Origin of the sequence: Haloarchaeobius amylolyticus (assembly GCF_042678045.1) — an archaeon.
GTDB lineage: Archaea > Halobacteriota > Halobacteria > Halobacteriales > Natrialbaceae > Natrinema > Natrinema amylolyticus_A.
In genome coordinates, this window is the sequence record NZ_JBHUDI010000011.1 from 507,756 (window position 1) to 615,514 (window position 107,759).

At 61.5% G+C, this 107,759-nt stretch carries 114 protein-coding genes, 9 tRNA genes, 1 other RNA gene and 2 pseudogenes (2 of these 126 cut by a window edge); 56 read left to right on the plus strand and 70 right to left on the minus strand.

Translation table 11 applies throughout. The annotated features are described in order from the left end of the window. On the plus strand, positions 1–418 hold the 3' portion of the coding sequence (locus ACFR99_RS18615; RefSeq protein WP_390290688.1) for a succinylglutamate desuccinylase/aspartoacylase family protein. Its footprint begins 566 nt before the window's first position; only the last 418 of its 984 coding nucleotides appear in the window; its start codon lies beyond the left edge, outside the window; its stop codon occupies positions 416–418. Positions 419–442: 24 nt separating this feature from the next. Here the strand turns inward: ACFR99_RS18615 and ACFR99_RS18620 are convergent, their stop codons facing one another. The 3 genes and pseudogenes from ACFR99_RS18620 to ACFR99_RS18630 form a co-directional block, all read right to left on the minus strand. Beyond that, complete coding sequence (locus ACFR99_RS18620) at positions 443–1,693, minus strand: acyl-CoA dehydrogenase family protein (protein WP_390290691.1); 1,251 nt, start codon at positions 1,691–1,693, stop codon at positions 443–445. 57 nt (positions 1,694–1,750) lie between these two features. Next, on the minus strand, positions 1,751–2,914 hold the full coding sequence (locus ACFR99_RS18625; RefSeq protein ID WP_390290694.1) for a CaiB/BaiF CoA transferase family protein: 1,164 nt from the start codon (positions 2,912–2,914) through the stop codon (positions 1,751–1,753). An 86-nt stretch (positions 2,915–3,000) separates the two neighbouring features. After that, positions 3,001–4,072, minus strand: a pseudogene (locus ACFR99_RS18630) (anthranilate phosphoribosyltransferase). 267 nt (positions 4,073–4,339) lie between these two features. Between ACFR99_RS18630 and ACFR99_RS18635 the strand changes: the two are divergent. Both ACFR99_RS18635 and ahbB read left to right on the plus strand, forming a co-directional pair. Next, entirely contained in the window at positions 4,340–5,386 is a 1,047-nt protein-coding gene (locus ACFR99_RS18635; protein WP_390290696.1) for a GIDE domain-containing protein, read from the plus strand. A gap of 51 nt (positions 5,387–5,437) precedes the next feature. Next, positions 5,438–6,478, plus strand: a complete 1,041-nt coding sequence (gene ahbB / locus ACFR99_RS18640) for a siroheme decarboxylase subunit beta (RefSeq protein WP_390290699.1) — start codon at positions 5,438–5,440, stop codon at positions 6,476–6,478. Between the two features lie 331 nt (positions 6,479–6,809). On the opposite strand, the gene ACFR99_RS18645 is transcribed toward ahbB, so the two are convergent. Next, positions 6,810–9,893, minus strand: coding sequence for an FAD-binding and (Fe-S)-binding domain-containing protein (locus ACFR99_RS18645; protein ID WP_390290703.1), 3,084 nt, complete (start codon positions 9,891–9,893; stop codon positions 6,810–6,812). Between the two features lie 421 nt (positions 9,894–10,314). Between ACFR99_RS18645 and ACFR99_RS18650 the strand changes: the two genes are divergently transcribed. Both ACFR99_RS18650 and ACFR99_RS18655 read left to right on the plus strand, forming a co-directional pair. Further along, positions 10,315–11,484 (plus strand): acyl-CoA dehydrogenase family protein, encoded by a 1,170-nt coding sequence (locus ACFR99_RS18650; RefSeq protein WP_390290706.1) that lies wholly within the window; start codon positions 10,315–10,317, stop codon positions 11,482–11,484. Positions 11,485–11,558: 74 nt separating this feature from the next. Beyond that, the gene (locus ACFR99_RS18655) at positions 11,559–11,918 is read left to right on the plus strand and encodes a hypothetical protein (protein WP_390290709.1); all 360 of its coding nucleotides are present in this window, start codon (positions 11,559–11,561) and stop codon (positions 11,916–11,918) included. 176 nt (positions 11,919–12,094) lie between these two features. Here the strand turns inward: ACFR99_RS18655 and ACFR99_RS18660 are convergent. Both ACFR99_RS18660 and ACFR99_RS18665 read right to left on the minus strand, forming a co-directional pair. Then, positions 12,095–12,168 (minus strand) — tRNA-Ile (locus ACFR99_RS18660). A 76-nt stretch (positions 12,169–12,244) separates the two neighbouring features. After that, entirely contained in the window at positions 12,245–12,832 is a 588-nt protein-coding gene (locus ACFR99_RS18665; protein WP_390290712.1) for an FxsA family protein, read from the minus strand. A gap of 148 nt (positions 12,833–12,980) precedes the next feature. Here ACFR99_RS18665 and ACFR99_RS18670 point away from each other — a divergent pair, with 148 nt between their 5' ends. Further along, a complete protein-coding gene (locus tag ACFR99_RS18670) occupies positions 12,981–14,621 on the plus strand; it encodes a DUF255 domain-containing protein (RefSeq protein ID WP_390290715.1) in 1,641 nt (546 codons plus the stop codon). A gap of 80 nt (positions 14,622–14,701) precedes the next feature. On the opposite strand, the gene ACFR99_RS18675 is transcribed toward ACFR99_RS18670, so the two are convergent. Next, positions 14,702–15,109: a DUF7344 domain-containing protein gene (locus ACFR99_RS18675; protein WP_390290718.1), complete on the minus strand. Its 408-nt coding sequence runs from the start codon at positions 15,107–15,109 to the stop codon at positions 14,702–14,704. A 58-nt stretch (positions 15,110–15,167) separates the two neighbouring features. Then, positions 15,168–15,833 carry a helix-turn-helix domain-containing protein gene (locus ACFR99_RS18680; protein ID WP_390290721.1) on the minus strand — a complete coding sequence of 222 codons (666 nt, stop codon included), beginning with the start codon at positions 15,831–15,833 and terminating at the stop codon, positions 15,168–15,170. Between the two features lie 191 nt (positions 15,834–16,024). On the opposite strand from ACFR99_RS18680, the gene ACFR99_RS18685 reads away from it, so the two are divergent. The 5 genes from ACFR99_RS18685 (at position 16,025) to ACFR99_RS18705 (ending at position 18,580) form a co-directional block, all read left to right on the plus strand. Next, positions 16,025–16,669 carry a helix-turn-helix domain-containing protein gene (locus ACFR99_RS18685; protein ID WP_390290723.1) on the plus strand — a complete coding sequence of 215 codons (645 nt, stop codon included), beginning with the start codon at positions 16,025–16,027 and terminating at the stop codon, positions 16,667–16,669. 85 nt (positions 16,670–16,754) lie between these two features. Continuing rightward, positions 16,755–17,111: a HalOD1 output domain-containing protein gene (locus tag ACFR99_RS18690; protein WP_390290726.1), complete on the plus strand. Its 357-nt coding sequence runs from the start codon at positions 16,755–16,757 to the stop codon at positions 17,109–17,111. After that, positions 17,101–17,286 (plus strand): hypothetical protein, encoded by a 186-nt coding sequence (locus ACFR99_RS18695; protein WP_390290728.1) that lies wholly within the window; start codon positions 17,101–17,103, stop codon positions 17,284–17,286. Before ACFR99_RS18690 ends, ACFR99_RS18695 begins: the two co-directional genes overlap by 11 nt. Beyond that, complete coding sequence (locus ACFR99_RS18700) at positions 17,283–17,633, plus strand: hypothetical protein (RefSeq protein WP_390290731.1); 351 nt, start codon at positions 17,283–17,285, stop codon at positions 17,631–17,633. The genes ACFR99_RS18695 and ACFR99_RS18700 overlap by 4 nt, the downstream gene beginning before the upstream one ends. A 143-nt stretch (positions 17,634–17,776) precedes the next feature. After that, positions 17,777–18,580 carry a TrmB family transcriptional regulator gene (locus ACFR99_RS18705; RefSeq protein WP_390290733.1) on the plus strand — a complete coding sequence of 268 codons (804 nt, stop codon included), beginning with the start codon at positions 17,777–17,779 and terminating at the stop codon, positions 18,578–18,580. Here the strand turns inward: ACFR99_RS18705 and mptA are convergent. Then, positions 18,577–19,503: a GTP cyclohydrolase MptA gene (mptA, locus tag ACFR99_RS18710; protein ID WP_390290736.1), complete on the minus strand. Its 927-nt coding sequence runs from the start codon at positions 19,501–19,503 to the stop codon at positions 18,577–18,579. The genes ACFR99_RS18705 and mptA overlap by 4 nt on opposite strands. 371 nt (positions 19,504–19,874) lie before the next feature. Further along, positions 19,875–21,119 (minus strand): magnesium transporter, encoded by a 1,245-nt coding sequence (locus ACFR99_RS18715; RefSeq protein WP_390290738.1) that lies wholly within the window; start codon positions 21,117–21,119, stop codon positions 19,875–19,877. Between the two features lie 185 nt (positions 21,120–21,304). Between ACFR99_RS18715 and ACFR99_RS18720 the strand changes: the two genes are divergently transcribed. The 4 genes from ACFR99_RS18720 to ACFR99_RS18735 all read left to right on the plus strand — a co-directional run bounded on the left by ACFR99_RS18720 (position 21,305) and on the right by ACFR99_RS18735 (position 24,273). Then, a complete protein-coding gene (locus tag ACFR99_RS18720) occupies positions 21,305–22,225 on the plus strand; it encodes a nucleotidyltransferase domain-containing protein (protein WP_390290741.1) in 921 nt (306 codons plus the stop codon). Positions 22,226–22,435: 210 nt separating this feature from the next. After that, positions 22,436–23,200: a DNA-directed RNA polymerase subunit epsilon gene (locus ACFR99_RS18725; protein WP_390290744.1), complete on the plus strand. Its 765-nt coding sequence runs from the start codon at positions 22,436–22,438 to the stop codon at positions 23,198–23,200. Positions 23,201–23,337: 137 nt separating this feature from the next. Next, the gene (locus ACFR99_RS18730) at positions 23,338–23,991 is read left to right on the plus strand and encodes a DsbA family oxidoreductase (protein WP_390290747.1); all 654 of its coding nucleotides are present in this window, start codon (positions 23,338–23,340) and stop codon (positions 23,989–23,991) included. A gap of 87 nt (positions 23,992–24,078) precedes the next feature. After that, positions 24,079–24,273, plus strand: coding sequence for a cold-shock protein (locus ACFR99_RS18735; RefSeq protein WP_097009945.1), 195 nt, complete (start codon positions 24,079–24,081; stop codon positions 24,271–24,273). Positions 24,274–24,345: 72 nt separating this feature from the next. Here ACFR99_RS18735 and ACFR99_RS18740 read toward each other — a convergent pair whose 3' ends face one another. Further along, on the minus strand, positions 24,346–25,182 hold the full coding sequence (locus ACFR99_RS18740; protein ID WP_390290750.1) for an NAD(+)/NADH kinase: 837 nt from the start codon (positions 25,180–25,182) through the stop codon (positions 24,346–24,348). Between the two features lie 431 nt (positions 25,183–25,613). Here ACFR99_RS18740 and ACFR99_RS18745 point away from each other — a divergent pair, with 431 nt between their 5' ends. The 5 genes from ACFR99_RS18745 to ACFR99_RS18765 all read left to right on the plus strand — a co-directional run bounded on the left by ACFR99_RS18745 (position 25,614) and on the right by ACFR99_RS18765 (position 29,596). Further along, on the plus strand, positions 25,614–25,853 hold the full coding sequence (locus ACFR99_RS18745; RefSeq protein ID WP_390290753.1) for an amphi-Trp domain-containing protein: 240 nt from the start codon (positions 25,614–25,616) through the stop codon (positions 25,851–25,853). A gap of 1 nt (position 25,854) precedes the next feature. Continuing rightward, positions 25,855–26,217 (plus strand): hypothetical protein, encoded by a 363-nt coding sequence (locus ACFR99_RS18750; RefSeq protein ID WP_390290756.1) that lies wholly within the window; start codon positions 25,855–25,857, stop codon positions 26,215–26,217. Between the two features lie 87 nt (positions 26,218–26,304). Continuing rightward, positions 26,305–26,739 carry a universal stress protein gene (locus ACFR99_RS18755; RefSeq protein WP_390290758.1) on the plus strand — a complete coding sequence of 145 codons (435 nt, stop codon included), beginning with the start codon at positions 26,305–26,307 and terminating at the stop codon, positions 26,737–26,739. Positions 26,740–26,851: 112 nt separating this feature from the next. Next, positions 26,852–28,363, plus strand: coding sequence for a hypothetical protein (locus tag ACFR99_RS18760; protein WP_390290761.1), 1,512 nt, complete (start codon positions 26,852–26,854; stop codon positions 28,361–28,363). Between the two features lie 270 nt (positions 28,364–28,633). Beyond that, on the plus strand, positions 28,634–29,596 hold the full coding sequence (locus ACFR99_RS18765; RefSeq protein ID WP_390290764.1) for a transcription initiation factor IIB: 963 nt from the start codon (positions 28,634–28,636) through the stop codon (positions 29,594–29,596). Between the two features lie 97 nt (positions 29,597–29,693). On the opposite strand, the gene ACFR99_RS18770 is transcribed toward ACFR99_RS18765, so the two are convergent. Further along, positions 29,694–29,764 (minus strand) — tRNA-Gly (locus tag ACFR99_RS18770). Between the two features lie 131 nt (positions 29,765–29,895). Here ACFR99_RS18770 and ACFR99_RS18775 point away from each other — a divergent pair. After that, complete coding sequence (locus tag ACFR99_RS18775; protein ID WP_390290766.1) at positions 29,896–30,690, plus strand: NAD+ synthase; 795 nt, start codon at positions 29,896–29,898, stop codon at positions 30,688–30,690. Here the strand turns inward: ACFR99_RS18775 and ACFR99_RS18780 are convergent. Together ACFR99_RS18780 and ACFR99_RS18785 are read right to left on the minus strand one after the other, a co-directional pair. Next, a complete protein-coding gene (locus ACFR99_RS18780) occupies positions 30,687–31,238 on the minus strand; it encodes a GNAT family N-acetyltransferase (protein ID WP_390290769.1) in 552 nt (183 codons plus the stop codon). The two genes, ACFR99_RS18775 and ACFR99_RS18780, sit on opposite strands and share 4 nt — an antisense overlap. An 89-nt stretch (positions 31,239–31,327) precedes the next feature. After that, on the minus strand, positions 31,328–32,032 hold the full coding sequence (locus tag ACFR99_RS18785; RefSeq protein ID WP_390290772.1) for an enoyl-CoA hydratase/isomerase family protein: 705 nt from the start codon (positions 32,030–32,032) through the stop codon (positions 31,328–31,330). A gap of 60 nt (positions 32,033–32,092) precedes the next feature. Here ACFR99_RS18785 and ACFR99_RS18790 point away from each other — a divergent pair, with 60 nt between their 5' ends. The 3 genes from ACFR99_RS18790 (at position 32,093) to ACFR99_RS18800 (ending at position 33,772) form a co-directional block, all read left to right on the plus strand. Then, positions 32,093–32,878 (plus strand): DUF7114 family protein, encoded by a 786-nt coding sequence (locus ACFR99_RS18790; RefSeq protein ID WP_390290775.1) that lies wholly within the window; start codon positions 32,093–32,095, stop codon positions 32,876–32,878. 172 nt (positions 32,879–33,050) lie between these two features. Then, positions 33,051–33,122: transfer RNA gene (locus ACFR99_RS18795), tRNA-Thr, on the plus strand. 380 nt (positions 33,123–33,502) lie between these two features. Continuing rightward, positions 33,503–33,772 (plus strand): hypothetical protein, encoded by a 270-nt coding sequence (locus ACFR99_RS18800; RefSeq protein WP_390290778.1) that lies wholly within the window; start codon positions 33,503–33,505, stop codon positions 33,770–33,772. Between the two features lie 295 nt (positions 33,773–34,067). On the opposite strand, the gene ACFR99_RS18805 is transcribed toward ACFR99_RS18800, so the two are convergent. The 5 genes from ACFR99_RS18805 to ACFR99_RS18825 all read right to left on the minus strand — a co-directional run bounded on the left by ACFR99_RS18805 (position 34,068) and on the right by ACFR99_RS18825 (position 39,217). Next, the gene (locus tag ACFR99_RS18805; RefSeq protein WP_390290781.1) at positions 34,068–35,168 is read right to left on the minus strand and encodes a hypothetical protein; all 1,101 of its coding nucleotides are present in this window, start codon (positions 35,166–35,168) and stop codon (positions 34,068–34,070) included. Then, positions 35,161–35,922 (minus strand): hypothetical protein, encoded by a 762-nt coding sequence (locus tag ACFR99_RS18810; RefSeq protein ID WP_390290783.1) that lies wholly within the window; start codon positions 35,920–35,922, stop codon positions 35,161–35,163. Before ACFR99_RS18810 ends, ACFR99_RS18805 begins: the two co-directional genes overlap by 8 nt. Next, entirely contained in the window at positions 35,915–36,598 is a 684-nt protein-coding gene (locus ACFR99_RS18815; protein WP_390290786.1) for a hypothetical protein, read from the minus strand. The genes ACFR99_RS18810 and ACFR99_RS18815 overlap by 8 nt, the downstream gene beginning before the upstream one ends. Positions 36,599–37,131: 533 nt before the next feature. Then, positions 37,132–38,730: a carboxypeptidase regulatory-like domain-containing protein gene (locus ACFR99_RS18820; protein WP_390290789.1), complete on the minus strand. Its 1,599-nt coding sequence runs from the start codon at positions 38,728–38,730 to the stop codon at positions 37,132–37,134. A gap of 85 nt (positions 38,731–38,815) precedes the next feature. Continuing rightward, a complete protein-coding gene (locus ACFR99_RS18825) occupies positions 38,816–39,217 on the minus strand; it encodes a hypothetical protein (RefSeq protein WP_390290792.1) in 402 nt (133 codons plus the stop codon). Positions 39,218–39,402: 185 nt separating this feature from the next. Here ACFR99_RS18825 and ACFR99_RS18830 point away from each other — a divergent pair, with 185 nt between their 5' ends. Both ACFR99_RS18830 and ACFR99_RS18835 read left to right on the plus strand, forming a co-directional pair. Beyond that, positions 39,403–39,756, plus strand: a complete 354-nt coding sequence (locus tag ACFR99_RS18830; RefSeq protein ID WP_390290795.1) for a hypothetical protein — start codon at positions 39,403–39,405, stop codon at positions 39,754–39,756. Between the two features lie 146 nt (positions 39,757–39,902). Continuing rightward, entirely contained in the window at positions 39,903–40,841 is a 939-nt protein-coding gene (locus tag ACFR99_RS18835) for a hypothetical protein (RefSeq protein WP_390290797.1), read from the plus strand. Positions 40,842–40,867: 26 nt separating this feature from the next. On the opposite strand, the gene ACFR99_RS18840 is transcribed toward ACFR99_RS18835, so the two are convergent. The 3 genes from ACFR99_RS18840 to ACFR99_RS18850 form a co-directional block, all read right to left on the minus strand. Beyond that, positions 40,868–41,989, minus strand: a complete 1,122-nt coding sequence (locus tag ACFR99_RS18840; protein ID WP_390290800.1) for a DNA cytosine methyltransferase — start codon at positions 41,987–41,989, stop codon at positions 40,868–40,870. Positions 41,990–42,104: 115 nt separating this feature from the next. Next, positions 42,105–42,389, minus strand: coding sequence for a phosphoribosyl-ATP diphosphatase (hisE, locus tag ACFR99_RS18845; RefSeq protein ID WP_390290802.1), 285 nt, complete (start codon positions 42,387–42,389; stop codon positions 42,105–42,107). After that, the gene (locus ACFR99_RS18850; protein WP_390290804.1) at positions 42,390–42,857 is read right to left on the minus strand and encodes a bifunctional nuclease family protein; all 468 of its coding nucleotides are present in this window, start codon (positions 42,855–42,857) and stop codon (positions 42,390–42,392) included. A gap of 197 nt (positions 42,858–43,054) precedes the next feature. Between ACFR99_RS18850 and ACFR99_RS18855 the strand changes: the two genes are divergently transcribed. Continuing rightward, positions 43,055–43,621 (plus strand): hypothetical protein, encoded by a 567-nt coding sequence (locus ACFR99_RS18855; protein ID WP_390290806.1) that lies wholly within the window; start codon positions 43,055–43,057, stop codon positions 43,619–43,621. A 218-nt stretch (positions 43,622–43,839) separates the two neighbouring features. On the opposite strand, the gene ACFR99_RS18860 is transcribed toward ACFR99_RS18855, so the two are convergent. The 3 genes from ACFR99_RS18860 to ACFR99_RS18870 are packed head-to-tail and all read right to left on the minus strand — an operon-like array spanning position 43,840 to position 44,739. After that, positions 43,840–44,121 (minus strand): hypothetical protein, encoded by a 282-nt coding sequence (locus ACFR99_RS18860; protein ID WP_390290808.1) that lies wholly within the window; start codon positions 44,119–44,121, stop codon positions 43,840–43,842. After that, on the minus strand, positions 44,121–44,402 hold the full coding sequence (locus ACFR99_RS18865) for a hypothetical protein (RefSeq protein WP_390290811.1): 282 nt from the start codon (positions 44,400–44,402) through the stop codon (positions 44,121–44,123). The genes ACFR99_RS18860 and ACFR99_RS18865 overlap by 1 nt, the downstream gene beginning before the upstream one ends. Further along, positions 44,395–44,739, minus strand: coding sequence for a hypothetical protein (locus ACFR99_RS18870; RefSeq protein ID WP_390290814.1), 345 nt, complete (start codon positions 44,737–44,739; stop codon positions 44,395–44,397). The genes ACFR99_RS18865 and ACFR99_RS18870 overlap by 8 nt, the downstream gene beginning before the upstream one ends. Positions 44,740–45,096: 357 nt before the next feature. On the opposite strand from ACFR99_RS18870, the gene ACFR99_RS18875 reads away from it, so the two are divergent. From ACFR99_RS18875 to ACFR99_RS18885, 3 genes are all read left to right on the plus strand, one after another. Continuing rightward, on the plus strand, positions 45,097–45,738 hold the full coding sequence (locus ACFR99_RS18875; protein WP_390290816.1) for a tyrosine-type recombinase/integrase: 642 nt from the start codon (positions 45,097–45,099) through the stop codon (positions 45,736–45,738). A 298-nt stretch (positions 45,739–46,036) separates the two neighbouring features. Next, on the plus strand, positions 46,037–46,318 hold the full coding sequence (locus ACFR99_RS18880; RefSeq protein WP_390290818.1) for a hypothetical protein: 282 nt from the start codon (positions 46,037–46,039) through the stop codon (positions 46,316–46,318). 190 nt (positions 46,319–46,508) lie between these two features. Further along, positions 46,509–46,676 carry a hypothetical protein gene (locus tag ACFR99_RS18885; protein WP_390290821.1) on the plus strand — a complete coding sequence of 56 codons (168 nt, stop codon included), beginning with the start codon at positions 46,509–46,511 and terminating at the stop codon, positions 46,674–46,676. 236 nt (positions 46,677–46,912) lie between these two features. On the opposite strand, the gene ACFR99_RS18890 is transcribed toward ACFR99_RS18885, so the two are convergent. The 9 genes from ACFR99_RS18890 to ACFR99_RS18930 all read right to left on the minus strand — a co-directional run bounded on the left by ACFR99_RS18890 (position 46,913) and on the right by ACFR99_RS18930 (position 55,587). Next, complete coding sequence (locus ACFR99_RS18890; RefSeq protein ID WP_390290824.1) at positions 46,913–47,905, minus strand: hypothetical protein; 993 nt, start codon at positions 47,903–47,905, stop codon at positions 46,913–46,915. A gap of 740 nt (positions 47,906–48,645) precedes the next feature. Continuing rightward, entirely contained in the window at positions 48,646–49,968 is a 1,323-nt protein-coding gene (locus ACFR99_RS18895; protein ID WP_390290826.1) for a tyrosine-type recombinase/integrase, read from the minus strand. A gap of 539 nt (positions 49,969–50,507) precedes the next feature. Then, positions 50,508–52,157, minus strand: coding sequence for a preprotein translocase subunit SecD (locus ACFR99_RS18900; RefSeq protein ID WP_390290829.1), 1,650 nt, complete (start codon positions 52,155–52,157; stop codon positions 50,508–50,510). After that, complete coding sequence (gene secF, locus ACFR99_RS18905; RefSeq protein ID WP_390290832.1) at positions 52,154–53,029, minus strand: protein translocase subunit SecF; 876 nt, start codon at positions 53,027–53,029, stop codon at positions 52,154–52,156. The genes ACFR99_RS18900 and secF overlap by 4 nt, the downstream gene beginning before the upstream one ends. Before the next feature lie 114 nt (positions 53,030–53,143). After that, on the minus strand, positions 53,144–53,617 hold the full coding sequence (locus ACFR99_RS18910; protein ID WP_390290835.1) for a DUF5812 family protein: 474 nt from the start codon (positions 53,615–53,617) through the stop codon (positions 53,144–53,146). Positions 53,618–53,985: 368 nt separating this feature from the next. Continuing rightward, positions 53,986–54,477 carry a pyridoxamine 5'-phosphate oxidase family protein gene (locus tag ACFR99_RS18915; protein WP_390290838.1) on the minus strand — a complete coding sequence of 164 codons (492 nt, stop codon included), beginning with the start codon at positions 54,475–54,477 and terminating at the stop codon, positions 53,986–53,988. A 181-nt stretch (positions 54,478–54,658) separates the two neighbouring features. Further along, positions 54,659–54,733, minus strand: a tRNA-Ile gene (locus ACFR99_RS18920). Positions 54,734–54,823: 90 nt separating this feature from the next. Continuing rightward, positions 54,824–55,405, minus strand: coding sequence for a MogA/MoaB family molybdenum cofactor biosynthesis protein (locus tag ACFR99_RS18925; protein WP_390290841.1), 582 nt, complete (start codon positions 55,403–55,405; stop codon positions 54,824–54,826). A gap of 109 nt (positions 55,406–55,514) precedes the next feature. Next, positions 55,515–55,587 (minus strand) — tRNA-Asn (locus ACFR99_RS18930). Positions 55,588–55,681: 94 nt separating this feature from the next. On the opposite strand from ACFR99_RS18930, the gene cca reads away from it, so the two are divergent. Beyond that, positions 55,682–57,061 (plus strand): CCA tRNA nucleotidyltransferase, encoded by a 1,380-nt coding sequence (gene cca / locus ACFR99_RS18935; protein WP_390290843.1) that lies wholly within the window; start codon positions 55,682–55,684, stop codon positions 57,059–57,061. Between the two features lie 24 nt (positions 57,062–57,085). Here cca and ACFR99_RS18940 read toward each other — a convergent pair whose 3' ends face one another. The 3 genes from ACFR99_RS18940 to ACFR99_RS18950 all read right to left on the minus strand — a co-directional run bounded on the left by ACFR99_RS18940 (position 57,086) and on the right by ACFR99_RS18950 (position 60,059). Beyond that, positions 57,086–58,117, minus strand: a complete 1,032-nt coding sequence (locus ACFR99_RS18940; RefSeq protein ID WP_390290845.1) for a histone deacetylase family protein — start codon at positions 58,115–58,117, stop codon at positions 57,086–57,088. Between the two features lie 4 nt (positions 58,118–58,121). Beyond that, positions 58,122–58,553 (minus strand): histone, encoded by a 432-nt coding sequence (locus ACFR99_RS18945; RefSeq protein WP_390290848.1) that lies wholly within the window; start codon positions 58,551–58,553, stop codon positions 58,122–58,124. Positions 58,554–58,619: 66 nt separating this feature from the next. Continuing rightward, positions 58,620–60,059 carry a single-stranded DNA binding protein gene (locus ACFR99_RS18950; RefSeq protein ID WP_390290851.1) on the minus strand — a complete coding sequence of 480 codons (1,440 nt, stop codon included), beginning with the start codon at positions 60,057–60,059 and terminating at the stop codon, positions 58,620–58,622. Between the two features lie 322 nt (positions 60,060–60,381). Here ACFR99_RS18950 and ACFR99_RS18955 point away from each other — a divergent pair. Then, a tRNA-Arg gene (locus ACFR99_RS18955) sits at positions 60,382–60,454 on the plus strand. Positions 60,455–60,705: 251 nt separating this feature from the next. On the opposite strand, the gene rnpB is transcribed toward ACFR99_RS18955, so the two are convergent. Then, an RNA gene (gene rnpB, locus ACFR99_RS18960) (RNase P RNA component) lies at positions 60,706–61,081 on the minus strand. Between the two features lie 240 nt (positions 61,082–61,321). On the opposite strand from rnpB, the gene ACFR99_RS18965 reads away from it, so the two are divergent. Then, entirely contained in the window at positions 61,322–61,921 is a 600-nt protein-coding gene (locus tag ACFR99_RS18965; RefSeq protein WP_390290854.1) for a TIGR00296 family protein, read from the plus strand. A 68-nt stretch (positions 61,922–61,989) separates the two neighbouring features. On the opposite strand, the gene ACFR99_RS18970 is transcribed toward ACFR99_RS18965, so the two are convergent. From ACFR99_RS18970 to ACFR99_RS19005, 8 genes are all read right to left on the minus strand, one after another. Continuing rightward, the gene (locus ACFR99_RS18970) at positions 61,990–62,166 is read right to left on the minus strand and encodes a hypothetical protein (RefSeq protein ID WP_390290856.1); all 177 of its coding nucleotides are present in this window, start codon (positions 62,164–62,166) and stop codon (positions 61,990–61,992) included. Further along, positions 62,106–63,278 (minus strand): nicotinate phosphoribosyltransferase, encoded by a 1,173-nt coding sequence (locus tag ACFR99_RS18975; protein WP_390290859.1) that lies wholly within the window; start codon positions 63,276–63,278, stop codon positions 62,106–62,108. Before ACFR99_RS18975 ends, ACFR99_RS18970 begins: the two co-directional genes overlap by 61 nt. 140 nt (positions 63,279–63,418) lie before the next feature. Continuing rightward, entirely contained in the window at positions 63,419–65,071 is a 1,653-nt protein-coding gene (locus tag ACFR99_RS18980) for an Hvo_1808 family surface protein (protein WP_390290862.1), read from the minus strand. Between the two features lie 138 nt (positions 65,072–65,209). Further along, entirely contained in the window at positions 65,210–66,229 is a 1,020-nt protein-coding gene (locus tag ACFR99_RS18985) for an SDR family oxidoreductase (RefSeq protein ID WP_390290865.1), read from the minus strand. 2 nt (positions 66,230–66,231) lie between these two features. Next, positions 66,232–67,716, minus strand: coding sequence for a vitamin K epoxide reductase family protein (locus ACFR99_RS18990; protein WP_390290868.1), 1,485 nt, complete (start codon positions 67,714–67,716; stop codon positions 66,232–66,234). Positions 67,717–67,718: 2 nt separating this feature from the next. Continuing rightward, positions 67,719–69,617, minus strand: coding sequence for a glycoside hydrolase family 15 protein (locus ACFR99_RS18995; protein WP_390290871.1), 1,899 nt, complete (start codon positions 69,615–69,617; stop codon positions 67,719–67,721). Positions 69,618–69,691: 74 nt separating this feature from the next. Next, complete coding sequence (locus ACFR99_RS19000; protein ID WP_390290874.1) at positions 69,692–70,084, minus strand: SPW repeat domain-containing protein; 393 nt, start codon at positions 70,082–70,084, stop codon at positions 69,692–69,694. 64 nt (positions 70,085–70,148) lie between these two features. Next, on the minus strand, positions 70,149–70,502 hold the full coding sequence (locus tag ACFR99_RS19005; protein WP_390290877.1) for a four-helix bundle copper-binding protein: 354 nt from the start codon (positions 70,500–70,502) through the stop codon (positions 70,149–70,151). 241 nt (positions 70,503–70,743) lie between these two features. Between ACFR99_RS19005 and ACFR99_RS19010 the strand changes: the two genes are divergently transcribed. The 4 genes from ACFR99_RS19010 (at position 70,744) to ACFR99_RS19025 (ending at position 72,562) form a co-directional block, all read left to right on the plus strand. Then, complete coding sequence (locus ACFR99_RS19010; protein ID WP_390290880.1) at positions 70,744–71,064, plus strand: hypothetical protein; 321 nt, start codon at positions 70,744–70,746, stop codon at positions 71,062–71,064. Beyond that, positions 71,052–71,642: an ArsR family transcriptional regulator gene (locus tag ACFR99_RS19015; RefSeq protein ID WP_390290883.1), complete on the plus strand. Its 591-nt coding sequence runs from the start codon at positions 71,052–71,054 to the stop codon at positions 71,640–71,642. Before ACFR99_RS19010 ends, ACFR99_RS19015 begins: the two co-directional genes overlap by 13 nt. A 47-nt stretch (positions 71,643–71,689) precedes the next feature. Next, positions 71,690–72,262: a cysteine hydrolase family protein gene (locus ACFR99_RS19020; protein ID WP_390290885.1), complete on the plus strand. Its 573-nt coding sequence runs from the start codon at positions 71,690–71,692 to the stop codon at positions 72,260–72,262. A gap of 135 nt (positions 72,263–72,397) precedes the next feature. Beyond that, entirely contained in the window at positions 72,398–72,562 is a 165-nt protein-coding gene (locus ACFR99_RS19025) for a hypothetical protein (protein WP_390290888.1), read from the plus strand. Between the two features lie 25 nt (positions 72,563–72,587). Here the strand turns inward: ACFR99_RS19025 and ACFR99_RS19030 are convergent, their stop codons facing one another. Then, complete coding sequence (locus ACFR99_RS19030; protein WP_390290890.1) at positions 72,588–73,079, minus strand: PaaI family thioesterase; 492 nt, start codon at positions 73,077–73,079, stop codon at positions 72,588–72,590. A 54-nt stretch (positions 73,080–73,133) separates the two neighbouring features. Further along, a complete protein-coding gene (locus ACFR99_RS19035) occupies positions 73,134–74,009 on the minus strand; it encodes a DUF8155 domain-containing protein (RefSeq protein WP_390290893.1) in 876 nt (291 codons plus the stop codon). Positions 74,010–74,066: 57 nt separating this feature from the next. Between ACFR99_RS19035 and ACFR99_RS19040 the strand changes: the two genes are divergently transcribed. Together ACFR99_RS19040 and ACFR99_RS19045 are read left to right on the plus strand one after the other, a co-directional pair. Further along, positions 74,067–74,768, plus strand: coding sequence for a lipoyl protein ligase domain-containing protein (locus ACFR99_RS19040; RefSeq protein WP_390290896.1), 702 nt, complete (start codon positions 74,067–74,069; stop codon positions 74,766–74,768). 69 nt (positions 74,769–74,837) lie between these two features. Continuing rightward, on the plus strand, positions 74,838–75,362 hold the full coding sequence (locus ACFR99_RS19045) for a DUF7529 family protein (RefSeq protein ID WP_390290899.1): 525 nt from the start codon (positions 74,838–74,840) through the stop codon (positions 75,360–75,362). Between the two features lie 89 nt (positions 75,363–75,451). Here ACFR99_RS19045 and nadC read toward each other — a convergent pair whose 3' ends face one another. Genes nadC through nadA form a run of 3 tightly spaced genes read right to left on the minus strand, consistent with a single transcriptional unit; the run spans position 75,452 to position 78,942 of the window. After that, positions 75,452–76,267, minus strand: a complete 816-nt coding sequence (gene nadC / locus ACFR99_RS19050) for a carboxylating nicotinate-nucleotide diphosphorylase (RefSeq protein WP_390290902.1) — start codon at positions 76,265–76,267, stop codon at positions 75,452–75,454. 1 nt (position 76,268) lies between these two features. Beyond that, a complete protein-coding gene (locus ACFR99_RS19055) occupies positions 76,269–77,807 on the minus strand; it encodes an L-aspartate oxidase (protein ID WP_390290905.1) in 1,539 nt (512 codons plus the stop codon). Position 77,808: 1 nt separating this feature from the next. Continuing rightward, a complete protein-coding gene (gene nadA, locus ACFR99_RS19060; protein WP_390290908.1) occupies positions 77,809–78,942 on the minus strand; it encodes a quinolinate synthase NadA in 1,134 nt (377 codons plus the stop codon). Positions 78,943–79,147: 205 nt separating this feature from the next. On the opposite strand from nadA, the gene gfo6 reads away from it, so the two are divergent. From gfo6 to ACFR99_RS19075, 3 genes are all read left to right on the plus strand, one after another. Further along, positions 79,148–80,218 (plus strand): D-xylose 1-dehydrogenase Gfo6, encoded by a 1,071-nt coding sequence (gfo6, locus tag ACFR99_RS19065; protein WP_390290910.1) that lies wholly within the window; start codon positions 79,148–79,150, stop codon positions 80,216–80,218. Positions 80,219–80,296: 78 nt separating this feature from the next. Continuing rightward, on the plus strand, positions 80,297–80,767 hold the full coding sequence (locus tag ACFR99_RS19070) for a methylated-DNA--[protein]-cysteine S-methyltransferase (RefSeq protein WP_390290913.1): 471 nt from the start codon (positions 80,297–80,299) through the stop codon (positions 80,765–80,767). A 121-nt stretch (positions 80,768–80,888) separates the two neighbouring features. Then, entirely contained in the window at positions 80,889–81,359 is a 471-nt protein-coding gene (locus tag ACFR99_RS19075) for a DUF5790 family protein (RefSeq protein WP_390290916.1), read from the plus strand. 49 nt (positions 81,360–81,408) lie between these two features. Here ACFR99_RS19075 and ACFR99_RS19080 read toward each other — a convergent pair whose 3' ends face one another. After that, a complete protein-coding gene (locus ACFR99_RS19080) occupies positions 81,409–82,155 on the minus strand; it encodes a creatininase family protein (RefSeq protein WP_390290919.1) in 747 nt (248 codons plus the stop codon). A 177-nt stretch (positions 82,156–82,332) separates the two neighbouring features. Here ACFR99_RS19080 and ACFR99_RS19085 point away from each other — a divergent pair, with 177 nt between their 5' ends. Next, a complete protein-coding gene (locus ACFR99_RS19085; RefSeq protein WP_390290921.1) occupies positions 82,333–82,677 on the plus strand; it encodes a DUF5789 family protein in 345 nt (114 codons plus the stop codon). 87 nt (positions 82,678–82,764) lie between these two features. Here the strand turns inward: ACFR99_RS19085 and ACFR99_RS19090 are convergent, their stop codons facing one another. Together ACFR99_RS19090 and ACFR99_RS19095 are read right to left on the minus strand one after the other, a co-directional pair. Then, the gene (locus tag ACFR99_RS19090) at positions 82,765–84,729 is read right to left on the minus strand and encodes an ABC transporter ATP-binding protein (protein WP_390290923.1); all 1,965 of its coding nucleotides are present in this window, start codon (positions 84,727–84,729) and stop codon (positions 82,765–82,767) included. A 95-nt stretch (positions 84,730–84,824) separates the two neighbouring features. Then, positions 84,825–85,370 (minus strand): DUF192 domain-containing protein, encoded by a 546-nt coding sequence (locus ACFR99_RS19095; RefSeq protein WP_390290926.1) that lies wholly within the window; start codon positions 85,368–85,370, stop codon positions 84,825–84,827. A 62-nt stretch (positions 85,371–85,432) separates the two neighbouring features. On the opposite strand from ACFR99_RS19095, the gene ACFR99_RS19100 reads away from it, so the two are divergent. Next, positions 85,433–85,506: transfer RNA gene (locus ACFR99_RS19100), tRNA-Val, on the plus strand. Between the two features lie 308 nt (positions 85,507–85,814). Here ACFR99_RS19100 and ACFR99_RS19105 read toward each other — a convergent pair. Beyond that, positions 85,815–86,261: a DUF7344 domain-containing protein gene (locus tag ACFR99_RS19105; RefSeq protein ID WP_390290929.1), complete on the minus strand. Its 447-nt coding sequence runs from the start codon at positions 86,259–86,261 to the stop codon at positions 85,815–85,817. Positions 86,262–86,482: 221 nt separating this feature from the next. Here ACFR99_RS19105 and ACFR99_RS19110 point away from each other — a divergent pair. Further along, positions 86,483–86,556, plus strand: a tRNA-Phe gene (locus ACFR99_RS19110). A gap of 212 nt (positions 86,557–86,768) precedes the next feature. On the opposite strand, the gene ACFR99_RS19115 is transcribed toward ACFR99_RS19110, so the two are convergent. Together ACFR99_RS19115 and ACFR99_RS19120 are read right to left on the minus strand one after the other, a co-directional pair. Beyond that, entirely contained in the window at positions 86,769–87,056 is a 288-nt protein-coding gene (locus ACFR99_RS19115) for a DUF7577 domain-containing protein (protein WP_390290932.1), read from the minus strand. A gap of 151 nt (positions 87,057–87,207) precedes the next feature. Continuing rightward, the gene (locus tag ACFR99_RS19120; RefSeq protein ID WP_390290934.1) at positions 87,208–88,356 is read right to left on the minus strand and encodes an MBL fold metallo-hydrolase; all 1,149 of its coding nucleotides are present in this window, start codon (positions 88,354–88,356) and stop codon (positions 87,208–87,210) included. 404 nt (positions 88,357–88,760) lie between these two features. Between ACFR99_RS19120 and ACFR99_RS19125 the strand changes: the two genes are divergently transcribed. Further along, positions 88,761–89,621, plus strand: a complete 861-nt coding sequence (locus ACFR99_RS19125) for an aldo/keto reductase (protein WP_390291306.1) — start codon at positions 88,761–88,763, stop codon at positions 89,619–89,621. Positions 89,622–89,720: 99 nt separating this feature from the next. On the opposite strand, the pseudogene ACFR99_RS19130 reads toward ACFR99_RS19125, so the two are convergent. Together ACFR99_RS19130 and ACFR99_RS19135 are read right to left on the minus strand one after the other, a co-directional pair. Next, positions 89,721–91,004 (minus strand): annotated as a pseudogene (locus tag ACFR99_RS19130) (DUF2238 domain-containing protein). Positions 91,005–91,269: 265 nt separating this feature from the next. Continuing rightward, positions 91,270–91,341, minus strand: a tRNA-His gene (locus ACFR99_RS19135). Between the two features lie 167 nt (positions 91,342–91,508). Between ACFR99_RS19135 and ACFR99_RS19140 the strand changes: the two genes are divergently transcribed. Then, complete coding sequence (locus tag ACFR99_RS19140; protein ID WP_390290937.1) at positions 91,509–91,964, plus strand: DUF5814 domain-containing protein; 456 nt, start codon at positions 91,509–91,511, stop codon at positions 91,962–91,964. Positions 91,965–92,066: 102 nt separating this feature from the next. Here the strand turns inward: ACFR99_RS19140 and ACFR99_RS19145 are convergent, their stop codons facing one another. After that, positions 92,067–92,510, minus strand: coding sequence for a DUF2267 domain-containing protein (locus ACFR99_RS19145; RefSeq protein ID WP_390290940.1), 444 nt, complete (start codon positions 92,508–92,510; stop codon positions 92,067–92,069). Positions 92,511–92,690: 180 nt separating this feature from the next. On the opposite strand from ACFR99_RS19145, the gene ACFR99_RS19150 reads away from it, so the two are divergent. From ACFR99_RS19150 to ACFR99_RS19160, 3 genes are all read left to right on the plus strand, one after another. Then, positions 92,691–93,083, plus strand: a complete 393-nt coding sequence (locus ACFR99_RS19150) for a hypothetical protein (RefSeq protein ID WP_390290942.1) — start codon at positions 92,691–92,693, stop codon at positions 93,081–93,083. 69 nt (positions 93,084–93,152) lie between these two features. After that, entirely contained in the window at positions 93,153–94,379 is a 1,227-nt protein-coding gene (hmgA, locus tag ACFR99_RS19155; RefSeq protein ID WP_390290945.1) for a hydroxymethylglutaryl-CoA reductase (NADPH), read from the plus strand. 72 nt (positions 94,380–94,451) lie between these two features. After that, positions 94,452–94,925 (plus strand): DUF8162 family protein, encoded by a 474-nt coding sequence (locus ACFR99_RS19160; protein WP_390290948.1) that lies wholly within the window; start codon positions 94,452–94,454, stop codon positions 94,923–94,925. A 95-nt stretch (positions 94,926–95,020) separates the two neighbouring features. Here ACFR99_RS19160 and ACFR99_RS19165 read toward each other — a convergent pair whose 3' ends face one another. Further along, positions 95,021–95,545, minus strand: coding sequence for a DUF5817 domain-containing protein (locus tag ACFR99_RS19165; protein WP_390290951.1), 525 nt, complete (start codon positions 95,543–95,545; stop codon positions 95,021–95,023). A 105-nt stretch (positions 95,546–95,650) separates the two neighbouring features. On the opposite strand from ACFR99_RS19165, the gene ACFR99_RS19170 reads away from it, so the two are divergent. Both ACFR99_RS19170 and ACFR99_RS19175 read left to right on the plus strand, forming a co-directional pair. Further along, positions 95,651–95,989: a cupin domain-containing protein gene (locus ACFR99_RS19170; RefSeq protein ID WP_390290954.1), complete on the plus strand. Its 339-nt coding sequence runs from the start codon at positions 95,651–95,653 to the stop codon at positions 95,987–95,989. Between the two features lie 78 nt (positions 95,990–96,067). After that, positions 96,068–97,435 carry an NRAMP family divalent metal transporter gene (locus ACFR99_RS19175; protein ID WP_390290957.1) on the plus strand — a complete coding sequence of 456 codons (1,368 nt, stop codon included), beginning with the start codon at positions 96,068–96,070 and terminating at the stop codon, positions 97,433–97,435. Positions 97,436–97,448: 13 nt separating this feature from the next. Here ACFR99_RS19175 and ACFR99_RS19180 read toward each other — a convergent pair whose 3' ends face one another. The 4 genes from ACFR99_RS19180 to ACFR99_RS19195 all read right to left on the minus strand — a co-directional run bounded on the left by ACFR99_RS19180 (position 97,449) and on the right by ACFR99_RS19195 (position 100,309). Next, complete coding sequence (locus ACFR99_RS19180; protein WP_390290960.1) at positions 97,449–97,601, minus strand: hypothetical protein; 153 nt, start codon at positions 97,599–97,601, stop codon at positions 97,449–97,451. Positions 97,602–97,691: 90 nt separating this feature from the next. Further along, the gene (locus ACFR99_RS19185) at positions 97,692–98,129 is read right to left on the minus strand and encodes a GNAT family N-acetyltransferase (protein WP_390290963.1); all 438 of its coding nucleotides are present in this window, start codon (positions 98,127–98,129) and stop codon (positions 97,692–97,694) included. Positions 98,130–98,326: 197 nt separating this feature from the next. Next, positions 98,327–99,589, minus strand: coding sequence for an isocitrate dehydrogenase (NADP(+)) (gene icd, locus ACFR99_RS19190; RefSeq protein ID WP_390290966.1), 1,263 nt, complete (start codon positions 99,587–99,589; stop codon positions 98,327–98,329). Between the two features lie 393 nt (positions 99,590–99,982). Next, positions 99,983–100,309: a hypothetical protein gene (locus tag ACFR99_RS19195; protein WP_390290969.1), complete on the minus strand. Its 327-nt coding sequence runs from the start codon at positions 100,307–100,309 to the stop codon at positions 99,983–99,985. A 515-nt stretch (positions 100,310–100,824) separates the two neighbouring features. On the opposite strand from ACFR99_RS19195, the gene map reads away from it, so the two are divergent. Then, positions 100,825–101,721: a type II methionyl aminopeptidase gene (gene map / locus ACFR99_RS19200; RefSeq protein WP_390290972.1), complete on the plus strand. Its 897-nt coding sequence runs from the start codon at positions 100,825–100,827 to the stop codon at positions 101,719–101,721. Between the two features lie 125 nt (positions 101,722–101,846). On the opposite strand, the gene ACFR99_RS19205 is transcribed toward map, so the two are convergent. Continuing rightward, a complete protein-coding gene (locus ACFR99_RS19205; protein WP_390290974.1) occupies positions 101,847–102,047 on the minus strand; it encodes a DUF7835 family putative zinc beta-ribbon protein in 201 nt (66 codons plus the stop codon). A gap of 228 nt (positions 102,048–102,275) precedes the next feature. Between ACFR99_RS19205 and ACFR99_RS19210 the strand changes: the two genes are divergently transcribed. Further along, complete coding sequence (locus ACFR99_RS19210; RefSeq protein WP_390290977.1) at positions 102,276–102,815, plus strand: HIT family protein; 540 nt, start codon at positions 102,276–102,278, stop codon at positions 102,813–102,815. A 426-nt stretch (positions 102,816–103,241) separates the two neighbouring features. Here the strand turns inward: ACFR99_RS19210 and ACFR99_RS19215 are convergent, their stop codons facing one another. From ACFR99_RS19215 to ACFR99_RS19225, 3 genes are all read right to left on the minus strand, one after another. Continuing rightward, positions 103,242–103,604 (minus strand): helix-turn-helix domain-containing protein, encoded by a 363-nt coding sequence (locus ACFR99_RS19215; protein ID WP_390290980.1) that lies wholly within the window; start codon positions 103,602–103,604, stop codon positions 103,242–103,244. Between the two features lie 169 nt (positions 103,605–103,773). Next, complete coding sequence (locus tag ACFR99_RS19220) at positions 103,774–105,027, minus strand: tRNA (N(6)-L-threonylcarbamoyladenosine(37)-C(2))-methylthiotransferase (protein WP_390290983.1); 1,254 nt, start codon at positions 105,025–105,027, stop codon at positions 103,774–103,776. A gap of 159 nt (positions 105,028–105,186) precedes the next feature. Beyond that, the gene (locus ACFR99_RS19225; RefSeq protein ID WP_390290986.1) at positions 105,187–105,534 is read right to left on the minus strand and encodes a DUF7471 family protein; all 348 of its coding nucleotides are present in this window, start codon (positions 105,532–105,534) and stop codon (positions 105,187–105,189) included. 237 nt (positions 105,535–105,771) lie between these two features. Between ACFR99_RS19225 and ACFR99_RS19230 the strand changes: the two genes are divergently transcribed. Continuing rightward, positions 105,772–106,299 carry a winged helix-turn-helix transcriptional regulator gene (locus ACFR99_RS19230; RefSeq protein WP_390290989.1) on the plus strand — a complete coding sequence of 176 codons (528 nt, stop codon included), beginning with the start codon at positions 105,772–105,774 and terminating at the stop codon, positions 106,297–106,299. An 11-nt stretch (positions 106,300–106,310) separates the two neighbouring features. Here ACFR99_RS19230 and ACFR99_RS19235 read toward each other — a convergent pair whose 3' ends face one another. Then, complete coding sequence (locus ACFR99_RS19235; RefSeq protein WP_390290992.1) at positions 106,311–107,330, minus strand: AI-2E family transporter; 1,020 nt, start codon at positions 107,328–107,330, stop codon at positions 106,311–106,313. A 117-nt stretch (positions 107,331–107,447) separates the two neighbouring features. Here ACFR99_RS19235 and ACFR99_RS19240 point away from each other — a divergent pair, with 117 nt between their 5' ends. Continuing rightward, positions 107,448–107,759, plus strand: the 5' portion of a protein-coding gene (locus ACFR99_RS19240; RefSeq protein WP_390290995.1) for a DUF547 domain-containing protein. It continues 429 nt past the right edge of the window; the window shows 312 of its 741 coding nt (coding positions 1–312); its start codon is at positions 107,448–107,450; its stop codon lies beyond the right edge, outside the window.

Genomic DNA, 107,759 nt, shown 5'->3' on the forward strand with positions numbered 1-107,759 from the left:
CACCGCCGTCGACGAAGGAATCCCCGCGATCACGCCCGAACTCGGCCACAACAAGCAGATCCTCGAGAGGGTCGTCGCCGACGGCGTCGCGGGCCTGCTCGACGTCTGTCGCCAGCTCGGGCTCCTTCCCGGCACGGTTCCCACACGCGAGCAGACCGTTGCCCGGAATCACGCCGGGCAGGTCACCGCCACCGAGTCCGGGCTGTTCCGGCCGAACCCGACGCTCGAGGTGGGTGATGTGATCGAGGCGAGGACGTCGATCGGGACGGTCTATCAGCCGACGACGTACGAACCACTCCAGGAGGCGTCCGTCGACCGCGGCGGCGTGCTCTCTGCGCTCACCAGGGAAGCGACCGTGACCGCTGGCGACCAACTCGCGAACGTGGCGCTGGTCGACGACGAGCACTCGATCACGTGACGGTGGCTCACTCGGCCGAACCCGCTACTCGTCGAGCGCATCGATCCGCAGGTCCTCGTCGAAGCGGAGCGCGCCGTCGACCTCGCACTCGTCGACGTCGTCGAAGGCCCAGCGCGCGATCGTGCGGCGATGAACTTCGTCGGCGCCGTCGACGATGCGAAACGCCCGCACGTCCTCGTAGAAGTGTGCCAGTGGCAGATCCTTGCCGATCCCGTTGCCGCCACAGCACTGGACCGCGAGATCGATGGTTTCGTTGGTGACGGTCGCCGTATACAGCTTGGCCATCGCGACCTCGACGCGCGCGTCGCTGTCGTCGAGTTCGCGGGCCGCGTGTCGGACCATCGTCCGCGCGGCGTGGAGTTCGGTTTCGGCCTGTGCGATTCGATGGCGTAACGCCTGTTTGTTCGCGAGCGTCGCGTCGAAACCCTCGCGCTGACTGAGATAGGCCTTGGCGATCTCGAGCGATCGCTTTGCCATCCCGGCGTAGCGCATACAGTGGGTCAGTCGGCCGCCGCCGAGTCGGCGCTGGGCGATCCGAAAGCCCTGGCCTTCCTCACCGATCGTGTTCTCGACGGGGACGCGGACGTCGTCGAACTTCACTTCGGCGTGACCACCCTCGCGGTCGGTGATGCCGTGACCGCCCAGATGGGGGATGTTCCGCACCACCTCGACGCCGTCGGCCGTCCGCGGGACGAGGATGATCGAGGTCCCCTCGTACGGGTGGGCGTCCAGGTCGGTCCGCACCATCACGAGATAGAAGTCGGCGTTCAGGCCGTCGGTGGTCCACCATTTGTGGGCGTTGATGACCCACTCGTCACCGTCTTTGATCGCGGTGCTCTGGAGCATCTTCGGGTCCGACCCGCCACCCTGCATCGGCTCGGTCATCGCAAACGCAGAGGTGCGGTCACCCTGAACGAGCGGACGGAGCCACTCCGCTTTCTGGTCGTCGGTACCGGCGAACTCGAGCGTGTGCATGTTCCCCTCCTGAGGCGCGTTCGCGCGGATCGCCAGCGGGCCGATCAGCGAGCGGCCGACCTGCTCGAAGGCGGGCAGCATGTCCCGGAAATTCAGTCCCTGCCCACCGTACTCCTCGAGGACCTGCGGTGCGAACAGATCACGGTCCCTGGCTTGCTCCCAGAGGTCGTGAATCTCGTCGGTCGTGACTGTCTCGCCGGTGCTGAGTGCCTCCCGCTCTCGCGGGATGACGACCTCGTCGATGAAGTCCTCGACGCGACTCGCAACCGCCGTCGCTCGCTCGGAGTCATGATAGTCCATACCACTCACGATCGGATACAGCAGTGTAAAGCTATACCGTCCGACACCAATAGCGGTTCAGCGGATGACGCCCGCGTCGCGCAGGTCGGCTCGTTGTGCCTCGTCGTAGCCCACCGACGCGAGCAGGTCGTCGGTGTGCTCGCCGTGCGCCGGGAGCGACTCGTCGTGGCTCTCGGGTGCGTCCGATCCCGCGGCCGGAAATCCGACCCGCGGAGGTGCATCGTCCGGTCGTTCGACCAGTCCGCGGGCCTCCAACTGCCGATCGTCCAGCGCCTCGGCTGGCGTATACACCGGGCCGACGGCCGTCTCGTCGCTCAGCGTCTCGAGCCACTCGTCCCGCGAGCGACTCGCGAACAGGGCCTCGAGTTCCTCGCGGACGGCTTTCAGTTCGGCCGGATCGTCGCTGCCGTGGACATCGAGGAAGTCCTCGCGACCGACTTCCTCACAGAAGGCAACCCAGAACTTCTCCTCGAGCGCTGCAAACGTTACGTATTGTCCATCAGCAGTTTCGTAGACATCGTACCAGGGGTACTGTCCAGTGTACGGCGTTTCGCCCGGCCGCGGCTCGTCGCCGGTGAGCGCCTCGTAGGCGATCGCCTGCGAGAAGGAAGCGACCACGTCGGTCATGGCGACGTCGACGTACTCCCCGCCGTTGCCGAGTTCACGCGAGAGCAGGCCACCGACGACGCTGAACGCCGCGAACAGGCCACCGCCGAAGTCACCGATCTGGTAGCCTGGAATCTGTGGCGGTGCCGACTCGTCCTCGCGGGTCATATCGAGCAACCCGGCGACGCCGACGTAGTTGAGGTCGTGACCCGCACGATCAGCGTACGGACCGGTCTGGCCGTAGCCCGACAGCGAGCAGTAGACCAGCTCGTCGTTGTACTCGGTCAGTGTCTCGTAGTCGATCTCGAGGCGGTCGACGACGCCCGGCCGGAACCCCTCGATGACGACGTCTGCCGTCTCGACCAGCCGGTAGAACGCGGTCCGACCTTCCGGAGACTTGAGGTCGAGTGCGACGCTTCGCTTGCCGCGATTGACACTGTCGAACAGCGCGCCGACGTCACGGTCGGTCAACGGCGGTAGCTGTCTGGCGTAATCGCCCGTGTCGGTGTCTTCGACTTTGACCACGTCGGCACCCGCGTCGGCGAGCAGTTGCGTCGCGTACGGCCCTGGGAGAAGTCGAGTCAGGTCAAGAACCTGAACCGAATCGAGTTGCATGGTCCCACGTGACCGTCCGATTGCAAAAGCCTACTGCCAGTGCTGGTTCGATGGCCCCGATCCGGTCGACCGGTGCCGTCTCCCGGTCAGTACGCCTGTAGCTCCTCGAGGACGGCCTGGGCGCTGCCGTCGGCGATGACCTCACGGGCCTGCTCGAGTCCTTCGTCCAGGCTGTCGACGTCCTGGCGGGCGTACATCCGGAACGCGCCGTTGAGTGCGATCGCGTCGGCGAAGTGGTCCTCGCGCTCGCCGGCGAGGACGGCTTCGGTGATCGCCGCGGAGTCGGCTGCCACGTCGTCGACGGCGAGATCGTCGCGTTCCATCTCCATGCCGTACTCGGCGGTCTCGATCTCGTAGTCGTCGAAGGACTCGTTGCCGTCGGCTCCCGCTTCGTCCCACTCGGCCACCTTCGTGTAGCCGGGGCGGATGTCGTCGTAGCCTTCCATTCCCTGGAAGAAGATCGCCCGGGAGTAGTCGAGTCGGTCGCTCTCCTTGATGAGATCGGTCAGCTTCTTCGCGAACGCGAGGTGGTAGAACGAGCCCAGGTGGACGTCGGCGTTCGCGGGGTTGGCGACGGTCTCGATCGTGTTGACGAAGGTTCGGACGCCCATCTCGTCGCGGCGTTCGAAGAGGTCGTCGACGCCGGGGTTGAACGCGGGTTGGTAGTAGAAGCCGAAGCCAGTCTCGTCGACCATGTCGGCGCTTTCTTCGGGCTCGAGCTCGGTCCGGATGCCGAGTTCGTCGAGGACGTGTTTGTACGCCGTGGCCTTCTGGGAGGGGACGTAGTCGCCGGAGTGGACGACGACCGGCGTACCCGCGGCGGGGGGGNNCGACGCCGAGGATGGCGGACGTGTCCTTCCCGTCGTAGTTCGCGCCGCAGTCGACCGGATCGCAGTCGGGTTCGGCGGTCACGACCGACTCCTCGCGCATGACGTCGGTGTACGCCGCCAGTTCCTCTGGGTTGTTGCGCTTCCAGCGGTTGGCCAGCCAGAACGCGCCGAGGGTGGTCTCCTCGGGCTCGCCCGCGAGAATCCGCTGGAACGCCTCGCGAGCCTGCGCGGGGCTCATGTCGTCGGCCGACTTGGGACCCGAACCGATGACCTCCGTCATCAGGCGTTTCAACGGCCATTCGCCGAACGTCTGGGATGCCTTCGCCATGTGCGGCCGTTAGGAGGGATGGCGCAAAAACCCCGCGTTTCTGTCACCAGAACCCCGATCAAATGCCGGATCCGAAGATCGTATTCCGGGTGGCCGCGAGCGGCCAAACGAAAGACCGGCACGAACAGCAATAGCGGCGGGAGCCGTCATCGTTGTTACGCGGTTCCGAATCAGTCGATTTCGTCGCGGTTCTCACAATCGCTGTCGAACGACTGTCATTCTTCACTGACCGATATATTTTCTTACTAGTACTCGTAGTTTCATCTCGTGACCGACGGACCCGTGCCGATCGAGACGCTCGATTTGCTTCTACTCGGCTTCTTCGCCGTCGTCTCGCTGTTTTTGCTTGTCGCCATCCACTACATGCCCAGTGCCGAACTCGACCGGCTTGAACGGGACGACGGCCTCGACCGGTGGTCGGTCTGGATACTCTGTGTCGTCAGTCTCTTCGTGCTATTCGTTCTCGTCGCGAGAATCGTTCCCACTGATCACAGTTCTCTCCAGTATATCCGCGCCCGATATTTCGGCTATGTCGGTGTCGGCATGTTCGTTACTGGCGTCTTCACACTTGGTCGAGCGATTGTCATGATCGGGCCTGCAAGACAGGTGTCCGAACTCGAGCGGATGCCGATCGGTGAGTTGACCGACGGTGGCGAGACGGGCGGAACCGACCCCGAGAACGACCACCCGATGCGAGAAGATTGTGATCACCTCGTCGCCCTCTCGGGCGAGGCTGTCGCGACCGACGGAACCGTCGAGGCACCGTTTACCGGCACCGAAGCGGTCGTTTACGAGAGTACCGTCTTCGAACCCTCCGACGACTACGGCGAGTCGAACGCCGATCCGCTGGACGAGTACGACTGGCGAGCAGCAAACCTGTTTTCCGATCGCGTCCCCTTCGCGATCGACGACGGGACGGGGCGGGTTCGAGTGGAACCAACAGGGGCAACCCTCGAACTGGACCAGTTGGATGTGTTCGAGGTCGCAGGTGACGAGCAAGCGCCCGAACGGATCGAGGCGATGTTTCTAGCGACGCAGGCGCTAAACGGAACGACCCGCCACCGCCGCTACGAAGAGGCGGCCCTCGCTCCCGGTGACCGTGTGTTGATCGTTGGTCGACTCGAGGACGGCACTGTTTCCGGCGGATCGGACGAGACGTGGACAGTCAGCCGGTCACCACCGTTCGTCATCACATCGAAGTCGCTCCCGAGGTTGCAGGACGAGTATCGGTTTCGTCTCGTAAGAGGCGCTCTTGGACTCTTCCTCTCCGCTACTGGTCTCTTCGTATACCTCCGAGCCAGCGGTGCAGTATAACGGTCATATCGACCCGAAAACGATAGGGCCTCCTTCTCCCTAGGGAAACCAATGAGTACCCTGTCGGGGAACTGGCGTGAGGCCATCGACGACGTGGACGCAGCGCTGATCGACGGCTACCAGAGCGGCTTCCCGGTCGAGGAACGGCCGTTCCGCCGGCTCGCTGCTGACCTCGAGATCGACGAATCGGAGGCACTCGAGCGCGTTCGCGCGCTCAAAGAGGCGGGGATCGTCCGTCGGTTCGGTGCCGTCCTCAATCCGCCGGTGATCGGCTCGTCGACGCTCGCCGCCGTCCAGGCGCCTGAAGATCGCTTCGACGAGATCGCAGCGATCATCAACGACTACCGGCAGGTCAACCACAACTACGCTCGCGACCACGAGTGGAACATGTGGTTCGTCGTCACCGCCGGCTCACAGCAGCGACGCGACGAAATTCTCGCCGAGATCGAGGCCGAAACCGGCTGTGAGGTCCTCAACCTGCCGATGCTGACCGACTACTACATCGACCTCGAGTTCCCCGTCGTCAACAGCGATCGGTTCGCACGCGAGTCGCTCGAAGATCGCACCGACTCGTCGGCGACCCGGATCAGTGAGTCAGCGACGGGTGATCTCTCCGCGCTCGAGGCGGATCTCTTGCTCGAGATCCAGGACGGCTTTCCGCTCTCGGCGACGCCGTATCGGGACATCGCCGAGAGCATCGGCTCCGACGTCGCGGACGTGCTCGAGGCCGTTTCCCGGCTGCTCGAGAACGGGTGTATCAAGCGGATCGGCTGTATCATCAACCACGTCGTGACGGGCTTCGACGCCAACTGTATGGTCGTCTGGGACGTCCCCGACGACCGACTCGACGAGTGGGGCGAGCGTGCGGGGGGACTGCCCTACGTGACGCTGTGTTATCACCGGCCGCGCAGACCCGACCAGGAGTGGCCCTACAACCTGTTTACGATGATCCACGGCCGCGATCCCGAGGCCGTCGACGAGAAAATCGACGAACTCGCGGCCGATTACCTCCCCGTCGACCACGAGCGACTCTACTCGACCGAGACACTGAAACAGACGGGTGCCCGGTACGAGGATCTGGTCGGTAACTAACGTCTGTGACACCGTCCGTGATCACTTCACGCGGCCGTTCGCTCGGCAGGGGTGGCCAGTACATGTATGCAATCAATATATATCAAATGATTTTGGAATAGCCTCTTTAAATCCGCGCTCCAACAGACGGGTTGCACCGCAAGGTGCGCCATGTGTGGGGACCGACCACCTGTTACCATTCGACCCCCCACATAGGGACTTCCGATTCCGGAAGCGTCTCCCCATTGGTCGACGACGATAATAAATGATTTCGCCCCTCGAGCGAGGTGTGTCGTCGAGGACGCGGCTTCCACCCTGCCTGTCGAGCGGTGCTGTCGTCGGAGCGACGGTGCTACCGTGGCCGCTCGAGCGCTTCCGCCACGACTTCGATCGGTGTCGGTGGCTCCGCGGATGCGCCGGAGCGGTTCTCGAGTTGGGTCCGACAGGAGGCACCCGGCGCGACGACGCGGTCGCCGTCGCTGTCGGCGACCTGCTCGTACAGGATCGAAGCGATGGCGTCGCTCATCGAAGCATGTTCGGCCTCGTAGCCGAAGGAGCCGGCCATCCCACAGCAGCCCGAATCGAGTGGGTCGACGGCGTAGCCTGCCCGTCGAAGCACGCCGACGGCGTGGTGATCCTTTGCGACCGATTTCTGGTGGCAGTGGCCGTGATAGACGAGGTGCTGCTGGACCGTCGCGGGGTCGAAGTCGATCTCTTCGTCCAGCCGGAACGTATCGATGTACTCACAGACGCCGTAGGTGGCATCGGCGACCGTTTCGGCCGCATCGGACGTGAGTAGGTCGAGGTAATCCGACTGGAACATGACCGCGTCGGAGGGCTCGATCACGACCACGTCCCGGCCGGCCCCCACCCGCGGCGCGAGCGTGGTCACGTTCTCGCGAGCTGCCGCCCGCGCTTTCTCGAGAAAGCCCTTCGAGAACGCCGGCCGACCGGTATCGCCCAGTTCGTCGGGGACAGTAACGTGGACGCCCGCGGCCTCGAGGACACGGACGGCCGCCTTCCCGGCCTCGGGATGGCTGTAGTTGGTGTAGGTGTCGGGATAGAGCACGACCTTGCGCTCGGCGTCGGCCTCGGCAACGCGCGCGCCGCCTCGCTCGTCGAACCAGTCGCGGAACGTCTCGGCGTGGAACGTCGGCAGCGACCGGCTCGCATCGATGCCGACGACGGCCTCGAGTAGCTTGCGGGCACCCGGCACCTTCGTCGCGACGTTGGAGACGGGGGCGAGTCGACTCCCCCACTTCGAGAGCGTCGCGACGTTGGCGAAGAGCCGATCTCGGAGTGTCGAGCCGTTGCGCTGGTGGTACTCGTGGGTAACCTCGGCTTTGAGTTTGGCCATGTCGACCTCGCTCGGGCAGTCGATCGAACACCCCTTACAGCCGATACAGAGGTCCATCACCTCCTCGACGAACTCGTCGGAAAAGGCTTCGTCGGGATCTAAGTCACCGCTCATGGCCTGTCGAAGCGCGTTCGCCCGGCCGCGGGTCGCCGTGATCTCCTCCCGGCTCGCGCGGTAGGTCGGACACATCACGCCGCCAGTGGTCGACTGCTCGCCGCGACAGCCGCCACAGCCGTGACAGAGTTCGACCATCCCCTGCATGCCGTTGTCGTTGTCCCACTGGAGGGTGGGTTCGAAGCCCGCCTCGAAGTCGTAGTCGGGATCGAATCGGAGGTGCTCCCGCAGATCGGTGGGGTCGTCCTCGCGGAAGACGACCTGGCCCGGATTGAGGAGCCAGTCGGGGTCGAAGGCGGTCTTGAGGTCCTGGAAGGTTTCCCAGAGCTCGTCGCCGTAGAGTTTGTGATTCCACTGCGTGCGGGCGCGACCGTCGCCGTGTTCGCCCGAGACCGACCCGTCCAGCTCGACCACGAGGTCCGTCACGTCGTCGGCGATTCCGTGGAGTTGCTCGAGGCCGGTTTCCGTCTTCGTGTTCACGAGCGGCCGGACGTGGAGCACGCCAGGGCCGGCGTGCGCATAGAACGTGGCATAGGTGTCATGAGCCTCGAGGATTTCTTCGAACCTCTCGACGAACTCGGGGAGCCGTGCCGGCGGGATCGCGGTGTCCTCGATGAAGGAGATATGCTTCGCGTCGGTCGTCCGCGAGAGCAAGATTGGGAGGCCGGACTTGCGGAGTTTCCAGAGCTTCGCGCGTTCGGCCTCGTCGTAGGCCTCGAGCCCCTCGATCGCGAGTGCCTCGGCGTCGCTTCGTGGGGCGTCGTCGGCCGGCTCCCCGGCCGGCGTCGCCGACGGCACGCGGTCGGCGAGCAGGCCGGCGACCTGTTCTTTGCCGTGGTCGTCGTCTTCGGCGTAGAACTCGACGAGAAGAACGGCGTTCGTTCCCTCGGGCAGGATCTCCGTGACGGGGCCGAACTCCGCGGTGTCGCGTGCCAGATCGATCAACACGTCGTCGAGCACTTCGACTGCCGCGGGGTCGTGTTCGAGGATCGGCTCGACATCGCGCATCGCCTCGTGGAGATCGGGATAGCAGAGCAAGGTGACGGCCTTCGTCTCGGGAATTGGCTCGAGCGAGACCGTCGCCTCGGTGACGACCGCCAGGGTGCCCTCGCTGCCAGCCAGCAGGCGCGCGAGGTTGACGGTGCCGGGCTCGCCGGTTGCCTCGCCGCCCGGCAGGTCCTCACCCCGTGCTTCGGCGACGAGCCGATCGAGGTTGTAACCCGAGACATTGCGCTTGAGGTCGGGATAGGCGTCTTCGATGCGGTCTGCCTCTTCGTCGAGAATTCGCTCGACTTCGGCGTAGATCCGCCACTCGAGGTCGCCATCGGGATCGGCCCGCTCGCTGAGTTCCTCGAGGGTCACCTCGCCGAAGCGGGTAACGGTACCGTCGGCGAGGACGGCTTCGACTTCCTCGATGTAGGCGTCGGTCTTACCGTATTTCAGCGAGTGTGCGCCCGTCGAGTTGTTGCCGATCGCACCACCGACGGCGCTTTTGTCACGCCACGCGGGGTCGGGCGCGAATTTGAGATCGTGCGGAGCCAGCGCTTCGTTCAGCGTGCCCACGATCGTCCCGGACTGGACCGTCGCAGTGTGGTCGTCGGGATCGACCGAGAGGATGTCGTTCATGTGCCGGGTGAAATCCAGCACGACGGCCCGGTTGACCGTCTGTCCGGCGAGACTCGTCCCGCCACCCCGCGGGAGCACTGGGATCTCGCGTTCGGCACAGTACTCGAGGATTCCCGCCACGTCGGCCGTCGATTCGGGGAAGGCGACGGCGATCGGGGTCACTTCGTAGGCGCTCGCGTCGGTTGCGTACAGTTCGCGAGAGTAGGAGTCGGCTCGGACCTCACAGTCGACGAGCCGTTCGATATCTGCGACCAGTGCCGGGCGGTCGACGTCGTCGCTCCGGTAGTCGTAGTTCGCTCGCCGGTCGGCGGCCGGGTCGGCGCTCGGCTCCAAAGACATACGTCACCCTTGCGCAGGGGTCACAAAAAGAACCCGCATTACCCCACCGTTCGACCGGTACTGCGGGTACTCGCTCGTCTCGAGGTACGGTGTTGGTCGCTCGTGCTGCGGGACGGAATGGTCGGGCGGGCGGTGGATCGTGGACCGCCCAGCCGGCGCGCGCGTTCGGTTACTGGGGGGTGACCGAGTTGGGGTGTGATCGAGTGAAAAGTGGCCCCGTCCGTTTTCCACGCGCGCCCCCGGGGCCGCCGTCCACTGTCTTGAACGGCACTTGCCGGTACTCGAGCCGTGGAAACAAATGATGTGCCTAACTAGTGAGGTGGCGATCAGTACGGCTTCCTGTCCGTAGCGCCCTCGCGCTCGGAAATACGTCGCCTCCGTGACCGGAACCCCTATACTGCTCATTCGGGACGTAGCACGTATGCTGGATTTCGTACAGCTCGAGGCCGACCTCGGGCAGGAAGAGCAACTCGTCCGCGATACGGCGCGAGAGTTCGTCGCGGACCACGTACGACCCGACATCGGCAACCACTTCGAGAACGGGACGTTCCCAACGGATCTTATCCCGAAGATGGGAGAACTGGGGTTTTATGCGCCGAACCTCGAGGGATACGGTTCGCCGAACGTCTCGGAGACGGCCTACGGGCTGTTGATGCAGGAACTCGAGGCCGGCGACTCCGGGGTCCGCTCGATGGCCTCGGTACAGGGGGCACTCGTGATGTATCCGATCCACGCCTACGGCAGCGAAGCGCAAAAGGCAGAGTGGCTACCGGTCCTGGGTGAGGGCGAGGCAATCGGCTGTTTCGGGCTCACCGAACCCGAACACGGCTCGAACCCGTCGGCGATGGAGACTCGAGCGGAGCGCGACAGCGATGGCGACGGCTACGTGCTGAACGGGTCGAAGACGTGGATCACCAACGCCCCGATCGCCGACGTCGCCGTCGTCTGGGCGCGTGACCGCTCGAGCGCAGACGATCCCGTCCGCGGGTTCCTCGTCGAGACCGACCGCGACGGCGTGACGACGCCCGAAATCGACGGCAAACTCTCGATGCGAGCGTCGATCACGGGCGAAATCGGACTGAACGACGTCTTCGTACCCGAGGAGAACGTCTTACCCGGCGTCTCGGGTATGAAGGGACCGCTGTCCTGTCTCACGCAGGCCCGGTACGGTATCGCCTGGGGTGCGGTCGGCGCAGCACGGGATTGCTTCGAGGCGGCCCGCGAGTACGCCACCGAGCGCGAACAGTTCGGCGGTCCGATCGGTCGATTTCAACTCCAACAGGGAAAACTCGCGGAGATGGCCACCCAGATCACGCTCGGCCAGTTGCTGGCCTATCGACTCGCCGACCTCAAAGAACGCGGAGACCTCCGGCCACAGCACGTCTCGATGGCCAAACGCAACAACGTCCGCATGGCCCGCGAGCAGTCCCGCGTCGCCCGCGAGATGCTCGGCGGCAACGGCATTACGACCGACTACTCGCCGATGCGCCACCTCGCAAACCTCGAGACGGTCTACACCTACGAGGGAACCCACGACATTCACACGCTGATTCTCGGCGAGGACCTGACCGGACTCCAGGCCTACCAGTAGTTCGCATGAGGACGGTTGACACGCCCATAATCCGCAAGTAGTACGTCTATTCCTGCTGGCGCCCGTGAATCAGTATGATCGGCGTCACCGAACTCGAGAGCCAACTGGACCCACCAGGGACCCCCGGACTCAGGGCTGCGTTCGTCGGGGCCTGGTTCGTCGATCTCGTTGCAACGCTCCTCTTTTTCACCGTGCCATACGCAGACGAACTAAACCCCGTCACGGTCTTTTTCCACGATGTCTTCGGATTCGTCGGCGTCGTCATCGCTGCCGTCAGTTACGCTGCGTTCGTGGTCGGCATCGGTCACCTACTCTCGAGGCCGCTCGACACCGGGTTCGTGGCCCTCATGGCGGGTCTCTATGCCCTTTTCGCGAGCAACAACGTCGTCTTGCTCATCTCACGTGAATCGTTACTGACGCTGCTCGTCCTGTAATCGAGCGCCCGTCACGACCGATTCTGATTTCCGACGGCGGATGGCGTCGTCCAACGAAACCGGCCGTTCCGTCCCCGTCATAACACGCATCTGCCGACCGTGAACTCGGCCAGCAAGAGGCGTGACAACGTCAGAATCTATATGCGCGGCTTACGAGTTTGTTCGCCGGAGAAGTATGGGCCAACTCGGATTTGAACCGAGAGCCTCCACCTTATCAGAGTGGCGCTCAACCTAATTGAGCTATTGGCCCGCGTCGCGTTCTTCGCATTCAGTAGTTGCTCGGTGGAACGTTTAAGCGTTTCTTTCTGGAAGACCTGTGAGAACCGCTACCGGGCGAAGGGATCGTCGTCGCGATCGTCCGTCTGCTCGTCGCCGAAGTCGATCGTATACGAGTCCTCGCTGTCGTCGCTATCGACGCTGTAGTCCTCGGTGCCGAGGTCGTACGTGCCATCGGCAGCCGAACCGCTTTGCTCTCGAGCCGTCTCCGCGTCGGGGAAGCCGAACGTCCAGACGTTCCCGCTGGCGAACCCGCCGGTTTTCTTGTCCGCGTAGGGCACGATCACGAAGCGTTTGAGCGCCGCCCGGATCGGGAGTCGCGTCACTGGCACGGCCAGCAGGAAGCCGATGGCGTCGGTCACCAGCCCGGGTGTTAGCAGGAACGCGCCGGCGGCGATCAGCAGGCCGCCGTCGAGCAGTTCGTTGGTCGGCGGCTCGCCTTGTGCCATCGACCGTTGCATCTTTCGGAGCGTTCGCCGCCCTTCGGCCCGCACGAGGAGCATGCCGACCAGTCCCGTCAGGACCACTAGCAGCACCATCCCGACCCAGCTGAGGAAGCCAAACTGGGTGACGATCACCGCGAGCAACACGGCGTCGAGAAACGGGATGAGCAACAGCGCGAAGATCCACCGAAGCATACCCCGCTCTAGCCGCCGAAGGCTCAAAGTCCTTTACTCTCGGCTCAGGGCGGACCGACTCGAGCCCGAACGTGACCCCACCGATGCGAGGCCACGGCAGCGCGTCAGCGAACGAAGGGCTTACCCCGGCGACTCGCCTGGCTCCGATATGGACGATCCAACGCGCGTCGAGTGGCGCGAGTGGGGCCAGGCGGCCTTCGACGAGGCGGCAGGGGCCGATATTCCGGTATTGCTCTCGCTGACTGCGACGTGGTGTGATCACTGCCACGAGATGGACGCCGAAACCTACGCGGAGCCTCGTATCGCGGCCAACGTCAACGACAGTTTCGTGCCCGTGCGAGTCGACGTCGACCGGCACCCGCGTGTCCGCGACCGATACAACATGGGCGGGTTCCCCTCGACGGTCTTTCTCGCACCAAACGGCGAGGTCCTGACCGGGGCAGGCTATCTGGGCCCCGATGGGATGCGCCAGGTCCTCGATAGCGTCCGGACGATGTGGCAAACGAAAGGCAGCGGTGCGGCACGCGTGCCCCGCCAACTCCGAGAGGACAACCCGCCGGCAGGCGAACTGACACCGGAAATCGAACAGGCCATGCTGGGCCAGCTCTCGGAAACGTACGACGAGACCGCCGGCGGCTGGGGCCAGGAGCCGAAGTTCCCACTGCCGGACGCCCTCGAGTTCGCGCTCAAACGCGACCGGGAGATGGCGCTACGGTCGTACGACGCCGTCAGCGCGAACCTGTTAGACGAGTACGAGGGCGGCTTCTACCGCTTCGCGACCGATCGCGACTGGTCGGGGCTCCAGCACGAGAAATTGCTCGACTCCAACGGCGCGCTCGTCCGGGCCTTTGCCAACGCCTACCTTCACACGGGCAAAGACGAGTACCGCGAGCCCGCCGAGCGCACGATCGACTACCTGACCGCGACGCTGTGGAACAGCGACGCCGATGCCTTCGCGAACAGTCAGGCCCCCGGCGAGGACGCTGCTCACGGTCTCGACGCGACCGACCGGGCGACCGCCGACGAGCCGCCGGTCGACGACGGCGTCTTCGCCGGCCCGAACGCGCTCGCGATCGAGGGGCTGTTGACCTACTATGCCTACACCGACGACGAGCGCGCTCGCCGGTACGCCGAACGGGCACTCGCGACCCTCCGCGAGGAACTGCTCGTCGACGGCGTCGTCGCACACACGCTCGAGAACGCGGCGAGCGACGACGATCCCGTCTGCCTGCTCACGAATCAGGCCCGCGCGCTGGCGGCGCTGACGACGGCCGCGAGCACGATCGACCCGTCCGTCCTCGCGGACGCGACGGCGATCGCCGACGCGACGATCGATCGCCTCCACGACGGGGACTCGTTCCTCGACGGCCCCGCCGACGGCGTCGGCCTGCTCGAGCGACCCCTGCGACCGCTCGATGCGAACGTCGCACTCGCCGATGGGCTGCTCGAGCTGGCCGTCCTCAGTGGCGAGGACCGCTACCGTGAGCGCGCTCGCGAGACGCTCGAGGCCTTTGCCGGGGCCAGCGATCGCTTCGGCGTCCAGGTTGCCCGCTACGCGACCGCAGTCTCCCGGCTGCTCGAGGGGCCGCTCGTGCTCCGCGTCGCTGCCGAACCCGGCTCGGACCTCCACCGCGCAGCACTCAGACTCGCGGACCACGAGAAGGTGGTCGTTCCCGATGTCGACGCCCTCGAGGCGGGAACGGCGCGGGTCGAACGCGGCGACCGCGTGTCAGATCCCGCCGAAACGCCCGAAGAGTTGAGCGAGCGCGTCCAGACCGTTCTCGACTGAGACGGACTCCTGTCAATCAGTGCCAGCGGGCCCGCGACCCGTCCTGCGGTTGTACCGGTACATCGTTACAGCCGACCGTCTCACTCGTGGACGTCGTACGGCTCGACCAGCGTCAGGAGATCTCGTTCCAGTTCACCGCCAACAAACTGAACGTCCCCCGTTTCAGCCTCATAGTCGATTATCCGAGCCTCGTCCAGTTTTGGAAGATGGGTATGGTGAAGTGCGATCCGGACGCGTTGTCGGTGTTCGTCTGACTCCCGTTTCACGTCTTCGTCCCGAACCCGGTCTGCAACGCGATCGACGAGCACATCGTATTCCAGTGTCTTCCCGGAGGCGTTGTCCAACGCCTCGAGGATGGCACGTCGATGTTCGTTCGCTACTGCCGACAGAACCGTATCGGGAGAGATCGGCCTCTCACGCCCCGAAGAACCGGAAACCGCATCAATTGACTGGATATCACGCGTCCCCAACTCTCGACTTTCATCCATACTCACATAGCGGAGGTCCAACTGCCTGGTCCTGTCCCATGGTGTATAATGGGAACAGTCAGTCCACTTGCGTGGCTGACTCGGGAGTGAGAAGTGCGTACCTCCCGAACGTGCCGATGGCACGACGCAGTCGCTCCGTCACTGCCTGATCGGAAATCCCCAGCTCGTCGGCTAACTCCGCGGTCGTACAGCCTCGTGGTATGTCGTAGTATCCCATTCGAACGGCAAGCGTAAGCGCTTCTCGTTGGGGCTCACTCAACCCGTACCACGGACCAGCCTCGGGGTCCGTTGGATTGTATATACGGGTTATCTTCAGGGAGATGTGCGCGTCCTTACAACAGTCCTGGCACTGACTCAGTGCCTCGCGGTTCGAGAATCGTATCTCGAGATTCCACCCTTCCGGTGATCCAGTAGCACCCAGTATTTGCCCGTCGTGTTCCAAGATACATTGAAAAAGGTGGTCCTGGCTCGCATCCCAGTTGATCCTGAACAGCGTCCGGTCGTCGAACACGTCCACCTCCATGACGCTGTTGACAGTTGGATAGCGTTCGACGGTATCGAGAAAGCCGTTGTCGACCGGTTCGTAGACCCAGAAGAGCGGTACGGTCGCGTCCCCACTCGGGACGAGTGTTTCGAGTTCGATTGCCGATGCTTGCTCTAAACTGAGGATTTGTCCGAGTTCAAAATCATCGGACGGGATGCGAATCTCCGTTATCACACTCATGCTCGCTTGTGAGACTAGATTGCTCGGTCGTACAAAAGGAGAGGACATGGTACACCATGGCTTCCCGGATGCCAAACGGACTCCCCGCTCGCGGCGCACACTATACTGGCCAACAACTGTGTGTTGCCCCTTCTCGAAGCCATGACACACCACCCATGTCGGTTATTCATCTGCTAGACGAAGGCTCCCGCATGGCGACTGTGATGGAGTTTACGAGTCCGGTAGCGGAGTTTCCACTGGGGAGTGTGTTCGAGAATTTGCCGGGTGTGACCGTCGAACTGGAGCGGCTGATTCCACACGAGACGCTGATTATCCCGTATTTCTGGGTACGCGGTGCGGAAACGGAGGACATCGAAGCTGCGTTCGAACAACACGCCGGCGTGAGCAATATCCGACTGGTCGATCGCGTCGAAGACGAGCATCTCATGCGTGCCGAGTGGGAACAAGAGTACTTCGGTATCCTGAGTGCGCTTGCCAAGGCCAACGTTGTCGTGCTTTCCGGGATTGGAACGAAAGACGAGTGGCGATTCGAGGTGCGCGGCGAGAGTCAGGAGACACTCGCTGAATTTCGAGAGTACTGCCAGGAAAACGACATCCCGATAGCGATCACTGCGGTTCACGCCATGCTTCCGATCCAGGGAGAGGGCTACGAGTTGACCGAGACCCAACGCGAGGCGCTGATATTGGCCTACGAACGGGGCTACTTCGACACCCCACGCGAGACGTCGCTCGAAGAGCTCGCTGCCGAGCTCGGCATCACCCAGCAGTCGCTTTCGTCACGCCTTCGACGCGGGCATCGACGCCTCATTGGAGCGACACTCAGCAGTTCGGCGTGATCGTTCGGATAGGAGGTCTCTTGTTAAACCCTCTGTATAATCAGTACCCCTATTGAACCGACCCAGACGGCTAGAATCAGGCGAGATGAACGCAACAGTTTCTGGGGTTGGAGTCGAAGCGGTCGAGTACGCTCCGGAATCTGGGGCTGTTCGCACCCAGTTCGATCAAGAGAAGACACCTGCGAGCATGGCTGTTATCGCAACGCTGGCAGATGTAATGGACACTGATCCGGTTGATTTGATTCCGCTCCATTCCACTGTTGACCCCGAAGAGTTAGATTCGTTCGTCCGGGTTCGCAACGGGGCAAACGGAGATACCTACAGCGCATTCACCCATGAGAGCCACGCGATAACCGTACACAGCTACGGTGTGCTCGCCATTACACCAGACACGAACTCACAACGGAAAAATACGGCAGGGGCGAGGGAAGATGACTTCTGAGGAGATCTCGCTTACGTCGAAGGAGGAATTGAACGCGGAGCTGAAAGCGCTCCTTCGCAGGGCCTACGAGGGTGGAATCGATGTGGAAGGCGGATTCGAATGTCGGAATGGGTTCGAACATCCTGACTGGGACGTGATCGTCACGGAAGTCGAAAAGAACGAGCAGTCGGAGTGACCGACGACGAGGGTTTACCGGTCGTAGCAGATAACAGGTCCGTGAGAGAGAAACGCTGTAACGATGATCACATCGAACGGGTGCTCTCAGCGCAACAGTGGCGAGTATTACGTGCGTTACTGGACGAGAGTGCGATGTCTGCAGATCCGATTCTTCGAAAGGGAGAGACTCTTGACTCCGGGGAGTACCTCACGATCTGTTACGAACTCCATCACGTTCTACTCCCCGAATTAGCGGACATGAGACTCGTCGAGTTCGACAGGTCCGAAGACGAAGTACGGCGAGGACGGAGATTCGGCGAGGTGCGTCGACTTCTCGAACAGATCGCTGACGATCATGACAAGTAACATGTGCCTGTAATCACTTCGCTGCTGACTATTCACTGCTAGACTGGTATTCGACAGGCTGCCGTTCGGCTCGAACCTGCCGATACCGTTCGTCACTCAAACTACCCGAGCGTTTATACCGCTTCGATGGGTTCGTGTTCGATATGGCCAGTCTCAGGGATCTCGGCCTCTCCGAGTACGAAGCACGAGCCTATCGGTCGCTGCTCAATACCGGCCCCACAACGGCAAAGGAGTTGTCGCGAGCGAGCGACGTGCCGATGGGGCGGATCTACGACGTCCTCAACAGCATCGAGCAGTACAATCTGGTGCGCAGTCAGACCGCCAGCCGACCGAAGAAGTACGTCGCCGTCGAGCCCGCGACAGCGCTCGACCGGCTCCTCGAGGACAAGAAACGCGAACTCGAGGAAAAGGTAGATCAGTACGAGTCGATCGTCGATGAACTCTCCGACGAACTCGACGCAGCAGAGCCGGTCGACGAACAGTTCTGGACCGCCGCCGTCGGCCCCGAGGAGACGCGCGATCTCCTCCTGGAGCGACTCGCGGCGGCCGACAGCGACATCGTGATGGTGTCGTCACACCCGTCCCCGCAGTGGAACATCGAGGCCGTCAGCGAGGACATCAACGTGCAACTCGAGGACGCACTCGACCGGGGCGTCTCGATCGACCTCCTGTTGACCCGCGAGATGGTCGCCTCCATCTCCGAAGACGTCGGCCGTCGCTACCGGGAGACCTTACAGCAACGCGAGGCGTTCGACGTCCGGACCCACGACGACATCACGGGCTCGTTCAACATCATCGACGGCGTCGAGGTCTGCATTCAGGTGCCGAATCCGCTATCGTCGGACGAGGCCTTCGGGATGATCGATCTGAAAGATCCGGAGTTCGCCGCGAACGTCCACGAGGAGTTCGTCCCGCGGTGGCAAGAGGCGGAGCCCCTCGAGTTCTAGTCGCTGATCTCTTCGCGCAGCGTCCCCAGATCGACGACGCGCTCGGCGTGGGCGTTGTGCTGATGGATCGACTCGTCGTTGGACTGGGCCATCGTGATCACCGCGTCGTCGGGCAGGTGGTCGAACTCGTCGACGACGCCCTCGGCCATCGCACGAACACAGTCCTCGACGAACTTCGCGTCGGCGTGGGCCTCGTAGGTCATGTGATCCTCGTCGGGCCGTTTCGCGAGATTGTAGATCCGCGCGCTCATCGAATCCCGTGCGATATCGATGACGTCGTTGAGATCGACTTCCGGATCGCCGCTGGCCTCGACGGTCAGCGTGGCGTGGCCCCGCTGGGAGTGACCCGGCTGGGGAACCTCGTCTAGAAACTCGGTGATCGTCTCCTCCTCGACACCCAGGTCCTCGAGCGTCTGTTTCGCGCGGGCGGCGGACATCCCCTGCGAGCAGGGACAGACAGTCATGCCGGTGACCTGTGCGCCGATCTCCTCGCGGGTGCCCTCATCTGTTGCCGTCGCCGAGGCCACGATGTCGACCATGTGCTGGGTCTCGCGGTCGCTCGCGGGCGTCTGCTCGCGGCGCATGAACTCGGCTTCCATCGAGACCTCCGCGCGCGAGGTGTAGTCGTGTTTCTCGAGCAGCCGTTCGGCGGCCTCGCCACAGACTTCCTCGACCCCGTAGGCTTCCTCGCGGGTCGCGTCTTCTAAGATTTCGTCGATGACCTCCATGTTGCGGCTCATGTCCGCACCCTTGCGCCAGGCGGGGAGGTCGACGAAGACCTCGAACTCCGCGGTGAGGACGATCGGCCGCTTGTCCTCGCGGGCGATCTTGACGAGTTTGTCGACGCCGGTGACGCCGACCTGACTCAGACCGACGGTCACGTCGGGCGATGTCGCCTGCACGTCCGGCAACTGATGACTCATTGGCCGCATTCAGGGGAGCGGCCGATTCAACCTTTCGGAACCGGGAGTATTGCGGTGTGGAGTACCCCCACCGGCTCGAGCCATCGTTTCTTTAAGTATCTCTGGTCACAAGGTAGAGCTATGACGGGAAGTCGTCGTTCTCTGGAACTCCGATTCGGTAGTTGCGACGCTCTCTCTTGAGGGGCGTGCCACAGTCGCTGTTTTATCCGTGCGATCACGACCCGGGCGGCGGGATCGTGGACGCCTCGAGGTCGGTACGGCTGTCGGTGAGACTCGGACCCGCTCGTCTCATACGGACTCCCGTCAGTGGGTGTCGGCGCACCCGCGCCCAGTCATGCGGGTGTGCTGGGACAGCGGGACAGTAGACCGTCTCAGAGCACCGCCTGTGCAAGCCCGAGGAAGATGAAAAAGCCGAGGACGTCCGTGGCGGTGGTGATGAAGATGGTCGCCGACGTCGCCGGGTCCTTCCCGATTCGATCGAGGACGAGCGGAATGGCCGTCCCGAAGAAGCCGGCGATGACGAGGTTCAACACCATCGACACACCGAGGACGAGCCCCAGTAGCGGGCTCTGGTTGAATACCGAGGCGATCACCGCGACGAGGACGCCGGTGATGGCCCCGTTCACGCCGCCGGCGATGATCTCGTTGACGACGGCGCGCCCGCCTGTCGACAGCGAGATCTGCCCGAACGCGAGCCCACGTACCGTCACGGCCATCGACTGGGTCCCGGCGTTGCCGCCCATTCCTGCGACGACCGGCATGTACACTGCCAGGAGCGTAAACGCCGCAATCGTGTCCTCGAAGAAGCCGACGGCCCCGGCGGCGAGAAACGCCGTTCCGAGGTTGATGATCAGCCACTTGTACCGATACCGGACCTTCGAGAGGGGCCCGTCGAGGACACTCTCTTCTTCCTTGACGCCCGTGAATTCGTAGAGAGTTTCGCCGGCCTCCTCCTCGATGACCCGGAGGAGGTCCTCGGCGTAGATGACGCCGAGAATGTTTCCGTCGTCGATCACGGCGACGGAACTTTCCGGGTTCGCCCGGAACACGTCGACGACCTCGGTGTCGGGACTGTCGTATCTCACCGTCGGCGTCTCTTGGACGTGCTCGCGGAGGTCGATCGCTTCCCCGTTGCTCATCGCCAGCGTCTGGCCCGGTAGTTCGCCGAGTAAGGCTTCGTCGTCCGTGACGAAGATCGTCGGGAATCGGCCGGTCCGATCCTCGTGGCGCTTGACGCGCTTCGCGATCGTCTCCAGATCCCGCTCGACATCGACGGTGACGTAATCGAGATGCATCAGCCCGGCCGCGCTCTCGGGGCTGAACTCGAGGAGGTATTCGGCCTTCTCCCGGCGGTCGTCGTCGAGTTGCCGGAGGACGCTCTCGCGAACTGCCTCGTCGGCTAGCCCGAGGACGTCCGCCACCTCGTCGGGGTCGAGCCGTCGGACGAACCCCTGTAACTGCTCGCGGCCCATATCCGCGACCAGCGACGCCTGAACTCCGTCGGGCAACTGGAAGAACACGTCACGTTGCCGGCCCCGTGACAGCTGCTGGAACTCCTCGGCGGGATTCGGTGACCCGGCGATAGCCTGCTGGGCGTCCACCAGCGATTCGTTCATACCCCCCATGTAGTCACCACTTCCTAAACGGTTGTGCCGGTGGGGGCCGGACGGCCCCGGTCGATCGTGGCCGGTTCGACTGCCCCGTCCCGATCTCTCTTTAAGTGCTTCTGGTCACAAGGTGAAGCTACGAAGGGCATTCGGCACCCGGTCTTCTCTCGGCTTCCACGTCTCGAGTTACAGCTATGTCCGCCGTCCCAGCACACGTCCGCGAGACCGTCGACGACCATCTGACGGCGATCGAACGCGAGCACGCTGTTGCGGTTCCGCTGGCGGTCGCCTGCGGGAGCCACGCCTGGGGTGGGGCGAATCCCGACAGCGATTACGACGTCGGATTCGTCTTTGTGTCGACCGATCTGCGTCGGTACGCCCACCTCGAGCGCCCGCCCGAGACGATCGTCGTCGATCGTGGCGCGTTCGAGTATCAGGGCTGGGACGTGCGGACGTTCGCGCGGCTGCTCGCCGACTCGAACGAGGGTGCGATCGATCTGGTGCGCAGTCCGATCCGGTATCGTCGCACGTACGAGCCCGACGACCTCGCCGCCTACGTCGAACGGACGTACAACCCGATCGACCTCTACCATACCTGGCGCGGAATCGCGACGAGCAACTACCGCAAGTACATTTCACATCACTTGGTCCGCAGCGACGACGAACTCTTTCCGATCCGTGAGACGCGCGACGAAACCTACGTCGTCGAGACAGACGACGGCACAATGACGGTGTCGGCCGACGACGAGCGATTTCGGGAAACGCAGACGAAACCCACGGTGAAGCGCAATCTGACGATCCATCGGGCGGCCATGTCCGCGTACTATCTCAAAGCGACCGGCGAGCGCGGCACACACGAGTTGCCGGCGCTGTCGTTCGAGCGCTTCCTCCGCGAGCAGGCACCTGCGGTCTTCGACGCCGAGCGGATCGACCGCGCTCGCGAGCTGCTCGAGCGAAAGCGGGCCGGTGAGGGCGACGCCACGATCGGCGACGCCGTCGGCCGCGCGTTCGCGCACCCGCCGAAGCGGATCGATCCCGACGTGCACGCGCGGGATGGACCCGACCCCGCGCGACTGGATTCGTTCGTCGACGAGCTAATCGCCACAATCCAGTAGCCCTCGTTTTCCAGTCGCCGTTTAAGTGCCTCTGGTCACAAGGTGAAGATACGAAGGGCTTTTCGCGGGCAACATCGATGGACGCGAGCTACAGCGCCGGTCGTCGCCTGCGTTTTCGAACCGGAACCTGTTAGCGGCCCTGTCAGTCGAATTGATACGCGTCACGAGCGGAGCGAGCCTTTTTCACGCTCCCCCTCCGACCGACAGATGATGAACGACGACGGTGCCGACCCTGGTCGTTCCCCTGCGGCGGGTGAGGCCAGCACGGACGGCGTCGAGTACGATCCCGACCGCGAGCGTCGCCTCGAGACCCGGCCCGGATCAGGGGCGCTCTCGCGGGCTGAGGTCCAGCGCGATTCGACGGTTCGCCAGTGGGGCGTCGTCACGCCGAGCGCGACCGTCATCGGCCGTGCCGACTCGCCCGACGCGGACCTCTCCGAGAGCGTCCGCCGCCTCCACGACGAACAGCACGCGGCGACGCCGGGCTACAGCGAGCGCGCCCACCGCCTCGATCGGCTGCGAACCACGCAGGCGCTGTGTAACGCCCTCGAGGTGACGCCGTGGCAGCGCGACCTGGCGCTTGGCGTTATGGACGAGATCGATCTCACCGAATTCGGTAGCCAGCGGGCGATCGAGAAGGTCGCGCTCGTGGTGATCCGCCACGTCGTCGACGTCGACCGCCAGCAGTACTTCGGGCTCGACGAGATCGACGCGCAGGCCCTGTCGGCCGATCGCATGGAGGAGCTATTCGCCCAGTATCGGGCCCACGATATTACCGACGAGGAGGCCTTCAAGCGTCTCGCGGCCGAGTACGGGCTGGACACGACGAGTTTGAATCGCCTACGCCGCGTCCTGAAATCTCAACTCGACGACGAGCTCCCGGCTTACGGCCGCAATCCCTACCGAGACCCGAACCTGCCCGACGTGACCGATTCGGACGCCGCCGATGTAGCAGCCCCCGAAACGGAGAGCTGACCGACCTGCCGCCGGTACCACGACGTTCCGTCCGCCCCGTCTCGAGTCCGTCGCCGCTCGCTGGTCGTACTCGAGCCCCCGTCGCCGTTCGCTGCCGGTGCCCGGCGACTTTTCGGTCGTGATGCCGTATCGTTTCTATGGCCGACGCTGAAACCGAATCGACACCGGAGACCGCGGATCGACTCGAAATCTACGCCGACTACGTCTGTCCGTTCTGCTATCTTGGGACGCGCTCGCTCGCACAGTACCGCGAGCGCCGCGACGAGCCGCTCGTTGTCGAGTGGCATCCCTTCGACCTGCGCCGTGGCAAACGGAACGAAGACGGCTCGATCGACCACGATGTCGACGACGGGAAAGACGACCAGTACTACGAACAGGCCAGGCAGAACGTCCGCCGGCTGCAGGACGAATACGGCGTCGAGATGGCCCAGGAGATCGCGACCGACGTCGATTCGTTCGACGCGCAGGTGGCATCGTGGTACGTCAAAACCGAGTATCCCGACCAGTGGGCGGCGTTCGACGAGGCGATCTACACCGCGTTGTGGCAGGACGGCCGCGACATCGGCGACGTCGACGTTCTCGCCGAGCTCGCTGCCGATGTCGACCTGCCGGCCGACGAGATCCGCGACGCGGTCGCGGACGACGATCGCCGGACGGCACTCGAGGAGCGGTTCGCCGAGGCCTCTCAACGGGGGATCACCGGTGTGCCGACGTTCGTCTCGGACGGCCACGTCGCCCGCGGTGCGGTGCCGCCGGAACACATCGCACGGCTCGTCGAGGGCGAGCAGTAACGGTCGCCGCGACCGGCGGCTTTTCACGGTCGTGGTACTGTCACCCTCGCAAGTGTTATCCGTGTACTGGCCGTACATTTGTTTGTAATGGCGAAAGGTAACGTTGATTTCTTCAACGACACAGGCGGCTACGGTTTCATTTCGACGGATGACGCGGACGACGACGTATTCTTCCACATGGAGGACGTTGGCGGACCGGACCTCGAAGAAGGCACCGAGATCGAATTCGACATCGAACAGGCCCCCAAAGGCCCACGCGCGACGAACGTCGTCCGTAACTAAGACTGACTGCGTCCGGCAGTACGACTGACGGGCAATTTTCAGTATGCTTCTACAATCGACCACTGAGTGGACTCACTCGAGTTTGTCGAGCCCATCGAAGAAGTTCGCCTGTGGCCCGACGAGCGTGACGGATTCGTCCGCGAGCGAGATCGAGACCGTCGCCGGCGGCTCGAGACGCTGTCGGTTGCGTCCGTCGCTGATCGCGTAGGCAGTGTCGGCCCCGGAGACGGTCAGCGTAAGTTCGGTGTCCGGCTCGAGGACCAGCGGCGGCATCGACTCGGTCGCGGCCATCTGCGTGACGACGAGCGCATCAGCTGACGGGTGAACCAGCGGCCCGCCCTCGCTGAGGTTGTAGGCGGTCGATCCCGTCGGTGTGGCCACGAGGACGCCGTCGACGTGGCTCTCGGCGTACTGTCGGCCGTCGACGCGAACGTCGATGGTCGCACCTCCGCCGTGGCCCCGCCGGGGGCCGTGGACGACCACCTCGTTGAGTGCAGGCTCGAGCGTCCAGTCCTCGTCGACACCCGTCGCCTGTAGCCGTGCCAGTTCGCGTCCTTCGACGGTGCCCGTCTCCTCGAGGTCGGCGACGAGGTCGGTGACGACATCGAGTGCGTCCTCGGGGGCGACGGCGTTGAGAAAACCGACTTCGCCCAGGTTGACGCCGAGGATCGGCGTGGGTCCGACCTCGCGGGCGACGAACAGCAGCGTTCCATCGCCGCCGATGCTCACGACGAGGTCGCGACCCGCCATCGCGGCGACCGGGACGGGGGTCGCCGCGATCGCCTCGCCGGTCAGCTCGTCGACGACGACACTTGCGCCCTCGCGCTCGAGGGTGTCGACGAGGGTCGCGGCGAGTGCCTGTGCACGTTCGTTGTTCCGTTGGGCGACGATTCCGACGGCGACGTCCATCGTCGGCGATTTCCCGCCCCGTCATCAAAAAGCCACGCTTGTCTCCCTGGGACAACGAGGGTAGTCGGGCTGGCTCGAGATGATGGACGACGAGTCGGCGAAACGACGGACCGAAATCGGAGATTTCGACCGCAGTTCGAAGACGTGGTCGTCACCGCGCTGCTGACGAGCGACCACAGTCCGTTCGATCGGCCGCCTTCCGGGCGACTGGGACGCGGTCGAGACCCAACTGATCCGCGACGCGGTCCACCCTCGAGAGAGAAAACTGTCTGAGACGACCTCGATGGCATCTCTATCTCTCAACGAACGAACCTGTTTTGACGGCATTTCTCAGAGCAGTGAACTGTTACAGCACCGGCTGAACCGGTAACAGCGAGTTAGAGAGCCGTTCGCTGTCCATACTTTTGCGGGTACGTCCGTCATACATTCGCATGGCCCAACGGACGACCGCCGACGAAACACTGCCACGAGACGAACTCGCCGAGTACTTTCGGGAGCTCGCAGCGGAGTTCGAACGGGGCGACGAGAACGTCACCGTCCCGGTCGGGAACAAGAACGTCTCGCTGACGCCGCCGGAGACACTCAACATGTCTGTGGAAGTGGTCGAACGGTCGTCGATGCTCCGGGGGGAACGCGAGACGGTCGATATCGAACTGAGTTGGAAACCATAACATGGCTGCTGCGGACTCCATCTTGATCTTCGTCCTGAGTCTGATCGTCGGGACGATCGGCATCCTCGCGGGCGTGCGACTGGTATTAGACAGGGACGCTGGCTTTGTGAACGCAGCCGTCACTGCGCTGATCGGCGCGGTCGCGTGGGCGATCACGAGCTTCTTCATCGGCTGGATCCCGATTCTGGGTGTGTTGTTGATGCTGGTAGTCTGGGTCGGCGTCATCAACTGGCGCTACCCTGGCGGCTGGGGTGCTGCCGTCGCGATCGGCTTCGTCGCCTGGATCGTTGCCGTCGCGATCGTCTACGCGTTCGCAGTAATCGGCTTCGTCACGCCCGACGCCCTCGGGATTCCGGGTATCTGATACTGTCGCTCTGTCAAGTCGTTCCCACCGTTGAAGAGGGAAGGAAACCCCTTTTTCCGTCGGCACGAGAGGACAGCCTAGACAGCGATGTACGAGACGATTCTGTTCCCGACTGACGGCAGCGAGCACGCGGCGACCGTCGCGGACCACGCGATCGATATCGCGGCCACGCGAGACGCCACCCTGCACATCCTCTCGGTCGTCGACGACCGTGCCTTCCTCGTCCTCGACGACGACCGCGTCGAGCGCGTCCGCGAGGATCTCGCCGCGACCGCCCGCGAAGCGATCGACGACGCCGTCACGCGGGCCGCCGAGTACGACCTCGAGACGGAGACAGCGGTCGAGACGGGGAATCCGGCCGAGTGTATCGTCGACTACGCCGCGGACGTCGATGCCGACCTGATCGTCATGGGAACCAGCGGCGACGAGTACGAACGCAACGTCGTCGGCAGCGTCTCACAGCGCGTCGTCCGCGAAGCACCCGTCCCTGTCACCACCGTCGGCCCCGATGTCGACAGCTGAGCCGGCACCGACGAGACGGTCTCTTCGGCCATCTTGAACTTCGATCGCTGACGATCGTGGGTCGGCGCGTTACACACGGTTTGATATCCCTCCTGTCGCTAGTGACTGAGACATGCGTCGATCGCTCGTGATCGCGGCCGTCTTGCTGTTCCTCGCGTTCATGCTCATCGGTGGGCCGTCGATGGTGCTCTCGCTGCCCTCCAGCCAGCAGCCGTCCACGGAGTCGCAGTCGACCCCTGCCGAAACGGACACACCGACCCCCGATGTCGTCTCGTTCGACGACTCCGAGAGCGGCTTCTGGGAGTATCTCAGTCCGCGCAAGGAGTTTCAAAAGCGCAGCCCGATCAACGTGATCGTCCGCGGTGACGTCGCGGACGTCGAGCGGGTGCTGGTCGAAGCGAGTGACGGTGACTGGTCCGAGATCAACGACTCCGAGGAGGAAGCGGTCCCGGAGACGTACGCTCTCGTCGGCGGGAACGCCTCCGACAACGAGACGCAGTCGGCAACCGAGACACTGTCGAACGAATCGCTTGGCGGCGAGCCGACTGATCCCGCTTCCAACGTGTCGAACGACTCGACCACCAACGAGACCGACAACGAGACCGACAACGCGTCGGACGATTCATCGAGTCGCCTGCCCGAGTTCAACTGGGGCGAGGCCGACGGCGGGACCCGCTACGCCTACGTCGACCCTGGCCCCAACGAGAGCGGCTACTGGACGACCGAGACGCGCCAGCTCGAGGACGGCGACTACTACGGCCAGCGCTACCACATCCGGCTCTACGAGAGTCCCAACGACGCCGACGACTGGGTTGCCATGCAGACCCACTCCGAACACTTCGACTGGTTCACGCTTCGCCACCGCGTCCACGGCTCACAGGCCGCCCAGCGGAAAGTCGAGTCCAACTTCATGGACCATCCCCAGATCGACGCCAAAGACGACGTGCAGCGCATCTATCTGGACAACAGCAACTCCGCCGACGCCGACGGCTGGGCGACGGTCGTCGAACTCGCCGGATTGCTCGTCGTGCCCACGCTGGTCGGCATCCGGGCCCGCAGGCGTGGCTCTCGCGGCGCTGCTGTTGACCCCGTTACCGACCGGCTCGGTCACCGAACGGCCGACGCCATCGACGACCACCTGACCGACACCGATCGCCGCCGCCTCGCGACCGCCGCTGCCCGTCTCGAGGGCGGTCACTTCGCGCTCGCCTTTGCCATTCTCTCCCTGTTGCTCGGCGTGCGCGCGGGCGGCATCGTCCTCGAGCACCGCGCGCCGTTCCTCACACCCCATCAGATCGCCGCGTTGCTCTATCCGGTGATCGGCGTTGGGATCCCGACGGCGACGTACCTGATCGCACGCGGACTGACGCGCCGGCTCGACGCCGCCGTCGTCGCCGCGGGCTCGCTTGCAGTCGCGATCTGGCTCGATTATGGCATGCTCGGTGTCGACGCGCTGGCGCTCGAGGTCGTCGTCCAGCGGATGCTTGTCGTCGTCGCGCTCGGCCTGATCGCCGGTGGTGCGGCAAAACGTGCGGCGCGGACCGCGAAAGTCAACGACATGCTGCTGGTCGGCGCCGCGATGTGGGTGCTGGTGCTGGCCGGGACGTTGCTGGGTCACCTCTGATACGGACTCCTGTCAGTTATAGTAGCCACTGAACGTCACTGCACACCCGATCGCACGACTGCTGGGCGATCGGTGTGTCAATCGTTTCAGTTGTTACTATAGTGCCGGTGCACCCGTGATCACCGCGGGTGCACCGGTCAATCGGGACAGCAGACCGTATGATCGCCGTGGCATCGACTCGCCGACGAACGGGCGCTCCCGTGCCCGTGTAAACGCGACGTTCTGTGGTGGCGAGCCCTTAAGTCGTTGCGCCGTCGTTATCTACATGACATGGCAAGCCCACCCCGCCAGCGCGAACGTAACCCTGAGACGACAGAACGAACGCAGGAATCGGCGGGTGAGCGGGCCTGCGACGAGTGCGATGGCGGGACCCTCGTCAAAAGCGAGGATCAGGGCGAACTCGTCTGTGACCAGTGTGGCCTGATCGTCGAAGGATCGAATATCGATCACGGACCGGAGTGGCGGGCGTTCAACCACTCCGAGCGACAGAACAAGTCCCGGGTGGGCGCGCCGACGACCCAGACGATGCACGACAAGGGGCTGACGACCTCGATCGACTGGAAGAATCAGGACGCCTACGGCCGGTCGCTTTCGTCGGACAAACGCAACCAGATGCGCCGCCTGCGCAAGTGGCAAGAGCGTATCCGCACCAAAGACGCCGGCGAACGAAACCTGCAGTTCGCACTCTCCGAAACCGACCGGATGGCCTCCTCGCTCGGCATCCCTCGCTCGGTCCGCGAGGTCGCCTGTGTGATGTACCGGCGCGCACTCGACGAGGACCTCATCCGCGGGCGCTCGATCGAGGGCGTTGCGACCAGCACTCTCTACGCTGCCTGCCGGATGGAAGGTATCCCCCGCTCACTCGAAGAAGTCGCCGGCGTCTCCCGCGTCGAGCGCAAGGAGATCGGCCGCACCTATCGCTACGTGGCCCAGGAACTCGGCCTCGAGATGGAACCGGTCAACCCCAAGAAGTACGTGCCCCGCTTTTGCTCGGAACTCGAACTCTCCGAGGAGGTCCAGGCGAAAGCCAACGAGATCATCGACACGACGACCGAGAAGGGGCTGCTCTCGGGCAAGTCACCGACCGGCTACGCTGCAGCCGCGATCTACGCCGCCTCGCTGCTGTGTAACGAGAAGAAGACCCAGCGAGAGGTCTCGGACGTCGCGCAGGTGACCGAAGTGACGATCCGCAACCGGTACCAGGAGCAGATCGAAGCGATGGGGATTCACTGAGACGCGGTCGTCAGGGCTCGAGTCTCGACATTGAGCTTCTTGCTCTTTTTGATCATTGCAGAAACCGCGACGCTCATCCGGGGGTGTCCTCGAGAAATGCGCTGGCCGGGAATTGAACCCGGGCTATGAGCTTGGGAAGCTCATGTCCTACCACTAGACCACCAGCGCGCCGTCCGTTCGTGTGTACCCACCGATCACACTTCAACGTAGCGCTCTCGAGCATCCATCGAAATCGATCGTTCGCCCACTTTTTTGCGGGGAGGGGTGCCTATTAGGTCACCGCGCCCCTAGCCTGTCACATGATCGACCTTCGCTTTTCGGAGGCAGAACTCGAGCAGCATCGCGACCACATCACGGCGTTCATTCGCGATCAGGTCGACGCCGCAGGTGCCGACGGCGTCGTTCTCGGCTTCTCGGGTGGGATCGACAGTACGCTGACCGGCTACCTCGCCGTCGAAGCGCTCGGGGCCGAGAACGTCCACGGGCTCGTCCTGCCGGCGACCGTCAGTAGCGAAGGCCAAATGAGCGACGCCGAATGGGTCGCTCAGGAACTCGAGATTACCTACGACGTGATCGAGATCGAGCCGCTGGTCGACTCGCTGCTGTCGGCCTACCCCGAAGCCGAGGGTGACCACGTGGCGGTCGGCAACGCACGTGCTCGCCTGCGAGCGGTTCTGAATTACCTCGTTGCCAACCACGAGGACCGCCTCGTCCTCGGCACTGGTAACCGCAGCGAAGCTGCCGTCGGCTACTTTACCAAGTACGGCGACGGCGCGGTCGACTGCCACCCGATCGGGAACCTCTACAAGGGCCAGGTTCGCCAGCTCGCCCGCCACGTCGGCGTCCCCGAGGAACTGGCCGCAAAGACCGCCACGGCGGAGCTGTGGGCCGACCAGACCGACGAGGACGAACTGGGGATCAGCTACGAGACGCTCGACTCGATTCTGGCGGTCCACATCGATGGCCCCCTCTCGGTGGCAGCGACCTGCCGGCTGCTCGAGATCGAGGCCGAAACTGTCGAGCGGGTCCGCGAGATGTACGCCGGAAGCGAACACAAGCGTAACGTGCCGCCGGCGCCGGAGCCGCTGGACTAATCGTCGCCGTCGCAGCGCTCGCTTCGCCACTCGTCCTCGAGCAATCCGTACCAGTACCCGTCCCGATACGCGCCGTCGATGAACGCGACGTCGCGGTGAGCGCCCTCCTGTGTGAAGCCGAGTGACTCGAGGAGCCGCCGTGACGGCTCGTTGCGCTCGAAGACGCGGGCGGCGATCCGGTGGAGGCCGAGCTGGTCGAAACTGTACGCGACGAGCCGTGCCGCCGCGTCGGTACCGTAGCCCTGCTCGTGGTGCTCGGGTGCGACCCAGTAGCCGAGTTCGGCGCTGTCGGCCTCCCAGTCGAACGAGTGGAGGCCGACGACCCCGACCGGCGTCGCGTCGGCGACGATCAGGAGCACGACGGTGTCGTCGCTACAGACGTCATCCTCGAAGAACTCGCGTTCCTGTTCGCGGTTGACGGGACGGGACCGACCGATCCGTCGCCAGATGCGTGGGTCGTTGACCTGCGCCTGTAGGAACTCGAGGTCCGCTTCCTCGATCGGCCGGAGCGTGACGCGGTCGCCCTCGAGAAAGACTGGGCCGGGCATACCGGTGCAGTCTCTGTCAGCGGATAAGTCATTTTGGTCGGTCAGGTATCGGAGTCGTGATGCGAGCGATGCGATCGGCTCGGAGTGCCTTACTCGAGGACGGCGTCGATGTCGTCGGCGTGGGCAGCGACGAGGTCGGCGAACGCCGCGGCCTCGCGTCGTTCCTGCGTCGCACGCTCGCTGTCGTCACGAAGTCGTCGTTTCAGGACCGGTAGCGTGTCGACGGCGTTTGCTGCGATCTCCTCGGCGACCGACCGAGGATCGTCCTCGATACGTGAGATCACGCCCGTCTGCAGGGCTTCCTCGGCGTCGATCGACCGCCCGGAGAGTGCGAACTCGAGAGCGTTGCCCTCGCCCATGACGCGGGGCAGCCGAACAGTGCCGCCCCACGCACCGAACAGGCCGAAGCTGACCCCCGGCTCGCCGTAGGTCGAGTCGGGAGTCCCCACGCGGACGTCACAGGCCAGCGCGAGCTCGAGGCCGCCGCCGCGTGCGGCCCCGTCGATTCCCGCGACGACGATCGCCGGCGCGTCCTCGATCGTGCGCGCGACGCGCTGGCCCAGCCGCGCGAAGTCGGCCGCGCGGTCGCGATCGCCCTCGAGGGCCGCGACCGCGTTCAGATCCGCTCCCGCCGAAAAGGCCGGCCCGCGCCCTCGCAGGTAGATCACCGGCTCGTCGGCGTCGTCGATCGCTGCCTCGAGGGCCTCGAGCCCGTCGACGGTGAAGGCGTTGCGCGCGTCGGGCCGGTCGAGCGTCACGGTGCGAATCGATCCGTTCGTGTCAACGTCGATCATAGTCGCAGTCGATCCGGCGTTTCCAAAGGTCTTTGCCTACGCCCTCGTAACCCCCCGCTAATGGAGAAGGCCGACAGCTGTCGGCGTGCCGCCGTCGAGGCCGTCGCGGACGTCGAACCACCACGGTTGTACGAGTACATCGAATCCGTTCTCGACCGGGCATCGATGGTTCCCGCCGCCCTCACGCTCGAGAGCGCCGCTGCGATGGCTCCCGAGAGCCATGTCTTCGAAGCCGAGGATGGCCGACGCGGCGAGCGCGAGTCCGAAGCCGACGGGGACCACGCGCGAGCGTCCGACCGCGATCCCGACACTGGGAGTATCGTCACCCACGCCGCCGGCGTCCAGCTCATCTACGAGGGACTGCGACTGACCCGCTCGCTGGCCCACGACGAACCCTGGACGGCGACAGACAGTGACGCGGCAGAGGGGGACCTCGCGATCCTCGCGGCCGACATCCTCGTCGCGCGCGGGTTCTACCTGTTGGCTCACACCGACGCCGCCGGCAAAGCCGTCCGCACCGTCCAGTCGTTCGGTCGCGACCAGACCCGCCGTACCGAACTCGAATCCGAGACAACGGCCGGAATCGGAGCCGACGACACTGCTCCCGAATCGATCGACGCCAACCTCGAGCGCGACGTGCTCGAACTGGCCGTTCGAACGGGAGCCGTCGCCGTCGACGAAACACCTGCTCCCTGGCTGCTCACTGCCGCCGCCGACCTCGCAGCCGCCGCCGGCACCTCGTTCCCGCCGGTGACCGAGTGTCTCACCGATCTCGAAGCGAAAGCTCGCGAGCAGTCACTCGAGGACTCGACAACCGATCGTGCGACCTCGGCGACCGATCCCTGATCGATTCGCTCGCAGCACCTGAAACGGATTTTAACCGCTGTATCTCGTGTGCGATCAGTCTGTAGTGATGGCAGTGGCGACGATAGCTGTCGGCGGGCGCTACGACAGACTGACGCACAGCCCGTTCGAATCGAAACCCATAAAGACAGCTCCGAACAACAAGGAAGTACGCGCCTGGGTAGCTTAGCGGTAAAGCGCGTCCTTGGTAAGGACGAGAGCCCGGGTTCAAATCCCGGCCTAGGCTTGCTACGAAAGGTTGAAAGCCCAGTTACTTAAGGGGTTTTTCGACTTGCGCGGGCCATTTCTGGCTACGTATTTTCATCAAGATCATTCACCGATAGGGATGGGTCTGTCTCTCGGTACGACACTTGAATTGGTGGAGTGGGGGTCTTGAACCGGGGGGGCAGGTGAAGTTACACTGCATCGATTGATACGCGACCTTTCCTTCAAACCTATTCGGGCTGGTGAAGGTGGTGGTGTGTCATTGGAAGGGGCACAGCCTTCCAGTTGGAACGCATCCGCATCATTCTCTATTGACTTATCTATATTTATTACTTTCGTTTGAATGCTGCAATAGCTGCCTTGACTTCATCTTTTACATTCTCTTAGCGTGAATAAGTAGATATGAAGGAAATGATCGAGAATGCGTATGCAAACAGCGAAGTTCTGAACGACGAAATCGAAGCCGTTGTAGACGCAATCGCTGACCATGATGATGAATATGTGAACGAAGAACTGATTGAAGCCAAAATGCAAAACAAAGGATATTCCGCCAAAGAAACACTGTTCCTACTGATTCAGAGTGAAGGACAAGGACGAATCGAACGGAAGGACGTGATGTTTGATACGGATGATCTGGATTCAGGGATTTATTATTCAATCAACAACTCTTAGACCTATCAGTACGTAGCAAAGATTGCCACCCGTGCGTTGTGGTGGATTGCTCTGTTCATAGTTATCTTCCGACCCATTGTTTTTCACAAGAATGTGCGTTACTTATTTACTCCATTTTACTGTATGGATAAATGCGGCTGAGAAGCCGTAGACCACTCTTCACCCGAAATTCATGGTATCTCGGTGGCTTCATCCACAATCTCTGTCTGTTTTTCAATGAGAACTGAATCTTGTAGAATAGGTGTGTGTATGTGTGGGGACGCCAATCGCCCACACGTGTGCGTGCGGATTCCCGTTACTCTTCATTTTCAGCGTCGTTAAGCCTGCTACGGTGAGTTCCGCAATAAGTCGGGTTGCTCCGTGGATACCGCGCTTCCTTCGCACACTGCCCTCCAGACTTGGTTTCGGCTTCGCATTGATGGTACTCCTCTTCTTCGTCTTCGGTGGCTTCAGCACCGTCGTCAATATCCCATTCGAACTCTCCTTTGTCATCATAGGAGTTGTACTCAATCGTTGTCTGTGGAATACCCTTCAACTCGTACTCAACGTTCTTTATCCGCATCTCGCCCGCTGCGTCCTCCTCCAGTTTATTACCGAGTTTCGCACCCTTTTTGTCGCTCTTACGGGCGTACACAACCTGTCTGCGGATGTCCTTCGGAATATCCTTGCCTGTGTGAGCGATGAGGACTAAGTGACAGTTATATTTCCGCATCAGGCGGATTGCAAGCCCGAGTACGTCCCCAGCGGACATATCCTTGTGTTTCAATCCTTGTGCGGCTTCGTCGAGAATGAGGCGTTTCGGGCCGTCCGTCTCCTGCATCCATTCCTCCGCTTCACTCCATTTCTCCACCTGCTTGAATGGGTCTGTGTCATTGTTCGTAGCGACCGTCAACTCTCCATTATACGCTCGCTGTCCACCTTCTGCAAGTGTGTACGCGAAGTCGGACTTCCCCGTTCCCGTGTTCGATCCATCTTTGATTGTGGGGGTTGGACCGTACAGAATCATGTTCAGCATATTATCGCGCTCGTTCGGCTTCCAGAGCGACTTTGTGATGATGTCTGCGGCCCGCCAACTGCTGGTGTCAGTCGCTTCGTCACCATTAGGTGCCCCGGCGATCCCCCGCATCGAGGATACGTCCCCGGACCGTGTTGCTTCCCATGCAGTCAAGGTTTCCAAACGAGTGAACAGGATTTGATACATATCGTCATCACTGATGTCATCAGGATTATCCGGGTCACTGGAATCGTAGTACATAACGTAGTTAGCAAGCGCAAGAGCGGTCTGTCTTGTAGGGGCAGACAACACCTCTGGTGGTGCGCCTGCTTTTCCCTGAGATGCCTTCTTCACCAGAGCCTGCTGAAGATCACTTGCCGTCCAATTAGCAGAATCACTCATTCGAATCACCACTGTTTTGCTGGCTTTCTGCGGCCTGCTGGATGATTTGTTCAGCCTGCACCTCGGTCTGCTCGTCACTCATTTGTTCAACTTCTACATCTCCATCACGAACGTCACGCAAAGCCTTGGAGTAAATATCTACAGCGTCACCAAGTGCGGATTCACGGATGACTTCTTGATCCACCGTGATTTCGTGGCGTTCACGTGCATCATCGAGCAATGCCTGACGGTATTTCTTCACCTGTGACCCATCGCCGTCTTCGCCGATGATGTCGAGATCGTCTGGATACTTTTCGTCATCAAATTCCTGTGCAGGCACTATGATTTGCCGGTCGAAGTCAATCGCACGTGCAACAAGAATTTTCCCTCCCGTCATTAGCCGTCGATCAGGGAACGTTGTACCAATTACATCGAATTGTCCGAACGTCTTGCGCGGGATTTTGATGACATCAGTGACGCCTGATGACACCGGCGCTAACATCACTCTGACACGGCGGTCTTTCAAGTAGTCAGACAGTTCGTGCAGTACTGCACCTGATCCGATTGTGATTCCCAAGCCGAAGGACGAGAGCAAGAACCAGTGATAGAACTGTAGTCTGGGAAGGTCTATCCATCCGGCTAACCCAGCGATGATGATTATGCCGGTTGTGATACCGATGTATCGCTTATATTCGACCAACAAGTCATGGATTCTATCCCATTTTGTCTTACTATTCTTTTCCGTATATTCATTGTATGCATCGTCTCTATTCATCCTTTTTCACCCCAATACGTTCCGAGGAAACCTCCGTTCCATCCAATGTTTCAGGATTGCCGTTCTCCTGTTTCTGATACACTTTGTAGCCTACACGGGTGATTGTCCCAATCAGAAACGCGAATAGACCACCTACAGCGGTGCGGGTTGTGATCAGTTTGGAAAACGGATTAGGACTTTTTACCTCGTGTTTGAATCCCTGTATGCCGGTCTCGTGACCGATTGTGACTACTGCCCCGACTTCACTGTTTTCCGTCGCCGTCATGGAGACTTCAGTGCGGCCACTAGGGATCGTCATCGACCTTGTGGGAATATTGAATGTTCCTTCTTCAGCTGCCTTCGCCTTACTCCCATCACTTAACGTGATGTCTTGCGGGGAATCCGCTTCTAAAACGATGTACGCCGTGTTTTCGTCCCATTCAGTATTCACCACGCGAAGGTCTTCGTTTAGTTCTGCTTCATATACGGTTTCAGCATTTCCAGAGCTATTTTCCCCGCTATTATCTCCATCAGTAGATTCCTCGCCAGATTCAATGATATTCACCCCGTCAGGCAAAGAATCGTTTTCAGAACTATTTTCGGAGTTATTCTGGTGATCGTCAGCCATGGCAACCCCGCTCATACCCAAACCCATCACCAGCACAGCAACAATGATTAGGAGGTATTTCTGAGGCATACTGACACCTCCATTAATTCTGTGTAGCCTGCCGCACGCAGGAGTTTCCGTGATTCTTCGTCGCCATCAAGGGCATCCGCAAACACCATATCACCAATCGTGTTCGCCGACTTCTTCCTCCAAATGAAAGGAAGAATACTGTCTACAACATATTTGAATACCAATTCTACAATCATGGAATTAATTTTTCTGATGTTCATGTTATTGGTTGTTTTGTGTTCCTTCCAATCGTGGAAGGTTGAGAGGAAGCCGGTGAGTTGAACACCGGGAACAGCCTTGAACTGTCTTCCAGACCGCGTTAGACGTTATATTGGGACCCAGCCGAACAGAGTATTCGTAATGGAGTCGAACACACTGGTTGCAGTGTTAGCCACCGCGTCACCGAATACCCCAAACACCGTCCCAATCACAGGCACACCGAGTCCCTCAAGAATCAGGACAGCTCCGACGATTAGCAACACATAATCAATCAAGCCAAAGGCCTTCTGAGCGCCTTTGGCAGCAACGTATTGCTGTGGTGTAGGCATACATGATCACCCCTGTTTGAGCAAGGCGACAGCGATCAATGCAGCGCCACCGATAATCATCACTGTACTGTTACTCATACCGCCATCGTCACCGCCACCACCGCCTCCGCCGCCTTGGGAATCATACACGATAGACGGACTGATTTCTGCGGTGTGGTTATCTTCTTCAACGATATGGATTTCGTCGTAATTGTTCATATCGAAGTCGGTGTCTTCATTCTTGATTTCGAAAGTATCCCCAGAAGTATAGACTGTGAAGGAGAACCCTGACAGGAAGTCACTATCCGACGATGAAGCGTTTTTCCCGTGGATACCTACGACGATTTCACCGCTACTTTCAGCTTTCATCGTTACCGACTTGACGGATTTATTATCATCAACAGTAAGGACGTGATCCCCTACAATTCCGTTCTCCCCGTCTGTCTGGTTATCTGGCAGGGCTAACGTTGTTGTAGTAGTCGTTCCCGCAGTTACTTCCACATCGTATTCGGAAGCGGTGCCGTATCCATCAACACCAGATGCCAGCACATCGTAGTAACCGACCGGCACATCGATGGATGTTGGTGATGACTGAGTGGTTACAGTTTCGCCATTACTGTTGATGATTTCGATGTCTGCACCGTTGATAGTTTCGCCGCTCGAAGCGTTAGTAGTAGTCACTTCGAGTGTCCCCATATCGGGTTCGGGGTCAAGATTCGAGGTGACGGTCTTGGTTTTTCCTTCCTCAACCGTTACAGAGTGTGTCTGTACACTGTAGTTGTCAGCGTTAACTTCAATCCGGTATTCGGCAGGCTGTAGGCTTAATTCAGCTACACCTTCCGAATTGGTTGTTACAGTTTCGTGAACACCGTCTTCGGATGTTCCGTCCCAATCGGGATCGACTGCACGCACTTCAACGCCTTCCATGAAGGAACCGGATTCATTTAGAACGGAGACAGTGACGGTGCCGGGTTCCGGTTTATCCATCTGGTGGGAATTAGAAGTACCATCAGCGTAGTTAACCGTATATCCATCAATGGATACCCAGCTATCACGTTCCAATTGTAGGATGTTATGATCCGACAGATTAGCGTCATCAAACGTGATTGTGTACGGACTATCTGATGATGCACTACTCACGTCAACTGCATTAGAGATGAAGTTCTCGTTCACTACAGCGGAATCCGTTCCGTCCATACCGAGTAGACGGACCTGAGCTGTTGAATTGTACTCTGACGGGAATACATCAACATCAACGCTATCCACTGTTTTGTCACCGGGGTCAATCACCGGTTCCTCGTATGTGTGAACCGTTGTATGTCCGTTAGGACTTACTTCAGCGTGTTCGTCGCCTACCCAGCTTTGCCCGTCTGCACTATCAATTCTCCAATTAAGTTCCACGTCTGACCCGTATTGGGCTTCGAGGTCGTCTTCTACAGTCACATACCCTGAATCGTTCGTCGTGTATGTTCCGTGAATATCGGTGTAATCCATACTGCTATTCGAATATTCGAGGTTGACTGTTTGTCCGGCTACAGGGTTGCCTGTATCCAGATTAACGACCTGCACACTGGTTGTGTCACTGCTTGTTTGTCCGGCAACCGTCCCGATGGGGGCGATCACCATAGACGCAACAAGTGTAATCACTAGCATCAGTGTCTTTGTTTTCGATAAAATATTGTTCATAATTTGAATCACCAGTGAAGGTTATCTATCCGAGGTACCCAACGGCGTAGGCCAAGAGAACTTGCAGTCCAAAGACCCCGCCAGCGAGTACTGGTTCTCCTTGGACAGCAGTCTGGAACTCAGGGATGAACGCCATTGCACCAGCGGTCAGGAAGCCAAAACCGGCCATGTAGGTCCAGTTCTGGTCCATCTGCTGGAGACTTTCGCGTGTGAAGTCGTTGCTGAATGCGATGTATCCCAACATCACGAACGAAATAATCGCAGCAAGACTAACGGAGAGGTTGCCGTAGAGGGTTACTTGATCAGCTAGCGATGCGCCATTCAGGAATTGTGAGGAAACTTCGATGATGCCGGTTTCAGCGCCTGTTGCAATGCTGAACAGGGTCGCTGCAAGGGCATCAGAAGCCTCGTGCTTTCGTTTAGCCATGTTTCAACTTGTAGTTCATCACGACAAATAACCAAGTTTTACAACTTAGTTGTATGTCGCTTCACCAACTGTAACAAAGGGTCGCGGTTAAAGATTACTGTGAATACATATCACACATTATTCAATAGAATGAGAAGATAGGATACCAACAAGATTCATGCAGTTAGCGGAGAGAGAAGGGAGATATGTACAATGAAGACTGGGAGGACGTGATGACTGCGGATTCAATGGACGAGAAAATCAGTGCTTTTGCTGACCTTGCACAGGGTCGAGCAGAGAACCGAGAACAGCCAATCGAAGACGTTGTACACAATCTTACCCACCAATCATACCTCGAAAAACACACTACCAGCGACATACTCACGGAACTTGCTGAATTGGAGTCGCTGTATCCAGACGCCATGTATGATGGAGAAGCGAACGATCACATCATGACGTATCTGGACGACACTTCTGACTTCGAATACTGGTACGACTACGCTTATCTGTCACTCGCGGCAGGACTAGAATGGGCAGTCCTGACTGAGATTCAAGAATAAATCTATCAATTACGACTATCACTTCAGTTTTGTTTGGTAATATATAATCGAAGCACTTGTGCCCCCTCATTCCACTCTGAAAAAATAAGTATAGTATCAAAACTTGTGCCGCAAACACTAAGCTACCTGTCCCTCACACTGAATCTATGCCCGAGGCAATTGCTGAAGAAGTTAAGGAAGTAGAGGATTTGACAAGTGAGAATGTCACAATTAAACAAAAGAGGGAATTGTTGAAAGCAAGTGAAGTCTATCTTGATGTTCGATTTGTGTACCCTGACGAAGGAGAGGTTTGGGATGGGTCTGTTCCAGTCTATTACCGGCGAACAGGTGTGTTCGAGGAGACTTCTGAGGGAATGGCAGATGTTATTGAGCAGGCATATGACAATATGCATCCTTCGAAAAGAGAGCAGTGGGAACAAGAACAACGAAAGTTCTGGGAGGACTTTTCTGGTAATGTAACTGATGAATTTTTCTATGTGATAATGGATGGAGAGTGGCACTGTGGTCATGAGTTCCCTGACAACAATAATCCATCCCGCAGAATCCAAGACATCAAAGAGAAAGGGTACACGCTATCCTCGAAGCGAATGCAGTGTGAGGAATGTGACCGAAGCAAAATGCATCGTCAGATTGTTCGGTTTCCACGAGGTGGCCCAACTGGATACGAAACGATGTCTGATGAGCTTCGTGAGCGTATTATCCGCGTCCTTGGACGATATGACGTGTTTGAGAATACGACTCGTCAACAAGGACTGCTACCCGATCACAAGTTCCCCGAAATCCGTTGGGATGAGACTGTTCGTGAGGACAACCCGGATGATATGCCGGAAGAAGAAATTGAAGAGAAATTCCAGTTGTTAGACAATCAGCGTAATCAACAAAAACGAGAAGTCTGCCGTAATTGTTTCCAGACCGGGGAACGCGGTACTCCCTACGGAATCAATTTCTTCTACGAAGGTGACGAGGAATGGCCGGAAGACGTGCCAGAACAGGGACCAGAAGCCGAGCAAGGATGTGTTGGATGTGGATGGTACGATTTACAGAAATGGCGTGCAGAATTGAATAAGAGATTACAAGAACCGTAGGGAATTACAGAAATCTACCTAATTCCTTACTGGTTTTCTCTTACTTCGTCAAGGGTAGGTCGTAGCCCACGAGCAACATGGTTAGCGAGGTTAACTGGGACTGCGTTACCGATCTGGACGAAGGTACGTTTCATTCGGCCCTCGAAGATGAAGTCATCAGGGAAACTTTGGAGTCGTGCCATCTCCCGGGAAGAGATACAGCGGTTGAGTTCTGGATGGATGTGGACTCCTCCATGATTCTCCTTGATAGCCATACTGGGAACACCCGGATATTGGCGTTTCCAAGCATCTTTGTAACTGTCGTACAAGGATTCACCGGGTCCAACCTCGGAGATACGTTCAATGGTATCTTCCCGGTGGTTCGTCCATTCGTGGTTTATCTCTGGGTTTCGTGGCTCGTCTTTGAGGTCTGCTATTGCTTCGTCACACGCTAGATATTCTTCTTCAGAGAGAACTGGGTTCGGGAACGGATTCTTCACCCCGAATTTGTTCCCCATGAACACTGACCGGGAACGAATCTGTGGGACTTCATAATCAGCTGCTTCAAGAATTTGGACGCCGAGTGGATACCCAGCATCTTCAAAGTCATTCAGGATGTTTTGGAAGGCTTTCCCATCCTCAATCGTAGTGATTCCGGGGACGTTCTCCATTACAAGGAACCATGGGTCGATCACGTCCAGAAGCCGGATTATTTCTTGGTAGAGGAAGTTCCGTTCGTCTTCAGGGTCGCGTTCGCCAGCAATTGAGAAACCGGGACATGGGAACCCCGCAAGAAGAACGTGAATGGTTTTGTCACCAATTATCTCTTTTACTTCATCTTTGGTAACATCTCGAATGTCTTTGTTCAGATGGGTTGCAGACTCGAAGTTCCGTTCATATGTTGCAGCTGCATCTTCGTCTTGCTCAACGCCAAATATTGGCTGGTAATTTGCTTGTTGGAATCCAAGTGTGAGTCCGCCTGCGCCAGAGAACAGATCAATGACGTTGTATTCAAATCCGTCTGTATCTACCTCTGTGGAGTCCACCCATTTCACTTTGTTTAGGTTCGTGAAACTCCCCTGCAACTGCTCCGCCTTCTTGCTATACTTCTTCATTGAACGAACACGTTCGACCTTCGATTTCCCAGTCTCACCGGCTTGTTCACTCATACAGTCCTGCACCTCTTTTTCTCCTATCTATTGATAAACTTCTGGGTTTAGAGCGAACTTATGACATCGAATCATAGTTCTAACATGAGTCTGCAGAGAATCTACGGGACTTGATTCAACGCCGTGACTGGAGTTCCTTCTCTAGTTGTTCAAGGGATATATCCTTCATTGAGAGTAAGACAAGCAAGTGATAAACAATATCAGCGGCTTCGCAGATTATTTCTTGTTGATTATCGTCTTTTGCAGCTAAGATTAGTTCTGTTGATTCTTCACCAAGTTTTTCCAGCACTGCGTTTTGGCCTTTTTCGTGGGTGAAGAGCGAGGCGGTATAGGAATCCGCGGGTAATTCTTCCTTCCGGTCTTCGATAACAGCGAATAATTCTTTAAAAGTTTCGTCCATTTATATTTCACCGGATACGTTACGAATGTCTTCCAATTCCTCGAACTTTTCTCTATCGTCTCGCCCGTCCTCAAAGACTGACTCCGTAACTTCGATGGGAGCGTTGGTTCGAGAAGCAAGAGCGAGTGAATCACTTGGGCGGGCGTCGATCACGGTTTCGCCGCGAGGTGTCTCAACATAGAGGTCTGCAATATAGGTGCCCCCCTGTCCATTCTTTCTCTGTTTAATTCCGTTGATGATTATATGATCAATTCTGCTCCCTAACTCTTCCATGATGTCCAGTAATAGGTCATGGGTCAATGGTCGTCCAATATCTTCAGCTTCGAGTCCGCGAGCGATGCTGGTTGCTTCGTTGAAGCCGATGAAGATTGGAACAACATCATCCTCTCCGTCAATAGCAAGGACTACCACCGGTACTGGTCCTTGTGAAGTCCCTGCAACACGTACCGCGTCAATAGATGCATCCATACTCAATAGATGGCGGTGAATATGAAAAGAATCTACCCTTGCGAGGGTTATCTTCTGTTGGAACGTTGAATGACGTCCCCATATCAAATATGTATAAAATAATTTATATACTATTGCAAGATTCTAGAAATTACATTCACTCCTAGCTAGGTAATGCAAACGCACAAAAGTAACACCATTGGAATGCTATGAAGAGTATGCGACTAGTAAGTGCTGTCGGAGGCGGTACACTTGGTTTCCAACTTGATCTTGATAGCCTCGCCAGCGACCTTGATGTGGCTAGTACCAAATATGATCCCACAAAACATAACGGACTGATTGCCCGATTCCACGAAGATGGGCCTGCAATTATATTCTATCGTTCTGGTGCATACAGCATTTCAGGAGCTGATTCACTCGACGAACTGGAATATACATTTGATAAGTTGAACAAGACTTTACATGAGTTATTAGATAGTAGTGTGGATTATAATCCGACTTTTGAGGTTCGGAATATTGTCTATTCTGGGAAGTATGGTAACGGGAAATCACCGGGAAGTATTGATCTTAAGGCAGTCTGTATGGGACTCGGATTTGATGTCACTGAATACGAACCAGAGCAGTTTCCGGGGGTGTTTTATCGACCAGATGACCTACCCGGTATCTATCTGATATTTAGTACGGGTTCAGTAATGCTAACCGGAGTTGCGGACACCTCGATAGCCGTGGAAGCCTTTGAGGAAGTAATTCGACGGATTGGAGATGTACTGGAAATCAATCCGTAAACTAACGACGGACTGGACCCATCGCGAGTCGAAGAATGCGAGATCGAAACCAGCGTAACAACCTCTGACGCCAACACCGCGAAAAACGAGTTACTGCGAAGGAATCAGCGTGTATCTGCAATCCTTGCCCATACAATACTTTGCTGTTCGTGGTTCTCCACGGTGCTTGATCAGAGACGAGATCATTGTTTCCCGATTGCAAGATGGGCACTTACGATTCATAGTGATTCACCTCCGAGTAGTTCGTTGATGTCGTATTGTTCGTACAGCTGCTCTGCTTCTTCATCTAATCGTTCGACTGTATCCTGATATATCGGTTCGAGTCCGGCCATCTGGATGTGGGCACGTGCATTGATCATGCATTCCACATAATCCACCAGTAGACAAGCGCCCGCGTATCGTTGCAGACGTAATCCACAGTCCACCATGTACGATGACTGCTTCATGTAACTCTCAGCCTGTTCAAGTTCGTCTTCGATGATTTCGATATGTTCATTCATTAGTGTTCACCTCGGTTGTCCAGACCCCGAAGAATTGCCCTTGTATGTGCGAGGAATTGCGGAACATCCTTACGTGAAATAATGACTTCGCACGCAACGCCGCCCATATCCTGCTGATAACTGGAGATATACCCACTTCCCAACAACCACGACGGAAGTTTGCCTTTGACGGTCAAATTACCTGAAGCACCGACTTCAACTGACATTGAACTGGAAGGCGCTTTGCGGTTGTGGATTTCACACAGCGACTGAATCGCTGTTTCAGTGAGGACTTCACTCATCGAGATCACCCAGAGTTACTTGTTCAGAATCATCATCGATGTTTTCGATGAGAATGTTTACAAAGGCTTCACCGATGACATATCCTGATTCGATGGATTCGCCATGGTCAATGATGTTTTTGGCCACTTCCTCAAGGCCACTATCATCGATTCGTCGCTTCTCTACTACCACTTGAATACTGAATCCGCCCTGAATGTGGCTGTAAATGCCTACATGACGGCACCACGGCTCAGAAATAATTCGGAGCCGAAGTGCATCTTTGACTGCTACTGTTTGGCTGTCTGGCTGTTCTTCTCGATGTGCCGGATCGGCATTCTGGAGTTCGTTGTAGTTCATCATGGTTCTGTTCTCCCCTGATTACCAACCTGTTATTTTCTCACAGGTTGTATCAGGTTGCATATGTATATTTATTGTTAGGGGTCTAAGAACTACCGGGCTTCAGAACTTCTCGGAATCCTTTATGATATTTCTATGATAAACTGGAGGGTTCGAGAACTTACGTTCCCTACGGGAACGTAGACTCTCACCAACCCCCCTTGACGCTCTCTGACTTCCGACAACTACACTTCTCGGAAGTTAATGCAGTACCTTTCCATCCAAACCCACGGTAGAACCGTTCTAACGCTTATTCTCAAAATCACCGAAACCCCTTAACTACCGGAATGTGTATAAAAAGACGGAAGTGAAAACATAATGAGATTGGAAAGTCACGACAACAAACCAAACGAATACAAATGCTACCTGACTCCGGCTGAGTACGAATTATTTATCGAAGTCACAGACACACGAGCAGCAGAGTATCAAGAACGAACCAAACTATCCCTACGAGACGAAGTAATGGTACGACTCGGCGGAGATGTAGGACTACGAAGCCGTGAAATTGTCTCTGTGAAGGCCAACGACCTGAAAGTCGATGAATATGGCGACCGATACATCAAGGTCAAAGGCAAAAACACGCGGGGAGGCGCACCGAAAACACGGGAAGCCTACGTTCCTGATGGGTGTTTCTCTGCCATTCGCGATTGGATGGCAACACGCGGCGTCAAACCTGACGAGGACACTCGCATTCTCCCGATCACGACGAGGGCGTTGCGTGACCGCATTGAAGTTTTGCGGGAACGTGCAGCTGAACAAGCCGATAACGACGATTGGAACCATGTCACGAGTCACGATCTCCGTCGATTCTACGCACAGGACTTGCTTGTTCGCAAGGGAGTGGGTGTTCGTGTAGTAATGGCATGGGGCGGCTGGAGCAGTTACAGCGCAATCGAACCGTATCTTACTAGTCCAACTCCAGAGCAGATGCATGAAGAAATTGCGAGGCACGAACTATGAAACTGGAAGGAATGCATTGGGGACGCTGCCCGGAATGCAAGACGTTACTGTATATCCCAGATGATTTTGGAATGTGTGTTGACTGCTACGATAATCATCTTCAGCAATTACAGGAAGAGCATGAAGAGTGGAAGCAGGAGAGAGCAGAAATAGATGGACGAATAATTTGACACACCTGTTTTCGTGAGTTCTTGGAAAGCAGTTTCCTGTTCAGTAAATCTGTGAGTTTACTGGTTTACTGAGGAAGAAACCAAGAAGCCCCGAAACCCTTTAACTAGTTTATTTCGTACAAATAAGTATGAAGGAAGAAAAGAAGAAAGAATTGAAACGGATAGCGAAGTATAAGATATTTACTAGTTGTGGTTTATGGTTTCTGTTGCCTGTTGTAGGGATGGGGATGATGGAATCCCCTGAACACTCAGATATATCGATTGTAGTGGGGATTGTGATGTTCTCCGTCGGCGTTGTTGTCTATACATTCCGAAGCGTTCAGGATGTCATGATGGATGAAGAAGAAACCCGAATCCCTGAACGGCGAAAACGGGAACTTGGGATTTATGATGGGGAAATGGAGGGATGATGATGGCGAGTAGATCACCGCACTACTTCAGCTCATACCTTACTCTCGTTCGTTATTTGGTTGTGACCTACCTCGTAGCCCTTGCACTTCCCCATATAGGGATATATTTGGGGTTTGATTTAATCATTTTTGCATCAGTATTGGTTAACATGGTGATCGATGTCTTGGTTGGCAATGATGGGTGGTTCCGATGATTGAAGACGAACATGACGATGAAGCCATTCAGTTAGCAAACGAATTTGACCTATGCATCCTCGATGCAGAAGAAATTCTGGAGCGAGGCCGGAAGGCAATAGAACGCGATCCCGACGAAATGCTTTCACTGGAAGAAATGCGAACCAAATTCGAAGACGAATAGACCCACTCCCCACTTGTTCATCTGTTACGAGTGTCAATTCTGAATGACAAGAATGAAGTAGTGATTCGTGGACGGAGCTGCTGGGCACGATGCATGGATGGTTGGCTCCCATGCACTCACATGGTTCTCCGTGTCGCACTGAGGTGGGGGATTAGGAGCAGGGGATGTATCCTCGTGCCCAATACACCCCCTCTCCACTATTTCAAGTGTTCGAACAGAACCAGAAACAAACAACGTTAGCTCTCGGCGTTCTTGAACAACTCCACTTCTTCTTTAATCAGACCTTCTATACTGCTGTTATCCACGTCCTCGTCTTCAATTAATGACTTTTCCAACACAGACCGCATCTCCCGGCGCTCATTATCTGTTAACACTCCGTACTCAACCGCTATACCTTCAATCCCGTTAAGAATACCCAACGCTCTTTCTATCTCCTGTACATCCATGTCCTCATCACCATCACTAAGCGATTGGAACACATTCTGTGTGTCTTCCAGTCTTTTTCGAATATAGTCCGAAATTTGATCTTCTCCGAAGATCAACCGGCCATCTAAATCATACACACCCCGCTCATTCACACGCTCACGATACGTGTTTAGTTTGTAGTTCGAACCGCCCACAGTCTGTTTAATTAAGGGGTCTGGGTCATCCAGCCCGTCGGGATACATATACCGCCCACACGCCACGATAAGGTCCGCTATACGGTCCGTGTCATTAGGTAGGCTGTCCCAGTTCACATGTTCTGGGTTGATTACTGTTTCACCATCCGAACCCATCAATTCCCGAATATCATCACTTTTTAGACTATGAGCGTTGTTAGGATGTTGTGGGTCGTACTCCGAGAGAGAACGTCCCTGTTCACCTTCACTCTGAACACTGTCTTTCTGTGAACCCGTCTCTTTTTTGTTTGGACTCTGCTGAGTATTTCGGGGGGCGGGGGAGGGGGTAGCGTCTTCCTGTTCGAGAAGACCCTTAATCTCCCGTAATTCCTGCTCTACACGGCTATAACGGTCTTTATCCATGTATTCCAAAAGTGCCCGTTCAATGTGGGAATTAGTGTCACCCATCAGGTCCTCGGTCCAGTCTTCAAAGTCTCCGAGTAAGTCTTCATCTACACTGTGCCACATCTGTGTCCGGTTTCCAGAGCCTGTATACCGGGATTTCACGGGATTTCGATTGTGATTGTCTGCCTGTTCTTCTGAATCGTCGGGATTATTTCGAATCGTCATTGCATACGATAATAGTATGTACAGGGTTAAAAGAGTTACTGGGATTATACAAAATACCACTATCCATTTCCATACTACTACTACTAAACTACATACTAAATAGAGTATTATTGTTGTTGTTTGGTGAGTAGGAGGCTGACTCTGTATGGTATGCTACTACATTCCACTCTTTCTTACCCTTTCTCCTTCCCGTTTAGTCTCGTTCTCCCATCTAATCAAGGGGGTGGGGTGGGGGTGGGTTACTCGCTGAAACTCCAAATAAAAAAGAGAACAGCGTCTCTAAACAGACTACAAGAAAACTACTTACTGAATCCCGACTCTCTCCAATTCCTCGTCCATTGCTGTAGGTGATGGATGGGATGGATGAGTTGGAAGCGGCGGAGCCGGTTCAATCGTAATTCTGCGGGCTTTACGGCGTTCGTGAAATATAGTATGTTCAATGTTAGCAACAACAGTTACCGGCAATCCAGCAACCATATCTGTTTTTATACTAGGATTCTTCGTATCTGATGTGAATCGCAGTATGGCATCGGCCTCTGACCGTTCTCAATCCCAATGCAAACAACTGCTCAATATGATAGCATAGAAGAATACGTAAAACAGAACCGAGAAATGCTCACTGAAGTCCTGAAGCATTGTGATGATAACTACACAAGGGCGTGCGCTTTGGCCTTACTCAAAAACGGTGGAGATGTTCGTGATGTGGATCGTGTTCGTAGTGCGTTAGCTGAGATTTAGGTTTAGATCAGGTTCTCGTCGTCTGTTTCGAGTGCATCCATGAATTGCTGGATGTCGTCTTGTAGTTCAGGGTGGGCGTCCATCATTTGCATCAAGTCCCGTGCATCCTCAATCTGCTCTGGAAGTTCAGGGTTTTCCGAAACAAATCGAAGGGTTTGACGACGGACTTCTTCAGCTTTCTTCTCAAGGTCATTGACGGCCTCAACGGATTGGGCTTTACCGCACCATACACAGGTTGGTTCGTTTCGTGGTGTTTTCTCTCCACAGCGGTCACAGACCAATGGTGCAGTCGGTTCGGGTTCGTCCTCTTCTACATCTACACCGTGCATCTTTGCAATTTCGCGGTCACTCTCACTGGAGAACACTCGGATGTAGCGAGCGGCGGCTTTACTACCCCTCACCCAGCCGTATCGTTTCTCTAGTGTGGCCTGACTCAGGTTTCGTGAGGCGTGGAATGATGCTGAACTCTTACGAAAATTGGTTGGAGTGACTGGCTTTTCAACACCAGCTCTGTCTGCTGCTTTGTTCAGAATTTTGGAGAACATGGTATTGCTGATTTTGTTGGGGGAGTTGAGTTTGCACCAGAGTGGGTCACTGCGTTCTCGGGATGGGTGTTCTGCAAGCCAGCGGGCAACATACGGCTCAGAGTCAATGAGTAGCACGTCACGTCCACCTTTCTTTCCTTCAACGTGGACAGTGTACCCGTATTTGTGGTCGGTTATATCACCGTAGGTTAGTGATTTGAGTTCGCCGCCACGTGGACCGGCGTCGAATGCGAGGGCAATTAACGCGGCGTCACGAGCGTTGTACGTCGCGTCAATCATGGCTTCTACCTCGTCTCGTTTCAGCATCTCCTTCTTTTTCGGCTTGTGATCGTGGTTCTTCGGGTATGAGGTCTTAATCCACTCAATGCTGTCAGGGATACTGTCGGTTTCATAAGAGTCAGGTTCGAGGTCCACACGCCGTCCGAACTGTCGTAAAGCGACCCTGTAGTCTCTCGCGGTTTCGACATTCTCGTATTCCTTGTTTATCCACCGGACAATGCGTTGAGCGGCAGATCGATCTTCGAGTGCGTCGGCGAGGCTGCCGACCTGCTCGGCCATAATGACGCAGTGCCGGAGTAGTTTGTTGTGTCGATGGTCGCTGTATTCGTTGTTGCGTAGGTAGAGTTCATCAGAAAACTCAAGGAGAGCGTCCTTGTCCTCATCACTGATAGGAGAGGCTTCGTTTTCATCTTGGACGTACCTCTCGCTTTCCTCGATTCTGAGTCGTAGTCGTTCGATTGCATCATCTGGAGTTTCAGTGCGATAGTGCCTGAACGACATTCGGTCTAATTCATTTAAATCAGTGGGATATTAACCTTTGGTGGGAATCCCGGCCTAGGCTTTTTCGAAATTCGTCGCTTCCCGAGTGTCTTCGCTTGTCTGCCTCGCCGATGGTCTCTTCTCGGATCGCTCTCGTAGACACGTCAGCATAGCCGATCGCGAGACTGCCCTGTAACCGGTGTAACTCGTTTCGGTCGGTATCCTGTCGGAGACGAGTGGCCGCTCACACGCGATATCTGGACCGCCACCGTGTACCGTGAATTATAGTAACAACTGAAACGATTTACACACTGATCGCACAGCCCTCCTGCGATGACGTTCGTGCTGCCGTGTCCGCCAGGAACTCGAGTGCGCCGCAACTGCTGGCTGATCGTTTTTTACCCTCTAAGCGGTGCGTCGTGGTGGTGATCTGAATGCCGATCTGCACGTCGTGTAAGGAACCTGTCTCGTACGATTTTGCAGCTGCACACGGTGACGGCGACAGCGTCGACTGGTGTCCGCGGTGTCGAAACCGCCGGTGAAGCCGGTCAAAAGGAGCGTTACCGGTCGGTCAACAGCCGACGGAGGATGTCACCGTAGGCGGGGCGAGTGATCAACACCCCGATAAAGACGCCGAGGATGGTGATGATCGCGAACCCACGGAGGTCGCCGAGACTCAAGACGGCGAGCGGTGAGAGGGCGACGACCGTCGTCGCTGCGGCAGCGCCGATGACCCAGAAGGCTTTGCGGAACCGCGACTGGAAGACCCGTTCCGAGCTGACGTCGCCTTCGTCCATCACCTCGTCGGCGATGATCACGAGGTCGTCGACCCCCGTCCCGACGACGGCGATGAACCCGGCGACGTGGGAGAGATCCAGCGGCATACGTATCAGCGCGGCAAACCCGAGCAAGACGACGACCTCTGCCAGTGCCGTGACGATCATCGGCAGGGCGACGCGCGTGTCCGTATAGCGAGCGTAAACGACGCCACTGACGGTGAGCACCGAGAGGAGCCCGATCAGCAGCGAGTACTCTTTGAACTGGTCTGCGTGGGCCGCTTCGATCGAGTAGACCTGACTCTCCTCGAAGTCGAGCGGCGCGCGCAGGCTGCCGGCCTGCAGGTTGACCGAGAGCTGCTGAGCATCCTGCTGGTTCTGAGCGCCCATCTGGAAGATGGGATCGTTGGCCCACTCTTCGTCTCGCATCGAGTCGGCCAGGCTCGAGCCCATGCTGTGTGCGGCGACGGGCTCGCCGTCGGTGACCGTCACCAGACAGTACTGCTCGCCATCGTGATCGAAGTCGACGGTTCCGTTGGTGGTGTCGAGGCTACACCGGCCCATACCTTCGTTCGGGTCGGTGAAGCCGAAGTCGTTCATCTGCTGTTGGAACCCGGGTGCGGCTTCTTCACCGACTTCCACTGGGACCACGTAGCCATCGCCCGACTGTCCCGGCCGCGACTCTTCTTGCCGAGGTGGGTCGACGGTAGCGATGTCGTCGCCGGTCAGCATCGTCTCGTTAGTCTGGTTCCCGTTTTCGGGATAGTAGGCGACGACCTCGACGACCCCACGCTCGGAGAGCAACTGCCGGAGTTCGCCCGAACCCATGTTCGGGACCTCGACGACGATGTAGTGGTCGCCGTTCGTCGTCGTTTGCTCGTAGACCGTGCCACCGGAGAGTCCTGCGGCGTTGATCTTCGTCTGGATCGTCTCGATGTTCTGGTCGCGAGTCCGCTGGCTCACGCCGTCGCGGACGTCGTCTTCGGAGACGTCTGCGCCCGCCGACTGCAGTGCCGCAGCGAACTCCGCGTCACTGACGCTGTCGGTGAACACTTCGGCGACGACGGTCCCGTCGTCTTGCACGTGGACGCTGGCGTTCGACCGATCGAGGCCGAGTTGCTCCTCGTCGTCTCCGTGGAGCGCTCGCTCGAGGTCGTCGATGCGGTCCTGGTCGACCTGCCCGTCGTCGCTGACCGCGTCGGGCGCGACGTCCTCGGCGGTCATCCCTACGACCGGAGCCCGCAGCCGGGTCCCGCCCTCGAGGCCGAGCCCGAACTCGAGGTTCGTGGGGCTGTCCTGGAGGCTCTCGTTTTCGCCGACGCTGTTGTCGGCGACGATGCCACCGGGGATGAACAGGGCGACGACGGCGAAGCCGACGAACGCCACGAGCAAGAGCACCCGCCAGTTGGCTTTGACAGCGCTGATCGGATTCATGAGCGGACCCCCTCGAATTTGTACCAGCGAAGCAAGCTGAGGTTTAACATGTAGGTGTTCATCAGGTCGGCTGCGAGGCCGACGAACAGGATGATGCCGATCGATGCCAGCAGGTCGATGCCGAACAGAAACGCCGCAACCCCCATCACGAGCATCGCGACCATCGACGTGACCGTCATCGTGACGCCGGTGCGCATCGCGCGATGGGTACTCTCGTAGAAGTCACCGCTGCGGCGCAGGATGTGGTTGTTCAACAGGATGTCGGAGTCGACGGAGTAGCCGATCAACATCAACAGCCCGGCGACCGTCCCCAGCGAGAGCGGAATCCCGGCGAGGCGCATGAACGCAAGCGGGATCATGAGGTCCGAAAACGCCGAGATGACGATCGCGATCGACGGGACGAACGTCCGGAAGAGCAGGAAGGCGATTGCGCTCATCCCGACGAAGGCGACGGCCAGGCCCAGCATGGCCGTCTGCTGGCTTCCCTGTCCGAAGCTCGCCGACGTCGACGAGATCGATTGGACGATCTCGCTGTCGCCGTCTTGGGCTAGGTTCGATTCAGCCTGTTCTTGCAGGGACTGGGAGTCGGTCGAGGCGAACTGCACGATATACTGGTTCTCGCCGCCTGACTCCGTCACCGATTCGGGCTGTTCGTCGAACGCCGCCGAAATCTCGTCGGCCGACGCTGTTGTCTGGACGGTCAGTTCCGTCCCACCGGCGAAGTCCATCCCCAGCGGCACCGGCGTGCCGTACACGAGAAACGACCCGCTGAGGACGAGCAATGCAACCGCGAGGACCGCGAGCGGAACCGCCGCGAGTTGGCGGTTACTGTACCGGTTGTATTCGATCTCCGGTACGTCGAAATACGCCATATATCGGTTCCCTTGCAGGCCCGCGAGGTAAGCCTTCTTAATTTCGACTCGCCGTCGCTGCCAGTCGACTCCGGCGGCCTCGAGCGCCTGCGACTCCGACACGAAGTCAGTCCGTCAGTCCGGCAGATAGCGCACGCTCAACACGCCGTCGGCAGCCGACCGCCGGACTTCCACACGAACCGCCTCGAGTCTGGCCGCACGCGCAATCGTCTCCTCGTCCTCGAGGACGTCCTGGGCCGCCGCCTCGAGTTCGCTCTCGGGGACACAGAATACGTGTATTTCACCTGTTCCAGCTCGTTCCTTCTGAATCAGGTCGCCGACGTCGCCGTCGGCTGCCAGCTCCTTTTCGTACTGGGTCGGCTCGAGATCGCTGTCGACCAGGTCGATCGAGCGTCGCTCTGCGACGTCGATCACTTCCCAGGCGACTTCCAGGGGCGGTTCGGGTGCGACGGTCGCCTCGAGGACGTCGTGGACCTCGAGGCCGGGATTCGACGCGAGAGGGTGGACCTGTGCGGTCTCGACGTCGCGGACGACCGCCGACTCCGGTTCGGCGTGCGTGACGACGAACGTACCCGTCTTTTCGCTCATGGACGCTCGTAGGTCGTGGATCGGTTTCGGGGTTTCGGCTTTGGGTTGTGTGGTGGCTCGAGTGAGTGGCGCCCCCGAAATCCATATTTGTGATACACTGACCGAACGTGTCGAACTTCCATAGAAATAGAGCGGATGAAATAATTGGGGTGGGCCGAATCGAGAGATCCATACGGCAAACCGGAATTCGTGCGTATATCTCTGAATGGGATTTTAGCTGGAAAATAGGGCGCTAAGCTCCCGTCCTCAAGGAGCGAACGAACGTAGCGAAGTGAGTGGTGTAGGACTGTTGGAGTGAGTTGACAATCAAATATGATCGGAACTATATTTGCGCTGTCAGGGGACAACCGTCCCGAAATGGGATTCCGTCACTCTGACCGGTTTTCGGACGAGTCCGTTTCAAACGCGGGTGGCAATCCCCTGTGTGTAAGACCGACCTGGTCTTCGATCTGGAGTTGATACAGTTTGGTGTTTTCCGATGCGCCAGCCCGTTCGAACAAGTCTGGACGCCACTGCATGTCCATGGCATCTTCGACTGACTCTCGCTCGCTCTCAGGGATATCACTGATCGGGCCAGTGAGAAGAACGCTCGTCCACATAAACGGTGTGTCAACATTGTACACGAGGAATTGAGCAGCATCGGCACGGTCGCTGAGGTCTTCTTTCTGACTTTCAGACCCTAAAACATACAGGAAGTAGACTCGAGCTTCCCCATCATACCAGAAGAATAGCGGGCGCATGACGGGGACATTCTCAGTCGGGAGACCTAGCACTCCGACATTCTGATTTGACAGAAACCCTCGAATCTCGTCGTCAGTCATCCGGTCCATGCCGTAGTCGCTGAGTTCGTCGATCGTCATCATGCAACACGATGGTCCGGGTCTACTAAGCTGTTCGTGGCAGAAGGTCGACTGCATCTCAGAGCTCTCTTCAAAACGTGTCCTCGTGGCGCGTCGCTTTCCACGCACGACTCACGGTTCAATCATCGTGTAAACACCGTATCCTACGACATCGTTGGCCCAGAACCGTGCAGTTTCTGGATGGGCCCTGCCGGATTCGAACCAACGACCACTCGGTTATGAGCCGAGCGCTCTTACCAGACTGAGCTAAGGGCCCTCCACTCGGCACAAACCGTGCGCGCTAATTAACGTTTGCTGTCCGGTTCGCTCGCTGCATCTCGACACTCGAGCGCCTGCACCAACGGGGCTACTTCTGATACTCCGTCAGCGTCGGCTCGTCCGTCCCGGCGCGGTGGCGCGTCGCCAGCCCCGCGAGGTGGGGCGCTTCGGGGACGATCAATTCCTCGCAGGCGGTTTCGCAGGCGCTTTTGCTGCCGGGCAGACAGAACACCGGCGTGTCGACGGCGATCCCCGCCGTCGCACGGGAAGCCATCGCCCGGGTGCCGACTTCCTCCCACGAGAGCGACCGGAACAGTTCGCCAAAGCCCGGCAGCTCGCGCTCGAACAGCGAGGCGGTCGCCTCGGGCGAGACGTCGTCGACGGTGACGCCGGTGCCGCCGGTGGTACAGACCACGTCGATATCCTGGCGTGCGACCAGCCCCCGGACAGCCGTCCGGATCGCGGCGTAGTCGTCCCGAACGAGGCGCCGCTCGCGGACCTCGTGGCCCTCGGCTTCGAAACAGTCCTGAATGGTGTCCCCGCCCGGATCGTCGGGATCGGGGTCGTTCGCTCGCGAACTCGAGACGGTCACGATGCCCACGTAGAGCGGGTCGATGACGTCGTGGCCGTGGTGGTCGGTCCCCCGACGGTCGTCGCTATCACTGGTCATACACCTTTGTCAGTGCCGAACAACGTTAATCCTGCCCCAGCTCGGCGTACGTCCTGTCTTCGGGAGCGCATATAGACCGCTACCTAACGGAACGTGGAATTGAGAGGAGCGCCGAAGCCAGGACTCGAACCTGGGACAACCTCGTTAACAGCGAGGTGCTCTACCATCTGAGCTACTTCGGCTCACTCATTGGTAGCCGGGTGCATTTAATAGGACTTTCGTTTTCCTTGCAACGGGTTCGATACCCTTTCACGCACCGCTCGAGTGTATCCTGCCATGAGCGAAGAGGACGCTGACCGCGACGAGGACGACCTCGAACGGGTCGTCGCCGAGGTGCGCGACCGCGTCGATCCGGCTGCCGAGGAACGGACACGGTTGCGCGAGGTCGCCGACCGACTGATGGATCGCGCCGAGGCTGCGGCCACGGAGCTGTGTGCCGACGCCGACGTCCTGCAGGTCGGTTCGACGGCCAGAAACACCTGGATCAGCGGCGACCGCGACATCGACATCTTCGTCCGCTTCCCGCCGGAACTCGACCGCGAAACCTTAGAAGAATATGGGCTCGAGGTCGGCCACGCGACGCTGCCCGACGGCCACGAGGAGTACGCCGAACATCCCTACGTCAAAGGCGAAGTCGAGGGGTTCGATGTCGACGTCGTCCCCTGCTTTCGCCTCGAGTCGGCGACGGAAATCCGGTCGGCGGTCGACCGGACGCCCTTTCACACGCAGTATCTGAACCAGCGACTCGACGACGAGCTCGCCGGCGACGTCCGGGTCACGAAGCAGTTCCTCAAGGGGATCGGTGTCTACGGCAGCGACCTCCGAACCCAGGGCTTTAGCGGCTATCTCACCGAACTACTCGTCTGTGAGTACGGCGGCTTTCGGCCGTTGCTCGAGGCGGCCGCCGACTGGCACCCGCCGGTCGAACTCGATCCCGAGGAGCACGGTCGTGTAAGCTTCGACGATCCGCTGGTCGTCATCGATCCTACCGATCCCGAACGTAACGTCGCCGCCGTCTGTGCGGCCGAGAACGTTGCTCGCTTCCAGCACTATGCCCGCGCGTTCCTCGCGACCCCACGAACCGACTACTTCGACGCCGACGACCCGGAACCACTGACCGAAGCAGCGCTCCGCGAGCACCTCGAGCAACGAGCCACCACGTCCATCGCTGTCCGGTTCGACGCCCCCGATCTCGTCGAGGATCAGCTCTATCCGCAACTCTACAAGTCGCTCGATGGAATCACGAACGGGCTCGACGATCGTGGATTCGACGTCTTCCGGGCGACCACGTTCGCCGACGACACGGCCGTCGTCTTCGCCGAACTCGCTGTCAGCGAACGGCCCGCCGTCGAGCGCCACGAGGGGCCGCCGGTTCACGTCCGTGACCACGCCGCCGGTTTCTACGACGCCTACGCGGACGACCCTGACGCCTACGGCCCCTTCATCGAGGACGGTCGGTACGTCACCGAGCGCCCGCGATCGTTTACGACTGCGCGCGAATACCTCGAGAGTGATCGGCTCTTCGACGTCGGACTCGGCGCACACGTCGAGACGGCACTCGAGGACGGCTACGAGGTCGTCGTCGGTACTGAGATCGCGGCGTTGTTAGACGAGTTCGGGACGGAACTGGCAGCGTATTTCGAGCCGCGGCCCTGAGACGGGCCCGATAGCCGGTTCGTTTCAGAGGGAGTCGAGGTCTACGTCGAGGTCGTGTTCGTCGAGCACGTCCTCGAGGGCACCTTTCGCCTTTTCACCGGGGTCGTCGCCAGGTTCGATCGGTTCGCGGCCGTCGAAGGTCTCGTGGACGAGGGCGACGCTGTCAGCGAGGACATCCAGCCCGTAGCCGCCCTCGAGAATAAAGGCCAGCGCGGCGTCGACGTCGTCGGCGAGCGACCGCATGCGGTCGCTCATCAGCGCGTAGGCCTCCGTCGAGAGGCGGATTCGCGAGATCGGATCGTGTTGATGAGCGTCGAAGCCCGCGCTGATGAGGACGAGATCCGGATCGAACGCGGTGAACGCGGCGGTGATCGGACCGTCGATGGCGGCCAGATACTCGTGATCGTCGGTGCCGGCCGGCATCGGGATGTTCATCGTCGCTCCCTCGCCGTCACCCTCACCAGTCTCGTCGACATCGCCGGTACCGGGGTAGAGTCCCTGCTCGTGGATGGAGACGAAGAATACGTCGTCCCTGTCGTAGAAGATGTCCTGTGTCCCGTTGCCGTGGTGGACGTCCCAGTCGAGGATCGCGACGCGGTCGACATCGTAGTCGTCGTGATCGAGGGCGTACTGGGCAGCGACGGTGACGTTGTTGACGAAGCAAAACCCCATCGCGTCGTCGTAGACTGCGTGGTGGCCCGGCGGCCGACCGACTGAGAACGGCGTTTCGCGTCCCGAATTCCCCTCAAGTGCCGCTTCGGCGGCCCAGCAGGCGAGCCCGGCGCTCCGGCGGGCCGCGTCCCAGGTGGCCTCGACGGCGGTCGTGTCGGGATCCCAGTTGCCGCCGCCTTTCTCACAGAACTCCCGTACCGATTCGAGATAGTCGCGGTCGTGGACGGCTGCCATCGTCTCGAGGTCGCAGGGGTCGGCCTCGACGTATTCGACGCCGTGTTTGCGCTTCAGTCGTTCCCGGATCGCTCGTAGCCGGTCCGGCGACTCCGGGTGGCGCGAACCGGGATCGTGTGCGAGACAGTCCTCGCTGTAGCCGAACTGCATTTGCTCACTCGAACAACGAAAAGTACGTCTCGATGTCGTCGTCAGTGATCGTCCGCCGGTCGGCGTGGCGTGCGAGGATCGCCGCCGCTCGGGCGACGTTGTCCGCGTAATCCTCGAGGATGTCGGCCAGCGCGACGCGGGCGTCCATCGAGACGCGATAGCGGTTGTCGATCTCTAACCTGGCGATACGATCTACCGGTGCAACTGGCAACTCGAGTTCGTCTTTGTCGATGACCGCTTCGACCCCGAAATCCTGGGCCATCAGTGTCTTGCGGCCGTCCGCCGTCGCCTCTTCGGCGGCGTCGATCGCGAGCTCGCTCCCGTGTTCCTGGATCCGCGTTGCGAGTTCCTTGGACGCGTCGGCGCTCACCCGAAGCTCGCCCGCGTTCCGCCGGATTATCGTGTCCACCGGGGCGAACGGGAGTTCGACGTTCATATCATTATAGGCGAAGCTAACGCCCTTAACGCTTTTCCTAGGCTCGTGATGCGGTTGCTCGAGGCGTCAGAACACGTCGTTTGCCTCGAGGCGGCCGTCGCGGACGACCCCTCGGGCGGTTACCTCTTCGCCGAGGCCGACGTCGGCATCGGTCGCGACGCTCATGGTCTCCTCGCCGTCGTCGAGTACGACCGGATCGCCCGCCTGGACGACGACGCCGGTGAACTCGAGTTCCTCGCCGTCCGACGGCGCGTCCGAGCCGGCATCGCCGGCCTCGGTCGTCGTCGAGCCGGTGCCATCTGTCGCCGTCTCTTCGTCCGTTCCGTCATCGGCAAAGGCCGACAGACCAGCGTTCTCGTCGCTCGAGTCGCCTGCATCCTCGGTCCCACTCGAGGCGGCAGACTCGGATTCTAAGACCGTAACCGTCGACTGCCAGCCGGCGGAGGCCTCGAGGTCGTCCTGCCAGCCGTCCTGAATCTCGACATCGCCGAGTGCGACCTCGTCACCCGGCCCGATGTCGATATCGGCCTTCTCGCCCCACAGCGCGACGCGGATGTCGTCGGTAGCGTCCTGGACGCGGATGTTTCGGACCTGCCCCTCGGAGCCGTCGTCGCGGTCGAACGTGCGTTTGGGATCGGCCGAGCGGACGACGCCTGCGATGTCGACCGTCTGGCCGATCTCGAGGTCTTCGATCGGCGTGCTCTCGGGGACGTACTCGATGTCTTCGTCGACCTCCTCGACGGCACCGCGGTTGCCGACGTGGAGCTCGAGGCTGCCGTCGCGTTCCTTGACGTAGCCGTCGATCACCTCGACGGTCGCTCCGGCCTCGAGTTCCGTGGCGAGGTCGGCCCGTTCGTCCCAGAGTGTTACGCGCACGCGCCCGGTGGAATCTCCAAGGACGAGGTTCGAGACTTTCCCCTCGGAGCCGTCGTCGCGGTCGAACGTGCGCACGCTGTCGGTATCCAACAGCAGGCCGACGAGGGTGACGTCCGAGAGGCCAAGCGAGAGGTCCTCGATTGCGTACGTGTCGGAGACCTGGACGTCGATCTCGGTGTCGTCGTCGGGTTCGACGTCGTCGACGCTGACCTCGACGCCCGAAAAGCCCTCCTTGGGGCGGCCTTTGATCCGCAGGACCTGCCCCTCCTCGAGCTCTTCGATGGCGGCTTCGGCGTGGTCGTCCCAGAAGGCCGCCCGCACTGACCCGGTCTCGTCTGCGACTTCGACGTTGACGACCTGTCCGTCTTCGTCGTCGCCGTCGCGCTCGAAGGTCCGTTTCTCGCCGATCGAGATCACCTTGGCGACGAACTTCGCCTCTTCCATGCCGGGCTCGATGTCGGCGATGCCGCCGACTTCGCTCTCGCCGACTTCGTGAGCGACGAGCATCGCCGCCGTCTCCTCGTCCGCGAGTCCCCCCATCTGCTCGACTTTCGCCTCGACGGCCTCGCGAAACTCCTCGAGGGAAACGTCGGCCTCGAGGTCCTCGTATACACCCTCGATGTCGCTCATTCTATGCTCGTGCATGGGTAGCCCGCGCATAAGCGTTATCCATTCGCTGCTTTCCCGTGAGGGAGTGTTCGACGAGTACAGTACACATACTGGCCGGATCGACCCATTCCGTCGTCGCAGATCCAGCACGGAAACGCCATGAACTACCGGGACTCGACCGGGGACACATACCCCACCCTGGCCGCGCCTCAGTATATAAATTCCAGACGGGTTACTGTGACACTCCTCCCCTCGAGACGTGTCGGCAGACAGCAGGAATCGACAGCCAGCGGCGGCTTCGTTTCGAAAGGGCTTTAATGGTCACCGGGTTATGTAGAGATGAGTCCTGATAGGGTAGTGGACTATCCTCTTGGCTTGCGGAGCCAGGGACCGGAGTTCAAATCTCCGTCAGGACGCTCACTCCTTTCGAGTGCTTCACGTTGTTCAGCACTCGCTTTCTCGTTCGGTCCTGACGTGCCCAACGCTCGCTCGCGTCACCGGCGGCGAAGCCGCCGGTTTCCAGCGGGACCTCCGGTCCCGCCCGGTTCGCGTCAGACTCCGTCAGGACGTTTTCACCGACGCAACACCGACGAGCGAAGCGAGTCGCTCGTGTCGGTGTGAAACTCGAGCCCTCGAGCGACAGCGTCGCAACTCACGATCGAAAACTGGGTGAGAGGAGTAAGCCCCCTTCTGTTCGGCCCGGCATTCGGCTGAGCGTCCGCACCGTCCGCGGCGAGGCCGCGGGGTGTTCGGGCTACCACGGGACGGACTTGCACCGGTGAGGGTTCGCCGTTCCATCGATCCTCGGCCGTCTTTGCACAGTCGATCGCGCCGAGCGCGACCCGCGGTTTCGAACCGCGATACTCGACTGCGCACCCTCTGCGGGTTAACTCCCTTTCCTCTCGGTCAGGTTCGCGCGCATCATCGGTCGGGCCGAGACGTGTCGTTTCTGTTCCAGAGCCAGCGGTCTCCCGCTCCGGACTTGCGTCCGGTCACCTGCCCGAACAGGTGGGGGGACTTTCCTCGCGGGCGTTGGGCAACCCGGGGGGTTGGCCAACGTTACGAGCGTGATGCGCCCCGAAGGGACGGATCACGTTACGAGCGTGGACCGACTCGAAGAGTCGCTCCACGAAAGGTGGTTGCGCTGTTGCCGGCGCGACCATCGCGGCAGCCGGGCTCTCTCTCCCAGTTGTCGTAGGGCCGTCGGCCGAATAAGTCCCCCGGTCGGCGGCTCCACCAGCGAATGGAAGCGCTTTAGGATGCTCATTTCCATGTGTATCTGTATGTCCCAGGGACAGGGCGTCGACCTTTCCTACGAGGACGGTGCACGTGCGGTCGAACTTGCGCGTGAAGCCGTCGACTCCTACGTACGACACGGGCAGCGAGAACAACCGGGCAGCATGCGCGAAGCCTTCTACGAGCGAACCGGGGCGTTCGTCCGCCTCGAGTCGACTCGCGGCCGCGGCAGCCTGCGTGGTTGTGCGGGCGGCTACCGCTCGGACGACCAGCTCGGCCACGTCATCGTCGACGCGGCGATCGAAGCCGCCAGTGGGGACTCCTGTGGCTCCGAAGTCAGCCCCTCGGAACTGTCGAACCTGACGGTCTCGGTCTGTATCGTCAGAAACGTCGTGTTGACCGACGACCCGCTGGCCGACCTCGAGGTCGGCACTCACGGCGTCGCCATCGACGGCGGCGAGGGCGGCTGGCTCTACCCGACGGTCCCGGTCGAAAACGGCTGGAGCGCCCGCGAATATCTCGGGCGGACCTGCCGGAAGGCGAAGCTCGCACCGGATGCGTGGCAAAACAACGACGTCGTCGTCACGCTGTTCGAAGGCCAGGTCTTCCGCGAGCGCGAGGCCGACGGCAGCATCGAACAGGTCTGAGCAGACCCGCGATTTTCTCGACTCAGTGTCGTCGGTAGCGAAGCCATTCCTGCCCGCATTCTCCCCGGTTAGTCGCTCGATCCGGATGGCCGGTCCAGTTGCTCGAGTTTGACCTCGAGCAGCGCGCTCAGCGCCGCAAACACGTAGTGAACAGTAAACCAGAAGACGAGCAGGCCGAGTTCCGTTATCGATCGCGTGATGCCGTCGATCGCCCAAACGTGACCGTTTCGGCATCGGCCAGACATCGTTCGGTCGCTACATCCAGATCGAACTCGCGGACGATCTCGCCGTCGCGGACCAGCGGTTCGAGCAGCGATTCACCCTCGTCCGGCCCGTCGCGGTCGGCCAGCGTGACGTGGTGGCCGCCGTCGGAGGTCCGATAGATGTCTTTGACGCCGGAGAGTTTGCCGCGCTTGGAGATCGGTTCGCCTTCTATTTCGACGATGTCGAGACTGAAGTCCACCGAGTCGGCCCCGGTGATGTGGCTACCGACGCCGAAGCCGTCGGCGACATCGTGCAGTTCCCGGATCGTCTCGGGGGTGAGCCCGCCGCTACAGAAGATGTCGACATCCTCATGCCCCCGCGCGTCGAGTTCCCAGCGCACCTCACGAATGATGTGCCGGAAATCGCCGCGCCGGGAGCCCGTCGTGTCGATGCGGACGCCATCCAGGTCGTCGCCGAGCGTCTCGGCGGCCAGGAGGCTCTCGCTTTTCTCGTCCCAGAAGGTGTCGACCAGCGCGATCCGCGGGACGTCCTCGCCGACGGCCTCGTCGAAGGCCGTCCAGGCCTCGGCCTGGTTGCCCTCGCCGAAACAGAACATGAGCGCGTGAGGCATCGTCCCGCCCGCCTCGCGGCCGATGATCTCGCCGGCCGCGACGTGGGAAAAGCCGTCAAGTCCGGCGAGCAACGCGGCGCGTTCGACCGTGGCCGCGATCGACGGGTGGACGTGGCGCGCGCCGAACGACAGCACCAGCGACTCGGGGGCCGCCAGTCTGGCCTCGAGTGCGGCCGTGGCGAAGCCACTCGGCTGTGACAGAAAGCCAAGCAGCGAGGTCTCGAGTGCGGCGAACTCGAGATACGGGCCCTCGATCCGGAGGACGGGGCCGCCGTCGAACAGCTGGCCGTCGGGGAGCGCGTCGACGTCGACGGCTCGGCCCTCGAAGAGCGTCGCCACGTCTTTCACGCCGGTGAAGACCTCGAACTCGCCGGTCGGGAACTGATCTGCGGTCACTTCGGCGACGACGTGGGGGTTTTTCCCCGCGTGCTCGAGCGTGGCCCGCGTGCGCTCGAAGTAGGCGTCAGTCGCGTCCCCCTCGAGAATAGCCTCTGCGGGAACGGTTCCGAACGGATTTGACATATCGCCGATTTCCCGTGGGAGGCAAAAAAGCTACCCGTCTGGCGGCGCGCGAGGGCGACGCGCAGTTCCCACTGGCTCGATATGCAAGCGGTCTCGCCGTCGATCCTCCCGAACAGACACGCCGCTTACGAGCCCGGTCGCTATCGTTTGCGGCCAACAGCGAGCCAGGTACCCGCTCCGAATAACGTGACTGCGATCGCGCCGACCGCGGCCGTCGCGCCGACGCCGGGGGCCGCTTCGGGTGCGGCACCGGACTCGACGGCCGATAGCGCTGCCACCGACGGGGCGCGAACGATCGTCGCCGTCGTCCCGTTTCGTTCGACATAGTACGCGCCGGCGTAGCCGCCATCGTCGATCACGAAGGTGTTCTGCCGGGCGGTGACGGGATCGGCACCGTGGTTCTCGAGGAGCGTCCGGTACCCCTCGATGAACGCCTCGGAGTCCGCGGCCGACTGCCACTCTGTTCGCCAGACGTAGCCGGCCTGGCCCGCTGCCTCGGCTGGATCGCTCTCAGTGTCGAGCTCGTCGTTGGTGTAGATGACCAACTCGTCGCCGGCCCAGCCGTCGGTGACGTCGTGATCGTAGTCGAACCCGCGACCGCCGCCCCGAACGTCGAGGTCGGTCGCGTCGAGCACCGACGGCTGGTCCTGATTCATCGCGTCGGCGGCGAACATCGCGACCATGCCCGCTTCGCCGACAGTGTCGTTTGCTACCTCGCCGTCGACGGTGAGTTGTCGCCAGCCGTCGCTCGAGCGGTCGGGGACCGAGACGGCGGCCGGTTCGCGCTCGGAGCCGGGATGAATAACGGCGGTGGTGGTCGCCGGCGGCTCGTCGTAGGCCGCGTTGACCGCCGACCAGCCCTCGCCCTGCTGGCGCAGGTAGTCGACGTAGTCGGGGCCGTCGCTGTAGGGCTGGTAGATGGCGAAGTAGATGCCCCAGTTGACGTCGAGCTGCCCCTGCCTGCCGTCGCTGGGAGCGAGGCAGTCCCACTGAATCTCACAGCGACTCTCGTACTCGCGTTCGACCCATTTGGCGTCGCCTTCGACCAGTCCACTGGTCGCCAGGTCGGCGTCCTGGGTCGTGCCGTTGAGGTCCGAGAGCCCGAATCGCTGGTCTTGCAGTGCGTGGACGAGTTCGTGGCCGAGCGTGAGCTCGTCCAGTTCCGGCTCTGCGGGGGTCTCGGAGACGATGACGATCTCGTCGGTCTCGGGATCGTAGTAGCCCTTGACGGCACCGCCGTAGACCGTCTGGGTCGCGTTGACCGCTGTCGTGTCTCGATCGACCGTAAACAGCGCCTCGTAGCCGACGTTTTGCTCCAGTCGCTCGGCTGCAGTGTAGTTCTCGAAGCGCTCGTCGTTGGTCTGGCGGTAGGTTTCACGGGAGACGACGTCGACGGCGACCTCCTCTTCGAAGGTTAGATTTCGAATCCGCTCGACGCGGGCCATCGCCCGGTAGACGACGGGCTCGAGGTCGTCGTCGTCGACGACCGCGTCCGATTGGTCGTCGACCGGAAGTTCGTCATCGTACCAGTAGCCTTCGACGTAGCCGACGGTGTCCTCGGTGGTTGGGTTCGCAGGGCGGTCGTCCTGCGTGGCGACTGCTGCGTTCGTGGCCGTGGTCGGCTCCAGACGTGGGGCTGGCTCGGCTCGATCGGCAGCGGCTGCGGTCGTTCCGCCGGGATCCGCGGCCGCGCCGGCTGCGATCACCGGGCCGGCGAGGCCGCTTGTTACCAGCGCTCCGGCGAGGACCACTACGAGCAGGGCGACGGACGTGCGGGGGCGCGTCGATGGCATCGACTAGCGAGTCATTTGAATGGAAGTGCAAAAAGCACGCCGGTCACATCGTCACTCATACGGACTGCTGTCAGTCAGTGCTGGCGCGACCGAGAGCCGTTCTGCGATCGCGCCGGGAACCAGTGACAGCAGACCGTATCACCCGTCATCGGCCGACGTGGCCTGCCACCCCAGCAGGACGCTCAGGATCACAGTCGCGAGGCCGGCGAGCACGGCGAGCGGTCGCCGGTGCATCGACGCCTGCAGCTGGTAGCTTCGATCGCGCGCCTGACTGTCGAACGGGCCGTGAGCACCGAAGTCTCCCGCTACCGGCTCGTGAAGGTTGTGCTCTCGGTTGGGATCGACCGGCTCATCCGTCAGCTGTGAGTCGTACCCACCGCGTGCGAGATAGTTGTCGAGTCGCCGTGGAATGATTCGGTTGCCGAGGATCGCCTTCACCGTCGACCGCCCGACCCACAGTTCGTCTTTGCCGTGGTCGACGGCCCACAAGATCGCTCGAGCGGCGACTTCCGGCTGGTAGATCGGCGGCACCGGTTGCGGTTGCTTCGGCATCCGACTCTTCGTCCACTCGAACTGCGGCGTGTTCATTGCGGGCATCTGGACCATCGACAACTGAACGTCACAGTCGTCGTGGATGAGCTCCGTCCGGACGGACTCGGTAAAGCCCTGGATCGCGTGTTTCGCGCCGCAGTACGCGGATTGAAGGGGGATGCCCCGGTACGCGAGCGCCGAGCCGACCTGGACGATCGTCCCCTCGTCTCGCGGACGCATCCGCTCGAGTGCGGCCTGCGTCCCGTAGACGTAGCCCAGGTACGTGACTTCGGTGACGCGGCGGTAGTCGTCGGCGGTCATCTCCGCGGCCGGTGAGAACACCGACACCATCGCGTTGTTCACCCAGACGTCGATCGAGCCGAAGGCGTCCTCGACGGTCTCGGCCGCGGTCTCGATCGCATCGGGGTCGGCGACGTCCGTCGGGACGACAACTGCCTCGCCGCCAGCCGCCTCGACCTCCTCGCGTGCACCCTCGAGGCCGTCCTCGCCGCGCGCGAGCAGGCCGACCTTCGCGCCACGGTCGGCGAACGCGCGAGCGGTGGCTCGCCCGACGCCGGCCGATGCCCCGGTGACGACGACGACCTCTGAGTCGGTAGGTTTGGACATGGTTAGCTACTGAGAGGGTTGAGTCGGTCGACAGTCTCGAGCGTGGCGTACCGTTCCCATCCCCCGTAGCGATCCGCGATCGGTCCGCGGGGGACGCTGAGAAGCACTACGAGCAGGCCGGCGACGGTGGCGTTGATCGCGGCGATCGTCGGGACGTCGGTGAGCAGCCACGGCGCGACGACAACCCATCCCGCGAGCGGGACGTTCAGGAACCGGATCGCACGGGCGGGTTCGGCGGTCGCGATGACCGTGAAGGAGACGATCAGTGAGCCGGTCAGGTGGCTGGTGTCGGCCATGAACCCGGTCGTCCCGAAGAGGGTCGGCGAGAGCATGAGCCAGGCCCCGAGCACCATCGCGGCGAGCAGCGTCCACGGGATCGAGACGCCCCAGAACGGCTCGCCGATCGGCGACTCGCCGATCGGTCGCTCCGTGGCCTCGTCGACGCCGGCCTCGTCTTCGGGGATCGTCCCGCCCATCCAGAAGGCGGTCCAGAGGCTATCGCCCTGGCGCGTCAGCCGGACGAGGTATTGCCCCATCGCGACGACCTCGTCGACCGTCAGCGAGATCATCCACAGCATGCCAAAGGCCGAGAGAAGACAGAGGGTACACCACGTCCCCACCATGATCGGCTGGGAGATGACCAGCAGCACCTGCACGAAGCCAAGCGGGATCACGACGACGCCGAAGAAGGCGACCATCCACGGCATCGTGCGCCACCGTCGGCGGTCCCCCATGAACCCCATCAGCGCCTCGACCGAGTAGGCCACCGCGCCGAGACCGGCGTCGGAGACCGGGAACGCCTCCGACACCTTCGACGTGAGGATCTGCTCGGTACCCGTGCCGTAGAGCGGGTCCCAGACGCTGCTGATGTACTCGAGCTGGAAAGCGGCCATGTACCACGAGGCGAAGAAGCCGAAGATGCCGAGCGCGATCAGCGGGGCGCGCTGGGCGCCCGTCGAGGGGTTGTACGACCAGCCCGGCGGGACGGCTGGCCCCTCCATCTCCGAACGCATCACGATCAGCACCGAGAAGGTGATAACCATGATGCCGACGAGGGTGTGGTTGGCGTAGGCCGCCGCCGTCGGCGCCCAGAAGGCGATCGGCGCGAACACCAGCCACAGGCCGACGAAGCCGTTGGCGTAATTGGCGTAGCCGCTCTCCCGGTAGATCGTGAGACCGGCCAGCGCGATGATGACGACGCCGCTGACGATCCCGTTCCACCCCATCAGCGTGCTCTCGTAGCCCAGCGTCGGCGTGCTCGCGACGAGCCAGAGGCCCAGCGAGATGATGGCGTACTGTGGCCACACCTCCTCCGTCGGATGGGCGAGCATCATATCACCCGGCCGCATCGAGCCGCCGTCGTCTCCGTCCTGACCGTCAGTTCCGTCTCGGTTCTCGTCGCCGCCGTCGGCCCGCGAGGGGCGCTCGCGCGCGTCGGTCGTCACGGCGGTCGGTTCGTCTGTCGTGTCGTGTCTGTCGTCGCTCATTGTCACTCACTCCGTGTCGGTCGACGGACGATCTCCGTGCTCGCGTCGAGGTCCTCGAGCGACTCTTCCCGGCCGAGCGGCGCCGACGATCCGGCGCTCGAGCGGTCGGCGTCGGCCAGCGCGAGCGCGGCGTTGAGCAGTCCGATGTGGCTGTACGCCTGCGGAAAGTTGCCACGCTGGTCGCCGGTCTCGGGGTCGACCGCCTCTGCCAGCAGTCCGAGCGGGCTGGTGTACTCGAGGATCGCCTCGAAGCGTTCGGTCGCCTCCTCGGTTCGTCCCGCGAGCGCGAGCGCGGTGACGAGCCAGAACGAACTGACGACGAACGGGCTGTCGGTGCCCGGAAGTCCGTCGTCGCCTTCGTAGCGCCGGACGAGGCCGTCGTCGGTCACCAGCCGGTCGATCGTCGCGTCGATCGTCCCCTGGACGCGCTCGTCGTCGGGCGGGAGGAAGCCGACGACCGGGACGAGCAGATTCGCCGAATCGAGCGTGTCGTCGTCGCCGAACGCCCGGACGAAACTGTTCGTCCGCTCGCTGAACCCGCGCTCGAGGATCGCCGCTCGAACGTCCGCGCGACACGTCCGCCAGCGCTCGAGCGGCGCATCGATGCCGTCGGCGGTCTCGGCGAGTTCGATCCCGCGGTCCAGTGCCGTCCAGCACATGACTTTCGAGTAGACGAACTGCTGGGGATCGCTTCGGACCTCCCAGATGCCCGCGTCGGGCTCGTCCCAGCCCTCGCAGACGTAGTCGATGAGGTCGCACATCACCGCCCAGTCGTCGGGCGTCACCGGTTGACCGTAGCGGACGGCCTCGTAGATCGCGAGGATCAGTTCGCCGTAGACGTCGAGCTGGTGCTGATCCCGGGCCGCGTTGCCGATGCGGACCGGGGCCGAACCGCGGTATCCCTCGAGGTGATCGAGGACCCGCTCCTCGAGGTCGCCGCCGCCGTGGAGGCCGTAAACCGGCGGGACCGCCGCGGGGTCGTGCTGGCGACAGTGGTCGAGACACAGCTGGAAGTACGAGCGGGCCTCCGCGAGGTGTCCCAGTTCGGACAGCGACCGAACGGTAAAGGCCGCGTCGCGGATCCAGTTGTACCGGTAATCCCAGTTGCGGACGCCGCCGAGGTCCTCTGGCAGCGAGGTCGTCGGGGCCGCACACACCGCGCCCGTCTCCTGGTGGATGAGCAGTTTGAGGACGAGCGCCGAGCGGACGGCGAGGTCGTGCCACCGGCCGCCGACGGGACAATCCGTCCCGTCACAGTCGTGGACCCACTCCTGCCAGTAGTCGACGGTGCGCTGGAGCGTCTCCCGGTGTGCGGCCGGCGAGAACGGGATTTCCTCGCCGTAACCCAGGGCCAGCCAGCGCTGCTCGCCGGTTTCGAGCGTCACCGTCGCGCTCACCCCGTGGCCGTCGGCAGATGGCTCGATCGGGAGGTCACTCGAGAGGACGGCCCGCTCGTCGTCGCCGAGCGCGACCACGCCCTCGGCCGTCGGTTCGATCTCGGGAACCTCACGCGCGTAGTCAAATCGCGGCTCGAACTGGACCTCGAACTCGAGCGGTCCGTCTTCGCACTCGAGTCGTCGGTAGACGGCGGGCAGCGGGTCGTCCGACTCGGTCGCCTCCGCGACGGGCATGAAGTCCGTCACGGTCGCTTCTCCGTCGGCAGTCCGAAACGTCGTCTCGAGGACGGTGGTCCGGTCGCGATACCGCTGGACGGACTCGAACGAACTCGTCGGCCGGACGGCGAAGCGGCCGCCGCGGTCGGCGTCGAGAATCGCGGCGAAGACGCTCGGCGATTCGACGTGTGGGAACGGACACCAGTCGATCGAGCCATCGCGACCGACGAGGGCGACCGTGTTCCCGTCGCCGATCGCGCCGTACTCCGCGAGTGGGGTGTACTGCATTAGTAGGTTTTCTCACAGGTAAGTTCGCATGGATCGCTCGTGTCGTACCACCGGTAGTCGGTCCAGCGCAGTCCCTATTCGGCAGTCACACGAAAGGGCCGCTCGTCGCCGATGACGGACGCGACGTACGCGTTGTAGCTCCCGAAGCCTGCGACGACGGTTCCCGCGGCGACGTCGTTCCACAGCGCCACCCCCTCGAGCTCGAGGACGAACGGCGCGACGACGAGCCAGCACCCGAGGACAGCGACGAGCGCCGCGCCGATCGCGCTCGCCGGTCGCCCCCGAGCCACGCTGGCGTAGTTGTGGCCGGCGGCGAGCGCGATCGCGGTCCCGACGAGCACGTCGTTCCAGCGGCCGACCGCCAGCGTACCGAAGACGAACGGGGCCGTGATCAGCCAGCAGCCGAGCACACCGCTGCCGACGGCAGCTAGTTTCGTCAGGTCGTACATCTGAGCCTGTACGTACATCCGTCGTCGCGTCCGTATCGGTCAAACGGCGGTCCATATCCGGATCGACTGCCGTGAGCGGTGTTCAGGCAGTGGCCATGTTGCGGCAGATCTCCGCACAGTCACGGAGGACGTCCGCACACACCTGACAGTGCTCGTGGTCGTGTTGCTCGCACTCGTCGGCACACTCGTCACAGGCGTCGGCGGTGATCGCGGCGAGGTCCGTCCTGTAGCCGGAGTCGCGGGCCATGAACCGCGCGTGCATCGCGGCCAGGTCGGCGACGTCCCGGCAGAGCCTGATACAGCGAGCCATCTCCTCGCCGTCATCGGCGCTTTCGTCGGCACACCACTCGCAGGCCTGGACACACTCGAAGCAGCTGTCGATACACTCCTGCATCTCCTCGTCGTCGCTGACGTGGTCGATCTGAGTCAGTGCCATTACAGTCGATCGGTCGGCACGGACACCTTTTGTTAGCCACACCCCACGCCGTACCGGCCGAACGGTGAGGGCCAAGACCCGCAGCGGTCGTGGCGGTGCGTCCAATCGGTGAGGGTCGTTTTACGATGGGTTACTGGCAAGCGGCGTGACGAGTACTGGAGAGACGGCTAGTTGCCCTCGCCGTCGACCCCGTGCAGATCCATGCCGCAGCTTAACGACCGCCCGAGTCCAAGCCCGCAGCATGACCCACTCCATCGTCCACCTCCTCGGCGTTCCATTCGCGATCGTCGCTGGAACCGGGGCCGGCGTGTTCGCGCTCCTCTCGTGGGGCATCTTCCGGAACTCCCCGTTCGGCACGGCGATCGCGCTCCTCTCGCTCGGGATGGTCGCCTTGACGATCTACCACACGATATTGCTCGTCACCGGCCCCGAGCCGCTGGCGCTTCACGTCCTCCGGAGCGCCGTGAACACGATCGTCGCAATCTTCCTCGGGCTGCTCGTGCTCCGTCACCGGCAGCTCCACCAGCATCGACCCAGAGGTGAACCGTCGTGGACGGACTGACGCCGTTCGTCGGCTATAACCTCGCGGTCGGGGTCGTCGTCGCCTGCGAGTTGCTGTACTTTCTCCGGCTCGAGGCGTCGGTGACTGCGTACCGCCGGTTCGTGCTCGTTACCGTCGCCGGGCTGGTGCTGGCCGTGATCGGCGGCCCGGTCGCCGAGCTGGTCGCGCCGTCGCTGGTCCACTGGGTCCACGGGACCGCCGCCCTGCTGGTCGTCTTCGGGCTCTACGATCCCGTGACCAACGACGTCCGGAGGATCGAGTGGGCGCGCGCGTTGCTGAGCGAGCCATCACGGATCCGCCAGCCGGCCGAGTGGATGGCGCCGATGGACGACGAACTCCTCGCCGTGTTCCACGGGACCGACCTCGCCCTGACGCCCGCCGTCGTCGCGTACAACGCCGGCTTCAGCCGGAAGGAGGTGAACCGTCGCCTGCTCGAGTTGGCGGACCACGGGCTCCTCGAGAAAGCCGAACGGGGCAAGTATCGGCTGACGCGACGCGGCAAGCGGTACCTCGAGGGACAACGTCACACCGCCTCGGCAACGGTCGGCGAGAACGACGAAACCGGGGCCCTGCGCTGACGTGGGCGCGAACGTTTTCACGATCCCGCTCGTACGACCGTCTAGTCATGCGCCTCGAGCCAGACCGCACAGCAGTGGTGGTCGTCGACATGCAAAACGGGTTCTGTCACCCCGAGGGGTCGCTGTACGCGCCAGGTAGCGAGACCGTCATCGAGCCGATCGGCGAGTTGGTCGAGCGCGCCCGCGAGGCCGGCGTCCAGGTGATCTTCACCCGCGACGTCCACCCACCGGAACAGTTCGACGATGCCCACTACTACGACGAGTTCGAGCAGTGGGGCGAACACGTCCTCGAGGACTCGTGGGAGGCCGAGATCGTCGACGAACTCGCCGTCGAGGACGACGACTACGTCGTCCAGAAACACACCTACGACGCATTCTACAACACCGAACTCGAGGGCTGGTTGACTGCCCGCGGGATCCACGACCTGGTGATCTGCGGGACCCTCGCGAACGTCTGTGTGCTCCACACCGGCGGCAGCGCGGGCGTCCGGGACTTCCGGCCCATCATGATCGACGACTGCATCGGTGCGATCGAGGACGAGCACCACGAGTACGCCCTCGAACACGCCGACTGGCTGTTCGGCGAGGTCGAATCGAGCGAGAACATCACGTTCGCGTAATCGATCGCCACGTCCCACCGTATTTTTCGTCGCCGGCGATCCAAGGGACAGTATGAATGCCACGTGGCCGCGTCTCGCGAACGCGGCGCTTGACTTGCGTCTCGACCTCGAGCCGCAGCCGGACGGTGACGGTAAATGAACGACCAGCAGCTGCGACCGTTGTACCTGCTAGGAATCGGGGCCGGTGCGTATGCGCTCTGGTATTTCGCCTCGGCCGGCCAGACGCTGTACGCCGCCGTGTTCGGACTCGTAACGATCGTGTTCGTGATACAGCTTCGAAAACTGACCGCTGGCTCCTGAAACTCGCGCGTCGCCGTCCTCGGTCTCACTGGGGCTGGAAGATCCGGTACGCGCCCTGTCCGATGGCGACGAGTTTCGTCTCCCCGTCGGGTGTCGTACTTTCGACGGCGATCTCGCTGACGCCGACGCTGCTGCCGGCCCGGATCACGTCCGCGGTCGCGACGAGATCAGCCGTCGCTGGGCGGAGATAGTTGACGTTCAGATTGATCGTCGCGATCCGTGCCTCGAAGGGGTCGTCGATCGCCGTTCGAAGTGAGAGGCCGCCGACGGTGTCGATGAGCGTCGCCGCGACGCCGCCGTGGAGGTCTGCCTTCTCGTCGGGCGTGCCGTTCGGCCGCGTGTTCGTCAGCTTCTCGTCGTAGGGGATCGACATCGTCATCGTCCCGTCGCCGACGTTGTCGACGCTCGTATCGAGCCACGCGAGGAACTCGTGGTCTTCTTCGAGCGCCCGCTGGAGCAGTCCCTCGAGGTCGTCGAACTCGTCGCGTGCCTCCATCGGTGGCGCGTCCTCGGTCATAGCCCCCTGTCTGTCGGCGACGGTCTTGACGGCTACGTTTCTCGCTGTCACCCCTCAGTCCCGGTCGCTCGAGCGAACCCGCACCCGAACCCGTTCGCCGACTGCGAACGACCGGTCCGGGCAGATCAGTTTCGCGCCGAAGTCGCCGTCTCGCGCACAGAACAGCGACAGGCCGGTGATCGGCTCGCCGTTTGCCGTCACCGTCACGTCGTCCCACGTGATCGTGCGGCCGTCGGCGACGCCGAGCCGATCGCCGTTCAGTGAGACCACGGGGTCGGTGTCGTCGTCACGCTCGAGCACCCCGCCGCCGTCGTAGTGTGGCAACCCGCCGTCTAAGACGCCGCCCCCGTCGGCTCGTACGCCGACGAAGCCAGCGCCGGGATCAGGGTGGCGGGGGGCATCGAGCACCGCGTAGGTGTCGCCGGTCGAGACGACGCGGCCGGTGCCGTCCCACGCGAGCGGCCGGACCGAGACCCCGAGTTCGATCGGGAGCGAGCCGGACGCACGATAGGGATTCTGTTCGGGAGCGCGAACCCCCACGTGGAGGTGGTTGTCGACCCAGGGGGCGAAAAAGCCTGCCCGGACGAGTCGGCCGAGCGATTCGCCCCGTTCGACTGTCTCACCGGCTTCGATCGACGGCTCGACGTGGAGGACTCTGACCGTCAGCCCCGCGAGTGGGCTCCCCTCGGCAGGCTCGAGCAGGATCAGGTGGTCGTGTTCGGGCGCGTAGGGTTTCGGCGGCGCGCGGACGGTCCGGGTCTCGCGGACGGTGCCGGCGACCGGGCTCGGTGCAGCGGTCGTCCGGCCGTCGACCAGCGTCCCCGGATAGAGATCGATCGCACAGCCGCCGTCGTGGGCGGGGTACGGCGAGTTGTACAGCGAGAAGCGTTCGTACTGTGCCAGCACGGATTCGGGAAGCGTGACGGCCATCGGATATCGAACGCTGGGCGGCGAGAACGTTTAGACCCACCGGGTCCAACGGCCAGTATGCGCGTTTTCCGCGGGCGGGCAGCGTCGATTTCGGCTGATCGCGATGTGAGCCGACAGTTGCTCTCGGTCGCCGCTGACGGCGAGCCCGCCGTCCGTGTCTGGGTTCCCCATCAGCAGGTCGCCTTCGGCCGTCGGGACGCTCGCCGCGAGGGGTACGAGCGCGCCCGCGCGGCCGCCTCCGAGCGTGGGTTCCCGCCGATCGAGCGCGACGTCGTCGGCCGCGCGGTGGCCTACGACGGTGCGACGACGCTTGCGTTTACCCGTGCCGAGCCAGTCATCGACGGGAGAACTGGCACGACCAACAGGTACGAACGTGCCACAGCCGCCCTCGAGCGGGCGTTGCGAACGCTCGATCTCGAGCCGAGCCACGGCGAGCCCGACGACTCGTTTTGTCCCGGCACGCATTCGCTGTCGCTCGGTAGTGCGCGCGCGAACGGTCGACGGCGAAAAGTCGTCGGCATCGCCCAGCGCGTCCGAAGCGACGCCGCCCTCGTCGCCGGCATCGTCCTCGTGGCGGATCGTAGGGGCCTCACGGCCGTGCTCGAGGACGTCTACGACGCGCTCGACGTCGCGCTCGAGCCGGCGTCGGTCGGGACCATCGCGGCCGCGGGCGGGCCGTCCGATCCCGAGCCCGTTCGCGCGGCGATCGAGGACGCGCTGGTCGGCGACGCGACGATCAACTCGATCGAGTCGGTATAGGATACTATTTTTTCGCTTCGTGGTGTCTCCCTCGCATATGACGAGCCGATCACGACCGGAGGGAGAGCGATGACGGCAGACGAATCGGCGGCCGACGACGAGTCGGACCTGGCCGAGACCCTGTGGGACGATCTTCTCACGGATGCACGCGCCATCGCCGACGAGTACCGCGAGGACGGCTGGGACGCCGTCGTCCTCGAGCCGACCGTCGTCTCGCCAGTCGAGCAGGACGAACGAACCGGACTCGACGTCACGGTCAGCGCCGACGAGTACGACATCGTCGCGGGACTCATCGAGGAGGGCGACGTGACGATCACCGCAGCCGACGTGTACTATCGGCCACTCGCCGAGGAGGGGAGCGACCAGCGGGTCGCTCTCGCGGTCGAGCGCGACGACAACAGCGAGACGGCGATCTTCCTCCCACTTTCCTACGACATCACGGCTTCTCGATCCGTCTTCGAAACGGCACTCCTCGAAGAGGAACTGCTGGTTCACGTGATGGCCGAGCCGGAGGTGGGATGGGTCAGCTTCTCCCACGACGATCCGTCGCTGTTTCTCGAGGAGTCGGACGTTCGGGCCTGGGACGCGGAGTAAGCCGATTCATACGGACGCCTGTCAGTCGGTGTCGGCGCACCCGTATGGCGGGTTGCGGGTGCGCCAGGACACAGTGACAGCAGACCGTATCACTCGCCGGTTCGAAACGATAGATCGAGCGACGGTGCCGAGTGAGTCAGCGATCCCATCGAGATCACGTCGACGCCGGTCGCGGCATACGCTGGTACATCCTCAGTGGTAATCCCGCCGCTGGCTTCGACCAGCACGCCCTCGTAGTCGGCGAGTTCGCTCACGGACGCTTCCGTCTGCTCGGGCGTCATGTTGTCGAGCAAGACGATGTCTGCACCCGCTTCCGCCGCTCGCGGGGCGTCGGCGATGGTCTCGACCTCGACTTCGACCTTCGTCGCGAAGGAGGTTTGCTCCTGAAAGTGTTCGACGGCGTCCTCGAGTCCCAGCTCGGCGACGTGGTTGTCCTTGACCATCACCATATGGGAGAGATCGAGCCGGTGGGTGTCGCCGCCGCCCGCGACGACGGCGCGTTTCTCGACGCCGCGCAGGCCGGGCGTGGTCTTTCTGGTCGCGGCGATCGCGACGTCCTCGGACTCGGTTCGCGCCAGGTCGACCGCCTCGCGGGTCCGGGTCGCGATCCCCGAAGCATGACCCGCGAGATTGACCGCGACGCGTTCGCCGCGCAGCACTTCACGGGCCGAGCCGACGACCTGCAGCAGTTCGTCGCCGGGTTCGACCGCGGTCCCGTCCTCGAGCCGATCGGTCACCGGCACGTCGAGGTACTCGAAGACGGCCGCTGCGGCCTCGAGACCGGCGGCGACGCCCGACTCCTTTGCGACGAGTCGGCCGACCGTCTCGCCGGGAACCTGGTTGGTTACGTCGTGGTGGCCGATGTCCTCGCGGAGCCACTGCTCGATCTGTGTGTCGGTAATCATCTCAGTCGTCCGCCGTCGGTTCGACTGTCGATTCGTCGGCGTCCGTCGCGACGTAGTGACAGCCCACCGACTCCGTATTCTCACCGGCCGCACGCGCGATCAACAGCGCAGTGACGCTGGCGTTGCGCAGTTCGTAGAGTTCGCGCGCCGTGCGCGTGCGGATGTAGGCGTCGACCTCGCCTTTGAGTCGTCGGAGGACGGCACTCGCGCGCGCGATTTCGTCGGGGTCGCGCTCGAGGCCAAGATACTCGTCCATCGTCTGCTGGAGGCGCGTGAACTTCTCGGCAGCGAAGCGTGCAGGCAGTTCGGGATCCCGATTCAGGAGTTCGGGTGCCTCGACGACCTCGGGGCCGAACCCGGTTGCGTCCGCGCCCGCACGGAGGCCCCAGACGAGGCCCTCGAGCAGACTCGTACTCGCCAGTCGGTTCGCGCCGTGGACGCCGGTGCGAGCGCATTCCCCGACGGCGTAGAGCCGATCGAGCGAGGTGCGACCGCGGTCGTCGACGTCGATACCGCCACACAGGAAGTGCTCGGTCGGTGCGACGGGGATCTCGTCGCCGTCGATCCCGCGGTCGCGGCATTTCTCGGCGATGGCAGGGTACTCGGATTCGAACTCGAGCGGACTGACGTCCAGCACGACTTCGCCGGTTGCCTCGCGTTCGGCTTCGACCGCGCGGGCGACGACGTCTCGCGGTGCGAGGTCACCCTGTGGGTGGTAGTCGTCCATGAACCGCTCGCCATTACCGTTGCGGAGGACGGCTCCCTCGCCCCGGAGGGCTTCAGAGAGCAGGAAGGGATCATCGCCGGCGTAGGCGGTCGGATGGAACTGGATGTATTCCATGTCCGCGACGTCCGCGCCTGCGAGCGCGGCCATGGCGATGCCGTCGCCGGTCGCGTCGTCGGGGTTGGTCGATCGGCTGTAGAGCGCGCCGATCCCACCGGTCGCGAGGACGGTCGCGCCGGCGTAGATCGGTTTACCGGCCGGTTCTTCGTCAGAGACCACGCCGTGAACGCGTCCCTCGTTGGTGATCAACTCGAGTGCGGCCGTATCCTGGCACACCTCGATACGATCGTGGTCGTCGACGTACTGCAAGAACGGCCGGAGGATGTGCGTGCCCGTCGCGGCGTCGACGTGGAGGATGCGGAACTCGGAGTGGGCAGCCTCGCGCGTATAGTCGAGGTCACCGTTGGCGGTTTCGTCGAAGTCGACCTCGAGCGTATCGATGAGCACGTCCTCGACAGCCTCGTCGGCGTGTTCAACGAGGGTGTCGACGGCGTCGGGATCGACGGTGCCGTCGCTGGCGTCGATGATGTCCTGTTTGAGGCTCTCCGGGTCCCCGCGTGTCGTCGAGATACCGCCCTGCGCCCAGTCGGTGCTGGCGTCGTCGGGCTTCGTCGCTTTCGTTAGCAGGAGCACGTCCGCACCCTCCCGTGCGGCCGACAGGGCGGCCGCACAGCCTGCGATACCGCTGCCGACGACGAGCACGTCGGTCGTTTCGCCGTCAGTCGTGGTTTCCGTTCCAGTATTGGTTTCAGTCATCTTAGATCTCGAGCATCCGATCGAGCGCGACTTCCGCGAGGTCCTTCTCCTCGGGGGCGACCTCGATCACGTTGTGTTCGCGGCCTTCGACGAGTTCCTCGAGTACCCAGGTCAGATAGTTGGGATCGATCTGTCGCATGGCGTTACAGTCCATACAGGCGTCGCCACACAGCGGCACGACGTTCACCTCGGGATGCCAGCGCTGGAGGTGATTCGTGAGGTGAACTTCGGTGCCGATGGCCCACGTTTCACCCGGCGCTGCGTTTTCGATCGTCTCGCGGATCGTCGCCGTCGAGCCGGCCTTGTCAGCAGCTTCGACGACCTCGCGGCGACACTCGGGGTGGACGATGACCTTTGCGTCGGGGTTGTCCTCGCGAATCGCCTCGATGTGTTCGACGCGGAACCGCTCGTGGACCTGGCAGTAGCCGTCCCAGAGGATGATATCGCTTTCGGCGACTTCGGCGGTGTCTTTGCCCTCGGGATCCCAGGGGTCCCACTGGGCGATCTCGTCTGCCATGCCGAGCCGGTGGGCGGTGTTCTCTCCGAGGTGCTTGTCGGGCAAGAACAACACTTTGTCGCCCTTCTCGAAGGCGTACCCGAAGGCCTTGTGCGCGTTCGAGGAGGTACAGACGAGCCCGCCCTGGCTCGCACAGAAGGCCTTCAGGTCCGCGTAGGAGTTCATGTACGTGATCGGGATGATGTCGGCGTCGGGCGCTGCGTCGGTAATTTCGGCCCACGCGCTATCGACCTGGAGCGCTTCTGCCATCCCGGCCATCGGACACGATGCCTCCATGCTCGGGAGGATCACCGACTGGTCGTCGTCCGTGATGATGTCGGCGCTCTCGGCCATGAACGTCACGCCGCCGAAGATCACGTACTCGGCGTCGGCCTCGGCCGCCCGCTTCGAGAGCCCGTAGGAGTCACCGACGAAGTCCGCGTGCTCGACGATCTCCCGCCGCTGATAGTTATGCCCGAGGATCACGACGTCGTCGCCGAGCTCCGCGAGCGCCGCCTTGATGCGGTCCGTTCGCTCGGTTTCTTCGAGCTCCCGGTACCGAGGTGGGAGTTGCTCGAGATTGTCGTATTTGAACAGACTGAGATCGGTTTCTAGCTCTGCCGTTTCCATTTTGACCATCTTCCGTCACCTATGGGTGGACACATATCACAGGCGCTTGTTGAATAACTTTTTCCTTCGAAAGTCGAATTCGGTCGAATACCATCTGTGAATACGACGTCCGAAAACCAATTAACAGGTGATCAGCGCTTCGAACGATATTCGATAGCTGAAAATCACGCTTCGTTTCACTGTGGTCCTTTTCGCTGGCGCTTGTAGGGCGCATATGCCGCTTCAGGACGCCTTTTCGAACTTCACACAACGGGACTGGGAACACGAAGCAGTCGAGGGAGCGATCCGGCTCGCCGTCGTCGGGGTCGGCGGTTTCGCCCGGCAGCGCGCACTTCCGGCGATCGCCGACAGCACACGCTGTGAGACGACGGTACTGGTCGCCAGTCCACCCGAGAGCGTCAGCGACGTTGCCGAGGCCTATGCCGTCGACGCCGTCGTCGACTACGACCCTTTTCTCGAGGGAGCGTGCGTCGACGCCTACGACGCGGTCTACATTGCGGCACCGAACGCCGTCCATGGCCAGTACGCGATTGCGGCGGCCGAGTTCGGCAAGCACGTCCTCTGTGAGAAGCCCCTCGAGACGACCGTCGAGCGCGCTCGAGCCATCGTCGACGCCTGCGCCGACGCCGGCGTGACGCTGATGACGGCCTACCGGCTGCAGGCCGAACCGACGGTGCGTCGCACGCGAGAGCTCGTTCGCGACGGCGTGATCGGCGATGTCGTGCAGGTCCACGGCGGCTTCTCACACCCGCTGCTCGCGGAGGCTGATCCCGACACGTGGCGGCTCGACCCCGAGACCGCCGGCGGCGGCGCGCTGGTCGACCTTGGAATCTACCCGCTCAATACGATCCGGTTCGCCCTCGAGTGCGACCCCATCGGGGTGTACGCCACCACTCGCTCAGAGGGCCCCCCATTCGCCAACGTCGACGAACACGTCGCCATCCAACTCGAGTACGAGACCGGCGCGACGGCCTCCTGTACGGCGAGTTTCGATGCCCACGCCCGCAGCGCCCTCGAGCTGGTCGGCACCGACGGGATGATCGACATCGAGTCGCCCTTCGGCGGCGTCGTCCCCCAGGAGATGGTCGTCGAGAGCGGCGACGTTCGCATGGAGTACACCGGTCCGCGGGTCGACGAGGTCCGCGAGGAGTTCGACTACTTCGGCTACTGCGTCCTGACAGGCACCGATCCCGAACCCGACGGCGAGGACGGCTTGATCGACCTATACACGATCGAGGCTGCCTACGAGTCGGCCGAGACGGGGCGGCGTATCGCCCTCGAGTGAGACATCGCGAAGCCGTCCGTTGTCGGTCGCGAGCGACTAACCGGCGGCTATTCAAGTCCGGATCGCCTACAGGAAAGTATGGAGGACGTTACGGACGCCGGAATCTATGCGCGGGAATCGCCGTATCTCGATCGGTACGTGCAAGTGGGTGCTGCGAGCGGGCGAGTCCTCAGCGTTTCCTTCCCCGACGTACCCGACGCCGACGCCGAGACCGATCACCCCGTTCTTGACCAGATCTTCGAGTACTTGGACGGCCTCGAACCGGTTAGCTTCGACGACGTACAGGTCGCAATGACCATGCCCACCGACCAGCGAGCGGTCCTCGAGAGCGTCCTGGAGATCCCCTACGGCGATCAGGTCACCGTCGACACGCTCACCCGGATGACATCGGGGCTCGATCACGAGGACGACGACGATATCATCCTCGTTCGGACCGCACTCGACGAGAACCCGACACCGATCCTCATCCCGGACCATCGCGTGCGCGACGGTCCGAGCGCTGCACCGCCGGACGTCGAGCAGAAGCTCCGGTCGATCGAGGACCTCTAACCGTTTGACGACTTCGCTTTCGAAATTCGGTCGCTGTTCGACCGGTATTGCTCTGCTCCGGGCCGATTTCACTTTCACTTTCGGGCTACCTTTTAACCCTGGGCCCCGTGAACACGGTGACATGAGCCAAGCGACGCTCGGCGACGACGAGGAACTGTTCGGAGAAGCGGCCACTGAGATGCGCGCGGATGTCGAGTCCTCGCTCGCGGACGCCTGGGCGGCACTCCCCGACGCCGACGACGTCTGGGACGCCGATGCCGACAACGTACTGGGTGTGCTCAACGGCCTCAACTCGGCGCTCGAGGTCGGCGACGCGGAGGATCACCTCCGCGATGCCAAAAAGTGGTTCACGATGGGCCAGCGTGCCGACGCCTTCGACGACGCCGACGACCTCGAAGAAGAGATTGCCGACCTCGAGGACGCAATCACGGACATCTCGGGGGCGAGCGAGCAGGTCGGCGAACTCACGTCGACGATTCCGGCGCTCCGGGGCACGCTCGAGGACGCCGGTCCTGCGGCCGATGCAGAGGACGATGACACAGGCGACGATGCCGATGCCGTAGCCGAGGACGAAGAGGAAGACGAGGAGTAATCGACTCACATCGGGCACTCGAGTCATACTCCCCGCCCGTCGGCCTGACTCACGACTGTTCCCGATGGTCGGGCCGCGAGACGTCACGCTCGGCGACCGTTTCGAGCAGCCGAGCCAGCGAGTCGGCCGCCAACTCGAGCAGCGTCTCGCCGCGCTGGGCGTCGCCATCGGCCGGATCGCCGACGACACCGTTTTCCGCGAACTCCGCCGAATCGTAGGCCAGATTGACGTGACTTGTCCAGTCGCCCCAGCCGTCGGCCGCGCCGGCGCGGGCCTCGTCGATCCGCTCCTCTTGGACCAGATCCGGCTCACAGTGGCGAAGCAGTGCGGTCTCTAAGGGACCGCCGTGGCCCATGTCGGCGCTGTGCTCGCCGACGGCCTCGAACCAGGTGAACGGAACAACGTAGGCGTTGCCGTCCCGGCTGAGTCGGCCACCGACCTCCCGGAGGGCGTCGACGTTGCCGCCGTGGCCGTTGACGATGACGACGCGGTCGAAGCCGTGGTGAGCGAGGCTCTCGACGGCCTCGCCAACGTAGTCTCGGAACGTGTCCTCGGAGACCCACATCGTCCCGGGGAACTGGCGGTGTTCCGCGGCGATCCCGACCGGAATCGCCGGCGCGCGCACGACCTCGCGGTCGAGGCGCTCGATCCCCGCGTCGGCGATCGCCTCCGCGGTGAGCACGTCCGTCCCCAGGGGCGCGTGCGGGCCGTGTTGTTCCGTGCTGCCGACGGGAAGGACAGCGAGATCCGTCTCAAGGCTTCCCACGTCCGTCCACGTCGCCGCTGTGAGATCCATGCGCGAGTATACTCATCTGTCGACAAAAGTCACTGCATGTTCGACCGGTTGCATGCGACCGATGGGTGAAATCGGTTCGTCAGTGGTATCTCGGCTGTCTGCCAGTGGACCGCGTCGTCGGACTGCACGGCGAACGCAGGCCCAATCCGTTTGCGGTCAGGTTGCGTTCCGTCACGTATGTCCGAAGAGAACCGTGAACGCGGCGTCGAACTCGGCGACGTACAGGAGTCGCTCACGAACGTGGAGTACCCGATCGGTCACGATGAGTTACTCGACGCACACGGCGACGAGGAAATCGAAATGAGCGGTAACACGACGACACTCGAGGAACTGATCGGTCCGTTGAACGAAGACGAGTATCGGGACTACGACGAGGTCGAGGGAGCGATCATGAATATGGTCGGCGACGAGGCCATCGGTCGGAAAAACTACAGCGACCGCACGCCGCCCGCGGCAGGCGAGGACAGACAGGACGAAGGGGCACCGGACCAGGACGACCAGAGCGAGCAAGAATCGTTCTAGACGCCTCCGCGACCACTCTTCCTCTCGTACGGACTGCTGTAAGTCATTTCTTGCGGGTGCGCCGGTACATCGGTACAGCGGACCGTATCAGTCATCGTCGCCGACTTCCGTCTGTGCCTGCCGGCGCTGGGCGCGTTCGATGAACTCCTGGGGAAGGTCGTCGATTTCGCCAGCCTGGACGCCCCAGAGATGCGAGTAGAGTCCGTCATTTGCGAGCAACTCCTCGTGTGTTCCCCGTTCGACGATCTCACCGCCCTCGAGAACGAGAATGCGGTCTGCGTCCTTGATCGTCGAGAGCCGGTGTGCGATGGCGAACGTCGTTCGATCTTCCGCGAGCTCGTCGATCGATCGCTGGATGAGCATCTCGGTTTCGGTGTCGACGTCGCTGGTCGCCTCGTCCAAGACGAGGATCGCCGGATCTCTGAGGATCGCACGGGCGATCGAGAGGCGCTGGCGCTGCCCGCCGGAGAGCTTGACGCCGCGTTCGCCGACCTCCGTGTCGTAGCCGTCGGGCAGGTTCTCGATGAACTCGTGGGCTTCGGCCATCTTCGCAGCCTCGATTACGTCCTCGCGATCGGCGTCGAAGGTGCCGTATCTGATGTTCTCCTCGACGCTGCCGTAGAAGAGGAAGGTGTCCTGACTGACGTAGCCGATCGATTCGCGAAGGCTCTGGAGGGTGACGTCCTGGATGTTCTGGTCGTCGATCCGAATCGCGCCCTCGTCGACGTCGTACATTCGCAAGAGGAGCTTGAGGACCGTCGACTTGCCGGCGCCGGTCGGTCCAACCAGTGCGAGCGTCTCTCCGCCCTCGACGGTGAAGTCGATGTTCTCGAGGACCGGCTCTGCTGTCCCGGAATCTTCCGTCTCACGGTCCTCGTAGCTAAACGCCACGTCGTCGTACTCGACGCGGCCGTCGGCCACCGTGAGGTCGGGCGCGTCGGGGTCTTCACTGACCCGGTTCGGTTCATCCATCAGCCCGAAGATGCGCGCACTCGAGGCCCGCGCGCGCTGGTACATATTGATGATCTGCCCGAACTGGGCCATCGGCCAGATAAACCGTTGCGTGTAGAGGATGAAGACGACGAACATCCCGGTACTGAGGTCGCCCGAGAACGGCCCCGGTGGGCCCGAGATGACCCAGAGACCGCCGACGAGGAAGGTGACGACGAAGCCGATCCCCGCGAGCACGCGCAACCCGGGGAAGAACTTGATCCTCGTCCGGATCGCACCCCAGTTGGCGTCGAAGTACTCCTGAGAGACGTCTTCGACGCGGTCGGATTCGTAGGGCTCGGTCGTACTCGATTTGATGACCTGGATCCCGCCGAGGTTGTTCTCGAGTCGCGAGTTGACCGTGCCGACGGTCGAGCGCACCTGCGCGTACTTCGGCTGGATGGTCTTGATGAACAGATACGTGAAGCCGGCGATCAGCGGCACCGGCAGCAAGGCGACCAGCGCGAGCTGCCAGTTGATCGCCAGCAGTAACCCTCCGATACCAACCACCATCACGAGCAGCCGAAACAGGGAGTTCATCCCGTCGTTGAGGAATTTCTCGAGGCGATTGACGTCGTTCGAGAGGATCGACATCATCTCGCCAGTCTGCTTGTCGGCGAAAAAGCCCATGTCCAGGCGCTGCATCTCGTCGTAGGTGTCGGTCCGGATGTCGTGTTGGATGTTCTGGGCGAACGTGTTGAACCCCCAGTTTCGGGTCCAGTGGAAGACCGCCGAACAGAGAAACGCCCCCGCGATGATCCCGATCGTGAGCCAGAACTGGGCGAGCCGTCCGTCGGGGACGTACGGTTCGATGAGACCGCCACCCACCGGGAACGCCGCCGCGTACGCGATCTCCTGGCGGATCACGGCGTCGATCGCGATTCCGAGCATAAGCGGTGGCAACAGATCCAGGATTCGAGCGCCGACGCTCGCGATCACGCCGACGACAGCGGCCCCGACGTAGTCGCTTCCGTACTCGAGGAACAGCCGCTTCATCGGGTTCTCGACCTCCGCCCGTTGTTCCTCGAACGGATCGTTCTCGTCGCCGTCGGCGAGACTCATTGCACAGGGGTCAGGGATCGCCAGCAATAAGAATTGCCGACGAATCGAAACATGTCCGACGTCGACTGCTGCGGTCCGTCACGCTCGTTTTCCTCTTATTCGAGGTCACCGGATCCAAGGCTCGTGACGACCGTCTGATTCGACTCGAGGTCGATGTCGACCTCGTCGCCGACTTCGATCCCTGTCTCGTTCGTGTAGCCACGTGGCACTTCAAGCACCCATTTCCCGCGGCCGGAGTACTCGAGATCGTTGCCGTCTTCGTTCGGACCGGGCGCGCGGGCGTGGTGAATCGTCGTGATTTCACCGTCCGCACCGATGAAGATGATATCGATGTCGAAGTCCATCTCGCGCATTACGTAGGTAAGCTCTTGCTCGCTTCCATGGACGAACAACATGCCATTACCCGGCTCGAGCGAGTCGTGGTTGCTCAGTCCGGTGTACCGTTCCCGGCGGTCGTCTGCGACTTCGATGTCGATGACTGCTTTCGGCTCGTCGCTGTCGGAGTCGTTGCCCACGACACGCACTTCTCCGCTGTCTGGCCCCCACGGTGTCGAGACGAGCCCGGCCTGTACGAGGACGACACCGACGATCGAGAGGGCTGCAATGGCAAGCAGTGCTTTCCCCACGCGCCCGAATGCCATACGTGATAGCTGCACCGCCAGAGAGTAAAGGTTATTCGGACGGACCTACTCGTCACGGATGCGGGCTCGTGGTCTAGCTGGTCATGACGCGGCCTTTACAAGGCCGAGGTCGGTGGTTCGAACCCGCCCGAGCCCACTATTGTTGTTGCGAGCAACTCCGCGAGCAACAGCAAGGTGACGTGAGTGGCGCTTCGAAGTAGACGAGACGCGCGCAGCGATGCGAGCACGTCTCGGCGTAGTTCGAACCCGCCCGAGCCTATGTTTCTGGCACGGACGGTCCACAAGAGGTCCACGAGAAACGTGGCAAGACAGACCTGTCACGAGCAGTAGTGAGATTCGATCCCCCACGTTCGACGCCACACCTGTCACGAACACGGTTCCCCCATATTGGCAGCCGACCGCTGAACCCCTCGAGTTAGCCGTCGACCAGGAGTTCCACCGTCGTCAGTGCTTGAGCCGCGCAACGTTTTCCCGAATCTGGCCGAGGAGGCCGTCTCCCGATCCGGGCTGGAGAGCCGCATGGAGCGTCGAGTTCTCGGGTTCGTCTTCGACGACGATTCGGAGATACGGCTCGAGTTGCTCGAAATTGTCCGCGAGGACGACGGTATGGTTGTCTTCGTTGTGCTCGACGACACCTGCGTCGTCCAGTTTCGGGACGTGACACTGGACCGACGAGACGTAGACGCTCTTGTACTCGTTTTTCGCGACCTCGTCCGGCGGGACGTCGTGTTCCCAGCCGGCGACTGTTTCGGCCAGCGTCGATAGCTCGATGGGGTCGTCCTGGCCCCGGAGCGCGTACAGGAGGTAGCGCCGTCGGCGGTTGGCCAGCAACTCGAGGATCGTGTCGGCGTCGAGTTCGGTGGGCTCTTGGCTCGAGGTAAGGGGTTCCATAACACGATATTACCCCCCAGGGCGGAAAAGGGTGTCTTGAATATCTATTAATCCAACAGACGGAAGGTAATCTCGGATAGATGTTCGCGTATTATCTCCGTTACTGGTTTTTCAGTACCATACTCAATATATTTGACCCCGCTGCAGTCTCCTGTAAGCGGCGTGGAACAACGATCGCGATTCGAAATCCTTTTTTATATCATGGACGGAGAGAGAGGTAAGCCGCCTTAGCTCAGACTGGGAGAGCACTCGACTGAAGATCGAGCTGTCCCCGGTTCAAATCCGGGAGGCGGCACTTCTGCTGCGAACAAGACGACGAGCGGAGCGAGTCGTCCGTAAGCTGGTGAAGTGCTATCTGACCGGATTTGAACAAGAGAAGTCGCAGCCGGGAGTACAGCGAAGCGAACACCCCGGAACGTCTTCGCGTGGTTCAAATTCGTAAGGCGGCATGACCGTTTCCGAGCGATTTACATTCGAGACGGGTTCTGTACTCGACGAAAACACGGCTTACAGGGGTGTTGTACAGCGACGACAGTACGTGTACGAAGCATCGTTTTCCGCCCCACACTGCGAACACGTTAGACGCGTCCGTCCATCCGCGGTCTCGCTGAGCACGGCGGGAAAGCGGTCGTACTCTTTGTCTTCGGTATAACGCTCCAGTTCTCCAGCCTGTCGCTTGCGCCGTCGCTCGAGGCCGTCTCGAACGATCTGCATGAGGACCGGGATACTGACACCTAAGGCGGCGAGCAAGAGGACCCCGACAACCGCAGCGTAGAGTTGATCGGGAGCGACCACAGGTGTGCTACGGTCGCGATCTGTTTATTCGTGTGGGCCAATACCATACTGTGCGCGGATACGAGCCGTTCCGCGCTGCAGGCTAGGTGATCTCGTTCGGTCAGTCGTGTCGATGGCGCGGGGCGTTTCCACCGGCGGCGCGCGCGCCCGCTTACGCCGCACAGTTGTTGGCGCCGGTTTCGAGTTTCGCTGCCTGTCGGCTGCTCTCGGGACGCTCTCGACCGATGTTGATGTCGATTACCGTCTCGTAGTTGGCGGGTTTCGCTGGCACGTCCTCGACCAGCCGCTCGACGAACTCGTCCCGGTCCAGTCCGAGAAGGTCGAGTTGCCCTTCGACCGTCTCGAGCGGCGCGGAGACCGGCTCCCCTGGCGATCCGTTCTCGAACCGCCCGTCGCTTGTGACAGTGACGTGTCCCGGCAGGACGGTGAGGTCGTCGGGTAACGCCGTGAGCGTCTCGTGGAGCGTCTCGTACGCCATCTCGGCGCCGTTCTCTGCGTCGTCGTCTCCGAACTCGAGTTCCGTGCGACCGACCGAGTCGACGAACAGGGCGTCGCCCGTCAGGATCGCCTCGTCGCCGACGCGGTAGTTAACCATCTCGGTAGTGTGTCCCGGCTCGGCGAGCGCCGTGATTTCGACGTCGCCGACGTGGATCGTGTCGCCGTCCTCGAGTGACTCGAACTCGTACTGCAGGTCCCGCTCTTCGGCGCGGGCGCCGAGGTGGTACGGCACGTCCAGTTTGTCGGCCAACTCTCGCCCGCCGGAGACGTGGTCGGCGTGGACGTGCGTGTCGAGGACGTGCGTGATCTCGACGCCGTGTTCGGCAGCGGCGACGACGAACTGCTCGATGTGTCGCGTCGGGTCGACGACCACCGCCTCCTCGGCATCCGGTGAGCCGACGAGGTAGCTCAGACACCCCTTTCCTCGGCGCTGGAACTGCATGATTCCCACGTCGTCACTTGTGTCGACGCGTGCCTGCTCGTACAGCGCGTTCCAGTCGCGCATCCCGCCTTTCACGACCGCGACGTCGTCGTATCCGGCTGCGTCGAGTTCGGCTGCGAGAGTGGTCGACGTCGCCCCTTTCCCGCAGATGGTGACGATCGAGTCGTCATCGGCGTGCTCGTCGACTGCCGCTTCCTGCTCGTCGTCGAGCGTCTCCGCCGGCCCGAACGGGACGTTCGCCGCGCCGGGGACGTGCCACGACCCGTAGCTGTCTTCCGGACGCGTGTCGACGATCGCGTACCCGTCTTCGTCCGCGTCGATGTCGTCTGCGAGTTCACGTGCGGTAATTTGTTCGAACATCGTAGGCTAGCGAGTCGTTCCTCCCCGAAGAGATCTTGTGCTGATAATGCAACTGTGTTCGACCGTGGGCGACAGGTGCGAGAGACGGGGCTCATCCAAAGAACGGTATCTAGGCAACTGGTTGTGAATGTGGCTCTTCCTGCATCGATGGCGGTTAGCATAGTTCCTTGACCTATTCCCACTAGTGGACAGTATCGAGGCGCGCACGGGGTGCAAGTCATTGCTCGGTGAGCGTCGGCTTGAGGGTGCTCTGCCAGCTGCCGCTGACCGACGAGTCCGTGCCGGACCCGTGTCATTTCGCCGTCGAGGGGAGCCAGCGCGGGCAACAGTACGGACGTCGTCGTCGTCCGCGGAACTACATTGAAAGCCGATTCCTCAAGACGGGCGAGGGTGACACGACGCTCATGAGCAACGACGCGATCACAAACGAGAGCGAGACGTTCGAGATCGGCACGACGGCTGTTCACCGGCTCGGGTTCGGTGCGATGCGCCTCTGTGGCGAGGACATCATCGGTGCGCCCGACGACGAGGACGATGCACGCGAGGTCGTCCGCCATGCCGTCGACTGCGGCATCGATTTCATCGACACGGCCGACTCCTATGGTCCTGCGGTCAGCGAACAGTTGATCGGCGAAGCGATCGGCGATCGCGACGACGTACTCGTCGCGACCAAGGCGGGCCTGTTGCGCAACGACAGCGGCGACTGGATCTCCCACGGTGATCCGGACTACATTCGCAATCAGGTGCTCACCTCACTCGATCGATTGCGAACCGACACCATCGATCTCTATCAGTTCCACCGGCCCGACGACGACACGCCCTTCGAGGACTCCGTCGCGACGTTTGCACAACTCAAAGACGAGGGGCTCGTCCACGCGGTCGGCATCAGCAACGTCTCGGCCGAACTCCTCGACCGTGCTCGCGAACAGGTCGAGGTCGCGACCGTCCAGAACCGGTACAACCTGAACGACCGCGGGAGCCGCGAGGTCCTCGAGATCTGTGCCGACGACGGGATCGGCTTTATTCCGTGGGCACCGATCGACGCCGACGACCTCGCCGAACACGGCGGCCTCCTCGACGACATCGCCGACGAGCACGACGCGACACGGCGACAGGTCGCGCTGGCGTGGCTGCTCGAGCGGGCCGACGTCATGCTCCCGATTCCGGGCACGTCCGACCCTGCCCATCTCGAGTCGAACGTCGCTGCCTCGCACCTGTCGCTGTCCAATGAGACGGTCCAGCGACTGACCGAAGCCGCGGACTGATACGGTCTCCTATCACTGGGTCCTGGCGCACTGAGAGGAGTCCGTATGAGCGACTGCCATTGCCCGACTGGATCGGCCCGAACGAGGCCGAAACGGCCGTTACCTCTCGAGGCGGCTGGCGATGCGCTGGGAGAGGTCGGTGAGGTAGAACGAGCCCCAGACCGCGGCGACGACTGCCCCGACGGCGTCGTAGACGAGGTCGACGATCGTGTCGTTGAGGCCGTGCTGAGCGAGGATCGCGTCGAGGCCGAGTCGCTGTGCGCTCCAGTCGAGTGCGAACTCCATAAGCTCCCAGACGACGCCGAACGCCAGGACGAACACGAGGATAAACGCGAACAGCATCGCCCGTGGGATGTAAATCTCGTCGGTATGGAGGTCGATCGCCCGGACGACCGCGTAGCCAGCCGCGGCGACGATCGACGCCGAGATCGTGTGCGTCAGGCTATCCCACGGCCCGATAATCGCGTAGAGGCCGGCCGAGCCGAGGACGTGGAGGAAGACGGCCGCTGTCAGCCAGAACACGAGTCCCGGCTCGAGCGGCAGCCGAGCGTCTCGCTCGAGGATGGCTGGGAGGACGGAAATTCCGAGTGCGATGGCGGCGTTCGAGACCGTCGTTAGATCGCGGCTGCCGATCCCGTACAACAAGATGATGATGAGAGCCGCCTGCATGACGCGGGAGAGTCGCCTGACGACAGATTCGGGGACGTCGAGTTGATCGCGGATCAGCGTCGGAACGGGATCCGGTTCCGAGTCGGACGAGTGATCCCGGGGTGCAGGTGTCCGCCAGAGCTCGCTCTCATCTGTGGCGTACGACTCGAAGTAGCGGCTGAAGACGATACCCGCGAACAGGCCGGCCAGCGCCGCGTAAGCGAAGTCGAACATCAGTTCGCGGTTGGCCGCGTCCTGCGACTGGCCGTCGAGGACGTAGCCGGTTCCAAGGGTCACGTCGGCGATCCACTGGGCGACGTTTCACGTGCCGGCGACGGCGAGGGTCGTGAGCACGACCAGGACGACCGCGAACGCGTGGGTCATCCGAACCGCGGTGAATCGATCGATCTCGACGGTGGCGACGAGCGCGACCGCGGCGACCGCGACGTAGACGGCAATCGCCGTGAGAAACGACTAGCCGAACATCGTCGCGTCGACGACCGACACCAACACGAGGAGCAGCAGCTCCCAGGGCGGCATCGCGAGCGGCTCCCGGCGGACGGCAGCCGGCGACACCACGATCACGACCGCGATGCCGGTGAAGGCGACCCAGCGGTACGAGCCGCCGAGCCCGTGATTGACTGCGAGCACGGCGAGCACGAGCGTCGTCGCCCAGGCGATCGCGGCGTTTCGCCGGCTCCTGTCGGCCGTGCCACGGAATTGAGCATCCGCCATGCGACTGGCAGCTACACGACGACGTCCCTAAGCGGGTGGGCCTGTATATTAGGGTCGCCAGCAGGTGGGTTCGAAACGATTCTGCTACCGATCCGTTTGACTCGAGACGGCCGTTCCAGTTGCTCCCGAGAATGGGGCCAAAACCGCACGAATGCGAAGGTCTGAATGCGAGAATCGAATCCGACTGCGAGACCCACTTTGTTCGTCTCGCGTGATTCGAGTCTCGATCGGACTTTTGACTCCTCCGTGAAGTCGTCGTCAAAAAGTCCGGGTGCGAGAATCGAACCCGCGTCTCAGCCTCCACAAGGCTGAAGGATAACCACTACCCCAACCCGGACGCGCTTACATCATACCCTACACGCGGTCGACCTGAAATACGTTACGACTCGAGGATCGGAGTGTGCGACTCCGTATCGCACGATTTCGCTTACGGGTAATCATCTGCACCCACGCCACTCACGACCGAGACGTTTTTCGGCACACGGCCGGTAGCACCGATAACGCGTGGCCATCACCGACAAGATCTACATCAAGAACCACCGTCAGCTCAGCTCCCAGCTCGAGACGAACATCCCCAAGGGGGCGTTCAAAGGGGCGACGCTTGACATGCTCTTTCAGGGCGAGGGCCTCGAGAAGCTCGACGACGCGACCCGTGATCGCGTCCTCGAGTTCACACAGGATTTCCTCGACTGTGACTGCGATAACAATCCCTACTGTGGCTGTCCGGAACGGAAGTTCATCCAGTATTTACTCGAGTTGCGCGCGCAGGGGCTCGGGCCGGACGCGATCGTCGACGTGATGACCGACGACTACATGGTCTATGCCTACCCGGGCGACATCCTCTCGTTTCTCGACAATGCCGTCCGTACCCTCGAGGCCGCGGAGGGGCTCGCCCGCGTTGACGGGGCGGACGAGGCTCACGACGAGATTCGGCAGGCGAAGCAGGACCTCGCGCGATAACGGCGGCTGACCGTCTCGGACGGAATGCCCGTCAGGCAGTGCCGGTGCGGTAGCACCCCTTCCTGTGGTCGTTGCGCCGGTGAACCCGGGAAGCAGCCTGTCTCAGGCTTCCTCCCAGGGTGTGGTCTCGGCGTCGACGAACTCGAACATGTCAGCGAACTGCTCTTCGACGTGCGCCAGCTCGCCCTCCGGAACCCGCTCGCTGAGCAGTTCGACGACGGCCTTGATCCGGTAGACCGCCTCGGCCCGATCGATGGCTGATGGCCGCCCGTACGATGTATCGAGGTCCAGGTCCTCGTAGTTCAGCCGCTCGAGCACCCGATCGACGAACCCGTCGTAGCCGTACGTGTGGCCGTGGTCGACGTCGAGGAGGTAGCGATCGATCTCCATCGGCAACGGACTCGCGATGTCCGTGGCACCCCCTTCCTCGACACGTTCGCCGAGCGTCTCGAGAACTGCCCGGATCGTTCGGACGGCTTCGGCCCATCGCCCGGCCTCGGTTCTGTGCTGTACGTCGCCGACGACGTCGGTGTCGCTCGTGCTCATTGGCAGTGCCTCGCGTACTCGAGGTTGCTAGCCGTTCGCGGAAAAAACGCTCTCCCCGGATACGCAAGCGACGCACGCAGGCGCGACTGACCGGACCGACAGCAGGAATGACGACCCGTGTCGGCCGCCGAAACTGCAACTGAGCGCAAGGTTGACCTGTTCGGCCGGTGAGCGGTCACTATGATCGATCGGGAGGGCCGCGTCGTCTTCACCTCGTTTCTGGCGTTCGTGGTCGTCGTTGCGGGCTCGGTCGTCGTCGAGCGACAGACCGGTGTCGCGCTCCGCGAGTGGCCACTGGTTGCGTTTCTGCTGGTCGTTGGCGTTGCTATTGCGCTCCCACAACTGTATCTGGCCTGGACCGAGACGGGGACGCGCTCGCGGACGAGACTCCGGTTCGCGGCCGTTACCACGGCTGCGTTCGCGGTCGTGTTCGCCGACGACGCCGCGGGGGCACGTTCGCTGCTGCTTGCGGCGATCGGCACCGGCGCGCTGCTCTCCCTTCTCTGTTACGAGGCGCTCTCGGGGTATCGGGCCGTCAGCGACGACGTCTCGTTTGATCTGCTCGATCGGTGAGCCACGATTCCCGACCCAGGGCCAGGGGAATCAGCAACTGTTAGGGTAGCCGACCGTCTCGACCCATCCATGACCGATCCCGAGGAACTCGCCGAGCGCGTGCGCGACGGCGACGTTCGCATTCACGAACTCGAGGACCACGCCGACTACGACACCGCGGCCGAGGCACGCCGGTTGCTCGTCGAACGCGAGACCGGGGCCGACCTCGAGGCCGTCGGCGACTACACCTTCCCCGCCGAGCAGGCGGAGCCGAACATCGAGAACATGATCGGCGCGGCGCAGGTGCCGATGGGCGTCGTCGGCCCCGTTCCCGTCCACGGCGGCGCGGCTGACGGCGAGCACTACCTGCCGCTGGCGACGACCGAGGGGGCGTTGCTAGCGTCGGTCAACCGCGGGCTGGGCGTGATCCGCACGGCGGGCGGGGCCGACGCGCGCGTCACGAAAAACGGAATGACCCGTGCGCCGGTCTTCCGGGTCGACGGCGTCGCCGAGGCCGCCGAGACCGTCGAATGGGTCGAGAACAACCTCGAGACGCTCCGCGAAGCCGCCGAGTCGACGACGAGCCACGGCGAACTGCTCGACGTCGAACCCTACGTCGTCGGCGACTCCGTCTACCTGCGCTTTGCCTACGACACCAAAGACGCGATGGGGATGAACATGGCGACGATCGCCACCGGCGAGGCCTGCGAGGTCGTGGAAGCCGAAACGCCCGCCTCGCTCGTGGCACTCTCCGGCAACCTCTGTTCGGACAAGAAACCCGCCGCCATCAACGCCGTCGAGGGGCGGGGCCGCTCCGTGACTGCCGATGTCGTGATCCCCGGCGAACTCGTCGAGGAGCGCCTGCACACGACTGCCGACGCCATCGCCGAAGCCAACACCCGCAAGAATCTGATCGGCAGCGCCAAAGCGGGCAGCCTGGGCTTCAACGCCCACGCCGCAAACGTCGTCGGCGCAGCTTTCCTCGCGACCGGCCAGGACGAGGCCCAGGTCGTCGAGGGCGCGAACACTATCACCACCATGGACACCCGAGAGCGTGAGGACGGTACCACCGACCTCTATGCCAGCGTCTCGCTGGCCTCGCTCGAGGTCGGTACCGTCGGCGGCGGCACGAAACTGCCGACCCAGGCCGAAGCCCTCGAGATCCTCGGGCTCCGAGGCGGTGGCAACCCGCCGGGTTCCAACGCCGACGCGCTCGCCGAGATCATCGCTGTCGGCGCGCTCGCGGGCGAACTCTCCCTGCTCGGGGCGCTGTCCTCACGACACCTCGCGAGCGCACACGAGGACCTCGGACGGTAAGGCCGAACGGGATCACGTACAGCAGTAGTATAATCCGAAAGACAGTTATCCGTGATCCTCGCGGAACCTGTCATGAGCCTCGGAAGACGAGTGTTGGGGTGGCTGATCGTCGCCGTGGGTCTCCTGGCTCCGGGTGTCGCGGCGACGATCTGCTGGGCTCCGTTCCTGGCGTCAACGCGACTCCGGGCACTGTTCAGCCGGTTGCCGCCGTTCGATTCGATGATTCGAACGTACGTGGTCGTCGGTCTCACAGCCTCACTTCCGTACGTCCTGTCCATCGGTGTGGTGGTGATGACTGCGGGACCGAACACGATCTGGGGGCCACGGATCCTCAATGCAACCCTGTTGGTGACCCTCTGCTATGTCGTCGGGATCCCACTCCTCTGTGTCGTTGGCCTTCCCCGAGCGGGGATCGACTGGGATCCGACTGGGTATGGGCTTTCGACATGGGCGCTTGTCACTGCAGGCGCAATCTGGTATGCAACGCTTTTCGTAGTCCCCTTGACCATTCTGGGGCTCGTCCTCTCGAGTCCCGGCGGATGGTGACCCGGTGACGAATTCGATGTCGTCCGTGTCGCCAGTCTCTCGTCCCGATCACGGAGAGACTCCGAGACCGTTCGATGGCCCCGCATCCCTCCTCGTTACAGCAATCGATACCGTCCACGGCTCTCGCTGACGACGCCACGCCGCGTGAGTTTCTCGAGTGCCTCCTTCACGTACTCGGCTGATACCCCACGCTCGCCAGCGTACGCGACGATCTCGTCTTCGGTCGGCTCGTCGAGCGCTTCGAGCGCCCGTTTCACGATTTCCTGTTTGCTCCCGCTGCGTGTCGATCCGCGCGGATCACGCTCGCCAGCTGCTTCGACCTCGTCGACGTCCAGCCCGGATGCCTCGAGGTACTCCGTCTCGTCGACGACGCCGTCGGCCACGTCGGTCTCGAGTTCGGCGAACGAATCCAGTTTGGCGAACGCCTCTCCCTCACCCTGTCGGTTCGCGAGCATCGACGCGCGAACGTCGCGGGCGTGGGCGGCGTCGTCGGTCTCGACGAACTTCTTGCGCTTTTCGTAGGCCTTGCGCGCGCCACAGCGGGGACACTGGGTCGTCTCCGATCGCCCCTCGATGATCCAGAGGTTCGAACACTCGCTACAGCCGACGACGGCGTACATAGCTGTCAGTGGTTCGTCCCGGCAGTTCAACCTTCGGCAACCGGAGCGGAAGTGAAAACCAGCCTGCCGGTGGGATTTTAGGTGGCTGCGCCCGTCTCGAGGCGTATGGAACGCGTTTCCCTGACCGATAGCGAGCCGTCGGAGGCGGCCGACGGCGTCAACCTGGCGCTGCTGGCAGGCTCCGAGTCGATGAACGTCCAGCACTTCGAGATCGAACCCGGTGCAGTCGTCGAAGAACACAGCCATCCCCACGAGCAGACCGGCTTTATTTACGAGGGCGAGCTCGTGTTCCTCGTCCAGGACGAGGAAACCGTCTGTGGACCTGGCGATTCGTACGCGATCCCGGGCGAGCAGCCCCACGCAGCCGAAAATCGCGGCGACGAGACGGTCCGCGGCGTCGATATCTTCAGTCCGCCACGGGAGGATCCGAGCTGGCAGGAGTAGTCCCGTCGGCCGTCGTGTCCGGTAGCTACCACTATTGAATACCACGAGGTTATAACGCCTGGTTCGTAAGACTCCCGCATGGCAACTGAACAGCGGTCCGTGGGACGCGGCCGACTCAGCACGGCGCTCGAGCGACTCGGGCCGACGTGGCTCGCCGGTGCGATCGCGGCGGGCCCGGCGACGATGGGCAGTCTGCTGGTCGCGGGTGCGAGCTTCGGCTACGCCCTGCTGTGGGTCGTCGTCTGCTCGGCGGTGTTGGGTGCCCTCGGCCAGTATCTCGCCATGCGACTGGGACTGCTCACGGAGGAAGGAATCGTCTCGGTCGTCGACCGCCATCTGGGTTCGGGCTGGGCCTGGGTGCTCGTAGTCGACGTCGTGTTGGCCGCTGGTTTGGCGCAGCTGATAATCATGAAGACCTTAGCCGAGGTCAGTGCGACGATGGTCGCCAGCGCGGACGTCGGCGTCGCCGCCCTCGCCGATCCACGCTTCTGGGGCATCACGTGGGCCGTGCTCCTTGCGCTGGGACTCGCCGGCGGGGGCTACCGCGTCGCAGAGATTGGTGCCAAGGTGCTCGTCTCGATGGTCGTCGTCGCGTTCGTCGCGGCCGCGTTCGTCGTCCCGATCGACCCCGCTGCGGCGGCTGGCGGTCTGGTGCCGGCAATTCCTGCAGGCGTCAACGGTGCGCTCGTCGCCGCGGGCATTCTCGGTGGTGCAGTTCATATCACGCTGTTGACGATGCAAAGCTACACGATGCGCGCCCGTGGCTGGACTATCCGTGACGCCGACACCGCGATCATCGACATCGTGAGTTCGATGCTGGGTGCGTTCGGGGTTTTCAGCCTCGCGGTCTTTCTCGTCGCGGCGAGCGTTCTCCCGGCGGCCGGTGTCGATCCCGCGACGATCGACGGCGTCAGCGCCGCCCAGACACTCGGCCCGGTTGCCGGCGAGTACGCTACCTGGGTGTTCCTCGCCGGCCTGCTCGGTGCAGCGGTCTCAACGTTGGGTGGGAACACGATCGTCCCACCGTACCTGCTCGCCGACAAACTCGGGTGGGAGCAATCGACCGACGACAGCCGGTATCGCGCCGCTATCGCCGGCGTCGCACTCGTCTCCGCCGTCGGTGCGTTCCTCGGCGGTGCGTTCTTCCAGTTGCTCGTACTCACGCTGGCCTTCGGCCTCGTCGGAACTCCCTTCGCTATCGCCGTCATCCTCGTGCTCCTGAACGATCCCGACGTCGTCTCGAAGACGAACTCACGTGTGGCGAATCTCGGTGGCCTCGTGCTCTTTGCCGTCACCGCCGTCCTCGCGGGCGAGTTCGTCCGCGGAGAACTCGAGACGATCTCCGACCCGCTCTCGGCGTTCGTCGTCGCCTTCGCGGTCGCGATGGCGCTGGCACTGTTCGGACTGGCCGGACGATACGTCCGGGATCGGATCGGCACGGCTTGAGACGGACCGGCCGTTACGGGAGAGCGGCCACGAGCCCGAAGAAGACGAGCAGTCCGAGCCCAGTGACGAGGGCCGCGATCCCGAGCGGAACGAGTATCCGGCCGGCTTTCCACATCGTAGCGACCGTAGCCGCCACCGCCTTGGTTGGTGTGTGAATAACTGGCATTGTAGTAGCGATGGCTACGTACGAGAACTTGAAAGTCAGTCAGACGGGCGACAGACACCGAGTCGCAGCGTCGATCGAGCGTCGCGTAGCCTACTCCAGCGACTTCCGCATCTCGACGTGGGGAATGCCGGCCTCCTCGAACTCCGCGCCGCGGCGCTCGTAGTCCAGATTGCGATAGAAGTCGGCCGCCTGCGTCTGTGAGTGGAGCGTCAGTGTGTCGAACCCGACTGCTCTGGCGTGCTGCTCGAGTTTCTCCATCAGTGCACGACCGACGCCAGTTTCGCGTCGTGATGCGCGGACGGCGACGCGCTCGACCTTGCCGACGGCGTCCTCGTACTCGCGAAGCCGTGCTGCACCGATCGGCTCGTCGCCGTCGTACGCGACGAAGTGGGTGGCCGTCTCGTCGTGTGCGTCGTACTCCAGTTCTTCGTCGACACCCTGCTCCTCGACGAATACCTCGTAGCGGACTGCAAAAGCGTCTTTTCGCTCCCGGTCGGTCTCGGCGACCTGTACCTCGAGATCGTCCATTAGATGGGGCTACGACTGCCGGCGCTGAGAGAGTTACGGGAAGCGGCGCGCGGCCCTCCCAACGGTAGAGTCAAAGAAAACGGAAATCGCGTCTTCGGGACCGCCAGAACGCGTCGCGTTCTAGCTGCTCGAAAAACTGGCTTTATGCCAGTTTTTCAATGTTCTGGCACGTAGCTGCCAGAGGACGAGAAACTCGCTTACGCGAGTTTCTCGATATTGTTGACGACTTCCTCGGCGAACTCGCTGGTGGCGAGCTTCTCGGCGTCTTCGAGCTGGCGCTCGAGGTCGTAGGTGACCTTGCCCGAGGAGATGGTCTCCTCGACGGCGTCGCGGACGAGGTCGGCGGCGTCGTTCCAGCCCATGTACTCGAGCATCATGCGGCCCGAGAGGATCATCGCGGTCGGGTTGACCTTGTCCTGACCCTCGTACTTGGGTGCGGAGCCGTGGACGGGTTCGGCGAGCATCAGGCCCTCACCGAAGTTGGCGCCGGGCGCGATGCCGAGACCACCGATCTGGGCACCACAGGCGTCGGACATGTAGTCCCCGTTCAGGTTCATCGTCGCGACGACATCGTACTCGTCGGTGCGGGTGAGGATCTGCTGGAGCATGTTGTCGGCGATGCGGTCGTTGACGACAACGGCGTCGTCGGGTGCCTCGCCGTCTTTCTCCTCCCAGAGGGTGTCCTCGGTGATGACCTCGTCACCGTATTCCTCTTCTGCGACCTCGTAGCCCCAGTCGCGGAACTGGCCCTCGGTGAACTTCATGATGTTCCCCTTGTGGACGAGGGTCACGGAGTCACGGTCGTTCTCGAGGGCGTAGTCGATGGCCTCGCGGACGAGTCGCTTCGTTCCGAACTCCGTGATCGGCTTGACGCCGATGCCGACGGGGCCGTCGTGGATGACGCCCGTTGCGCCCATCTCGTCTTCGACGAACTCCTTGACCTGCTCGACTTCGTCGGAGCCGGCTTCCCACTCGATGCCGGCGTAGACGTCTTCCGTGTTCTCACGGAAGGTGACCATGTCCATCTGCTCCGGGTTCTTGACGGGCGACGGGACGCCGTCGAGGTGATAGGTGGGGCGAACGTTCGCGTAGAGGTCGAGCAGTTTGCGCAGGCCGACGTTCAGCGAACGGAAGCCAGCGCCGACGGGCGTCGTCAGCGGACCTTTGATGGCGACGCGGTGTTCCTTGATCGCTTCGACGGTCTCGTCTGGCAGGTTCTCGCCGTATTTCTCGCGGGCGGACTCGCCGGCGTAGACGCGCATCCAGTTAATCTCGCGACCGGTCGCCTCGGCGGCTGCCTCGAGCACCTTCTGTGCGGCGGGACCGACGTCGCTCCCGACACCGTCACCGTAGAGAATCGGGATGATCGGGTTGTCAGGAACCTCGAGTTCGTCCTCGGTTCCTTCTTTCAGCGTGATCTTCTCCCCGTCTTCAGGGACTTCGATCTTGTCGTAGCTCATCTCGTCTGTACGGTTCGCCGACGGGGGTAAAAGGTCTACCATTTCCGTCTCGGACTGGCAAAAGCTGCCCGATTTCCCGTCGCTCCGAGTTCTCTGAAACCGCCGAAAACAGCCGTCTGAGGGACTCAAGCCGAGGAAATTGGATGGTAAATCATGTAGGACCCCATTAGATAAATTCCATGGGTGGATAAATTTCTGCATTTAATATATTGTTTTATAGTCTCCTGAGGAGATGTAGAGCGACGTTTTGTCGGTGAAAGTATTACCCTCTCGGGAGACTGTTGCCAGCTGCTCACACGAATTACTGGCTTTGTTGAAATCCTCCAACGATGATAAATCTCTGGAGTCGTGTTGAATAGACAGCGCGTATCTCTCCCGGAAGGGAGAGTCGTCTCAGGCGCGCTTCCGAAGATAGAGGGCGAACCCAACGACGAGGATGCCGTACCCGATGAATGTGACGAGGAGTCCAGCGTTCTGGATACGGATTGCCTGTCGCAACGAGAAGAGGGAAGCCATTCGGGTGGAGCCGATGGCCCCGAACGCAGCGAGTTGGCCGAATGTAATGAGAACGACCCCACCGAGAAGCAGCCGTTTTGTGCGTGGCCTCGATTCAGCGTGCGGGACCGGATGTCGCCATCTGAGGTAGCCGTAGAACCCGGCAATGACGACTACCTGAAACAGGACCGCCAATATGCCGAGTTTGACAAACCACGAGATCATTTTGTTTGTGGTTTACTCCCTCCACGGGTATTGCCTGTATCTATCGATCTCCATGACCGATTCTGAGCTGCCCGGATGTTTGATTTGCGTGGGAATCAGGCGATTTATAGACACTATTCTGCTGCACTCACGCTCTGTAGTCAGCACGCCGTTTGTATCAACTTTCGAGGGTTTCAACAGGGCCGAATTACTTTGTGCAGGGGGATCGACGGTCGATGCCCGCCGACCCTGAACTGGTGTGCCTGTCGCGTGCACGCGAACCCCGCTGTGCCCCGTCGTTTCGAGATCGGTGGCTCACCCGCCGGGATCGCTCGTGCCCGCCGATCTCGTGGCGTCTCTCACGCCGTCTCACTCGAGGGACGCGTCCGGTATAACCCGTGGCGACCGTTTCACGGAACGGCAGGATATTATGCTGTATTACTTCCGTAACGGTCGACGTGCGGAGACGTTCGCTCGCGGCGCGTGTCCTGACTGCGTTCGGAACCTCTTTTTGTCGACCGGTCTAACCCCGGTGCATGGCCGAATCCGAGGTCGACCTCGAGTCAGAGCAGTACGAGAAACACCGCGAGGCAGGCGAGATCCTCGCGCAGGTACGTGAGGAGGCGGCCGACCGCGTCGAAGTCGGTGTCAGCCACCTCGAGGTCGCCGAGTGGGCCGAAGATCGTATCCGGGAACTCGGCGGCCAGCCTGCGTTCCCCGTCAACATTTCCGTCGACGAGGAGGCGGCTCATGCGACCCCGTCGATCGACGACGAGACGACGTTCGGCGAGGAGATGATCAACCTGGACATCGGCGTCCACGTCGACGGCTGGCTGGCCGATACGGCCGTTACCGTCGATCTCTCGGGGAATCCCGAACTCGCCGAGGCCTCCGAGCAGGCTCTCGAGGCCGCCCTCGACATCGTCGAGCCGGGCGTCGACACCGGCGAGATCGGGGCGGAGATCGAGGACGTGATCGACGGCTACGGCTACAACCCCGTCGTCAACCTCACGGGCCACGGCCTGGGCCACTGGGAGCAACACACCAGCCCGAACATCCCCAACCGGGCCGTCTCGCAGGGCACGACGCTCGAGGTCGGCGACGTCGTCGCGATCGAGCCGTTCGCGACCGACGGCGGCGGCAAGGTTTCGGAAGGGGCAAGCGAGGAGATCTTTTCGCTCCAGCGTGAGGGGACGGTCCGCAACCGACAGGCCCGCGAGGCTCTCGAACAGATCACCGAGGAGTTCCGGACGCTGCCGTTTGCGACGCGCTGGCTCGAGACGGATCGCCCGGAGATGGCGCTGCGCCGACTCAAGCGCAACGACATCGTCCACGGCTACCCCGTTCTCAAAGAAGACGACGGCTATCTCGTCAGTCAGAAAGAACACACCATCATCGTCACCGAGGACGGCTGTGAAGTAACGACGTCGTAACGACCGCGGTCATCGGCGATCGGTATCGGTCATCAGCAATTCAGACCAGAAAACACCGCGGAGGAATCGAAGGAGACGGGAGACCGGGCAACGGGCGTAGTGGTCAAATCGCGAGAGACTGGCCGTCAGGCGTTGTTCATCCGCTGGCTCGTACGGTTCCCACACCGCTGACACTCGGCCACACGGTAGGGCTCACGAGAGAACTGCGCGTTCTCTTCTTTGAGACTTTCAGTTCGGATCTGGACGGAGACCTCGTGGAGGGTTTCGAGATCGCATTCATCGCAGTGCTCGGTCATCCCGTTAACGGAATCGTCAGTCGTTGCCATTGTCATATTACCTGCCGTAGCATCACCTTAAACCCCTGCTTCATTTTGTGGTGTGAAGCGCGAAAATCGCATGACGGCGTCGACTTCGTAGAACGAGCAGTTCAGAGCGTTCGATATTGTTCACACCGGAACGTCTTTTCTTCAAGACAGGGTTGTAAGTGTTATTCCACCGATTGACTGGCGTCTTTGAGCTGAAACGCTTTAAGCACACCTCGAATGAGAGTCAGTATGGAGCAGGTGTTCGCACCGTGGCGAATCGAGTGGATCAGACGTGAAAACAAAAACGAGGACATCGAGGACTGTGTCTTCTGTGAGCTCCCCGAACAGGACTCCGACCGAGAGAACCTGATCGTCGCGCGAAGCGACGACGCGTTCGTCATGCTGAACAACTACCCGTACAATCCGGGCCACACAATGGTAATCCCACGCGTACACACCGGCGAGTATGCGGCCCTTGAAGACGAGATTCTCCTCGATCACGCCCGCTTGAAACAGCGAACGTTCGATGCACTCGAGGATGCACTCGAGCCAGACGGGTTCAACACCGGCTTGAACCTCGGAAATGGAGCTGGTGGTTCGATTGACGACCATCTCCACACCCACGTCGTCCCGCGCTGGCAGGGCGACACCAACTTCATGCCGGTGCTGAGTGACACTACGGTGATCGTCGAAGCACTCGAGGCGACGTACGACCACGTCCACGACGCATTCGCCGCCCAGCCGGGGACGACGGTACCCAACGAGGACAGCGCCGTCGTGATCGAGTAGCGGCGCTCGTCGGCAGCGCCGTCGCAGACGGACTCCTGGCAGTCAGTGCCGGTGCGACTGCGAGTTGCCCTGCGATCGCGCCGGGAACGCGGGACAGCCGCTCGTCTCAGGCGTCAGTCGTCTCGAGGTACTCGAGGCGGTCGGCGACGCGTTCGCAGTAGGGACACCCCTCCAGCTGGTAGAGCGTGAGCATGTGTCGGGGGTACGGATACCGCTACGAAAAGGGTGAGTGCCGACTCACGATTCGTTGGGACACGACCGGGACGCGGTTGTCGCGGACGACGGGCGACCGGGGCTCGAAACCGCTCTCAGCGGCTGAAACCGTCCGGCGCGACCGCGACCGTCATACGGACTCCTCTCAGTGGGGTCCGGCGCACCCGCAACCCGTCATGCGGGTGCGCCCGAAACCAGTGATAACAGACCGTATCAGTGCTCGCAGTACAGCGTCTTGCCCTTCCGGGTGCACTCGATCCGGAGCGGCTCGTCGTAGGTCACCGACACGTGGTCGATCGACCGGACGTAGTAGGCGGGCGTCTCGCCGGACTGGCGGTTGAGTTGGGTCAGCAGGCCGGACTCGTGGAGTTGCTCGACCTTTCGGTAGGCCGTCGAGGCCGGGAGGTCGTGTTCCTCCGACACCTCGCCGACCGTCGTCGGCTCCTCAGCGGACAGGAACACGGCTCGCGCGTCGTCGTCACTCAGCAACTCGATGATCTGGTCGGGGTTGCACCCGAGTTCGTCGTCCCGCTGGGCACGCGTACACGGGGTGAGTTGCTCGGCTGTCTCGCTCATACACGATTTTTCGCTGCGGGTCGGTTTACCTGCGGTTCCAATTCCCGCGAACTGAAGATCAGGCCACTCCTTGACTCCCTCGAGTCGAACTGGAGCCGTCGTCACGGCAGCGACCCGCTCCGCTCGGTCCATTTCGGCGCGATCGCGAGGTTGTTCTGCACGGGCCGTCTCAGACCGGTTTGCCGAACGCGTACATCGTCTCGTGGGCCGTCACCTCGAGGTCGACGAAATCGCCGGGCTCGAGTCCGTATTCGCTCGCGTTCTGGACGATGAGCTGTCGGTACGCGGAGTCACGGCACTTGACGGAGTCGCCGGTCCCGTCCTCGACGACGAGACAGTCCTCGCGGCGCTCGCCGACCATATCGGCGTAGGCGTCGGCGACGAGCTCGCGTTTGAGTTCGCTCATCGCTTTCGACCGTTCTTTCTTGACCGTCCCGCCCAGGCCCTTCATGTCGGCGGCGTCGGTGCCGGGCCGCTTCGAGAAGCGCGTGACGTTGATCTTCTCCGGGCGCGTCTCCCGGAGCAAAGCCATCGACTGTGCGTGGTCGTGGTCGGTCTCGGTGGGGAAGCCGACGATGAAGTCCGTCGACAGCGTCCAGTAATCGAGCGCGTCGTCGAAGGTCTCGACGACCTCGAGGTACTCTTCGACCTGGTGCTGGCGGCGCATGTCGCCGAGGACGTCGTCGCTGCCCGACTGGACCGGCGCGTGAAGGAAGTCGTAGAGTTCGTCGTGCTCGGCGAAGACGGCGGCGAGTTCCTCGCGGATGCCGTGGACGCCCTTCGGGTTGGCCATCCCGACGCGGACCCGGAAGTCGCCGTCGATGGCACAGATCTCCTCGAGCAAACGATGGAGCTTGCGCTCGCCCTCGTCCCAGCCGTAGACGCCGGTGTCCTGACCCGTGATGCGGATCTCCTTCGCGCCGGCGTGGATCAGTGCGCGGGCTTTTTCGACGTTTTCCTCGATCGGCGGGGAGTCGATCTTGCCGGTCGCGTGCTTGGTGATACAGTACGAACAGTCGGACATACAGCCCCGTGCGATCGGGAGGATGCCGACGACGCCGTCCAGGATCGGTTCGGCGTCGGGCGTCGTCGTCGGACACTCACCGTTGGTGACGGCTTCGGGCACCTCGTCCCAGTGGAGGATCTGGCCGTCGATGTCGGCCGCTCGGAACTCTTCACCCTGTGCTAAGGCCATACAGCCGGTGATGAAGAGATCGGCCGTTTCGTCGGCCAGTTCCTCGGCCCGCCGAAGCATGTTACGCTCGGTTTTTTCGACGACGGTGCAGGTGTTGAGGATCGCGACGTCGGCCTCGTCGACGCCGTCAACCCGGTAGTGGCCCGCATCGCGGAGCCGTCGCTCGATCTCACGGCTCTCTCCGCGATTCGACGTACACCCATACGTTTCGATGTGATACCGGGCCATCCGTTTCGTCCAACCGTCAGGGACCGGACGGCAAAAGCCCGACGGATCCCGGTCGCTCGCACCGCCGATCGATCGATCATGCGGTCTACTGTAACAAGTTATTGGCGCGACCGCAGGACAGCTCGCGGGTGCGCAGGCACTGGCTAACAGGAGTCCGTATCAATCGTGGGGGCCTCGAGAAGCGCTCCGGCTCGACGGGCCGCTCCGGTAGACCACGTAGAGGAGCAACACCGCGATGAGGAAGTCGAACCCGTGCTCCATGAGGTGATGGATCGTCATCGGGGTGAGTCCAAGGACGGTTCCCAGTCCGATCACCGAGCGGACGACGAGGATTCCCAAGACGACGGTTATCAGAACGTACCGGGCCGTCCGACGCCGGAAATAGGCGATGAGGCCGATGACGAACAGCACCGTCGTTCCGATGACGGCGAGGATGATGATGGCGACGAGGACGGGTGCGAGTTGTGGATCAAGCCATCCGTCGGCAACCGACAGCGCGAGGACCATGCGATCGACACCTGTACTGGGAGGGGCTACTACCTATTCCCTTTGGTCCGTCCCTGAAAAGCTCGTGACGACGCTCCACAGTACCCGTTCGGAAACCCGATCGACGCCGTTCTCTCCGTTTTCGGGTTCACACGCCCTGAGTGGGCGGTTCTCGGCGAGTGGGAACGCGGGAAACCCGTTATATGTCCCCCACCACTAGGCACGGATACGACCCATCAGGGGGGAGGAGACAGTGACATGACCGACACGAGAGATGAGATCTACGCTCACGTCAGGGCCAACGCCGGTGTTCACTTCAACGAGCTCGTCAGGGAGTCCTCGTTCGCGCCAGGGCAGGTCCAGTACCACATCCGACGGCTGCTCAAGGACGATCGGCTCGTTCGGGAGGAGTGGTACGGCCGGACTCATTACTACCCACCGGGGTACGATGAATGGGAACGAAGCGCGCTGGCGCTGTTCCGTCGCGAAACCGCCCGCGAGATCGTCACGCATCTGATCGAGCATGAACCGGCCGCACCCGCTGACATCGCCGACGAACTCGGAATCGCCCGCAGCACGCTCGAGTACCACCTCGACCGGCTGGTCGAGCACGAGATCGTCGACAAGCGCTACGACGAGCACAATCGCGTCGTCCTCGAGCTCGCAAACCCCGACGCGACCGGCCAGTTGTTGTCGACGGTGACGCCGACGGTGCCCGATCGACTCGTCGATCGGTTCACGCGGCTCGTCGACGAGTTGCTTGCAGGGACCGAGTCACACTCCTGACGGCCGCCCCGTCACTGCACTCCCTGTGTCTCCTCGAGTTCGTGGTAGTTGTCGTTGACCACGTTCAGCGTCGCGATCAGTGCGCCGAGAACGACGGGGCCGTAGAACAGTCCCATGACGCCGAACGCATAGACGCCGCCGAGGACGCCGAGGATGATCACGGCGGGATTGAGATCGACGTAGCGATCGACGAGGAGCGGCCGGAGGTAGTCATCGGAAAGACCGACGATGATCGTACTGTAGACGAAGAGTGCCACCGCAAGCACCGGTTCGTCCGTCAGGAACAGAAAGCCCACGGCCGGCCCCCAGACGAGAAACGAGCCGACCAGCGGGATCAACGAGAGAACGATCATAACGAGCGTCCAGAAGACGGCGTTTGGAACCCCTGTCGCGATCAGTCCCAGTCCGGCGAGGGAGCCCTGGATAACCGCGATCAAGACGTGTCCGGCGAGGACGGCCCACATCACCGCGTCCAGTTCCCGGTAGAAATCGTCCTGGACATCGTCCGGCAGCGGCGTCAACTCCCTGATCCAGGCCAACAGTGCGCTCCTGTCTTTGAGCAGGTAGTACAGCAAGAAGATCGCGACCCCGAGTCCGACAGCGGTGTGGGTCAGTGCGCTAAACCACGCGGTCGACTGCTCGAGGACCGTTCCGCCGATCCCCTGTGCAGAGTCGGCGATCGTGGCGGTCAGGTCGACGTTCATGCCAGTCTGTTCTTCGATGCGTCGCTCGAACTCGGTAGTTCCAAGCGATCCTGTATCGGTGTTTTCGACGAGCCGCCGGGCATCGTTGATGACCAACACGACGAACACAACCAGCGGAACGACGACGCCTGCGATCGTCAGGGTGACGAGCGTGAAGGCGGCAATCGACGGTGAAATCCGCCCCTCGAGCTCGTTCTGGACCGGATAGAGGATGTACGCTATGAGAACGGCACCGAGAATGTACTGGAAAAACGGGAGTGCAAGCAGCAACGAGAGATACGCAAAGAGGCCGACGAAGACCAGTAGAAAGCCCTTGCTGAGGTTCACGGCCGTTATTTCCGTGGTTAACGAGATAAAACCACGGCCTGAATCTATCGCCAGTCAGGACTGTCGTCACGAACCGTCACACGGCTTCAAGGGCTTGGTTCGTGAAGTCATGCCCGAATGTCGACGCAGCTCGATCCACTCTCGCTCTCGGCCGATCTCCTCTATACGGTCAAGACCGAGGGCAACGCGGACCCATTGCGGGAACGCCTCGCGACGCTCGAGCGGTCGCACCTGGATCGGGCACTGTCCGGTCGCGAGGGCAAACTCGCGTTCTGGCTCAACTGTTACAACGCGTACGCCCAGTTGCTACTGGAAGAGAAGGCCGACGACGACTTATTCGAGGGTGGGTTGCTCGACGAGTGGAAGTTCTTCGCGCGCGATCAGATCCCGATCAGCGGCGTCTGGCTGAGTCTCAACGACATCGAGCAC

What these genes read in the sequence shown, in the direction of transcription:
- ACFR99_RS18620 (WP_390290691.1), bottom strand. Translation starts at nt 1,693, where the DNA reads ATGGACTATCATGACTCCGAGCGAGCGACGGCGGTTGCGAGTCGCGTC.
- ACFR99_RS18625 (WP_390290694.1), bottom strand. Translation starts at nt 2,914, where the DNA reads ATGCAACTCGATTCGGTTCAGGTTCTTGACCTGACTCGACTTCTCCCA.
- ahbB (WP_390290699.1), top strand. Translation starts at nt 5,438, where the DNA reads ATGAGTACCCTGTCGGGGAACTGGCGTGAGGCCATCGACGACGTGGAC.
- ACFR99_RS18645 (WP_390290703.1), bottom strand. Translation starts at nt 9,893, where the DNA reads ATGTCTTTGGAGCCGAGCGCCGACCCGGCCGCCGACCGGCGAGCGAAC.
- ACFR99_RS18650 (WP_390290706.1), top strand. Translation starts at nt 10,315, where the DNA reads ATGCTGGATTTCGTACAGCTCGAGGCCGACCTCGGGCAGGAAGAGCAA.
- ACFR99_RS18655 (WP_390290709.1), top strand. Translation starts at nt 11,559, where the DNA reads ATGATCGGCGTCACCGAACTCGAGAGCCAACTGGACCCACCAGGGACC.
- ACFR99_RS18665 (WP_390290712.1), bottom strand. Translation starts at nt 12,832, where the DNA reads ATGCTTCGGTGGATCTTCGCGCTGTTGCTCATCCCGTTTCTCGACGCC.
- ACFR99_RS18670 (WP_390290715.1), top strand. Translation starts at nt 12,981, where the DNA reads ATGGACGATCCAACGCGCGTCGAGTGGCGCGAGTGGGGCCAGGCGGCC.
- ACFR99_RS18675 (WP_390290718.1), bottom strand. Translation starts at nt 15,109, where the DNA reads ATGGATGAAAGTCGAGAGTTGGGGACGCGTGATATCCAGTCAATTGAT.
- ACFR99_RS18680 (WP_390290721.1), bottom strand. Translation starts at nt 15,833, where the DNA reads ATGAGTGTGATAACGGAGATTCGCATCCCGTCCGATGATTTTGAACTC.
- ACFR99_RS18685 (WP_390290723.1), top strand. Translation starts at nt 16,025, where the DNA reads ATGGCGACTGTGATGGAGTTTACGAGTCCGGTAGCGGAGTTTCCACTG.
- ACFR99_RS18690 (WP_390290726.1), top strand. Translation starts at nt 16,755, where the DNA reads ATGAACGCAACAGTTTCTGGGGTTGGAGTCGAAGCGGTCGAGTACGCT.
- ACFR99_RS18695 (WP_390290728.1), top strand. Translation starts at nt 17,101, where the DNA reads ATGACTTCTGAGGAGATCTCGCTTACGTCGAAGGAGGAATTGAACGCG.
- ACFR99_RS18705 (WP_390290733.1), top strand. Translation starts at nt 17,777, where the DNA reads ATGGCCAGTCTCAGGGATCTCGGCCTCTCCGAGTACGAAGCACGAGCC.
- mptA (WP_390290736.1), bottom strand. Translation starts at nt 19,503, where the DNA reads ATGAGTCATCAGTTGCCGGACGTGCAGGCGACATCGCCCGACGTGACC.
- ACFR99_RS18715 (WP_390290738.1), bottom strand. Translation starts at nt 21,119, where the DNA reads ATGAACGAATCGCTGGTGGACGCCCAGCAGGCTATCGCCGGGTCACCG.
- ACFR99_RS18720 (WP_390290741.1), top strand. Translation starts at nt 21,305, where the DNA reads ATGTCCGCCGTCCCAGCACACGTCCGCGAGACCGTCGACGACCATCTG.
- ACFR99_RS18725 (WP_390290744.1), top strand. Translation starts at nt 22,436, where the DNA reads ATGAACGACGACGGTGCCGACCCTGGTCGTTCCCCTGCGGCGGGTGAG.
- ACFR99_RS18730 (WP_390290747.1), top strand. Translation starts at nt 23,338, where the DNA reads ATGGCCGACGCTGAAACCGAATCGACACCGGAGACCGCGGATCGACTC.
- ACFR99_RS18735 (WP_097009945.1), top strand. Translation starts at nt 24,079, where the DNA reads ATGGCGAAAGGTAACGTTGATTTCTTCAACGACACAGGCGGCTACGGT.
- ACFR99_RS18740 (WP_390290750.1), bottom strand. Translation starts at nt 25,182, where the DNA reads ATGGACGTCGCCGTCGGAATCGTCGCCCAACGGAACAACGAACGTGCA.
- ACFR99_RS18745 (WP_390290753.1), top strand. Translation starts at nt 25,614, where the DNA reads ATGGCCCAACGGACGACCGCCGACGAAACACTGCCACGAGACGAACTC.
- ACFR99_RS18750 (WP_390290756.1), top strand. Translation starts at nt 25,855, where the DNA reads ATGGCTGCTGCGGACTCCATCTTGATCTTCGTCCTGAGTCTGATCGTC.
- ACFR99_RS18755 (WP_390290758.1), top strand. Translation starts at nt 26,305, where the DNA reads ATGTACGAGACGATTCTGTTCCCGACTGACGGCAGCGAGCACGCGGCG.
- ACFR99_RS18760 (WP_390290761.1), top strand. Translation starts at nt 26,852, where the DNA reads ATGCGTCGATCGCTCGTGATCGCGGCCGTCTTGCTGTTCCTCGCGTTC.
- ACFR99_RS18765 (WP_390290764.1), top strand. Translation starts at nt 28,634, where the DNA reads ATGGCAAGCCCACCCCGCCAGCGCGAACGTAACCCTGAGACGACAGAA.
- ACFR99_RS18775 (WP_390290766.1), top strand. Translation starts at nt 29,896, where the DNA reads ATGATCGACCTTCGCTTTTCGGAGGCAGAACTCGAGCAGCATCGCGAC.
- ACFR99_RS18780 (WP_390290769.1), bottom strand. Translation starts at nt 31,238, where the DNA reads ATGCCCGGCCCAGTCTTTCTCGAGGGCGACCGCGTCACGCTCCGGCCG.
- ACFR99_RS18785 (WP_390290772.1), bottom strand. Translation starts at nt 32,032, where the DNA reads ATGATCGACGTTGACACGAACGGATCGATTCGCACCGTGACGCTCGAC.
- ACFR99_RS18790 (WP_390290775.1), top strand. Translation starts at nt 32,093, where the DNA reads ATGGAGAAGGCCGACAGCTGTCGGCGTGCCGCCGTCGAGGCCGTCGCG.
- ACFR99_RS18800 (WP_390290778.1), top strand. Translation starts at nt 33,503, where the DNA reads ATGAAGGAAATGATCGAGAATGCGTATGCAAACAGCGAAGTTCTGAAC.
- ACFR99_RS18805 (WP_390290781.1), bottom strand. Translation starts at nt 35,168, where the DNA reads ATGAGTGATTCTGCTAATTGGACGGCAAGTGATCTTCAGCAGGCTCTG.
- ACFR99_RS18810 (WP_390290783.1), bottom strand. Translation starts at nt 35,922, where the DNA reads ATGAATAGAGACGATGCATACAATGAATATACGGAAAAGAATAGTAAG.
- ACFR99_RS18815 (WP_390290786.1), bottom strand. Translation starts at nt 36,598, where the DNA reads ATGCCTCAGAAATACCTCCTAATCATTGTTGCTGTGCTGGTGATGGGT.
- ACFR99_RS18820 (WP_390290789.1), bottom strand. Translation starts at nt 38,730, where the DNA reads ATGGTGATCGCCCCCATCGGGACGGTTGCCGGACAAACAAGCAGTGAC.
- ACFR99_RS18825 (WP_390290792.1), bottom strand. Translation starts at nt 39,217, where the DNA reads ATGGCTAAACGAAAGCACGAGGCTTCTGATGCCCTTGCAGCGACCCTG.
- ACFR99_RS18830 (WP_390290795.1), top strand. Translation starts at nt 39,403, where the DNA reads ATGTACAATGAAGACTGGGAGGACGTGATGACTGCGGATTCAATGGAC.
- ACFR99_RS18835 (WP_390290797.1), top strand. Translation starts at nt 39,903, where the DNA reads ATGCCCGAGGCAATTGCTGAAGAAGTTAAGGAAGTAGAGGATTTGACA.
- ACFR99_RS18840 (WP_390290800.1), bottom strand. Translation starts at nt 41,989, where the DNA reads ATGAGTGAACAAGCCGGTGAGACTGGGAAATCGAAGGTCGAACGTGTT.
- hisE (WP_390290802.1), bottom strand. Translation starts at nt 42,389, where the DNA reads ATGGACGAAACTTTTAAAGAATTATTCGCTGTTATCGAAGACCGGAAG.
- ACFR99_RS18850 (WP_390290804.1), bottom strand. Translation starts at nt 42,857, where the DNA reads ATGGATGCATCTATTGACGCGGTACGTGTTGCAGGGACTTCACAAGGA.
- ACFR99_RS18855 (WP_390290806.1), top strand. Translation starts at nt 43,055, where the DNA reads ATGCGACTAGTAAGTGCTGTCGGAGGCGGTACACTTGGTTTCCAACTT.
- ACFR99_RS18860 (WP_390290808.1), bottom strand. Translation starts at nt 44,121, where the DNA reads ATGAATGAACATATCGAAATCATCGAAGACGAACTTGAACAGGCTGAG.
- ACFR99_RS18865 (WP_390290811.1), bottom strand. Translation starts at nt 44,402, where the DNA reads ATGAGTGAAGTCCTCACTGAAACAGCGATTCAGTCGCTGTGTGAAATC.
- ACFR99_RS18870 (WP_390290814.1), bottom strand. Translation starts at nt 44,739, where the DNA reads ATGAACTACAACGAACTCCAGAATGCCGATCCGGCACATCGAGAAGAA.
- ACFR99_RS18875 (WP_390290816.1), top strand. Translation starts at nt 45,097, where the DNA reads ATGAGATTGGAAAGTCACGACAACAAACCAAACGAATACAAATGCTAC.
- ACFR99_RS18880 (WP_390290818.1), top strand. Translation starts at nt 46,037, where the DNA reads ATGAAGGAAGAAAAGAAGAAAGAATTGAAACGGATAGCGAAGTATAAG.
- ACFR99_RS18885 (WP_390290821.1), top strand. Translation starts at nt 46,509, where the DNA reads ATGATTGAAGACGAACATGACGATGAAGCCATTCAGTTAGCAAACGAA.
- ACFR99_RS18890 (WP_390290824.1), bottom strand. Translation starts at nt 47,905, where the DNA reads ATGACGATTCGAAATAATCCCGACGATTCAGAAGAACAGGCAGACAAT.
- ACFR99_RS18895 (WP_390290826.1), bottom strand. Translation starts at nt 49,968, where the DNA reads ATGTCGTTCAGGCACTATCGCACTGAAACTCCAGATGATGCAATCGAA.
- ACFR99_RS18900 (WP_390290829.1), bottom strand. Translation starts at nt 52,157, where the DNA reads ATGAATCCGATCAGCGCTGTCAAAGCCAACTGGCGGGTGCTCTTGCTC.
- secF (WP_390290832.1), bottom strand. Translation starts at nt 53,029, where the DNA reads ATGGCGTATTTCGACGTACCGGAGATCGAATACAACCGGTACAGTAAC.
- ACFR99_RS18910 (WP_390290835.1), bottom strand. Translation starts at nt 53,617, where the DNA reads ATGAGCGAAAAGACGGGTACGTTCGTCGTCACGCACGCCGAACCGGAG.
- ACFR99_RS18915 (WP_390290838.1), bottom strand. Translation starts at nt 54,477, where the DNA reads ATGACGATCGACGAACTCAGCGACTACGGCATGGACCGGATGACTGAC.
- ACFR99_RS18925 (WP_390290841.1), bottom strand. Translation starts at nt 55,405, where the DNA reads ATGACCAGTGATAGCGACGACCGTCGGGGGACCGACCACCACGGCCAC.
- cca (WP_390290843.1), top strand. Translation starts at nt 55,682, where the DNA reads ATGAGCGAAGAGGACGCTGACCGCGACGAGGACGACCTCGAACGGGTC.
- ACFR99_RS18940 (WP_390290845.1), bottom strand. Translation starts at nt 58,117, where the DNA reads ATGCAGTTCGGCTACAGCGAGGACTGTCTCGCACACGATCCCGGTTCG.
- ACFR99_RS18945 (WP_390290848.1), bottom strand. Translation starts at nt 58,553, where the DNA reads ATGAACGTCGAACTCCCGTTCGCCCCGGTGGACACGATAATCCGGCGG.
- ACFR99_RS18950 (WP_390290851.1), bottom strand. Translation starts at nt 60,059, where the DNA reads ATGAGCGACATCGAGGGTGTATACGAGGACCTCGAGGCCGACGTTTCC.
- ACFR99_RS18965 (WP_390290854.1), top strand. Translation starts at nt 61,322, where the DNA reads ATGTCCCAGGGACAGGGCGTCGACCTTTCCTACGAGGACGGTGCACGT.
- ACFR99_RS18970 (WP_390290856.1), bottom strand. Translation starts at nt 62,166, where the DNA reads ATGTCTGGCCGATGCCGAAACGGTCACGTTTGGGCGATCGACGGCATC.
- ACFR99_RS18975 (WP_390290859.1), bottom strand. Translation starts at nt 63,278, where the DNA reads ATGTCAAATCCGTTCGGAACCGTTCCCGCAGAGGCTATTCTCGAGGGG.
- ACFR99_RS18980 (WP_390290862.1), bottom strand. Translation starts at nt 65,071, where the DNA reads ATGCCATCGACGCGCCCCCGCACGTCCGTCGCCCTGCTCGTAGTGGTC.
- ACFR99_RS18985 (WP_390290865.1), bottom strand. Translation starts at nt 66,229, where the DNA reads ATGTCCAAACCTACCGACTCAGAGGTCGTCGTCGTCACCGGGGCATCG.
- ACFR99_RS18990 (WP_390290868.1), bottom strand. Translation starts at nt 67,716, where the DNA reads ATGAGCGACGACAGACACGACACGACAGACGAACCGACCGCCGTGACG.
- ACFR99_RS18995 (WP_390290871.1), bottom strand. Translation starts at nt 69,617, where the DNA reads ATGCAGTACACCCCACTCGCGGAGTACGGCGCGATCGGCGACGGGAAC.
- ACFR99_RS19000 (WP_390290874.1), bottom strand. Translation starts at nt 70,084, where the DNA reads ATGTACGTACAGGCTCAGATGTACGACCTGACGAAACTAGCTGCCGTC.
- ACFR99_RS19005 (WP_390290877.1), bottom strand. Translation starts at nt 70,502, where the DNA reads ATGGCACTGACTCAGATCGACCACGTCAGCGACGACGAGGAGATGCAG.
- ACFR99_RS19010 (WP_390290880.1), top strand. Translation starts at nt 70,744, where the DNA reads ATGACCCACTCCATCGTCCACCTCCTCGGCGTTCCATTCGCGATCGTC.
- ACFR99_RS19020 (WP_390290885.1), top strand. Translation starts at nt 71,690, where the DNA reads ATGCGCCTCGAGCCAGACCGCACAGCAGTGGTGGTCGTCGACATGCAA.
- ACFR99_RS19025 (WP_390290888.1), top strand. Translation starts at nt 72,398, where the DNA reads ATGAACGACCAGCAGCTGCGACCGTTGTACCTGCTAGGAATCGGGGCC.
- ACFR99_RS19030 (WP_390290890.1), bottom strand. Translation starts at nt 73,079, where the DNA reads ATGACCGAGGACGCGCCACCGATGGAGGCACGCGACGAGTTCGACGAC.
- ACFR99_RS19035 (WP_390290893.1), bottom strand. Translation starts at nt 74,009, where the DNA reads ATGGCCGTCACGCTTCCCGAATCCGTGCTGGCACAGTACGAACGCTTC.
- ACFR99_RS19040 (WP_390290896.1), top strand. Translation starts at nt 74,067, where the DNA reads ATGCGCGTTTTCCGCGGGCGGGCAGCGTCGATTTCGGCTGATCGCGAT.
- ACFR99_RS19045 (WP_390290899.1), top strand. Translation starts at nt 74,838, where the DNA reads ATGACGGCAGACGAATCGGCGGCCGACGACGAGTCGGACCTGGCCGAG.
- nadC (WP_390290902.1), bottom strand. Translation starts at nt 76,267, where the DNA reads ATGATTACCGACACACAGATCGAGCAGTGGCTCCGCGAGGACATCGGC.
- ACFR99_RS19055 (WP_390290905.1), bottom strand. Translation starts at nt 77,807, where the DNA reads ATGACTGAAACCAATACTGGAACGGAAACCACGACTGACGGCGAAACG.
- nadA (WP_390290908.1), bottom strand. Translation starts at nt 78,942, where the DNA reads ATGGTCAAAATGGAAACGGCAGAGCTAGAAACCGATCTCAGTCTGTTC.
- gfo6 (WP_390290910.1), top strand. Translation starts at nt 79,148, where the DNA reads ATGCCGCTTCAGGACGCCTTTTCGAACTTCACACAACGGGACTGGGAA.
- ACFR99_RS19070 (WP_390290913.1), top strand. Translation starts at nt 80,297, where the DNA reads ATGGAGGACGTTACGGACGCCGGAATCTATGCGCGGGAATCGCCGTAT.
- ACFR99_RS19075 (WP_390290916.1), top strand. Translation starts at nt 80,889, where the DNA reads ATGAGCCAAGCGACGCTCGGCGACGACGAGGAACTGTTCGGAGAAGCG.
- ACFR99_RS19080 (WP_390290919.1), bottom strand. Translation starts at nt 82,155, where the DNA reads ATGGATCTCACAGCGGCGACGTGGACGGACGTGGGAAGCCTTGAGACG.
- ACFR99_RS19085 (WP_390290921.1), top strand. Translation starts at nt 82,333, where the DNA reads ATGTCCGAAGAGAACCGTGAACGCGGCGTCGAACTCGGCGACGTACAG.
- ACFR99_RS19090 (WP_390290923.1), bottom strand. Translation starts at nt 84,729, where the DNA reads ATGAGTCTCGCCGACGGCGACGAGAACGATCCGTTCGAGGAACAACGG.
- ACFR99_RS19095 (WP_390290926.1), bottom strand. Translation starts at nt 85,370, where the DNA reads ATGGCATTCGGGCGCGTGGGGAAAGCACTGCTTGCCATTGCAGCCCTC.
- ACFR99_RS19105 (WP_390290929.1), bottom strand. Translation starts at nt 86,261, where the DNA reads ATGGAACCCCTTACCTCGAGCCAAGAGCCCACCGAACTCGACGCCGAC.
- ACFR99_RS19120 (WP_390290934.1), bottom strand. Translation starts at nt 88,356, where the DNA reads ATGTTCGAACAAATTACCGCACGTGAACTCGCAGACGACATCGACGCG.
- ACFR99_RS19125 (WP_390291306.1), top strand. Translation starts at nt 88,761, where the DNA reads ATGAGCAACGACGCGATCACAAACGAGAGCGAGACGTTCGAGATCGGC.
- ACFR99_RS19145 (WP_390290940.1), bottom strand. Translation starts at nt 92,510, where the DNA reads ATGAGCACGAGCGACACCGACGTCGTCGGCGACGTACAGCACAGAACC.
- ACFR99_RS19150 (WP_390290942.1), top strand. Translation starts at nt 92,691, where the DNA reads ATGATCGATCGGGAGGGCCGCGTCGTCTTCACCTCGTTTCTGGCGTTC.
- hmgA (WP_390290945.1), top strand. Translation starts at nt 93,153, where the DNA reads ATGACCGATCCCGAGGAACTCGCCGAGCGCGTGCGCGACGGCGACGTT.
- ACFR99_RS19160 (WP_390290948.1), top strand. Translation starts at nt 94,452, where the DNA reads ATGAGCCTCGGAAGACGAGTGTTGGGGTGGCTGATCGTCGCCGTGGGT.
- ACFR99_RS19165 (WP_390290951.1), bottom strand. Translation starts at nt 95,545, where the DNA reads ATGTACGCCGTCGTCGGCTGTAGCGAGTGTTCGAACCTCTGGATCATC.
- ACFR99_RS19170 (WP_390290954.1), top strand. Translation starts at nt 95,651, where the DNA reads ATGGAACGCGTTTCCCTGACCGATAGCGAGCCGTCGGAGGCGGCCGAC.
- ACFR99_RS19175 (WP_390290957.1), top strand. Translation starts at nt 96,068, where the DNA reads ATGGCAACTGAACAGCGGTCCGTGGGACGCGGCCGACTCAGCACGGCG.
- ACFR99_RS19180 (WP_390290960.1), bottom strand. Translation starts at nt 97,601, where the DNA reads ATGCCAGTTATTCACACACCAACCAAGGCGGTGGCGGCTACGGTCGCT.
- ACFR99_RS19185 (WP_390290963.1), bottom strand. Translation starts at nt 98,129, where the DNA reads ATGGACGATCTCGAGGTACAGGTCGCCGAGACCGACCGGGAGCGAAAA.
- icd (WP_390290966.1), bottom strand. Translation starts at nt 99,589, where the DNA reads ATGAGCTACGACAAGATCGAAGTCCCTGAAGACGGGGAGAAGATCACG.
- ACFR99_RS19195 (WP_390290969.1), bottom strand. Translation starts at nt 100,309, where the DNA reads ATGATCTCGTGGTTTGTCAAACTCGGCATATTGGCGGTCCTGTTTCAG.
- map (WP_390290972.1), top strand. Translation starts at nt 100,825, where the DNA reads ATGGCCGAATCCGAGGTCGACCTCGAGTCAGAGCAGTACGAGAAACAC.
- ACFR99_RS19205 (WP_390290974.1), bottom strand. Translation starts at nt 102,047, where the DNA reads ATGGCAACGACTGACGATTCCGTTAACGGGATGACCGAGCACTGCGAT.
- ACFR99_RS19210 (WP_390290977.1), top strand. Translation starts at nt 102,276, where the DNA reads ATGGAGCAGGTGTTCGCACCGTGGCGAATCGAGTGGATCAGACGTGAA.
- ACFR99_RS19215 (WP_390290980.1), bottom strand. Translation starts at nt 103,604, where the DNA reads ATGAGCGAGACAGCCGAGCAACTCACCCCGTGTACGCGTGCCCAGCGG.
- ACFR99_RS19220 (WP_390290983.1), bottom strand. Translation starts at nt 105,027, where the DNA reads ATGGCCCGGTATCACATCGAAACGTATGGGTGTACGTCGAATCGCGGA.
- ACFR99_RS19225 (WP_390290986.1), bottom strand. Translation starts at nt 105,534, where the DNA reads ATGGTCCTCGCGCTGTCGGTTGCCGACGGATGGCTTGATCCACAACTC.
- ACFR99_RS19230 (WP_390290989.1), top strand. Translation starts at nt 105,772, where the DNA reads ATGACCGACACGAGAGATGAGATCTACGCTCACGTCAGGGCCAACGCC.